Raw genomic sequence first — 106,848 nt, forward strand, 5'->3', positions numbered from 1 at the left:
GAGCAGGTCTGCGAGCATCCTAGGCAGATCACTCAACGACCTGCTCGTTCCTCAAACTGGCTCAACTAGACAGTGCCGTTGGTACAATTGTGTCAACTTTTTTGTCGGAAATATTTGCGAACGAGTTGTTGGCCTCCTCGATAAGTTCCAAAACTTCAGCACGAGTTACTGGGTCGTGTACCGTTCCAGTGACACTTTTAACGTCAGTCGAACGAATATTATCAGATCGACCAGCAACCGACTGCGAGATACCGATTAGCCCCGCTAACGAGGCACATCCATTTCTTACAAAGGTTCTACGTTGTTGAACCATGTTTGATACCTTAACACCATCATACAAAAATATTTATATATAACTATATTAAGTAATAGTATCTAAGTGTTAAAATAGATATCCTGATTATTAAAACATGGTTGAATAAATAAGTATTTGGATTATAAATCCGACATAATAAAGAAAACGGGTCCCGATGTTGATTTTGACAGCGGTATCCTCAACATCGCCGTCCGTTCGTTCCCACCAAATACTTCTAAATCCGCGTCTTCGATCTCTCTGAGCAGGTCTACGAGAATCCACCCAATTCACTCAACGACCTGCTCGTTACTCAAACCGCCTCAGCTAGACAGTGCCCACGTAGCTGTCACGTCCACTCGAGCACCGTCGCCGCCCACGTGTATCCGGTGCCGGCGGCGAGGAAGAGGACGGTGTCGCCGGGTTCGAGTCGCGGCGGGTCGGCGGCGAGTGCTTCCTCGACGGCGAGGGCCTGGTCGACGCTCTGGACGTGGCCGTACTCGTCGAGGTAGTAACTGTCGGTCGCTGGGTCGACGCCGAGTTCGGAGAGGAGGTACTCGTGGAACGACCGCTTCATGTGCGTCACCGCGACGAAGTCCAGGTCGTCGCGGTCGTACCCGCTCTCCGCGAGTGCGTCGTCGGCAACGTCGAGGTAGTTCCGGAGGCTCACGTCCCCGAGGCGTTCCTTCATGCCGTCCGGGTCGGGGACGTCGAGCGTGTGCATCGGTTCGTCGGCGTCGACGGTCTCCCGGCTCGGCGGGTGCTTGGACCCACCAGCGGGCATCACGACGTCCATCGAGAACGAGCCGTCGGTCACCGCTGCCGACCCGCGGACGACAGCTCGAGCGCGCTCGCTCGCCGGCGCGCCCGCGGTCGCGTCGCTGCCGTCCATCGCTGTTGTCGGGTCGCCACCGTCCGCACGCGAGGCATCCGCGGCCGTCGCGTCACCCCCCGTAGCCGTCGCGTCACCGGCTTCGAGGACGAACGCGCTCGCGCCGCTCCCGAAGTTGAACATGAACGACGACCGCTCGTTCTCGTAGTCCACGAGGTCCTCCTCGCGGCTCGCCGAGACGAGGAGCGCACGCTCCACGTCGCCGGCACGGATCTGTGCGGCGACCTGCCGCAAGGCGATGGGCGCGCCGGCGCAGAGCGTGTAGCTCTCGGTCGCGTACGCGTTCTCCGCGCCGATGCGCTCGGCGACGTTCGCCGCCGCCGACCACACGACGTGGTCCTTGAACTCGCTCCCGTGGTAGAGCACGAGGTCGACGCCCTCGGCGTCGACGTCGGCGTCGTCGAGTGCCTCCCGAGCCGCCTTCGCGCTCATGTCCGTCGCGTGGTCGTCGTCGCTCGGACACACGCGCTTCTCGCGCAACCCCATCTTCTCCGTGACGACGTGCTCGGGGATACCCGACTCGGCCGCTATCTCCTCGCCCGTGACGACGCCGTCCGGGACGTACGTCCCGACGCCGGTGAGGCAGACCTCAGTCATCCCCGCCCTCCGCGTCGGCGTCGCCGGCCGCGTTCGCGCTCGCGGACCCGTCGGCCCACCGCTTGATGCGGGCCGCGGTCCGCCCGGCGACGGTCCCACCCACGCGGGCGCGGATGGTGCCGAGCAGGCCGTTCGGGACGTACAGCACGAACAGCACGAACACGAGCCCGACGTACAGCTCCGCGTGGCCGTTCAGGAACGTGTCCACCGCCTCGCCGACCGTGACCCCGCCGACGGTCTCCGTCGTCATCGTCGCGTCGCCGAGACTGCGTTCGAGCCACGGCAGCAGCCCGCCGCCGCTCCCGGCCTTCGACAGGAACTCCTCGATACTGATGTGGAAGAGCCGCCCGAAAATCGGCCCGGCGAGCGTCCCGAACCCGCCGATGACGGAGGCGAGGAGGGCGTCGCCGGCGACGAGGAAGTACAGCGAGTTCTCCGGACTCACCGACCGCCGGAAGCCCGCGAACAGCGCGCCGGCGACCGCACCGAAGAACGCGCTCATCGCGAACGCCGCGAGCTTCACCTTGTACACGTCGTACCCGATGGCGCGAGCGCGCTCCTCGTTCTCGCGAATCGCGATCATCACGCGCCCGAACGGCGAGTGGATGATGCGCTGCATCGCCGCGTACCCCAGGACCGCTATCAGGCCGACCATGTAGTACGACACCTCAGTCCCACCGAGGTCGACCGTGAAGTCGATGAACCCGAGGAAGTCGACGCCGAGCTTCGCCATGTCCAGCCCGTACAGCACGGAGTCGCCCTGGAGCTGACCGATCTGGAGGTTCAGCGCGTCGACGAACGGCACGCCGACCTCGAACCCCTCCGGGTGCGAGAGGACGGCGACGCCGTCCCGCGGGTTCTCGCCGACGAAGTCCCAGGACCCGAACAGCACGTACAGTATCTGACTGAACCCGAGCGTGATCATCGCGAAGTACACGCCGGACAGCCGGAACGAGACGAGGCCGAGGAGCACGGCGAGCACCGCCGCGGCGATCGCCACGACGAGCAACGTCACCATGAACGGCGTCTGACTCCCGAGCAGCGGGATCTTCCCGTTCGCGACGAGGATGACGCCGTACGCGCCGACGCCGTAGAACGCCGCGTGCCCGAACGACAGGTACCCGGTGTACCCCGAGATGAAGTCGAAGCTCGCGGCGAACAGCCCGAAGTAGAATATCGCGACCATCGTCTCCACCCTCGGGAGGACGGCGACCGCCGAGAGCGACCAGTACTCGGGCGCACTCGACAGGACTGGGACGACGTTGTACGTCGCCGGGTTCGTGAAGAACGCGTGCACGAACGGGTAGATGGCGAGGACGGCGAGGACGACGGCGTGCGCGGTCGACGACCGCGCGTACCGCGCGAACGCCGAGTCGCCGCCGACGACGTTCGCGAGCGTCCCACCGAGCAGGCCGTGACCGGACCGCGTCGACGGACCGGTCGCGCCCGCCGCGTCCTCGCCCGGGGCGTCCGCCGGCGGCGTCTCGCCGCCGTCCGTGGACGCGGGCACGTCGCCGTCAGCGGCGTCGGCGCTCGACGCGCCGTCACCGTCGGCGTCGGACGGGTCGTCGTCGGACCCGGAGGCAGGGAGGCTAATGGCCGCCCACCTCCTGGACGCCGTAGAGCCCACGCGGTTTCACGATGAGGACGCCGACGAGGATGGCGAACACGACGACCTCGGGGAGCCACGACATCGTGACGAGGACGTTCTGGAACACCCACGTCATCGCCGCGTCCGCGAGGCCGACGACGAGCGCCGCGACGACCGTTCCCTTGAACGTGCCGAGGCCGCCGACGATGACGACGACGAACGCCGGCAGGAGCGCTTCCGCGCCGACGGTGACGCTCGCACCCCAGCCGGGGTCCCACATGAGGAGCGCGCCCGCGACGCCGGTCAGGCCGGCACCGATACCGAACACGACCGTGAAGACGCGGCGGACGTCGACGCCGAGCGCCTCGGCCATCTCCGCGTCCTCGCTCCCCGCGCGGATGAACAGCCCGTACCGCGTCCGCGTGAGGAACAGCCAGACGCCGGCGACGACGAGGACGCCGAGGAATATCTGGAAGAGCTCCATGCCCTCCACGGTGAGGCCGAGGTACTCGTGGTTCTCGCGGAACCAGTCCGGCCTGGTGCCGAGTGCCTCCTGCCACGCGCTCCGCGGCTGGAGCCCGTAGAAGTCCACGATCATCCGGACGACCTCGTCGATGACGAGCGTCAGCCCGAACGTCAACAGTATCTGGTAGAACGGCGGCCGGTCGTACAGCGGCCGGATGAGCTTCGTCTCGATGACGCCGCCGAGCGCCGCGACGGTCGCGAACGCGACGACGACCGCGACGAAGAACAACGCGACCCGCGTGAAGATGCCGTCGCCGGTCGAGACGACGAGCACCATCGCGAGCCCCGCGACGTACGCGCCGACGATCGTGAACGACCCGTGCGCGAAGTTCAACACGCCCATGAGGCCGAAGATGAGCGTGAGTCCGACCGCGATGAGCGCGAACACCGCCGCCTTCGCGAGGCCTTCGACGGCGACGCCCGCGACGAGTTCGACGAGCCCGAGGACGTCACCGACGACGCTCGCAACCGGGAGCGCGCCGAGCACGTCGCCCATCGCGGCGACGAACGCCTGCACGGCGAGCGCGAACTCGAGACTCACGCTAGATACCTCCGGATGCGTTCGTCGTCGGCGGTCACGCCCTCTGTGCTCCCACTCTCGACGACGCGGCCGTTGTCGACGAGGTAGAAGCGGTCCGCGAGGTCCATCGCGAGCGGGAAGTTCTGCTCGACGAGGAGCAAGGAGGCGTCGTCGCTGACGCGCTCCAGGGCGTCCGCGACCGTCTGCACGATCTGCGGGGCGAGCCCCTCGCTCGGCTCGTCGACGAGCAGCAGGTCGTTCTCGCCGACGAGGCCGCGCGCGATCGCGACCATCTGCTGCTGGCCGCCGGAGAGATCTCCCGCCTTCCGGTCCCGGTGCTCGCGGAGCTCCGGGAACGTCTCGAGCGCGCTCTCCAGCTTCTCGTCGACCCGGCTGGCGTCCTTCACCGCGACGCCGATGTTCTCCGCGACCGTCAGCTCCTCGAACATCCGCCGGTCCTCGGGGATCCAGCCGACGCCGCGATGGGCGAGCTCGTGCGTCGGCTCGCCCGTGACGTCCTCGCCCCGCAAGCGCACGGTGCCCTCGCGCGGCGGCGTCAACTGCAGTGCGGCGCGCAGCGTCGTCGTCTTCCCGACGCCGTTCCGCCCGATGAGCGCGACCGTCTCCCCGCGCTCGACCGTGAGGCTCACGCCCTCGAGGACGTGACTCTCGTCGTAGTACGCGTGCACGTCCGCCAGTTCGAGCAGCGGCGCGTCGGCGCTCGCCGCGACGCTCGACCCGGTCGCGTCGGCGTCGGCGCGGTCGCCGGCCGTGGCGTCGTCGGCGCTCATGCGACACCTCCGTCCGTCGCGGCGTCCTCGCCGTCGCCGTCGCCGGTCCCGTCCGCACCGCGGTCGCCGGCGGTCGGTTCGTCGTCGCTCCCGTACCCGCCGAGGTACGCCTCGCGGACGCGCTCGTCCGCCCTGACCGCCTCCGGCTCGCCGTCCGCGATGAGCGCGCCGCGATGCAGGACGGTGATGCGGTCCGCGAGGTCCATCACGACGTCCATGTTGTGCTCAACGAGCAGGACCGCGTGGTCCCGAGCGACGTCCCGGATGAGGTCGACGACCTCGTCGACGCTCTCGCTCGACACGCCCGCCGCGGGCTCGTCCAGGAGGAGCAGGTCCGGGTCGCCCGCGAGCGCGATGGCGAGCTCGAGATTCCGCTTCTCGCCGTGGCTTAGCGCTTGCGCGGACCGGTCCGCGAGCCCCGCGAGCCCGACGCGTTCGAGGATGCGCGTCGTCTCCTCGTGGTACTCCGCCAGGCTGTCCGCGTGCCGCCAGAACCGATGCGTGTCCGAACCGTGCGCCTGCGCCGCGACGCGGACGTTCTCCCGGACCGTACTCGTCGGGAAGATATTCGTCACCTGATACGAGCGGTGGATGCCGGCCTGCGCGGTCTCGTGGGTCCCGAACGACGTGAGGTCGACCCACTCGCCGCCGTCGCGGAACTCGACGCTCCCCTCCGACGGCGACAACGACCCCGTCAGGAGGTTGAAGAACGTCGTCTTCCCCGCGCCGTTCGGCCCGATGAGCGCGACCGTCTCGCCGGTCGACAACGAGAACTCGACGTCGTCGACCGCCGTCACGCCACCGAAGTGCTTCGTGAGGCCCTGCGTCCGCAGTAGTTCCGTGCCCATGGCCTACAGCGAACAGTCGATACTGCCACGCGGAATCGTCGTCAGGTCCTTGCCGACGCGAGCGACCGGGTCGCTCGGCTGGATGCTCGCCCCCCAGTACTCCGACCACTCGTCGGTGGTCGGCTCCGGGTACGCGACCGTCATCTCCGAACGCGCCTGATTGTTGTACTCCTGATAGACGTAGCCGTTCTCGCCCTTCGGCGTATCCGTCACCGTCATCCCCGTCATCGCGTCGACGAGGTCGACGCCCTCCGTCGACCCCGACGCCTGTACCGCCTGATGGAACGACGACGCCGCCGTGAACGTCCCCGACGTGAACAGGTCCGGGACCTTCCCGTACGCCGACGTGTACATGTCGACGAACGACGAGTTGATCTCGTTGTCGTACTGGTTCCAGTGATATCGCGTCGTGAACGGGCCGATCTCGGCGTCACGCATCCCCTGCGCGGAGAAGTCGTCACCGAGCAGGTTCTCCAGCAGCCCGCCCAGCACCGAGTTCGTGATCTCCGTCGCGAATCCACCGAACACGCGCACGTCGTAGTTCGCCGCCGCCGTCAGGAAGTTCGGGAGCGTCGCGACCGTGAACCCGCCGACGACGCCCTGCGCGCCGGCGTCGACCGCCTGCTGGAACAACCCGTCGAACTCGTCGTACCCCTGCGGCACGAAGCGCTCGCCGACGATCTCCACGTTGTTCGTCTCCAAGACGTCGCGGTAGTTCTGGACGACCGCACGCCCGAACGAGTAGTCCGCACCCATCAGGAACACCTTCTCGACGTCCGTCTCCTCCGCGACGTACTTCCCGCCCGAGCGCGCGTCCATCGCGGTGTTCTCGTTCGCGCGGAACACCTGCGGCGAGCACGTCTTCGAGCTGGACGTGATGCTCGCCGACGCCGCCGGCCCGGCCATGTAGGGGATGTCGACCTCGTTCGTGTTGATGACCGTGTCGATGACGCGACCCGCCGCCGCCGAGCTCGCGCACCCGAACAGGGCGTCGACCTCGTCGTCCTGCGCGAGGTTCGTCGCGATCGTCTGGGCCTTGTCCGCGGAGAACTCCGTGTCGCGGAACACGAGCTCCCACGTCACGTCCCCGTCCTCGATTGTCTGCGTGCCCTCCGAGACGCCCGTCAGCGGGTCGGTGTCGGTCTTGTACGCGAGCCCCGACAGGAATCCCCAGATGCCCTGCATCCCGTAGTACTTGAGGTCGCCGCTCATCGGCTGCATCACGCCGATCTTCACCGTCCCGCTCGCGGAGACGTCCGCCTGCGTCGTCGACTGCCCGCTCGTCGTCGACCCGCCCCCGCCGTCGCCGCCGTCACCGTCGGTCTCGGTCTCGGTTCCGTTCCCCGTGGTACACCCGGCGGCGCCACCGATGCCCGCCGCGGCGATCGCTCCCAGCATCTTCCTTCGTGACACGTGTACGCGACTCATGACACTATCAGTAGATGCTCGCATCCCGCAAGAACTGCCACGTTAACGTGTTAACATCCAGCGCAGAAACGCGTCGACATCCGGTTCAGAACGCCGAGATGTCCGCGAGCGCCGGGAGCGCTCTGAGTGCGGTCAGTCGTCGAGGTCCGAGAGCGCGTCGACGACGCGCTCGACCATCTTCCGCTCGCCGCGGCGGAGGTTCTTCGAGACCGCGGGCTTGGAGACGTCGAACTCCTCGGCAAGGTCGCCGAGGTTCGTCTGCCGAGGGCTCTCGAAGTACCCGCCGCTGGCCGCCGATTCGAGGGTCTGGCGTTCGACGTCGGAGAGCTCGCGGCAGCCGTCGACGAGCGTCATCGCCGCCGCCGCGTTCTGCACGACGTCGTTCATCTGCGGGAGGGTCACCTCGTCGCGCTCGACGACGTCGAACTCGTTGTCGCGCTCGAGTTCGCTGAGCGTCCCGTCGGCCTTCGACGCCTGGTCGAACCCGACGTGCCACGTCTCCGAGCCGTCCGCGATGTAGAACGGGCCCGTGATGTAGCCGTCGTTGTCGCGGATCGTCCCCATCGCGTCGGTCTCCCCCATCACGGTCTTGAGGTGCGCGACGCCCTCCTGCTTCGCGAGGAGGTCGACGTCGTGCATGTTGTCGTGGGACTGGAGCGCCGTCAGCCCGTTGTCGAGCGCGCCGCGGTCCGGGCCCTCGACGACCATCCGGCACTCGAGTTCCTCCGCGACCGGATGGAACTCCCAGTGTGCGGCCGCGAACTCGACGTCGTGGTCGGCGGTGGTGTCGATGAACGGGCAGTCGTACTGCTCCATGTCCATCGCGAGGTCGATCATGATTCGTGTGGTACCGTTACACAAGCATCGACTTGTTCGTTCATAAGCGTTTTCTTCGTGAGACACCGCTGGACCGGCAATATTCGCGGGGTGCTTTGGTATCCAAGGTCGTCGAGCTGCGGTCGGCGTGACGGTACGGACGACCCGGGGGATTTTCCACACCGCTCCCGAACGCCCGGCCATGCCACCCGAGCACGTCGCCGTGGGCGTCGACGCCACCCCGGACGGCTGGGTCGCGGTCAGGTACACAGATCGGACGTATCAGGGCGTACAGTCTTTCGCCGACGACGAGGAGGCGGACGACTCCGCGTTCCGGCGGCTCGTCGATACGTACGGCGACGAGGCCACCATCCTCGTCGACGTCCCCATAGGCCTCCCGGACGAGGACCCTGCCCGCGACCCCGAACGGAAGGCTCGCGAAAACCTCGAGAACCGGCAATCGAGCGTGTTCAACGTCCCAATTCGAGAGATTCTGGACGAAGACGACTACGAGTCCGCGAACGAGAAACAGAGGGAGAAGTCCGACAAGGGGCTGATGCGACAGACGTTCAACATCACCCATCGCGTCCGCGAGGTCGATGGCGTCCTGCGCAACGACCACCTCGTCCGCGTCACGCAGAACCGCATCCGCGAAGCGCATCCGGAGGTCTGCTTCTGGGCGCTCAACGACCGCCAGGACATGCAATTCTCGAAGTCGAGTCAGCCCGCGGCCGCACACTGGGAGCGCGTCCGAACCCTCGAAGCCGTGCACAGCGACGCGCCCGATACGTTCCTGGAGAACCTACGCGCGGCCGGCGACGAGATCGTGACGTGGGACGCCCCGGAACTCTCCAACGACGACCTCCTCGACGCGTTCGCGCTCGCCGTCACCGCGAGTACGCTCACGGGCGAGTTCGAGACGCTCCCCGAGGACCCCAGCGAGGACGAGACCGGACTCACGATGGAGATGGTGTACGCCTCCTCGAACTGAATCCCGGCACCGAGGGTCTCACTCGCCGTCGCCGAACCGCTCCTCGACCGCCTGCCGGTCGATCTTCGACGGCCCGCTCGTCGGCATCTCGTCGACGAACGCGAGACCCTTCGGTACCTTGAACCGCGCGAGCTGCCCGTCGCAGAACGCGTCGAGGTCGTCGAGCGTCAGCGAGTCGTCGCCCTCGACGACGGCCTTCCCGACCTCGCCCCAGGTGTCGTCGCTCACGGGGACGACGACGACGTCGTCGACCTTCGCGTGCTGGCTGAGGACGTCCTCGACCTCCGCCGGATAGACGTTCTCGCCGCCGGAGACGAACATCTCCTTCTTCCGGCCCTCGATGTGGACGTAGCCGTCCTCGTCGACGCGCGCGAGGTCGCCGGTGGAGACGTACGCATCCCGGTCCGCTCCGCGTGCGCCGAACGTCGCCCGGGACTCTTCGGGGTTCCGCCAGTAGCGGTCCGCGGCGTGCGGGCTCGCGAGTTCGAGCTCGCCGACCGTACCGTCCTCGACCGCACGGCCGTCGTCGTCGACGACGCGCGCGTCCACGTGCATCCCCGGAACGCCCACGCTGTCGGCCTTCTCGCGCGACCAGCCGTCGGGCATCGCGAAGTTGTTCGGCCCGCACTCCGTCAACCCGTACCCCTGCGAGAGGTCGACGTCACGCGACCACCACGCCTCCATCACCGACTGGCGGCACGGCCCACCGCCGGACTTCGCGAACCGCAGCGTCGACAGGTCCGCGGACTCCCAGCCGTCGGCCTCCGTCATCATCCGGAGGACGGCGGGAACCGCGACCAGCACCGTCGCGTCGTCCGCGTCCACGATATCCAGGACCTGCTCCGCGTCGAACTCGCGCGCGATGACGACCTCCGCACCCAGATGGAAGCACGGGAGCGTGAGGACGTTCCACCCGCCCGTATGGAACATCGGGAACACCATCGGCGTCACGTCCTCCGGCCGCAACCCCCACGCCGTGATGGTGTTGAACGAGTTCCACGCGAGCCCGCCGTGGGTCAGCACCGTCTCCTTCGGCGTCCCCGTCGACCCGCCCGTGTGCAGGAACAGGTGCGCGTCGTCCATCCCCACGCTCGCCGCGTCGTACGCCGACGCGTCGTCGGGAACGGCTGCGGCGAACGAGTCGAACTGCGAGTCCCCGAGCCCCAGCACCGGCCCGTCGTAGTCGCAGGCGTCGTGCGCGAGCGCCGCCGCGACGTCGTCGTCGAACGCGTCCTCGACCACCACGAGCGACGGCGCGACGTCGTCGAGCAGTTCCGCGAGCTCGCGCTCGGCCAGCCGGTGGCTGAGCGGCGCGAGCACCCCGCCCGTCTTCCCCGTCGCGAAGAACAAGTCCACGAGTTCCGGGCGGTTCCGCGAGACGACCGCGACCCGACCGCCAACCGCGGCCTCGCCCACCTCGTCCGCGCTCGGCGCGGGCGCCGCGGCATCGCCGTCCGCTGTGACGCCGTGTGCCGCGAGGAGTCGCGCCGTCGCGTTCGCGCGCTCGTCCAACTCGCGGTACGTGAACGCCTCGCCCGTCGTCGCGTCCCGCAACCCGACGGCGTCCGGCGACAGCTGTCGGCGGCGCGCACTCCAGTCACCCACCCAGTCGTACGGCCGTCCGCCGTGGGAATGCACCGTCATGCCTCGAACTCGTCGGTCGAATCGGTCGACTCGGTGCCCGCGGCCGAGTCGTTCGCCGCCTCGACGCCCTGGACGTGCTCGCGGAGCGCCGCCGTCACCGCGTCCGCCTGCTCGACGAAGAACAGGTGCGCGCCGCCCTCGTAGAGTTCGAGCGCGCTATCCGGGAGGTGCGCGTGTACCTGCCGGCCGTTCTCCACGGGGAGCACGCGGTCGTCCGTCCCGTGCAGGACGAGCGCCGGCACGTCCACGTCCCCGAGCCACGGCGTCGAGTCGAACGCCAGGACCGCCTCAGCCTGCATGTTCCGCGCCGCGTCGCTCGCGTCCGACTCGAGGCGCCAGTCGACGATGTCCCCGATGAGGTCCTGGTTCTCTGTCCAGAACCCGTCGGTCATCGCCGGCCGCATCTTGTGCCGGACCGCCTCGCGCTCGGTCGCATCCTCGGGCACCTGGAACATCCGCGCCTGCGTCTCCTCCGGAATCGGCACCGACTCCTCGCCGCCGTGACTCGTGCACAGGAGCGTCAGCGACCTCGCACGGTCGTACTCGTGTGCGTACGCCTGCGCCGTCATCCCACCCATGCTCGCGCCGACGACGTGCGCCGCCTCGACGCCCTCCGCGGACAGCACCGCCTCCAAGTCGCTCGCGAACGCCGCGATAGAGTACGCGCCACTGTCCGCCGGCTCGTCGCTCTCCCCGGTCCCCCGATTGTCGAACGCGATCGTCCGATACCCCTCGAGACGCTCGCGCTGGAACCGCCACATCCACCGCCCGTACCCGAGACCCTCACAGAACGCGACGACCGGCGCATCCGGCGGCCCCGCGACGTCGTACGCGATCTCCAGACCATCGTTCCGTACCCGTGGCATACCTCAACACTCACCCACGACCACCCTGAATCTCCTGATTCACATGTTAACCCAACACGCTAATGGCGCGTCAGCGAAAGCCACACCCATGCCCGTCGCGACCGTCGGCGACACCGCCGACGCCACGAAGACCATCACGAGAACCGACATCGAAGCGTACGCCGACCTCGTCGGCGACACCAACCCCATCCACGTCGACGCCGACTACGCCGAAGACACCATGTTCGACGGCCGCGTCGCCCACGGCATGCTCTCCGCCGGCGTCCTCTCCGCCGCCCTCGCCGGCCTCGACGGCGACGTCGTCTACCTCTCCCAGGACCTCCAGTTCGAAGCCCCCGTCCGCCCCGACGAGACCGTCACCGCCCACGTCGAGATTGTCGAAGACCTCGGCAACGACCAACTCCGCGTCGACACCACCGTCACCACCCACACCGACACCCCCGACGAAACCACCGTCCTCTCCGGCGACGCCATCATCATGAGCGTCCCCCACAACCCAACCCCCGCCGCCGACGCCGACACCGCCACCAGCGACGACTAACAACCTTTTTTCTGCGGAGGGTGCGCCTCCGGCGCACCCTCGCTTGAAAAAACGTTGATGAAAAAAGGCCGAGCGCTCGCGACGCTCGCGCTCGGTGAGTGCGCTCGACCACACCGCAACCGCACAGCCACCGCACAGCCACCGCACAACCATCGCACAGCCACCGCCACCGCACAGTCACCGCACAACCACTGCCACCGCACAGCAACCACCACCGCCACCGCGTTCGGAATCGGCCCGCTTCGAATGTCGGCGACCCGCATCTCCTCAAGCCGCCGGGGTTTACGTGAGACGTAAACACCGGTCGTTCGTCGTGTCGTCCGAACAGGCACTCGCCTCACGGCACTACGTCAGCGCCAGCATCAGATTGCTACGTCAGCGCGGACGCCCCCGTTTCCACTCGAACCCGGGGCCTCGTCGAAGCACCCACACGACGAATCATTCCGTGGCCATCCGCTCGGCGCGCGAGCCCGTGGCGTCGTCGAGCCGACGGGCGAGACGGCGCCACCGCGAGACGCGCGAGGGACGAGCGCGCCGGTGACCGTCGGGAACCGGCCGCGAGTCGGCTGGGGAGGACGAGGGACGGTGCAGTGCCGGGCAGTACGGGACTCACATGTTTCGTGTGAGGGTCGTTCGCGCCCGTCGCTGGCCGACCGTGGACTCCAGCGAACCCGACACTGACGACCAACAGCCTGAAGCCACGTTTCGCGTTCGAAACGACCCGACACTCACGGCACGACGCACTCCCGCAAGCCGGACAGAGCACGATACCGACCGAGGCGCGATTCCGGTCAGGGCGCGATGCCGACGGTGAGGAGCGTGCCGTGCTCGCGATACCGCTCCACCATGTCCTCGCGCGTCTCCCAGTTCTCGGTCGGGAACGCGTCGGCGTCCGGAATCTCCGTCTCACGGTCCGGAATCGTGTCCTGCTCGGCGACGTACAGGCCCGCCTCGCGGAACGCCTCACGGTACTCGTCCCGACTCCATCGCGTCATCTCGACGCTGATATTGTCCTGCCAGCCGTGACTGTGCACGTTCTCCTCGTAGTAGTTCACCGCACAGTAGAACGACCCACCCGGCTTCAGCACGCGCCGCACCTCCTCGATGGTCTCCACCGGGTCGCTCGCGTAGTAGAACGCCTCCATCGACCACACGTGGTCGACGCTATCGTCCGCGAACGGCAGACTCCCGAAGTCGCCGACGACGAACCCGACGTCCGCGTCCTCAGTGTACCCGCGCGCGTTCCGCGTCATCTCCGGCGACCCGTCCAAGCCGTACACGCGGCCCGCGTCGTCCGCCTGCTTCAACGCACGCCCCGCGTACCCGCTTCCACACCCGAGGTCGAGCACGACGTCCCCTGACTCCACGGGCATCCGCGCCAGCGCGTGCTTCGCCGTATGCCAATGCCGGTCCTCCATGCCCTTGTCGCGACCGTCCGCCGCCCACGCATCGAACTCCTCTCGAACACTCATACTGGACTCCACACGACCCCGCATCAAAACCCGTTCGCTCCGCGGCACCGAACACGATCCCTCCGACGAACACTCTCATCCGCACGCGAACGCACTCCGCTGCACGCGAGGGCGTCTCGCGGGTTTTTTCAACACCCCAGACGTCCGATTGGGCATGGTTGGCCGACGGAAACGCTACGCGTTCGCCGACACCGCCCAGCAGCTCGTCGGCGGCTTCCTGCTCGCCGGGCCGTTCGTCGTCACCGAAGAGGTCTGGGTGCTCGCCTCGAACATGACCGTCTGGCACGCACTCGTCACCGTCGGCATCGTCTTCGGCATCGGCTACGGCGCGCTCTACAAGGCCGACGACGACCGCGACCCCGACCGCGAAGCCGAAGTCGCGGGAATCCCACTGCGCTTCCTCTCCCTCATGCTCGTCGCGTTCGGGTCCGTGAGCCTCCTCGCCCTCGCGCTCTCCGCACCGTCGACGTTCCTCGTCGGCGCCGACGCCATCCTCGGCGACCCCGACCCGCCGATGCTCGACGTCGTCGAAGCCACGGCGAAGGCCGTCACCGTCGGCGCGATATTCAGCGTCGTCGGCGCCGCCACCGCCGACAGCGTCTTCTGACCTGCCGGCACCCGTCGCCGTCCGTTACGCGCACCGTACCCGAACCACCAGCCGACGCCAAACCACCAACCGATGCCAAACCACCAGCCGACGCCAAACCATCAGCCGACGCCAGCCGACGCTTGCTAGTGAACCGCAATCAGGCACCCGAACGCCTAAGTCTGTCCCGCCGGTCCCCAACACCTATGGACTACACGCTCGCCGTAGACGGCACCGAGGACACCATTCCGGGTGGGACAGGCGTCCTCCTCGTCCACCCCTCTACGGGCGAAACCGACCGCATCGACACCGACTTCCTCCGAGACGACACCGACGCATTCCTCGTCATCTCCACGCGCACCACCGCCCGCGAGGTCCGCCAGAAACTCGACTACTACGACGTCGACGAGGACAAAGCCGTCATCCTCGACACCCTCAGCGTCGAACGCGGCTACAGTCGGCGCTCCAGCGACAACGTCCACTACGTCTCCGCCCCGGACGACCTCGACGGCATCATCGAGCAGACCGAACGCTTCCTCGACGCCCACGACGGCAAACTCCGCGTCAGCGTCGACTCCATCACCGAACTCGCGTACTACGCCGGCGAGGAATCCACCGAAGAAGCAGTCGGTCGCTTGCTGGACCTGCTCGCCGAATACGACGCCGTCGGCCTCTTCCACCTCTCCGACGAGGTCCACGAGGACGCCATCGTCGACGCCTACCGCGACCGGTTCGACATCGTCGTCGACCTCGACGTCGACGGGAACGTCGAACTCACCGACTGACCGCGACGCACGCCCTCCTCGATGACCGACGACGACGCTCCGAGCGACGAGTCCGAAATTCAGGACTCTCAGAACGACGAGTCCGGTATCCACGACTCACAGAACGACGAGTCCGATATCCGGGAGTCTCGGAGAACCGAGTACGTCGGCGCGTACGACAAGCTCGTCCGCGACGACATCCCCGCGGTCGTCCGCGCGGACGGCAACCGCCCCGTGACCCGGCAGGTCGACGGTCGCGAGTACGAACGCTACCTCGCTCGGAAGCTCCGCGAGGAAGCCGACGAGGTCGTCGACGCCGTCGCGGCCGCGAGCGAGAGCGACCCCGTCGACGATGCGGAGACGCTCGACGAGCTCGCGGACGTCCACGCCGTCCTCGAAGCGCTCGTCGCGACGACCGACCACTCGCTGCGAGCGGTCGTCGACCGCGCCAGGGAGAAAGCCGCCGACCGCGGCGGGTTCGAGGACGGCGTCGTCCTGGAACGTATCGACGCACCCGACGCACCCGACGAATAGCCAGTCAGTCGGCGAGCGCGTCGAACGTCTTCTCCGCCCACCGGACCGCGAACGGCGCCCCGCGCTCGCGGTACGCCCCCGTCGCGAGCGCCGCGAACGGCGACGGCACGTCGACGCCGTGCTTGATGGCGCTACACGCCAGTTCCGCCGCGTCCGCGAACTCCGTCTCGCCACGCGCCACCTCCCGCGACAGCCCGTCCAGGCGCGATTCCAGTCGTTCGCCCGCGTCCACCCACGCGTCGCCCAGCGTCGCGCGCTCGTCCTCGGCGTCCACCCACGACGCGAACGCGTCGCGCGTATGCAGCCCGAGCCAGCCCTCGTAGAGCGCGTTCGCGAGCTGGTACGTCGCGTTCGGCCCGAGCGTCGTCGCCGCCGCCAGGTCGCGGTACGTCGACCCGAAGAACGGCAGGAACTGCTCGGGCGCGAGCGACGCCCCCTCGACGTCAGCGCGCGCGCCCGGAGCGTCGACGCTCAGTTCCACGAGCGCCTCCGCAACGAGGAAGTCCACGAACGACTCCGGCGACCCCTCCACGCGAGGCTTCACGAGCACGACCGGCGGCGACGTCTGGCGCGACCACACCACGCTCCCGTCCCCCGGCATTCCGACCGTGAAGTCCCCGCCCGCGAACCGCCGGAGGAGCGCCGGCGCGTCGTCCGGCAACCACGTCTCCGGGCACGAGATCGGGTCGAGCGCGTCGACGAGTAGTCCGAGGTCCTCCGCTTGCGCCGGCGGCAGCGTCTCGAAGTCACTCCCCGCGGTCACCACGACCGCGTCCGGCGACCGCACCTCGCGAACCCGCTCGACGGCGGGTGAGAGCTCGCGCGCTGAGAACATCCGGATTACGTCGACAGCGTCACGGCCATCAGCGAGAGCGCGAGCACGGCCGACACACCGACGGTCACGAGCACGATCTTCGTAGCGTCACTCATGCACGGACCGTCCGACCGCTCGGGCTTACCGTTTTCGAAGCGCGCCTCCGCTCTCTCCCGTCCGCGACACCCGTCGGTCCGACATCACGCGACGATAGCATAAGCATCTCCAGGTGAAACGAAGGGGTGCTCCGTCGGTCGTCGGTGAGACAGAGACCGACGTAGAACGACGGATAGAATCCGAGAGCAACAGACGAAGCCTCAGAGCAGCAGACAAAGTCTCATAGCGGCAGACGAATCCACAGAACGACCGACGAGGGCACGGGTTCCCTATCAGTCCGGGTTCCCGTCACCGCGCCAGGACTCCGGTACCTCGATGACGTACCGGCCGTCCTCCTGAAGCGAGATGATGTACTCCTCGCGGTCGTACAACTCCATCAGGTTCAACTCGTACTTCCCCGGGTCGAGCACCTTGATGCTCTCGAACTGGCTGTTCAGTTCCTCGCGGAGCTCGTCCAGGTTCGGGGACTCGTCGTCCGGCTCGCTCGCCACGTCACCCGCACTCGGCCGGTCTTTCACGTCCGCCGCCTCACTCGACGGCGGCCGGTCCACACGGTCCGACGACGCGTCACCCGCCGCATCGTCGCGCGCCCCGCCGGAAGCCGCCGACTCGCGGTTCGGTAACTCGTCGGGCGACACCACGTCCGACCGCGCCGACCGCTGCGCGTCGTCCTCGGTATCTCCCATCTGCGCAGCGATCGACTCGTCGTCATCCACCGACTCGGACGCACCAGAACCAGCAACGTCCGACTGCATCGACTCGCCAGCGGCCGCCTCAGCACCCGATTCCGGAGTTGCGGCCGACTCCGACGCACGCGAAGACGACTGCCGCGCTTCCGGAGGCGACTTCGACGTCTCCGGAGGCGACTTCGACGTCTCAGCGGCCCGCTCGGACGCCGTCGAACCAGTCGTCTCGGTCGACTCCTCGCGAGACTCGCGGCGACGCGCCTTCTCCGCCGGTGTATCGTACTCCTCCGTCGCCGACTTCGGCCACGTACCACTCTCCGACGGCGTCACGCGATCTCGATCCTCGCCAGCGCCCCCAGAGACCGACGACCCACCGACAGGCGACTCCGCCGAACCCGACTCCACCGACGTACTCGACGCTCCAGGCGTCGACTGCTCCGAAGCCGACGCCTGCCCGCTGACCGAATCGTCACCCGACACGTCACTCGTACTCGTCGACGCGTCACTCGCGCTCATCGACCGATCACCGGCACTCGGCGTCTCACCGGGACTCTCGGACTGACCAGCACTCGCTGACTCGCCAGCGCTCGACCCCGCCACATCGTCTCCACCACGACCCATCAGGTCGCGAACCGTCGCCTTCGCACGACTCATCGCACCACCATCGCCACCCCCAGACGACCCATCAGCGACACCGCCGCCGGCACCACCGCTACCGGAATCACCGCTACCAGCACCAGCGTCGACGTCCACCGCGTCCGACGGCTTGAACTGGAACTTGTTCCCGCCACAGTCCGGACAGCCGGACAGCATCTCCTTGGACCCATCCGGGAACGTCCGACCGCACTCCGTGCACTGATGCGGCATTATTTCCGTGAAACCAGCGCACTGATCACCGTCTCGTCCTTATGCAACGTCTCGATCTGGTTCGCAGGCCCGATGACCGTCAGCTTCGACGTCTCCTCACGCCCCATGATCCGACCGAGAATCCCCGAATCGCTCGTCGACGACCGCGGATACGTCTCGATCTCGATCCCGTTGAACTCGTCCGGACTGATCTCCGTCATCGTCACCTCGATTAGCTTCGACTCCTCGTCCGGCGACAACCCATCCTCGAGGATGACGATCTTCCCGTCGCGAACGCCGTCCAGAATCATCCGGATCTTCTCCATGCTCGCCAGACCATCCATCCGCTCGGCACTGATGAGGTCGATCTGAACGCCGTCGTTATCTGATGCTTTCGCTTCAGGCATCCACGATCACCCGAAGTACTCCGCTATCTTGTCGTACACTTCGTCCATGTTGTTACCCTCCAATGCCGACAGCGGAACCGTCTCGTGCTGCGGGAACGCGTTCCGGATGCGTTGCGTGCTCGCGTCGTCCAGGTCGATCTTGTTCGCGAAGATGAGGACGGGCAGGTCACGGCTCTCGATGATACCGATGAGCATCGTGTTCACCTGCGTGAACGGGTCCTCCGTCGAATCGAGCACGTAGATGACGCCGTCGACGTCCTCGCGCAGCCAATGCATCGCCTCCGCGACACCCTCCGTCGCTTCGCGGCTGCGTCGGACGGCGTCGTCCTTCTCCATCTCGTAATCGAGGAACTCCTCGTAGTTCACCTTCGTCGTCACGCCCGGCGTGTCGACGATGTCGATACTCACCGACTTCCCGTTGCGCTCGATCTCCACGTTCTCCTTCCGACGCGCTCGACGCGTCTCGTGGGGGATATGGCTCTCCGGACCGATCGCGTCGCCGGTCCAGTCTCGCGCGATTCGGTTCGCCAGTGTCGTCTTGCCTGCGTTCGGCGGACCGTAGATGCCGATACGCTTCTGTTCGTCCTCCGAGAAGAGGCTGTCCGTAACCCGTTGGAGGCTGTCTTTGAGTCCTGATAGCAGTCCCATCCTAGTCTATCCTCCCGTCCGCGTTCGGTTCTGTGTGTGGCACACGGCTCTCGCCTTGCGGTTCGACGGGCGCCGAGCCCGCGTCGACGGGGTGCGTCGGGGTGACCCTCGTGGGAGCCGAATCGGGGTCGTCTCGACGCCGTCGAAACGCGCGGCATCTTCCCGCTCGTAGGGGAACGACGGCGCGTGCTTGCGCGACGATTTGCGTGCGTCTGGACGTACTACCGCACTGGATTCACTTAAGCCTGTGTCAGACGTGTTAGTTTTTGGATAATAATCGCGAGAGGTTCGACGGGAAGAAGAGGTGGGCGGAGGGATGGGCAACGCGCTCTCGGTACGCCGTCGAGAGGGGGACGAAACCGACTACTACCAGAGACACCTACGCTTCGAGTGCGTCGTTATGACCCCTTTACTTCACGTAGTTAAATCCTACAGAATCGGGTACCTCCGAGCCATGTCAACGGCATGGGACGAGCGGGGGAGGAATAGATTCCACCGAAAGCACAACGGGACCGAGAGGACGGCCTGACTGTGTGGTCGTAGGAGTCGCAGGGAGGAGAGTACACGAGAAACGATGGGAGTCACTTCGGACGGCCGGTGGTGGAGGTTTGACGCTGCGATCCGGCTCCGACGCTTCGATTCGGGCTGGATTCAACCAGACCTGCTCGGGGTCACGATGGACGAGGGGTGATGACATGGAACGGTCCGAGCCCCCCACCCCTTCGTTTCGGGTGGAACACGTGGTTGGGGAGGGGTGGGTTGGACGGCTCGGGAGGCTCGTGGCGGATAACGGACGCGGAAGACGCCGACGTGTTGGAGGGAATTCTAGTTAAACCTAGAGAAACGGAACAGCTGTCTAGACCACTAGACTAGAAACAAACAATTACAGGGTTATTATTGGTTTACGGGTATGGTTTCAGTAGTAGTCACTTAGTCCTTCCCCTACTAGATGCCCCCCTCCCCCCACCCACCCACCCTCCGGCACGTTCCACCCGAAACGAAGGGGTGGGGGGGTCTCCTCCCGTCACGAAGAACCACCCTTCCTTCACGTGCAACGCTCTGGCAAAGGGAGCGATATCCGAACAAGTAAGCTGGCGACCGGAGCTTTCACACCTGGACCGGAGCGCCCCCGACCGCGATTCGAGTCGAAACGCCGTTCGAGACTCCAGACAGTCTCAGGGACCGTCGCCATCCTCTCGCTTTCCGACTCTCCTACTTCAAAACCATCCTCCTCTCCGACCTCCTATCTCTCGATATCCAACTTCAGTCACCCCCTCGTCGTTCCCGTCGGCTCCTCGTTTCAGTCGACTCATGATCCTGGAGCTCCACGGAACCCCACACTTAGACATCCGAGTCGCGAGACGACGACCGTGCTCGTCGTTGACCAGTCCAGCCGACCCACCGGACCCCGTTCGTTCGACTCGAACCGACGCACCCGGAGCGAGGTGCGAGCGTACAGGAGACCGTTCTCCACTCGAACCGGTCACCTCCGGTGGACGCATCCACTGTACGAGAGCACTCGTCACCCTGACGCATGCGGACTGCTCGCCCGACCCAACCCCCTCCTTTCGACTCCACCAGACCCGAAGTCGAGTTGAGAGCCGAGTGGAGCCGATAGTCGAGTGGACTTGATCGTCGAGTCGATTCGTTCGGGTTCGACGTGAAACGGTCGCTGTCCTCGCCCCGTCGTCGTCGTCACGCCACGGCCACGGCCCGGCACCGCTTCGCGTGTACGCGACGCGAGCGAGTGAACTAGAACTAGTCGTGCAAGTGCTCGTTCGTTCGAACCGACAGACGGGGACACGACTTCGTCGACGGTCGATGCTGAGTGGCGAGCACTCGGGGCGCGACTGTGGCGTTCGAAGGGAGGTGTCTGGTGTACGGTCTATCGGGAGGACGTGACGCCCAAGCAGCAACTATTAAGTACCTACCCTTCATCTGGTTCGTGTGCATCAACTGGACGTTCCGCGTACGCCCCGTTCTCCTAATCGGTCCGTTCGGGGTTCTCTACGGGCACGCTCTCCCCGCTGTCGGCGCGAACTCCAGTAGAAACGAAGGGGTTCACAAATGTCCGACGACGACACAGATTCGACGGCCGAGCCGCGACGAGAGGACCGCGACTTCGACGTCGACCTCGACGAGGTCGTTCTCGACGAAGACGACGACGAGGAGTCGACGGGTCTGTTCGACGACCTGCTCAGCGGCGAGCCGATCTTCGAGAACAAGGAGGTGCTTCGCCCGTCGTACACACCACACGAACTCCCACATCGCAAGGAACAGATCAACAAGATGGCGACCATCCTGGTCGCTGCACTCCGCGGAGAGACGCCGTCGAACATCCTCATCTACGGGAAGACCGGAACGGGGAAGACGGCGAGTGCGAAGTTCGTCAGTCAGGAACTCGAGTCGACGAGCCAGCGCTACGACGTCCCCTGCGAGGTCGAGTACATCAACTGCGAGGTGACCGACACCCAGTACCGGGTGCTCGCGCAGCTCGCGAACAAGTTCATCGAGGAGAACGAACGGTACATCGATGGCCGAATCGACGACCTCGAGGCGCTCCTCGAGGACGTCGAGGAACAGCGTCCGTCGGAGGTGCTCCCGGAGACGGAGTTCGATTCGACGGACGCGGTCGAGGAGCGCATCGCGCAACTCGAAGCGGACCGCGAGGAGTTCGAGGAGGTCCCGATGACGGGGTGGCCGACCGACCGCGTGTACAGCGTGTTCTTCGACGCGGTGGACTACCACGAGCGCGTGGTCGTCATCATGCTCGACGAGATCGACAAGCTCGTCGAGAAGTCCGGCGACGACACGCTCTACAATCTGTCGCGGATGAACTCCGAGCTCCAGAACTCGCGGGTGTCGATCATGGGTATCTCGAACGACCTGAAGTTCACGGACTTCCTGGATCCGCGCGTGAAGTCGAGCCTCGGTGAGGAAGAGATCGTGTTCCCGCCGTACGACGCGAACCAGCTCCGGGACATCCTCCAGCATCGTGCGGACGTCGCGTTCAAATCGGAGGCGCTCACGGACGACGTCATCCCGTTGTGTGCGGCGTTTGCGGCGCAAGAGCACGGTGATGCGCGGCGCGCGCTCGACCTCCTGCGGACGGCGGGCGAGCTCGCGGAGCGCGATCAGGCCGAGAGCGTCGACGAGGCGCACGTCCGGAAGGCCCAGGACAAGATCGAGTTGGATCGCGTGGTGGAGGTCGTGCGGACGCTGCCGACGCAATCCAAGCTCGTGTTGTTCTCGATAATCAGCCTCGAGAAGAACGGCGTGCACAACATCAACACGGGCGAGGTGTACAACATCTACAAGCGATTGTGCGAGGAGATCGACGCGGACGTGTTGACGCAGCGCCGCGTCACGGACCTCATCAGCGAGCTCGATATGCTCGGGATCGTGAACGCGGTCGTGGTGTCGAAGGGACGGTACGGGCGGACGAAGGAGATCTCGCTGTCGGTCCCTATCGACGAGACGGAGGCGGTCCTGTTGTCGGACTCGCGACTCGGTGACATCGACGACGTCCAGCCGTTCGTGCAGGCGCGGTTCGATAACTGAACGGTTTGGCGGCGCGTGACTGCGCGGCGCGTGGTTGGGTATTCTCGGGAACCCGTCGAGTCTCTAGTCGAAACGAAGGGGGTATGCTTCGCGCCGCTGGGTAGCGAATTACCGCCGTTTCGAATGGAAGTAGTATTGTCGTTCGAGAAGTTCGTCGGTGCCGCGGAGTCGGTCCGTGTCGAGGAATTCGTCGGTGTCGAAGAATTCGTCGGTGTCAAAGGCTGAACCGTTGTCGCGGAGTGGGTCAGGTTCTCGTTGCGACGACGGCCGCACCTGCTGCGGCGCCGAGCGCGCCGAGGCGAGCGAACAGCGCGCTCCCGCTTGCCGGGAGGAACGGCGCAACCGGGCTGGTCGTGGCGGTGAGTTTCGCGAACTCTAGGCGTATCCAGCCGAGGAGCGGGACGCGGACTTGGGCTTTGCCGCGGACCCATTTGGGTTTGACGATGTCGCTCTGCGAGCCGACCTGGTCGTACTTGCCGTTCGCGTCCCCCTTGGTGATGAAGCCGTCGTAGGGCGCGGGGCACATGTCTCGAGGCACCTCGGCGCAGGAGTCGACGCCCGCCATGTAGTCGGGGTTGGCTTCTTGCACCCAGTTCTCGCCTTTCTCGACGTAGAAGCGAGCGCGATGGATGATCGGGGTTCGTCCGCGCTCGCCGTACGGCCGGTAGACGACGACGTCGCCGTAGTTCCCGAACTTCGAGTAGCCGTTGGCGGCTTGCGCGCTCGTGTGCGTGGAGACGCCGGTGTCCTGGACGGCGCTCTGGGGGGCGTATCGTTGTTCGTCGACGATGAACACGAGGTCTCCCTTGCTCATGTGGGGCTCCATGCTACCGGATTCGACGGCGACGAGCGGCGGCCAGATTCCGGAGATCGCGAAGAGGACGAGGCCGATCGCGGCGACGGCGGCGACGCTCGAGACGATGTCGCGGACGAACACGACGCTCCCGTTCCGCGAGTTCAGGAACCACGTCAGGAGCCCGTCGTCCGCTATCGTCGGCGGGTCGTCGTCGACGCCGGGCGCTGGCGGCTTCTCCGGGGTCGAGCGTTTACCGAGCGTCGAGTCGGTCTGTTCGGGGTTCGAGTCGCGGCCGTCGGCTGGGTCGGTGCGGTCGGGATTCGTGTCGGAGCTCTCGACCGGCTGCTCACGTCGCTCGCGCGATGACGTGCGCTCGCCGTCGTTCGCGGTTGGTTCCGCGGTCGCGTCGTCGTTCGCGGGTGGCTCCTCGGTCGCGTCGTCGTTCGCGGTTGGTTCTGCGGTCGCGTCGTCGTTCGGTGCGGGGTCGTCGGGTGCGGGGTCGTCTGCACCGGGCGCTGCGGTCGCGTCGTCGTCGCTGGCGGGGTCACTGCTGGGTTCACCGCTGACAGGTTCGTCGCGGGGGCTTCGCGCGTCGTCGTCGGCGGTGGTCCAGTCGTCGGGCCAGCCGTCGGGACGATCCTCGTGGTCGTCGGTCGTCCCGTCGGCGTCGTCGCCCCTGTCGTCGGGGTCGTGCCCGTTCATCTTGGTCGAGGTTGCGGCGGCCGCGAAATGAACCTTCTGTCTCGTGCTGTCGCCAGGACCTCCGACGTACGCATTCGTCGCCGTGACTGCAGTGCCCCCGACGTACGCGCTCGTCGCCGGGACGTCGCCGGCCCACTGAGGTGCTCGTCGTGCTCGTGGGAATCCTGTCGGTGGTTCCGCTATCCTTTTGGCCGCCGGTCTGTTTTCGAGTGGTGTGCCACAGGAGGCGCCGGCGCGGGTGGTCCGCCAGTTGGCGAGCCACGGCTACAACGCGGAGCGCGAGGCGGTGACCCTCCTTTCGAGTGCGGACGATCCGGTGGCAGCGATAGCGCGCGTTGTCGAGGAGCTCCCGTCGGACGCGTTCAAGGTGACGCGCGCGGACGTCGAGGCGGTCCTGGACGGAGACCGTGGTACCGCTCGCCCTGGGGGTGGGAGCGACCCGAACCCATCGCCAGAAGACCCCTCTGTTTCCACTGGAACGAACGCTTCGAACGGAGTCGAGACGACTTCGAACGACGGAAATTCTGGACGGTCTCCAGTTGAAACGAAGGGGTCTGGTTCGTTCGAGCGGACGGTCGACGAGGCGCTGCGGTCGGTCGAGATCGCCGGGGACGTCACCGGACACTCGACGGGAACCGGCGCGTACGACGACTTCGTGAAGGTGTTCCGCGACCGCTACGACCGCCTCGGGAGCAAGCTCCGCGGGCGCGTCAACCACCGCCCCACGGACAGCATCGAGGACATGGTCGGCGGGAGCGACGTCGGACTCGTCGGGATGGTGAACGACGTCCGGTCGACGAAGAACGGGCACTGGATCGTCGAACTCGAGGACACGAACGGCGTCTTCCCGTGTCTCGTCACGAAGGACCGCGACCTCGCGGACCGCGTCGACGAACTCCTCTTCGACGAGGTCATCGCCATCGAGGGAACGCTCAGCGACGACGCGGGAATCGTGTTCGTCGACTCGCTGTACTTCCCGGACGTCCCCCGGACGTACAAGCCCAGTACCGCCGACCGCCACGTGCAGGCGGCGCTCGTCAGCGACGTCCACGTCGGCAGCCAGGAGTTCATGGCCGACGCGTGGACGCAGTTCACCGACTGGCTGCATACCGAGGCGGCCGAGCACGTCGAGTACCTCCTCATCGCGGGCGACATGGTCGAGGGCGTCGGCGTCTACCCGAACCAGGACGAGGAGCTCTCCATCATCGACCTCTACGAGCAGTACGAGCGGTTCAACGAGTACCTCAAGCAGGTCCCCGGGGACATGGAAATCATCATGATCCCGGGGAACCACGACGCGGTCCGGCTCGCGGAACCCCAGCCCGGGTTCGACGACGACCTCCGCGATATCATGAGCGCGCACGACCCCCGCATCGTCGGGAACCCCTCCACCGTCACCGTCGAGGGCGTCTCCGTCCTCATGTACCACGGACAGAGTCTCGACGAGGTCATCGCGGAGTTCCCCGAGGAGGAGGCGAGCTACGACGAACCGCACAAGGCGATGTACCACCTCCTGAAGAAGCGTCACGTCGCGCCACAGTACGGCGGCCACACGCGACTGGCGCCCGAGGAGCAGGACTACCTCGTCATCGACGACGTCCCGGACGTCTTCCACACGGGCCACGTCCACAAGCTCGGGTACGGGAAGTACCACAACGTCCTCGCGATCAACTCCGGGTGCTGGCAGGCCCAGACGGACTTCCAGAAGTCCGTGAACATCGACCCCGACTCGGGGTACGCGCCGATCGTCGACCTCGACACCCTGGACGTCACCATCCGGAAGTTCGCGTAGTCGCGAAGCGGATGAATCGACGATTCAGGCGGGTGAGAGCCGGTAGCGGACGGTTCGCTGTCCGTCGAACCGCGGGCCGGCGCCGTCGTTCCGGAACCCGACGCGTTCGGCTGCCGCGGCGACGTCGCCGTCCGCGTCCGTGACGAGGAGTTCCACGCGCATGCTCTCGTGCTCGGCGAACCGGATGGGTTCGGCGAGCAACTGCTCGCACGCGTCGGGCGTCCCGTCTATCTGTGTGACGTGCACGACCTCGCCACGCACGTCGAAGCTCACGAACCCGACGACGTCGTCGGGGTCAGCGTCGTTCGCGTCGGCGTTCTCGTCCCTGGCGTTCGCCTCCCGTTCGACGACGCGGACCGTCCGGTCGTGGACGATGTTCCGCATCACGTCGGCGGGTGCGTCGGCGATCGCTGCCATCGCCTCGGCGTCCGCTTCCACCGCGTCACGTACACGCATCATCGAATGCTAACGAACCGCACGAACATAACTCCCCGCAACGACGCGCCGGTGCCACCGACCGTCGAGCGCCACGGGGTGTGCGGTGCCACCGGCCATCGAGCGCCACGGGGTGTGCGGTGCCACCGGCCGTCGAGCGCCACGGGGTGTGCGGTGGCCGAGACCATTCGCCGGGTGGGCGTCCGAGAGCGCTCTGCGTGAGACGCACGTGGGAGTCCGGCAGTTCTTTCCCCGGAGGACAGGAGTTATCTCGCGGCGCGGGTTAGGTGGTGCCATGACTCTTCGAAGCGCGGACGCTGACGGCCGCGAGGTGGCGGTATGCGCGTAGTCGCGAAGTTCGGTGGGACGAGCCTCGGGAGCGGGGACCGCATCAATCGGGCGGCGGACTCCATCGCGGCGGCGGTGCGGGAAGGCCACGAGATCGCGGTGGTCGCGAGCGCGATGGGGAACACGACCGACGAGCTCCTAGAGGAGATCCAGTTCGAGGTCGACGAGCTCGACCGTGCGGAGATCGTGTCGATGGGCGAGCGGACGTCGGTGCGGATGCTGAAGGCCGCGCTCGCGTCCCGCGGTATCGACGCGAAGTTCTACGAGCCGGGCGTGGACGACTGGCCGGTCGTCACGAACGAGGCCGGGGAGGTGGACGTGGCGGCGACGACGGAGCGCGCGGCGGCCGTCGCGAGCGACCTCACGGAGACGGTGCCCGTCATCACGGGGTTCCTGGCGGAAGGCCCGGACGGGACCGTCACGACGCTCGGTCGCGGCGGGAGCGACACGACCGCGGTGATGCTCGGGAAGTACATGAACGCGGACGAGGTCGTCATCATCACGGACGTCGAGGGCGTCATGACCGGTGACCCGCACGTCGTCGAGGGTGCGCGGAACGTCGGCCAGATAAGCGTGGACGAACTCCGGAACCTCTCGTTCCGCGGCGCCGAGGTCGTCGCCCCGAGCGCGCTCAGCTACAAGGACGACGACCTGAACGTCCGCGTCGTCCACTACCAGCACGGCGACCTGCTCTCGGGCGGTACTCGTGTCACGGGGAAGTTCCAGAACCTCGTGGACATGCGCGAGAGCCCGCTCGCGTGCCTCACGGTCGCGGGGCGCGCCATCCGGAACCAGACGGGCGTGTTCCACACGCTCAGCAAGTCGCTCTCGGAGTCCGGTATCAACGTCGACGCCGTCTCGTCGGGGATGGACTCGGTGACGTTCTACGTCGACGAGACCGAAGCCGAGCGCGCGGAGAACATCCTCCATCGCGAGGTCATCGACGAGGAGCACCTCTCATCCGTCACCGTCGACGACGACGTCGCCGTCGTCCGCGTCACCGGCGGCGAACTCCCGAACCGGCCCGGCGTCATCCGCGACATCGTCGACCCCATCGCGGACGCGAACATCAACATCCACGACGTCATGACGAGCGCGACGAGCGTCGCCATCTTCGTCGCCTGGGACGACCGCGAGGAGACGCTCGAACTCGTCCAGAACCGGTACTGACTCGGCTGTTACGTGGGCCGGTACTGAACTCGACCGTTACTCGCCGCGAGCGAGTCGCGTCCCGATACGTTTCGGTAACCCGGCTTCCTCGACCGCGTCCTGCACGGCGTCGACGTCGTACTCGACGCGGCGTTCCTCGACGGTCATCCGGTCGAGGTCGAGGAGCGCGTACGCCGCGTCCGGGTCGTCGTCACGGGGCTGCCCGACGCTCCCGGGGTTCATGACGATACCGTCGCCGTACTTCTCGTGCGCCTGGACGTGCGTGTGCCCCATCACGAGCACGTCCTCGTCGTCGAGCAGGCGCGGCGAGAACTCGTTCGGGCGCGTGTAGTGGTCGGGGTCGTTCGGGTGGCCGTGGACGACCTTCACGCGACCACCCGCCGCGAGGCGCTCGTCGGGGAGGTCCGCGAGGTACTCGACGTGCTCGTCGTCGAGGACGTCGCGGGCGTACTCGACACCGGCCTGGGCCATGTCGTTGAACCGGAACCCGGAGTCCTGGACGACGGCGCGGTCGTGGTTCCCCATGACCGTCGTCGCGCCCTCGCGTCGAATCAGGTCGATGCACTCGCCCGGCCACGGCCCGTAGCCGACGACGTCACCGGCGCAGAGGACGCCAGCGACCCTCGGCATGTCCGCCAGGACGGCGTCGAGCGCCACGCGATTCCCGTGGACGTCGGAGATGACGGCGACGCGCATACGCTCCGTGTATGCCACTCGACCCTTTCAGTCTCCCGGTGCATATCCATGCTCGACTCTCGTCGAGTGCGGCGCTCGGCGTCCTCGCGGCTGCGACCACCGCGCTCGTCCGCGATACCCACCGGAGGTAGCTTCTTGGTGCCGGCGAGCGCGCGCTTACTGTATGTCATCAGCGGACGACTTCGCACCCGCGCCCGTCACGCACGAGAACGTCATGACGGTCGACGACCCCGCGTTCGAGTCGGGGAACGTCGCCATCGTCACCGGCGCAGCGTCCGGCATCGGTCGCGCGACAGCGGTCGCGCTCGCCGCGAACGGCCTCAGCGTGCTCGCCACGGACCTCGACGAGGGGGGACTCGCGGACGCCGTCGACCGCGCCGACGAACTCGACGTCGACGGCCGCGTCGAGACGCACGAGGCCGATTTGACGGACGACGACGACATCGCGGGCATCGTCGACGCGGCCGCCGACGTCGGGGACGTGAAGTACGTCGCGAACATCGCGGGCCTCCAGCACATCGACCCCATCGAGGAGTTCCCCGTCGAGAAGTTCGACCTCATGCATCGCGTCATGCTCCGCGCACCGTTCGTGCTCGCGAAGCACGCCATCCCGCACATCCGCGAGAGCGGCGATAGCGAGGACGGCGGCGGCACTGGCGCCATCGGGAACATGGCGAGCATCCACGGGCACACCGCGACCGACGACAAGGCCGCGTACATCTCCGCGAAGTTCGGGCTCCGGGGTCTCACGCAGTCCATCGCCGCCGAAGGCGACGGCACGCTCCGCGCGTTCAGCGTCTCCACGGGCTACGTGAAGACCCCCCTGGTCACCGAACAGATTCCTGACACAGCCGCTGAACGCGGCATCAGCGAGCAGGAGGTTGTGGAGGACGTGATGCTCGGCGACGCGAAGGTCAAGGAGATGATGGAGCCGGTGGAGGTCGCGAACCTCTTCGTCCTCGGGTTCAGCGAGCACGGCCGCCACCTCGACGGCGGCGACCTCACGTTCGACGGCGGCCACCTCTACACGTACTGATGGCCGACGACCCCGACACCGCGACCGGATCGAGCGCGAGCGACGCGGACGGGTTGACGACGAACGAGGACGACGAACCGGGTGCGAGCGACGACGCGCCGACGCGCGTCGCCATCGCGTGCCAGGGCGGCGGCAGCCACACCGCGTTCACCGCCGGCGCGCTCGAGGTCCTGCTCGACGACCCCGACTGCGAGCTCGTCGGCCTGTCCGGGACCAGCGGCGGCGCGGTCTGCGCGACCGCCGCGTGGTACGGCCTGCTCGCCGACGACGAGACGCCCGCTGACGTCCTCGACGCCGTCTGGAGTGACGTCGCGGCGACCACACCGATGGACCGCGCGCTCAACGGCGCCGCCGTCTGGGGGTCGACCGTCGAGGCGAGCGGGTACCCGACACCCGACATCAGCCCCTACCAGAACCCGAGCGCGGCACTCGGCCAGCGTCGTCTCCGACGCGCACTCGCGGACAACATCGACTTCGACGCCTTCGACGACCTCGCCGCGCCCGACGCCCCACGACTCGCCGTCGGCACCGTGAACGTCGACGAAGGCGCATTCGAGACGTTCGTCGACGACGCCGTCACCGCCGACGCCATCCTCGCCTCCAGCGCCGTCCCCGACCTCTTCCCCGGCGTCGAGATCGACGGCCATCTCCACTGGGACGGCCTTTTCTCGAACAACCCACCCGTCCGCGACCTCATGGACGTCGCTCGCCACCGGAAACCCGAGGAGCTCTGGGTCGTCCAACTCAACCCACAGGACACCGACGACCGCCCGACGACGCTCCGCGAGATACGCGACCGCCGGAACGAACTCTCCGGGAACATCTCGCTCACCCAGCAGTTGCACTTCCTCCGGCGCGTCAACGACTGGATCGACGCCGGCCACCTCCCCGAGAGCGACTTCCAGCGCGTGACGCTTCGCCGCATCGAACTCGACCGCGACCTGTCGTACGCGACGAAACTCGACCGCGAACCCGAGTTCATCCAGCGCCTCGTCGACCTCGGCCGGACCGCGGCCGGCGAGTTCTGCGACCGCCGACGGGCCGGTGACGTCGACGAGCACTTCCACGTCGACGCGACTCGCGCACACGACGCCCACAGCGACGACTGATAGCGACGCCTGAACCCCTCGTCGAGACGGCCGGAACGAACGCCGGGCGCTCAGCCGTTGTGGATCGCGGTGTCGAACCCGTCTCCGTCCCGAGCGACGCCCGCGGCACAGACCGCGTGCTCGAACTCGTGGTCGTAGACCTCGGCCGCTGCACCCGCCGCGTCGGTCGCGTCGAGCGCGAACGACTCCGGCGCGTCCGTCTCGTACGTCGCGACGATCGTCGGCTCGTCGACCGCACGGACGAGCAGCGCGTCCCGACGCACGATACCGACGTACGCGTCGCCGTCGTCGTCGAGCACGCCCGCGACGCGGGGCGTGTCGTAGTCGTCCTTCTCGAAGTCGAGCGCGAGCAGGACGCTCGCAAGGGCGTCACGCGCCGGATACCCCAGGTCGAGCTTCTCGACTATCGGGTCGACGTGCGACCCGTTCCCCAGCACCGCCTGCGCCCCATCGGCCGTCGTCCGCACGCAGTTGTACTCCACGTACGGATTGTCCGTCTCCGGCGCGTCCGCCGTCGGCCCCACCGTCAGGGCGTCCTCGCGCTCGCGGATCTCCCGGTTCGGGAACGACCGGGAGCTCACTCGGTACGCTGCCACGTCCGGACCGACGACGACGAACCGACCCACGTACATACACGACCGTGTGTAACTCGTGACCTAATAGGCATCGATGTATGCACGAACGACGAGGGGTCGCGTGGGTGGCGAGTGTGCCCGCGATGGCACAAGACGTATGCCGCGAGCGCCGTCAGCCCCGCGTATGCGCCGCCGCGCCCTCCTCGCAGCCGCGGCCACCGCCACGCTGGGCGGCGCCGCCGGCTGCACCGCACTCGGCGACGACTGCCCGTCGCCCTCGACCGACCCCGCACCGCGCGACGGCCCGTGGCCGACGAACGGGTTCGACCGCGCGAACACCAACCGCGCACCCGCCGGCCCGGGCCCCAGCAGCGAGCGCTGGCGGTACCGACGCGGCACCGAGGGCGCCCAGTACCTCGTCGGGTTCTTCTCCCAGCCGCTCGTCGTCGACGGCACCGTCTACGTCGCGATGCGCAAGGGCGAGGCCGCCCGCGGCCGCGAGTACGCCGGAAACGTGCTCGCGGTCGACGCCGACTCCGGCGACCGCCGCTTCCGGACCGAGCTCCCGCGGCTCGCCGCGGGCGGGCTCGCCGGCCGCGACGACCGACTCTACGTGGGCGACGCGGCGGGCGTACTCCACGCGCTCGACCGCGCGACCGGCGACGTCGTCTGGTCGACGACCCTCGGCGACCGCGCCGTCGGCACGCCGACGACGTACGGCGACCGCGTGTACGTCGTCGACGACGCCGGGACGCTGCACGCTCTCACCGCGACCGGTGATCGATGCTTCTCGCGGTCCGCGAGCGGCGTCGCCGAGGGCCTGCTCGGCGGCCCCGACCGTCGGGCAGGGGCCGCACCCGCGGTCGACGCCGACCACGTCTACGCCGCGCACGGCGCGGACCGCGGCGACCGGCGGGTCGGCGTCGTCCGCGCCGTCGCGCACGACGGGAGCGTCGCGTGGACCCACGAGTTCCCGACGCCGGACGACGCGCCGAACGCGCCCACGCTCGCCGACGGCCGCGTCGTCGTCACCGGCGGCGACCGCCTGCGCGTCCTCGACGCCGACTCCGGCGACCGCCGCGGCGAGTTCGTCTTCGGGTACGGACACGCCGGCGCCCCGGCGACCGACGGCTCTCGCGCGTACGTCGGCGCGAAGAACCTCTACGCCATCCGGCTCGACGACCCCAGTCGCGCGTGGCGGGTCCCGAACCTCGCCGTCGACGGCGCCGGCGGCTGGGCGGACGCCATCCCGTTCGTCGCCCGTCCCGTCGTCGCAGACGGCACCGTCTACCACCGCGCCGCCGCCTACGACGCCCGGACTGGCGACCGCCGCTGGGGGTCGACGGTCGACGACGAGGTCACGACCGGGAACTACGCCACGCACGCCTACGGCCACCAGCCCGTGGCCGTCCCGACGGTCACGCCCGACGCGCTCTATCTCGCCCACCAGCACCGCGGCGTGGTGAAGTACGCATGACCCGCGACGACCATCCGACTCGGCCGACGCGCCGCGACCTCCTCCGCAGGGCCGCTGGCGCGAGCGCGCTCGCCGCGACCGTCGCCACCGCGGGGTGCGCTGGACTCGTGAGCGACGACGGCGGACCGAACGCGACGGCGGACTGTAGCGACGCCACGCCCGCCGTCGACCCGGCCTCTGGCTGGCGCGTCGCGAACGCCGACCCCGCCGGCACCGGCGTCGCTCCCGCCGACGCCGCCCCCGACGCACCGACGCTCGACTGGCGGTTCCCCATCGACGGCTACGTGGGCACCACCCGTCCCGTCGTCGACGCCGACCGCGTCTACACGCACGACCTCGACGCGCACGTCTACGCCGTCGACCGCGACACCGGCGACGCCGTCTGGACGCGCGACGACGTCGCGGACCCGCTCGGGTCGCCCGCCGTCGCCGACGACGTCCTCGTCGTCACCACGAGGACCGCGACCCTCGGTCTCGACCCTGCGACCGGCGACACCCGCTGGCGGACCGCTCACGCCGACCCGGAGCTCTTCGCCGGTCGTCCCGTCGTCCACGACGACGTCGCGTACGTCCCAGCCGGCCTCTCCCTGCTCGCGCTCGACGTCGACGACGGCGGCGAACGCTGGCAGCACACCACCGGCCTCGAGACGACCACCACGCCCGCCGTCACCGACGACGCCGTCTACTACGGCGACGCCGACACGAACCTCTACGCGCTCGACCCCGAGACCGGTGGCGTCGACTGGCGGTACAAGACCGAGAGCCACTTCGCCGCGAACGTCGTCGCCACCCCCGACCGCGTCTACGGCGCCACCGAGAACGACCGCGTCCGCGGGCTCGACCACCGCGGCGTCCAGCGGTTCGCCACCCAGTTCGACGCCTCCATCGCTCACCTCGCCGCCGACGGCGCCCGCGTCTACGTCGCCACCGACGACCACCTCACCGCCCTCCAGCGCGATACCGGTAGCGCCTGCTGGCGTACCGACGCGTACGCCGTCAGTTACGACAGCGGCCTCGCCGTCGTCGACAACGCCGTCTACGCGCCCATCGAGACCACCGCCGGCGTCGCACTCGGCATCTACGACGCCGCAACCGGCAACCGCCGGCGCACCGTCGACCCCGGCACCGACGACGCACCCGTCGCCGTCGAGATGGGCCCCATCGTCGCCGACGGCAGCGTCTACGTCACCGGCAACGCCGACGGCCTCGCCCTCACCAGCCTCTCGTAATCCTATTCAGGTCCATACAAAACACCGACTTTATTCAATATAGAAACGAAGAAAATATGTGGCCAACGAAGCCGACTGTATCGACGCCCTCCAGCGCGCCGCCCGGGAACTCGACGACTCCCCCACCAAAGCTGCGTACGACGACCTCGGACTCACCCCCGCGAGCGCCACCATCCAGCGCGTCATGGGGTCGTGGAACGCCGCGAAGGAGGCCGCCGACCTTGCGACGTACACATCGACCGGATCTCGGACACACCCGAAACCCGACGGCGTGGAATTACCCGAGGACCTCGACTGGGAATCGCTCTCCGCCGACCAGCGATGGCACTACAAGAACCGCGAGTGGAACACGGAGCGTTCGCTCCAACGGCGGGAACGACTTCGCTCGTGGCTCGCGGCGTACAAGCGCGAGGAAGGCGGTTGCCGTCGGTGTGATGCAACCGACCCACGAACCATCGACTTCCATCATCCCGATCCGGACGAGAAAGAACTCGCGGTCAACGAGATGGTCACGATGGGGTACTCGAAGGCGGACATCCGCGCGGAGGCAGACGCCTGCTTCCTTCTCTGTGCGAACTGCCACGCGAAGGAGCACTCCTGTGACGAAGCAGGTGTTAAGACAGCTACGACGAAGGCCGAGCGGCTCCGCGGATGGACGACCAGGTACAAGCGCGAACGGGGGTGCGGACGATGCCAGGAGGGAGACCCATCGTGCCTCCAGTTCCATCATCCCGGCGAGAAGCGCGCTGGTGTCGGTCGACTCATCTCCGATAGTGCGTCCGAGTCACGCGTCTGGACGGAGGTCGAGCGATGCGAGGTTCTCTGTGCAAACTGCCACCGACTCGAACACCACCGGAAGCGGGCGGGCGAAAGCGACAGGATTTAGTAAACCACCCCCTTCGTTTTGAATGCAGTCCTGTGGTGTAGTGGCCAATCATGAAGCCTTCTGGGGGCTTCGACGGAGGTTCGAATCCTCCCAGGACTACTTCTCCGCGTTCGTCACTCGGCGCCACGCAGTCCTGCGTTTCTCCAGTGGAAACGAAGGGGTCTGTGCGGTCAGTCCTGGGCGTGTTCCATGAGGCAGGCGACGGAGCAGTAGTAGTGCCTGATCTGTTGGGTCTGGCCCTTGTACTCCATCGGTTTGACGACCTCGATGTGTGTGTCCTCTTGCTCGTCGATGTCGGCCATGCAGACGTTGCATTGCGGCATTGTGTGTCACGTCACCCCCCGTTAGACGGTGACAAGTGTCTCGATTTTTCGCGTGGAGGGTTATCGGTTTATCGGCCCGTCGCCGTCTCACTTGCCGGTTTCGCGCGGTTCGGGGCTTTCGTCGTCAGGGTGGTAGACGCCGCGTTTCTCGAGGCGGCCGCGTTCGCGGAGGACGCTGGGCGTGCGACAGATACCGGGTTCGCCGGTGGCCTGCGGGACGGTGCAGTTGTTGCAGGATTCGCAGACGACGCGCGTCTCGGGGCTCGTGTGCTCGTGTTCGTCGAGGAGGCGTGCGCCGAGCCGTGGCTCGGCGTAGAACGGCCGGGCCATCCCGACGGCGTCCGCGGCGGCTGATGCGTCGGTCGTCGTCTCCTCGCCGGCACTCAGGAGTTCGTCCATCTCGCGGCGTTCGCGGACGCCGCCCTCGCAGAGGACGGGGACGTCGACGCGCTCGCGGACGCGCCGACAGAACTCGGCGTTCCAGGGGGCGTCGAAGGTCATGCGGCGCGCCTGGAGGCGGTTGAGTGCGCGGACGGCGAGCGCGCGCCAGCGGCTCCCGAACGCCTCGGCGTACGCGTCCCGGAGCGATTCGTCGGTCCACGCGCGCTTGGGGTGGGCGCCGCGGACGATGCTCATGTCCCAGAAGACGTTCGTCTGCACGGGGACGACGCCGTCGTACCCGTAGTCGGCGAGGCGAACCGCGAGGTCGACGCCGTCCTGGAGGTCGAGGTACCGGCGGACGACGCGCGGGGCCGGCGTTTCGGCGGGGACCTTCGTGACGACGGGGACGTCGCCGGCGCGGTCGCGTATCTCGTCGAGCACCAGTTCGAAGAACGCGCCGCGGTCGGCGAAGCGGTCGTCCCTGTGGTTGTAGAACGGCGTCGCGAACTGGTGGAGCAGGCCCATGTTCGCGCCGGCGAGGTGGACGCCGTCGTAGCCGGCGTCGACGCAGCGGGCCGCGGCGCGCCCGAAGTCCGCGGCGAGGGCCTCGACCTCCGCGGTCGTCATGACGTGCGGGTCGTAGTCGAGGAACCCGACGCGGTCGAGTGCGCGCAACTGCCACGGCGGCTCCGAGACCGCGAGCTGTGTCAGGTCGGGGTGGTCGCGGCGGTAGCCGGCGTGCCAGGTCTCCATCGACCGGAGCCCGCCGTGCTCGAGTTGCACGAATATCCGCCCGCCGTGGTCGTGGACGGCGTCGGTGAGTCGCGAGAGCCGGGCGACGAAGTCGTCGTCGTGCACGCGGGTCATCCCGGGTGCGGCACACCCCCCCGACTCGCGGACGATGGTCGCACCCTGGAAGACGAGGCCGACGCCGCTCGCCGCGGCGGGTTCCAAGTCGGCGATCAGCGCGTCGACGGCGTCGGGGCCGTTCCCGGCGCACTCGAGCAGTGGCGCGCGATACAGCCGATTCGGGACGGTGACAGACCCGATATCGAGCGAGTCCTCGAGGTGCGCGCCCATACCTCTCCGTTCGAGCGCGACGGGTTGAGCGTTACGCCGAGCCGAACGACCCGGGTGCGCGACACCTGCTCGTCAGTGCACGACACCTCCACGTCAATGGTCGATGGACAGCAGGACGACGCGTTCGCGCACCAGGTCGGCGAGCGTGGCGTCCGTCGCGGCCAGTTCGGCGTCGGTGACGTCGAAGAACTCGCGGACGCGCTCGCGGTCGGTCGCCGCGAACCCGTCGTCCGCGGCCACGTCGCTGCCGGCGTCGCGTGAATCGACGCCGTCGCTGGGGTGGCCTGCGTCGACGGCGTCGAGCAGGTCGACTATCTCGCTCGCGCACTCGCGCTCGGCGTCGGTCTCGGCGAGCGCGTCGTCCGGGAAGTCGCTCGCGACGACGACGACCACGGGACGCTCGCCCTCGTCGACGCCCATCGCGAGCGCGCGGTCGATCTGGCGGCGGCCCGCGGCGTACAGGAGCGTCTCGACCGCGGGGTCGCGAGCGATGGCGTCCTCGCGCTCGTGAGCGCGGGCAGCGTACCGGAGCGCGGTCGCGAGGTGGTCGCGGCCGGTGACGTACCGCGCGTCGAACGCCTGCACCACGCAGTCGTGGGTCGCGCCGGTGTCGCCGAGCGCCGCGACGAACGCGTCCAGGCCGTCGACCGTCGCCGTCCCCGCCAGTACCCGCATCAGAAATCACCCAGGCTCGCCTGCTGTTCGTCGTCGCTCTCGTCCTCGCCAGTCGACCCACCGCCCCCACCACCGCCGTCGGTCGCGTCGCCGTCGGTCGCGTCCCGCACCTCCTCGGGCGCGTCCGCGACGCTGACGTCGGCCATCGACGCGTCCTGCCGGCCCGCGTTCTCCAGGACCGTCTCCGCGGTCTTCTCCCGGCCGTCGAGCGCCGCGAGCACCGTCGCCTTCGGCGCCTCTCGGAGGTCCGCCCGCGTCTCGATACCCGCGTCGAACAGCCGACGAGCGCGTTTCCGGCCGACCTCGCGGACGCCCACGAGGTCGAGTAGCTCCTCGCGGACGCCGTCCTGCACGCGCTTGCGGGCCTCGCGGACGCCGACGACGACGTCCCCGCCGAGGTCGAGTTCGGTCGCGAGCGACTCCGCCGCGCCCAGCAGCCAGTCCGCGGTCTCGGTCTTCCCGCGGACGTCCCCGGGGCCGACGCCGTACCGCGTCGTGATGGCGTCCTCGTCGAGCTCGCTCGCCCAGTCCTCCATGAGACGCGCGGTCTTCAACGCGCTCAGCCAGTCCTCGAAGCGCGCGTCCTCGAACTCGCTCGGCGCCGGCCCCAGGAACTCCCGCTCGCGCTCGTAGAACGCCTCCGTGTACTCCTCGCGGTCCCCCGACTTCAGGTAGAGCTGGTACATGTCCGGCGTCCGACTCACGAGATGATACAGCGCGAGCGCGGAGGGTTTGCCGTCGGCGGCTTTGAGGCCGTCGACGATCTCCGCGGCGCTCATCGGGTCGAGGTAGAGCCGCGAGACCGTATGCCCGAGCCCGGTCGCCGCCAGCTCGTCGCCCTCGCGCGTCACGAAGTCGTTCTGTTCGAGGTACCGGATGACGTCGTCCAAGAGCGACTCCAGCCGCGCCGGGTCCTCCTCCTGGACGGCGTACAGCGTCTCCCGGAGGAACTCGACGAGCGCGGTCCGCGAGCGCGCGAACCCGCTCGCGACCGTCGACAGCACGTGCATCCGCAGCGCGGGTTCCGCGACGAGCTTCGACTGTAACTCCTCGGGGTCGGCGCGCACGTAGTCCTCGAAGAGCACGTCGAGGTCCTCGTGGGACTTCGCGAGCAGGACCGCCTCCCCGTACGGGTCGAGGCCGGGGCGGCCCGCGCGCCCCATCATCTGGTGGACCTCCAGCACGGGCAGGGGTTCCATCCCGCTGCCCGTGTAGCGCTGCCAGTCGCGGACGACGACGCGGCGCGCCGGCGTGTTCACGCCCGCGGCGAGCGTCGGCGTCGCGCTCACGGCCTTCAGCGTGCGGTCGCGGAACGCGTCCTCGACGAGCGAGCGGTGCTCGCTCGCCAGCCCGGCGTGGTGGAACGCCGCGCCGTTCGCGACCGCGTCCGCCAGGTCGTCGCTCGTCTCCGTGTCGCTCACGTCGCGGATCTCCGCGGCGAGCTCCTCGCAGCGCGCCGCCTCGCCGTCGGTGAGGAACGGACTGACCGTGTCCCCCAGCCGCCGCGCGGCGGCCTCGGCGTTCCGGCGCGAGTTCACGAACACGAGCGACGACCCGCCGTCCTCGAGCGCGTCGCGAACGAGCGCGGCCTCGGGCTTCTCGCCGCTCCGCGGCCGGACCTCGACCTGCTCGTCGTCCTCGAAATGCAGCGCGGAGCCGTAGTGCACGCCCTTCTTCAATTCGATGGGCCGCCAGTCCGAGTCGACGAGCTCGGCGTCCAGCCACTCCGCGACCACGTCGGCGTTCCCGACCGTCGCCGACAGCGCGACCACCTGGAGGTCGCTCGTCAACTGCCGGAGCTTCGCCAGCGTCACCTCCAGCGTCGGTCCGCGCTCGCGGTCGTCGACGAGATGCACCTCGTCCGCGACCACACAGGAGACGTTCCCGAGCCAGCTCGCGGAATTCCGGACGAGCGAGTCCACCTTCTCGCTCGTCGCCACCACGACGTCCTTCTCCGCGAGCCACTCGCTCGTCCCCTCGTAGTTCCCCGTCGACACCCCGACGTCCACGCCGAACTCCTCGAACGCGCGGAACTCCTCGGCCTTCTCGCTCGCCAGCGCCCGCAGCGGCACGATGTACAGCGCCGTCCCGCCCTCGGCGACCCGCGACAGCATCGCGAGCTGCGCGACGAGCGTCTTCCCGCTCGCCGTCGGCACGCTCGCCACCACGTTCTCGCCGCGCGTGACCCCCGCCTCGACCGCCTCCGCCTGGGGCGGGTACAGCTCCTCGATGCCGTCCTCGTGCAGTTGCTCGCGGAAGGCATCGGGAACGTTCTCCACGTCGGCGACCTTCATCACGCATCGCTTGGCGCCTCCCCCGGTTTAAATTGTCGTCCCGAGCCGGCAGATACGCTCGTCGAACGCCTCATCGAGACCGGGTTCGTGAGCCGGTCCGAGGTCCGGCCGACGGCCGTGCGTCAGCGAGCTATACCCGGACTTATCCCCGTTCGTCGCCTACGTGACCGCATGCAGTGGAAGACGGACTGGGGACTCCGGACGCGCATGGGGCTCACCATGTTCCTCCTGTTCGCAGTCTACCTCGCGTTCGCCGCCGGCCTCACCGTCGCGCTCGGCACCCGCTGGTGGGTCATCGCCATCGGACTGGGCGCGTTCATGGTCGCACAGTACTACTTCAGCGACCGCATCGCGCTCTACGGGATGGGTGCCAGGGAGGTGAGCCGCGAGGAGCACCCGGAACTCCACGCGGCCGTCCAGCGCCTCAGCCAGCAGGCCGACCTCCCGATGCCGACCGTCGCCGTCGCCGACACGCCCACGCCGAACGCGTTCGCCACCGGCCGGAACCGGAAGAACGCGACGGTGTGCGTCACGACCGGTCTCATGAAGACCCTCGACCAGGACGAGCTCGACGGCGTCATCGCGCACGAGCTCGCGCACATCAAGAACCGCGACGTCCTCGTCATCACCGTCGCCTCGTTCCTCTCCAGCCTCGCGTTCCTCATCGTCCGCTGGGGCGCGTTCTTCGGCGGCGGCCACCGCGGCGGAAACCGCAACGGCGGCGGTGGCGTCGTCGTCGCCATCCTCGTCTCGCTGGTCGTCTGGATCCTGAGCTTCCTCCTCATCCGCCTGCTCTCGCGCTACCGCGAGTACGCCGCCGACCGCGGCGGCGCCGCCATCACGGGCAAACCGAGCGCGCTCGCCTCGGCGCTCACGAAGATCAGCGGTCGCATGGACGACGTCCCGACCGAGGACGCCCGCGAGCAAGCGGAGATGAACGCGTTCTTCATCATCCCCATCAAGAAGGGGTTCGTCGGGGGGCTCTTCCGCACGCACCCCAGTACGGAGAACCGCATCGAGCGCCTCCGCGCGCTCGAACGCGACCTCGAATCGCGCTAGCCGCGCTCTCGACCTGTCTTCACGCGAGCGCGTCACGGAGCCGTCCGAGCGCGAACGCGACGCCGTCGACCGCGGCGACGACGCCGACGGCGACGACACCACCGAGGAGCACGAGCTCGAGCGACCCGACCCAGAACGGGAGGTAGAGGAACGCGTACCCCGCGAGTCGCTCCACGAGCCCGCCGCGCGCGCCGTCACCGTCCGCGCCCGCCGGCTCGCTCGCCACCGGCTGCGCCGTTCCGGTCGCCTCGGGCGTGGCGGTCCCGGTCGCCGACGGAGCCGCCGTTCCAGCGGTCGCCGGCCCCGCCGCGGGCTCGCCGCCACCGAGCGTCGGCGTGCCCTCGGGCTCCTCGGGGAGCTGCACGCGGTCGGCCTCGTATGGGATGCCGCGCTTCCCGTTCCACGCGACCTGATACCGCCAGACGACCTCGCCGTCGGGCGTCACCTCCTCGACCTCGTACCGGAGCGAGTTCGTCACGAGCGTGTTCCCGTTCGGCAACCGGTCCGCGTCCCGCGGCCACAGCAGGCCGTCGTCGTACGACCACACGACCGACTGCGTCGACGCGTTCACCTCGACGATGCGGTCGGCCTCCGAATCAGCGACGAGCACGTGCTCGCTCGACACCCACATCGGGTTGTGCTGGTCGTCGAGGATGGGCTCACGGCCCTCGACGTCCTCCCCGCTCTCGCGGACCTCGCCGACGACGCGCTCTATCGCCTTCGTCGACCGGTTCACCTCGAGGACGACGTCGAAGTTCCGGATGGACAGCGAGAAGTCGCCGTCGGCGAGCCGGTCGATGTCGTTCATGTGCGTCCAGTCGCTCTCGGGTCGCGGCCGATCCGGGCCACCGAACGTCTCCCAGAAGTCGGTCCCGGGCCCGATGTGCTCGCGCGCCCGCCACTCCCACACGACGGACTTGCTCTCGTTCACGACGAACGCGCGGTCGTTCCCCATGTCGACTATCGCCGTCTCACCGTTCGGCAGTCGGTCGGCGTCGTGGACCTCGTGGTGCGTGATGAACGCGTCGTACCAGCGGTACGCCCACGTCTCCTCGTTCGTCTCGTAGTCGACCTCGACGACGTTGTTCCGCACGCACTGCTCGGACTCGTGCTCGAGCGTCCGCTCCGGGCACTCGCTCGCCGGTAACTGCGTCGCGTACGACACGAGCACGTTCCCGTCGTCCAGCATCTCCGCGTCGAACACCCGCGAGTCTTCGGGCGCGAACGACCACACGACGTCGCCGTCCTCGACGACGACCGCCCGCCCGTTGTTCTCCCCGAACCCGCCGTAGCTCTGGACGGTCACGAGCACGCCCGTCCGGTTCGGCGTCGACGCGGTACCACTCGACCCGTTCGTCGTCCCGGCCGCACCGGTCTCTGGCGGTGTCGCCGTCCACCGTCCGTCCTCGGTCGTCGACGTCGCCACCCCGTCGGCGGTCACCGCCTGGAACCCGAGCGCGAGCGCCAGCACGAGCACGATCGCCACGTACGCCGCGACCCGCGTCCGTCGCTGACGGAGCGCCGCGACCGTCGAACCCACGTTCACACGACGAGCGTCGTGATACGCGAATAAGTGCTTTGCAGTTCGCGGTCGCCGCGTGCCCGACGGCGTCGCGGGACCGACGAAGCCGTGCGACCGCTCAGTCCGCAGCGACGCCCTCGGCGACGCGAGCGCGAACGTACGCCGTGAAGTTCTCGAACAACGCCTTCGCCTCGCACGCCGCCGCGTAGTTCCCCTCGGTGATACCGTCGTACACCGCCTGCTTGCGTTCGTCGCTCAACTCGTCCTTCCCCTCGGTGACCGACCGCGCCGTCTCCGGGTCGTACTCGGGATGGAACTGGACGCCGAACGCGTCACCGACACGGAACCCGTGATTCCCGTAGTCGTTCGTCGCGAGCTCGACCGCGCCCGGCGGCAGCTCCACGACCGCGTCCGAGTGCGTCGTGAACGCGGTGAACGACGACGGCACCCCCGACAGGAGCGGGTCCGCGTCGTCGCCGTCCTCGAACGCGCGCTCTATCTCCCGGTACCCGATCTCGTACTCGCCCATGTCCGCGACGGTCCCGCCGAGCGCGTCCGCGAGCAACTGATGCCCCCAGCACACGCCCAGCGCCGGCAGGCCGCGCTCCTCGACCGCCTCGCGAACCCACTCGCGAGTCTCCGCAATCCACGGCTCGTCCTCGTACACCGACGACCGCGACCCCGTCACCACGACCGCATCGTACTCGAACCCACAGGGGAGCTCGCACTCGGTCGCGTCGAACTCGACGAGGTCCGCGTCGAGCTCGCGCCGGAAGTTCCGGCGCGTTCCAGGGTCGCCGTGCGAAGCGTCCACGAACGCGATACGGGGTCGTCGCATCACCCGAGAACAGCGGTTGCGCGGGAAAAACGCTTGCGTCGCGTCGAGACGTTGCCGGTGTCTCGGACGACGAACCCGAAACGGAACCGACGGTCTGGAGGCCGCCGGATGCCAGTCAGTCGGCGGAGTCGAGGAACCCGAGGATGGCGTCGTTGACGGCGCGCGAGCGTTCGGCGTGCGCGAAGTGCCCGGCGTCGGGGAACGTCTCGCGGTCGGCGCGCGGCAGGCCCTCGGCGAGGTCGCGGCTCGCGTCGGCGTCGAGGAGTTCGTCGCTGCCGCCGTCGACGACGAGCGCCGCGTTGTCGATCTCGTAGAGCGGTTCGGCGTCCCAGCCGTCGAGCGCGGCGTGCTGGCGGTCCCATGACTCGCGGTCCGCGTCCTCGCTCCGCCACGCCGCGACGTCGTCGAGCGCCTCGGGGTGTTCGGCGCGGAACCCGTCGCTGAACGCCGACCGCAGGGTCGCCCGGCACGCACGGTCGTCGTCGGGGGCCGCGAATAGCGGCTCGGGGTCGTACGCCTCGCCCGACGCCGCGCCCGACACGAGCACGAGTTTGCGTGCACGACCCTTCCGGCGCGCGTACTCGAGCGCCACCATCGCACCGAGCCCGCACCCGACGACGTGCGTCGCACTCGCACCAGTGTCTTTGAGGACGGCGTCCAGGTCGTTCGCGAACGTCCGCATCGACAGGTCCCCATCGGGCCGCGAGGACTTCCCCGTCCCCCGCGGGTTCCACACCACCGCCTCGTACGGGCCCGCGAGCGCCGCGTGCTGCCACCCCCACAGCCACGCGCCCGTCCCGACGTCGGGCACGAACGCGACCGTCTCGCCGCTCCCCGCGGTCTCGTAGTACAGCTCGACGCCGTCGCGCTCGACCGTCGGCATACCCGGACGTGCACGACCCGAACGCTTGAATCCTCTCGTCGAGGCTGGCTCCCGTCCGCCGTCCGGGAGCCGGCCGATTCGCGTCCTTTTTCCACGCACCCCGCGACCGGTAGGCCAATGCGAGCGATCAAGGACAGCGTCCACGACTACATCGAGGTCGAGGGCGTCGCCGCGGACCTGCTGGACACGGAGGCGTTCCAGCGGTTGCGGCACGTCAAGCAGCTCTCGACCGTCCGTCTCGTCTACCCGAGCGCGAACCACACGCGCTTCGAGCACTCCCTCGGCGTCTACCATCTCGCTCGACGCGCGTGCCGTCACCTCGACATCGACGGCTCTCGGGCGGAGGCGGTCGAGGCGGCCGCGCTCCTGCACGACGTCGGTCACGGTCCGTACGGCCACCAGACCGAGGGTGTCATCGAGCGTCGCCTCGGCCGGCATCACGACGACGTGCACGGCATCATCGACACCGGCGAGGTCGGCCGCGTCCTCGAATCCCACGGCCTCGACACGGACGCGGTCGCCGACCGCATCGACGGCCAGGGCCGCCTCGGCCAGCTGGTCTCGGGCGAACTCGACGTCGACCGCATGGACTACCTCGTCCGGGACGCCCACCACTCCGGCGTCCCCTACGGCACCATCGACCAGGGACGCCTGCTGCGCGCACTGCGGTACGTCGACGGCGACCTCGTGCTCGCCGAGGGGAACGTCCAGTCGGCCGAGAGCCTGCTCGTCGCTCGCGCGCTCATGAACGCGACCGTCTACCGCCACCACGTCTCCCGCATCGCCGGTACGATGCTCGAACGCGCCTGCGAGCGCCTGCTCGACGAGACGAGCCTCCACGCCGAGGACTTCGCGCGGATGACCGACGACGAACTCCTCGCCGCGCTCCGGGACTGTCCGGCGACCGCCGACGCCGCCGCACGCCTCGGCACCCGCGACCTCTACAAGCGCGCGTGCTGGCTGGAACTCGACGAGACACCGGACCACGTCGTCGACGCGACGCACGCCGAACTCCGCGACCTCGAACGCGACGTCGCCGCCGCCGCCGACTGCGACCCCGCGTTCGTCCACCTCGACGTCCCCGGCCGCCCCTCGATGCCGGAGTCCTCCACCAGGGTCGTCGTCGACGGCGACGTTCGCCGACTCCACGAGGAGTCCCCGCTCGTCCAGGGCCTCCAGGCGTCCCAGAACGTCCAGTGGCGCGCCGGCGTCTACGCCCCCCCGGAACACACGTCCACCGTCGCGGACGCCGCAGCGTCGACGCTCGGTCTCGACACCTGAGGGACGCCGCAGCGTCGACGCCCGGTCTCGACACCTCCGGCCTCGCGGCACTCCCGTGGGGCTCGACCTCTCGACGACACGGGGACAGAAGTTCAATCAGCCAACAGGTTTTTGACGAGGGATGCCCAGCGTTACCATAGGGTGAGAACCCTGCGCGTAATCGGATCAGTCGTTGCCCCCTGACCGACACTCGGCACGCACCGAGTGACCGACTGGGATACGCCACTATCATTCCGCATCGCGCCCCCCGATTCGGGGGTGCGACCTTCCAACGACCACGCAGCCACCGGTCCGTCGTCGCCGACTGTCGACGTCGAGCGATGCGACCGTCGCGAACGACCGCGAGGTTTAGACTAAGTCAAAAACACCGTTCTACCTCCCTAATGGCCGCTCTTAAGTGTGGATGAGAGAAATCCGCGTCCGATGACGGACACGCGCGAGGCCTTCCTCAAGGTCTCCTGGGCCAACGTCCTGTTGAACGCCCTCAAGATACTCGTCGAGGGCTCTATCGGCCTGCTCACCGGCAGCCTCGCGCTCACCGCCGACGCGGCGCACTCCATCGCCGACCTCCTCGCCAGCGGCGTCGTCCTGTTCCTCGGACGGGCCGCCCACGGAGATGCCGACGATTCTCACCCGCACGGCCACGCCCGGTTCGAGCCGCTCTCCGCGCTCTTCGTCGGCGGCGTCCTGGTCCTCCTCGGACTCAAACTCCTGTACGACTCCGCCAACTCGCTGCTCACCGGCACCACCGCCGAGTACAGCCTGTGGCTCGTCGTCGGTCTCCTGTTCGCTCTCGCCGACATGTACGTCTGCTACTGGTACACGCAGCACGTGAACCAGGAACTCCAATTGCCGAGCCTCAGCGCGCTCGCCACCGACAGCCTCAACGACCTGTACACGACCGGCGCGGCCCTCGCCGGCGTCATCGCCATGGCGGCCGGCCACCCGATCTTCGACCCGATAGCCGGCGGCGTCGTGAGCCTGCTCGTCGTCCACCAAGGCGTCGAGATATCGCGCGAGAACGTCCAGTATCTCGCCGACAGCGCACCCCCCGAGTCGGAGCAACAGGAGATCAAGGCCCGGATCCGCGACCACGCCGCGGTCAACGGTCTGCACGACTTCGTCGCCTATTACTCCGGGCACGTCATCGAGGTCGAGTTCCACGCGGAAGTGGACCGAGAACTGACCATCGTCGAAGCCCACGACATCGAATCGGAGCTCCGAGAACGCGTCCGCCACGTCGAACCGGTCTCCGACGTCCACGTCCACCTCGACCCGGCCGGCGTCGGCGAGTGGAAAGACGCCGACGACACCTCCGCCACTTCCGCAGGTAGCTAGCGGCGACGTCCGCCCGGAGAGCCGACCCGAACCGCCGTCGAAAACGAGCTTCGAGAACCGCGTCAGGCGTTCTTCACGGCACGCAGGACGTCGGCCGCGTCGTCGAGCGCGTCGTCGAGCGCGTCGACGTCCGGGCCGCCGCCCTGTGCGAAGTCCGGCGGGCCGCCGCCGCCGCCGCCGACCCTGCCAGCTAGCTCGCCGACGACCTCGCCGGCGTTCACGCCCGCGTCGTCGGGAACCGCGACGACGAACTGCGCGCTCCCGCCGCCGCCGGAGCCGAACACCGCGATCTTCCCCTCGTCGACGAGCGCGTTCGCCGTCGCCCGCAACTCGTCCGTGTCCGCGTCCAGCCGCTGGACGACCGCCGGCGTCCCATCGACGTCGACCTCCTCCGCGTCACCAGCACCGCTCGCGCGGACCGCCGCGAGCTCCTCCTTCAACTCCTCTATCTCCTTCCCTCGCGCCTTCCACTCCTCGAAGAACCGCTCCGCGGTCTCCGGGACCTCCCCCGGATTCACGTCGAGCACGTCGGCCGCGTCGTACAGCGCGTCCTCGGCCTCCTGCGTGTACGATATCGCGGCCTCCCCGGCCGCGAACGTCAACCGCTCCACGCCGTCCTGAACGCGCTCCGCGTTCCGGACCTTGATCGTCCCGATGTCGCCGGTACGCGCGACGTGCGTCCCACCACACGCCTGCACGTCGTCCGCGACGTGGATGAGACGGATGTTCTCGCCCGGCGGGATACCGCCCTGGTAGAGGCCGAACCCGTGCTCGGCCTCCGCGTCGTGCCGGTCCGGCCACTCCTGCGTGACCGGCGTGTTCTCCATCACGATCTCGTTCGCGACGTGCTCGATGCGTTTGACGTCCTCGCGGTCGATGCGCTCGTAGTGATGGACGTCGATCCGCGAGGAATCGACGCCCTTCTGCGCGCCAGCCTGCCGGATGTGCTCGCCGAGCACCCGCCGGGCCGCGTGGATGACGACGTGCGTCGCCGTGTGATTCCGCATCAACTGCCGGCGGCGATGCGTGTCCAACTGGCCGCGGACGATGTCGCCCTTCTCCGGCCGCTCGTCCGTCCGATGCAGGATGACGCCACCGCGGATCTGGACGTCCTCGACCTCCACGGTGTACGTCCCGTCGTCGTCCGACAACGACCCCGTGTCCGCGGGCTGCCCACCGCCCTCGGGGTAGAACATCGTCTGGTCGAGCACCACGTCGAACCCGTCCTCGCGCTCGAACACGTCCAGCACCACCGCCTCGAACTCCGTGCGCTGCTGGTCGTCGTAGTACAACCGCTCCGTCTTCGGGAGGTCGTCGATACGGTCGTCGCCGTCGCTCCCCTCGTCCTCGAACGCCTCCTCGGAGTCGTGGCGCTGCGCGACCAGCGAGTAGAAGTCGTCCGGGACGTTCACGGCCGCGCCCGACTCGCTCGCGATCTCCTCGACCATGTCCGGCTGGATGCCGTGACTGTCGTAGAGCTCGATGAGCTCGCTCGTCGGGATCGGCTCGCTCTTTCGCGCGTACTCCTCGGCGAGCTGCTCGACCTTCCGACCGCCGCGTTCGAGCGTCTCCCGGTACTTCTCGACCTCCGTCCGAACGATGTCCCGGATGGTGTCGCGGTTCTCGTATTCGAGGCGCTTCGCCTGCATGTCCACGAGCTCGTCCAGCGGCGCGTCCACGCCCACCCCGTCGACGAGGCGCTTCGTCCGCCGGAGCACCATCCGCGCCAGGTACCCCGTGGAGACGTTGCTCGGCACGATCCCGTCACCGAACATGTACGCCAGGGTCCGGCAGTGGTCCGCGATGGCGTAGATGTCCTCCAGCGGCTCCATGAGCGCCTCCAGTTCGCTCACGGGGACGTCGAGCTTCTCGGCGATGGTGTCCCGCGCCGTCTCCATGTCCTCGGCCTCGTCGATGTCCATGTGGCCCGCGAGCTTCGCCGCACGATGCACGAGCTCGGCCTCGTCCTCGGAGAGCTCGACGCCCGCGTTCTCCTTCAGGAACGCGATCATGTCCGGGTACACCGCCTCGTACACCGTCGGCGTCCCCTGACTCATCCACGTCCACCGCTCCAGCCCGTACCCGGTGTCAACGATGTACGTATCCATCGGCGAGTACGTGTTCCCGTCCTTCATCTCGTACTCTCCCTCCGGGTCCTGCTCCATCGACATGAAGACGAGCGTCGCCAGCTCCGCGCCCTTGTAGATGACCTCGATCGCCGGGCCGGCGTTCCCGCCACCGACCCACGGGTCCTCGATATACACGATCTCGTCGAGGTTCGCACCCATGGACTCGAAGAACTCGTCGCAGTACTCGACGCACTCGTCCTTCCAGTACACCTCGCCCTCGTACGCGTACCGCTCGGGGTCCTCGATGTCCTCGCGAGCGTTGAACGCGTGATGCGCCATCATCTCGAACGCCATCGTGTGCCGGCCGGTCTTCCCGACGTTGTCGATGTCCTGCATCCGGATACAGGGCTGACTGATCGTGAGCGGGTTCGCCGGCGGTGGCGTCTCGCCGCTCGTCACGAGCGGCTGGAAGTCGTAGATCGACGCCTGCGTCAGGAGGACGTCGTCCCGCCAGCGGTTCGCCGCGACCGGGTACGGGTCGATGCGCTCGTGGTCGTTCGTCTCGAAGAACGACAGGAACGCCTCCCGCATCTCCTCCAGACTGTACGGCTCGTCGAACCCGGGGTCGTCGATGAACGCGTAGTCCTCGCACGGCGGCTCCCCGCACGTCTCGCGGTCGTGATCGCGCGTCCAGAAGTACGCACCACAGTCCGTGCACTCCTTGCGCACGAACCCGTTCTCCTCGAAATAATCGAGGCGATACTCTTCCTCGAGCTCACTCATTCTTGGCTCACTGTCGCCTCGCGGCGCGTAAAACAGTTCCGGGAACCCCGCACGCGGGCGGTTTCGCCCGGTCGAGGGCGCCGGTACCCGATCACTGCGTCGCCGATTCGAGGAGCCCGCGGAACACCTGCGAGCCCGCGGCGGACTCGGCGAGCAGGTCGTCCAGCAGGTCGTCCGCGCGGCCGCCGCGGCGTCGAGCACGCTCGCGGAGGTCGTCGTACTCGGCGGACGCCGCCAGCTCGTCGGGCGTCTTGTGCGTCTCGAGGACCGCGAGCTTGGACACCGCCGCGTAGTACGCACGCAACTCCTCGTCGTACGCGGAGCGCGCGAGCAACCGCTCGAGCGTCCGCTCGAACGTCTCCCGGTCGACGGGCTTGACGAGGTAGTCGTCGAACCCCATCTCGACGATGTCGAAGTCCGGGTCGACCGCCGTCACGATGACGACCTGACAGTCGTACCCGGCTTCACGTACCCGTTCGAGCACCTCGTCGCCCGAGCACCCGGGGAGGCGTCGGTCGAGCACCACGACGTCCGTCGACTCGTCGACCGCCGGAACGGCGTCCTCGCCGTTTGTCACGGTCGCCACCGACCAGTCCGCGGGCGTCCAGGACGCGTACAGCCAGGCGAGCTCGGCGTTGTCCTCGACGACGAGGACCGACGTGTCATCCGTCATGGTGATTACTGCCCAGCACAACCCTTGCTAGACCACGGAATAAAACTCCCGGCCGAGAATCACGGCTCGGCGTAAAATCATCACGAGAACGACTCGAACGAACGAACAGTCGGTTCTACCACCAAGCGAACGACGGTCACTCGAACGTCTCCGAGCCGCTCGAACGCGCTCGACACCTACCGCGCGAGCGACGCGAGCAACGCCTCCAGCTGGATCCGCTCGCTCGCACCCTCCGTGATACGGAAGTCCGCCTCCCCGAGGCGATCCATGAGACGAACCGTCGCCTTGTCGTCCAGATCGAACTCCCACGCCGACCGATGCAACTGGTCGATGATGTCCCCGCCCGCCAGCCCGCGCTCGGTCAGCAACTCGTCCAACCGCGACCGCGACGCCACGAAGTCCCCCTCGATCGCCAGCGACACCATCTCCTCGACCTCCTCCGGACGCGCCGTCGACGTGATCGCGTACACCGTCGCTTCGTCCACCACCTCGTCCGTCACCGACGCCGCCTGCAGCGCGTTGATGGCCCGCCGCATGTCGCCGTCCGCCGCGTACACGAGCGCGTTCACGCCGTCGTCGGTCACCTCCAGCCCCTCGTCGTCCGCGATCTTCCGCACCTGCGCCGCCACCGCGTCGTCGCCCAGCGGCGAGAACCGGAACACCGCACACCGCGATTGGATTGGGTCGATGATCTGACTCGAGTAGTTACACGACAGGATGAACCGCGTGTTGTTCGAGAACTGCTCCATCGTCCGTCGCAACGCCGACTGCGCGTCCGACGTGAGCGCGTCCGCCTCGTCCAGGAAGATGATGCGGTACTCGTACCCCCCGAACGACGACCGCGCGAAGTTCTTGATGCGGTCGCGGACGACGTCGATACCGCGCTGGTCCGACGCGTTCAGCTCCAGAAAGTTCTCCCGCCAATCGTCGCCGTAGACCTCTTTGGCAATACTGACGCTAGTGGCCGTCTTCCCGACGCCCGCCGGCCCCGCGAACATGAGGTGGGGGAGGTCGTTCTTCCGGACGTAGCTCTCGATGCGGTCGATGATGTCCTCGTGCCCGACGACGTCGGCGAGGGACTCCGGCCGGTACTTCTCGATCCAGACCTCTGTCTTCCCGGCGGGTCGGTCCCCTGCGTCCGCGGACTCGCTCATACTGTCGGGCACGGCCCTGTCGCTGATAAAGCCCCCGAGACGCTGGACGGACCACGGCGCGGGAGGCGTCACGGCGCGTCCTCGCCGTCGACGCGAGCGCGCGCTGTCGCCGAACGCGGTGCGTGGTTCTCTCCCCTTGAGAAGGAAGGGTCCCGATTATGCGCCACTCCGTCGTAGCGATACGTATGGGCCCCACGTACTCCAGGCGAGCCACCGCGCTCGTCGTACTCCTCGTGCTCGCGCTCACGACCGCTCCCGGTCTCGCCGCCGCGGAGACGCGCGCCGGGTCGACCGTCACCGTCGGCCCCGGCGAGACCGTCGACGGTCTCGACGTCGCCGCCGCGACCGTCGTCGTTCACGGGACCGTGAACGGCGACCTCTCCGGCGCCGCCGCGGACGTCCGCATCAGCGAGAGCGGCGTCGTCACGGGCGACGTGAACGTCGCCGCCGCCAGCCTCAGCATCGACGGCGAGGTCCGCGGTGACGTGTCGGCGGGCGTCGCGACGTTCGTGCTCGGCGACGCCGCAACCGTCGGTGGGAGCGTGGACGTCGGGGCGGCCGACGCGACGCTCGCCGGGCAGGTCGACGGCGACGTCACCGTCGGCGCGGACACCATCCTCGTCGCCGACAGCGCGAGAGTCGGCGGCGAACTCAGGTACGACGGCGACCTCACGCAGCGCAGTGGCGCCGCCATCGCGGGCGACGTCGTCCGCGACGACTCCATCGGCCAGAACGAGTTCCAGTTCTCGCCCGTTCCCGATAGCGCCGGCGCTATCTACGGGTTCCTCGCGAACCTCGTCCTCGGTGCGGTCCTCCTCGTCGCGTTCCCCGGCACCACCCGGAAGGTCGCCCGGACCGTCACCGACACGCCCGTTCGCGCCGGCGCGTTCGGGTTCGCGACGCTCGTCGCCGTTCCCGTCGTGCTCGTCGCGCTCGCGATCACCATCGTCGGCATCCCACTGACGATACTGGGTGCGATGCTGTTCGCGCTCGTCGCGTGGACCGCGGTCGTCTACGGCTGGTTCGCGGCCGCGTCGTGGACGCTCGGCCGACTCGACGTCGAGAACGACTGGCTGGCGCTCGCGGTCGGTCTCCTCGTCGCCGCACTCGTCGGGTTCGTCCCGATCCTCGGCGGGATACTGACGTTCGCGGTGTTCCTCGTCGGCCTCGGCGCCATCGCGCTGGTGCTCGACGGCTACCGCCGCGACCATCGGAACGCCCGCCGCGGCGCGACGACCGACGCCTCCACGGCCTGACCACTCCCCGCCCTCGGTCTCCGCGTCGGCGACTCCCGATACCCTGAAGCGCGCTCGCCCGATACTCTGGGGTATGCAGGTGACCGTGGACGTGAAAGGCGAGAGCGAACTCGTGGTCGACGCGTCGACGGACGCGACGTACGCGGACCTCCTGTCCGCGGTCGAGTTGAGTCCGCACGAGGTCACGGTCCTCGTCGACGGGCGTCCCGTCCCCGAGGACCAACCCGTGGACGTCGACCACGTGACCGTGCTTCGACTCGTGAAGGGAGGCTAGCGCGATGTCGACTGCCCCCGACTTCGAGCTCGCGAACGTCGGCCCCGGCGCGGACCCGCTCTCGCTGGCTGCGCTCGCGACCGACCACGACTTCGTCCTCGTCTTGCTCCAGCGCGACCACTACTGTACGAACTGCCGCGAGCAGGTCCAGTCGGTGGCCGCGCGCTACGACGCGTTCGTCGAACGGAACGCGGAGGTCGTGTCGGTCGTCCCGGAACCACGCGAGAACGTCCAGGAGTGGCAGGACGCGTACGACCTCCCGTACCCGTTGCTCGCGGACCCCGAGGTCGGGGTCGGTGACGCGTACGACCAGCCGGTACGATACGGGTTCCTCGGCGAGTGGAGCGACTTCCTCGGTCGGATGCCGGAGGCGATTCTCGTCGATTGTCGCGACGCCGAAGCGGGCCCCGAGGTGGTGTGGTCGTACGCGGGCCGGTCGACGTTCGACCGGCCGAGCGTCGACGACCTCCTGGCGGCGGTCGACGAGCACCGCGAGGGATGACCGTGCCGGCGGGTCGCGACCCGGACGTGGTGGTGCGCGAGGCGGCCGGTGACGAGGAACTGGCGGTGCGGCGAGTGCTGGACGCGGCGATACTCGAGACTGACGCCGTGAGCGACGCGGTCGCTCGCGGGAACGTCCTCGTCGCGGCCACCGGTCGTGCCGGTGCTCGCGGTGCTGACGGTGCGGTCGACGACCGCGTGGTGGGTGCGCTCGTGCTCGTCCCGTTCGACGGCGTCGCGCTCCCCGAGGCCATCGCTGCGGGCGTCGGCATGCACGTCGATGCGGTCGCGGTCAGGCGTCGGCGACGCGGACGGGGCGTGGGTCGGGCGCTCGTCGCTGGGGCGCTCGAACGCGAGCGGCGGCTCACGGTGGCGTTCGCGCCGCGCGTTCGGGCGTTCTACGACGCGCTCGACTTCGACGTCGTGGCTGGTGCGAGCGATGACGGGCGACTCTGGGGGGAGAAATCGCTCTAGGAGGTCACGTCGCGTCGCGAGTGAGGTGGCGAGCAGGGTGGACGACGGCGGCGTGCGAGGGCGTCCACCGCTCCCGTCTCGGCTCCTCGCACGCCCGGCGAGCGGGCACGCGGACGTTGGCCGCGGCATCGCCCTTGAACCGTCGGTGTGACGGATGGTCGTTCGAGGGCTGCTCAGAGTGCGGTGGCGACGTCCCAGGTTGCGAAGTAGATCGTCGGCGCGTAGATGAGCGCGAGGTTCCGCGTGCGAGGGTAGACGTCGCGAGGCCAGCGGAGGCCGTCGAGGACGCCCGACCGCCAGGTGAGGTGTGCGACGGCGACGACGACGACCGTGGCGGGGACGAGTATCGAGAGCGTCGGGTCGGCGTCGACGGTGCGTCGGACGACGTGTCCGTCGAGTACCATCGCGTAGAACCACGCGAACGTCGTGGCGCTGGCGAGCAGTCGTTCGAGGACGTGCACGGGACCGGCGGCGACCGAGAACACGTACAGGAGCATCGCGAGGGCGGCGTAGGGGACGGCGAGGTTGACGCTGTGGTCGGCTGGGAGACCGGGACCGTAGTAGCCGACGGCGCACCCGATGGCGCCCGCGAGGAAGAGCCCGAGGAGCACGAGCGAGATGCTCTCCGGGGTTCCGCGTCCGGTCCTCGCACCGAAGTCCTCCGACAGCAGTCGCTGCATCTCGCCGAGGCCATCTCCGGCTGTCATGTCGACATCGATAACGGTCGAGAACAAAACAGTTCCGCCGACCGTGGGTTCGCGTCGAGCGCTCAGACGAGCGGTTCGACGAGGTCGCGGCCGGCGTCGAGCAGTTCGTCGACGCGCGCTTCGCTGCCCGCTTCGGCGTACACGCGGAGTTTCGGTTCGGTGCCGCTCGGTCGCATGAGCGTCCACGAGCCGTCCTCGAGGAGGAGCTTGAAGCCGTCGACGGTGACGACGTCGGCGACGGGTTCGCCCGCGACGGCCTCGGGGATGTGGTCCTCGAGGTCGCCGAGCACGCCCGCCTTGCGGTCGTCCGGACAGTCGACGCTGACCTTCCCCTGGTGTATCTCGCCGTGTTCCGCGAGGAGGTCGTCGACGCGCATCTGGAGGGGTCGTTCGCTCGCCGCGGCGGCAGCGAGTAACGCCATGAAGACGCCGTCCTTCTGGCGGAGGTGGCCGCGGACGGCGAACCCGCCGGACTCCTCGCCGGCCATCAGCGGGTCGTGGTCGCGCATCGCGTCGGCGACGTACTTGAACCCGACGGGGGTCTCGTGGACGGTCTCGCCGTGGGCGTCGGCGACGCGGTCGACGAGGAACGTCGTCGACACGGTCCGTACCGCGCTCCCGCTGCTGGACTCCAGCAGGTAGTCGTAGACGGCGGCGAAGAAGAGGTTCTCGTCGAGGAAGCCATCGGGGGTGACGACGGCGATGCGGTCGGCGTCGCCGTCGTTCGCGATCCCGAGGTCGGCGTCGCGCTCGCGGACGGCGTCGACGAGCCCTTGGAGGTTCGACTCGCTGGGTTCGGGGTGTGCGCCGCCGAACTCGGGGTCGCGGTCGCAGCGCAGTCGGTCGACGGTCGCGCCGGCGTCAGCGAGGAGGCGGTCGGTGACGTCGCGGCCGGAGCCGTGGATGGCGTCGTAGACGACGTGGAGGTCGTCGAGGAACTCGCCGTCGGGGTCGGCGTCGCAGACGTCGGCGACCCGGCGCCTGCACTGCTCGAAGTGCGGGCCGACCATGTCGACGCGTTCGACGTCGCCCCACTCGTCCTCGGGGAGCGGGTCGGGTTCGGCGAGGTGGGAGACGATGGAGTCCGTGACGTCCCCGAGCGCCGGCGAGCCGTCGTCGGTGACGAACTTCACGCCGTTGTACTCGGGCGGGTTGTGGCTCGCGGTGATCATGCAGCCGCCGGCGAGGTCGCGCTCGTTTATCGCCCACGCGAGCTGGGGCGTGGGGCGGTCGCGCTCGGGCATGAGGACGTCGAACCCGTTCGCGCAGAGGACGCGAGCGAGCTCTTCGGCGAAGCCCTCGCTGGTCTCGCGGGCGTCGTAGCCGACGCCGACGGTCTCGCCCTCGCGGCCGGTCTCGCGGAGGTGACTGGCGACGGCCTGTGCGACGATGCGGACGCGGCGGTCGGTGAACTCGTCGAGCGTCGCACGCCAGCCGTCGGTCCCGAAGGAGATGGCGTCCATGTGCGACCGAAGGCCGGCCGATGCGAAAAAACCCCGCCACGGCATCCGAACGCGCTGGTGGGTCGAGCGTGCGGCGACGCGTCGTTCCCGGTTTCACTTTCACTTTCACCGCACTACGCTCGTCCTTTTCCGATGGCCGTTCGTAATCACCGATAGCGCCACCCGGCGCGAGTCCGCGCTCTCGGTCGTCGACCCGGCCACGCGGGCGCGGCGCACGCCGCTCTGCGTCGACACCCGATACCGGCGGAGGTGTCTCTCGATACGAACGAAGGTACGGATGACGCTGGCGACCGGTGCCGTGTCCCTGCTCGCGCAGGGGAACGAGGCGGGGTACGTCCTGCTCGCGGTCGCCGTGTTCGCGTCGCGCGACGGTGACGCATCGCCATCCGACGACCGCGACGGCCGGTAGGGCGGCCGTCGCGGCGCACCGTGGGTTCCCCACCGGAACCTACGCGTGTGTGCTCCTCCCAGGTCAATAGCCGTGTCGCCACAGCCACAGGACCGCGGTGGCGGTGACCGCGTCGCGTCAGCTATCGTTTCACCGCGCGCTTTATCGCGGAGAGGCCGGCGCGAGTGAGGCCGCCGAGGGTCGTCGGCCGGACGCCGAGCTGTTCGGCGACCGCGCTCCGGTCGGTGAGCGTCCACCACTCGACGACGTGCCCGTCGCTCACGCGGAACCGGTGGACGCGCGGCACCTCGACGGCGTGGCCCGTCGACGGGATGCCGTCGAGCTCGCCGACGTGCGTCCCGCGACACGTCGCGAAGACGACGACGGTGTCGCCGTCGCAGACGACCTGCTCGACGTCCTCGCGGTAGTCCGGGAGGCCGGCGTGCCAGCGCGTCCAGCAGTCCACGGCCGCCGCTCGACCGCGCTCGTCCACGCCACGACCCGGCTGGACGACGCGGACGTCGTCGGCGAGCAGGTCGAGTGCGGCGGTCGGGTCGCTCCCGTTGTCTATCGCGTCGACGACGCGCGTCGCGACGTGCCGGTTCTCGGCGTCCGCGTACGGACCGGCTGACTCCATACCCCAAGCATGTGCTTCGGTACCATACAACTTTCTCGACGCGTCGCCGCGGCAACACGACGCCACCGATGACGCGGGGCTTAACCACCCGCACCCCCAAGACCGGGCAATGACAGCCGTCTCCGTCGTCGCCGTCTGCGGAAGCCTCCGCGAGGCGTCCTACACGCGAACCGCACTCACGTACGCGCTCGACGCCGCCGAGACCGCCGGCGCCACCACCACCCTCCTCGACCTCCGCACCGCCGACGTCCCCATGTACGACCCCGACGCCGACGACCAGGGCGTCTCCGAGCACCTGGCGACCGTAGCGGACGCCGACGCCGTCATCCTCGGCTCCCCCGTCTACCACGGCACCTTCACCGGCGCCCTCAAGAACTTCCACGACCACTGCGGCTGGGACGAGTACGAGGACACCGTCGTCGGCCTCGTCGCCACCGCCGGCGGCGGCAGCTACGCCAGCACCCTCGACCACATGCGAGCCACCGCCCGCGGCGTCCACGGCCACGTCGTCCCCGAACAGGTCGGCATCCGGAACGCCTCCAGCAAGTTCAGCCCCGACCCCACCGAACTCGACGACCGCGCCATCACCGACCCCGACATCGAGGACCGCCTCCGCGACCTCGGCCAAGCCGTCGTCCGCGACGCCCGCCGCTTCGCCACCGACCCCTGCCAGAACCCCACCAGCGACGAAAACGCCACCGCAGCCGACGACGACTAACAACCTCTTTTCTGCGTCGGGTGACCCTCGGAGACACCACTCCTTGAAAAGACGTTGCTGAAAAAAGACCGCGGGCGCCGCCGGCGCTCGCGGTAGTCGCGCTGGACTCGACCGCAACCGCACAGCACCGTGACCGCAATCGAACAGCACCGCGACCGTACCCGCGATGGCCTCGAGTCGCACTCGCCTCGGTCACCGATCCAGCCTATCGCAGGCATGCGAGTCGCGCACCTGGGTGGTTGCGGCCGTCGTCACGCCCCATCGCTGCTCCGCGATAGCTCTCGTTCGATGACCCGCGACGTCGTCACGTTCGGGCGGTACCGGACGGTCTCGTTCCATGCGTCGAGGTCGTCGAGCATCGGCAGGTGGACGTGGTAGAGTCCGATTCGGATGTCCTCCACGTCGTGCGGCGTCGTCGCGTCGAGCGCGGTCACGAGTCCGTCGAGCGTCGCCGTCTCGTCGGCCCGCGCCACCAGCTGCCGGAGTACGGCTCGACGGAGCGGATGCTCGAAGCACCGATACACCACGTCGAGCGTCCGCGAGTCCGTTCCTGGAGCCATCTCTGCTCGAAACGTGACCGTCCAGGCCCAAGGAGCCAGGTGGAGATTCCCGTGGACTGCAAACCGGACGCGGAGACGACGGGTCGCGACCGCTCCTGCGTGGCTCACCAGGGTCGCTGACGGGAGTGCCCTACTCGCCGTCGAGCGCCTCCGCGATGGCTTCCAGATCGGCCTTCCGGAACGCGCTCCCTTCGGTCTCGGGGTCGGCGTCGTCCGCGAGCCCGACCCGTGCGCGAATCTCCGCGCGCATCAGTTCCTTCGTCGGGAGCTGGCCGTCGCCGACGTCGTTCCCTAGTTCGGTGCAGATGGCGGCGAGCGCCTCCTTCGTGAACCCCGTGGAGACGAGGCGTTCGTGGCGGCCGGTCGCGGCGCGGATCTCGTTCCGGAGGTCGTCGACGGTCGGTGACATACCGGCGTCGAGACGCGCCCGCGGCGTGTAGGTTGCGGTCGACGCGGCGAGTCGCGCCACGCCGCCACCCGACCCGCCGTACCCCAAAGCACTTCGCTCGCCCGGTCGCATTCGCGGCGTATGCCCGCCCGTCGCCGCGCCCTCGCCCTCCTCGCCGGCGCGCTCACCGCGACCAGCGGTTGCGTAACCGATGACGGCGACAGCGACCCACCGCTCGAACATGGCGAACGACTCCGTGCCAGAGGCGACCCCGAACGCGTCACGAAGCAGGTCACGGACGATGACGTCGCGTACGTCGCGTCCACCGAGACCGATCAGGGCGAGTCGACGACGACCGGGGGCTTCGTCCTCGACGGTGGAAGATGGCCGTTCCGAGAGTGGGCGGCACACGAGGCGGCGCTTGCGGGTCGCGGATTCCTCAAATATCGGTTCGAGTCGGGACTCCTCGACCGGGCCGGAATCGGCGTCGAGACGCCCGACGACTGGACCGATCCACGCCTCGTCGTCCGGCACGTCACGCGACCGCGCAACGCCTGGGAGACCGGAACGATAGACCCCGAACTCGACACGACCAGGCTCGTCGAGGACCTCCCGAAGACGCTCGCCGTCACCGTCGAGTTCGCCGACCGCTCGCAGACGACGCGCTTCCCGGTGTACGTGCAGCGAGAGAACTACGTCGACCCGACCACGACCGGGTGAGGACGCCGACGATTCGACTCGACGACGAAACCCAAGCCGCCGCATGGCTATCACCCCAAAGCACTTCGCTCGCGTGGTCGAACCCGCGGTGCATGTCCACCCGCCGTCGCGCGCTCGCCCTCCTCAGCGGTGCGCTCGCCGCGACCAGCGGCTGCGTCTCCGGTCTGCTGGACGACGACCCGCCGCTCGAACACGGCGAACGGATGCGCGCCACCGGCGAGCCCGCCAGTCGAACGCTAACCGGCTGGCCGCCCGACACTCGCTACGTGCCGTCGAACGACACCGTCTACTTCGACCACGGCGACCCCGACGACCCGCACTACTGGGACGCCGAGCGGTGGGCCACCGAGCAGGGCGAGCGCGCGGCCCAGGCCGTGGTCGTCGACCGATTCGACCCGTCCGTCGTCGACTACGACGCCGTCCGCGTGTACCATTCGGGCGAACGAACGGACACGCACGTCGACGTGCGTCACGTGACCTACTCGGAGCACTTCGGTAACGAGACGGTGACCCCTGCGCGCTCGATCACCGAACTCGTCGAGACGGCGCCCGAGACGGTCCACGTGACGGTGCCGCTCGATGAGCAGCGGTGGACGATTTCGTATCCGGTGTTCGTCGAGCGGTATGACTACATCGAGCACACGGCCAGCGAGTGAGTAGCCGCCGCGAGCCGAGGTAGCGCACCTCGAACGGCGACCTGAGGGTCGCCGTATGCCAGCAAGTGGGTCAGTCCTCGAAGTCGAACTCGTCTCGCGCGCTGTCGACGGGTTCGTCGCGCGCGACGACCTCCGGCGGGGCGTCGGGGTCGTACCGCCAGTAGACGTACGCGGTCGCGGCGAGCGCGCCGACGCCGAAGACGACGCCCGAGACGGGCCACGCGAGCGCGGTGTTCGCGGTGACGACCCCGTGGAGGATGACGACGCCGAGCGTCGCGAACAGCGCGCCGATGCCGGCGACGATCAACCGGCCGTACCGGTGGAAGTTCACCGCGCGGTCGCCGTCGCCCGCCGCGACCACGACGTAGTCGTCGTCCGCGGGGAACCACACGACGTCGACGCGCTCCTCGGCGTCCGTCGCCGGCGCGTCGTCGGCATCGGATGCGTCGGCGGCCGTGATGCGGTCGGTCGCGGACTCGTCGCCCGGGTCGGCCGCGCCCATGGTTACTCCACCTCCACCGTCCGCGTCGCCGTCACGGGCACGAGCGGATAGTCGGGGAACGCGACGGAGACCTCGTACGTGAGCTCGTCGTCGTTCGCGCCGAACACCGCGACCGGGAGCGTCGCCTCGTCGCCGAGGTACGTCTCCGTCTCCGTCATCTCCACGCCGTTGACGGTGACGCGGAGGTGCGCGTTCCCGCCGCCGCCGTCGTTCACCACGCGGACCTCGCGGTGGTCGTTCTCGCCGCGCGCGATGCCGTCGGGGAACGCCCCCCACTCGACGCGGGGCGCCGGCAGGTCGCTCGCGGACTCGACGACGCGCTCCGCGACGCCCGCCGACAGCCCAGCGGTCTCGAGCTCCTCGACGCCCGCAGCCGCGAGGTCACCGGGGGTCGCGTACCCCTCCGTCGCGAGCTTGCTCGCGCGCCCCGACCCGACGCCGTCGACCGCCGTCAACCCGACCGCGTCCGCGCTCACGCCGTTCTCCACTCTGGCCGCGACGCGCTCCGCGACGTTCGCCGCGTGCCCGTCCGCGAACCGCTCCAAGAACGCCCGCGACGCCCCCAGCAAGCGCAGCGCGTTCTGCTTGATGACCCACGCGTCAGAGCGCAACTCCGCGGGCGTCGACCCCGTCATCGTCGAGGAGACGATGGCGAGCACCTTCCGCTGCCCGGGGTCCATCTCGCCCGTGTCGCGCCCGACGAGCACCGCGTCCACCGCCTCCTTCTCGCTCTGGCGCGCGCTCACCGAATCGAACTCGGTCGCCGTCGCCACCGCCCCCAGGACCGCGTCGGCGTCCACGCGAGCGTCACGCGTCGCGAGCTCGCGGAACCGCGCCGCCGTGTCGAGCCGCAGGTAGAACTTCGACGCGAGCATCCCCAGCGAGGTCGCCGACAGCGACAGGTCCTCGCTCGCGTCCACGAACCCGCCGTCGACGAGCCCCTCCAGCTTCTCGCGGACGTACTCGCGGAGCCCCTCGAAGTCGTACCGGTCGGGCGCCGACGACGCCCGCACGTAGTAGAACGTCGTCTCCAGCCACGTCATGACGTCGTCGAGGTCGCGGATCGTTCCCATCGCGATCTCCGCGTTCAGGTGCGCGTCCAGGTTGTCCGCCAGCCGCGATTCGATGTCCTTCCCTTCCCGGAGCAGGCGCCGGTACTTGTCGGCGTCCGCGCGGTCGCAGACCACCCACCCGTACCCGACGTCGTCGTACCCCGGCCGGCCCGCCCGGCCGAGCATCTGGAGGACGTCCAGCGGACTCATGTCCACCTCGCCCTCCAGGGGGTCGTGGAGCTTCGTGTCCCGGATGACGACGCACCTGGCGGGGAGGTTCACGCCCCACGCGAGCGTCGACGTCGAGAACAGCAACTGGATCTTCCCCTCCTTGAACCACTGCTCGACGCGGTCCTTGTCGCCCTTCGACAGGCCCGCGTGATGGAACGCGACCCCGTCGAGCACGCTGTTCTTCAGGGTCTCGTTCTGCAGCTCCTCGGCTTCGGTGTGGAAGTCGTAGTCGCCGCGGGCGCCCATCGGGACGTCGCGCTCCGCGACCTCGTCCCGCGCCTTCTTCGCGGCCTGCACGGTGTCCTGGCGGGAGGACACGAACACGAGCGCCTGGCCGTCCTCGCGCACGTGCGGTTCCGCGAGGTCGAGCGCCCGATACAGCCGCCGGTACTTGTCCGCGAACGAGTTGTCGCCGTGCGTGTACGTCTTCACGCCCGCGTTCAAGTCCACGGGCCGATACGACTCGTCGAACTCGAACGTGCACTCCGGCGGGGCGTCCAACCACGCCGCGACGTCCTCGACGTTCGGCATCGTCGCCGACAGCGCCACGACGCGCGGGTCGCAGAGCCGCCGCAGTCGACTCACCGTCACCTCCAGCACCGGCCCGCGCTTGTCCGAGTCCAGCAGGTGGACCTCGTCGATGACGACGACGTCCACGTCCGTCACGAAGTCGTACCGCGCCGAATCGTGCTTCCGGGTCGCCGAGTCGAGCTTCTCGGGCGTCATCACGAGCACGTCCGCGTGCCGCGCCCGACGCGGGTTCAGGTCGCGTTCGCCCGTGACGACGTACACCGAGTACCCGAGGTCCTCGAAGCGCTCCCACTCGCTCTCCTTCTCGTTCGTGAGCGCGCGCATCGGCGCGACGAACAACGCCGTGCCGTCGTCGGCGAGCGCGTCACAGATCGCGAGTTCGGCGAGCGCGGTCTTCCCGCTCGCGGTCGGCGCGCTCGCCACCACGTTCTCGTCGCGCTCGAGCAACGCGGGCAAGGCCTCGCGCTGCATCGGATTGAACTCCTCGAACGCGAACGCCTCCGCGAACTCCGGGACGACCTCGGCGACCTCCATCCTGATAGGTACGGAGAGAGCACGCGGCAAAGGCGTTTCCGTCCCGGGCCGCACCGCCGCGTCGACGCGGCCATCGACGCCGCGCTGACCGGTAACCCGTCACTCGTCGTCGACCGACCCGAAGGCAGCGTCCTCGTCCTCCGCGTCGACGGTGACGTCGTCGACCGCCACGGCATCGTCGAGAACGTCGTCCGGGTCGTCGAAGCCGTCACTCGCCGCATCGAACCCGCCGCGCTCGCCGTCGGCAGCATCAACGCCAGCGCCTCCGTCGACCCCAGCGTCATCGCCAGCGTCCCCGTCGTCGGCAGCGTCCTCGCCCTCATCCTCGTCGTCGTCGATGTCGAGGATGAGCTCCACGTCACCGTCCTTCTCCACCTCCGGATAGTACCCCGCGACCGCCGCGTCGCACTCCGGGCAGGTCGCGAACTCGTCGACCTCTCCGAGATCGTGCAGGCGATACCGCGGCGTCACCTCGACCACGGCCGCGTCGAACCGGACGGTCGCCGTACACTCCTCGATGGGACACACCCTATCTCGCATCCACTAAGGAGCGAACGGCGACGAGTATAGTCGTGTCGGCCGCCCAACCGCCCGACGGCCGCGCCGACCCGGACCGCTCGGCTACGCGCTGCTCGCGTCCGCGGTCTCCGCGGCACGGTCGAGCATCCCGTGACTCGTCTTGTACCGATAGTACGTGGCGAGCCCGAGCGCGACGGCGACGTTCGAGAGCGTCACCGCCCAGAACGCCGCGATAGCGCCACCACCGAGGAGACCGATGCCGACGACCGCGATCGGGAGGCGGACGCCCCAGTTCTGCGCGAGACTCGCGACGAGACTCGTCTTCGTGCGCCGCGCCGCGTTGAACCCGCCTTGGAGGAGGTAGCTCGCGCCGATAGCCCAGTAGCCGACCGCGAGGATCTGGAGGTACGCGACCGTGTACCGGAGCGCATCACCGGACACGCCGGGGATGAACAGCGTCGCGAGCGCCTCCGGGACGAGCCACTGGACGACGCCGATACCGCCGAGACCGATCGCGGCGATGGCGACCCCGACCCACGTCGTCTCCTTCGCTCGCGACGGGTTCCCGGCGCCGAGGTTCTGGCCGACGACGCTCTGAGCGGCCTGCTGGAGGCCGCTCGCGGGAATCCACGCGATCGCGGAGACGCGGACGCCGATGGTGTACGCCGCCATCGCCGCGCCACCGCCCGCGTAGAAGACGAGCGCGACCATCGCGACCTTCACGCCGTCCTTCGACACGCGCTGGAGCGAGTTCGGGTACCCGACGTCGACGAGCTCCCGCCACGCCCCGGCGTCGAACGAGAGGTCCGAGCGCGAGAGCGTGAACGTGTCCCGGAGTCCGACCGCGAACCCGATGACGAGCGCCATGCCGGCGGCGTACCCGATGGCGGTCGCGAGCGCCGCACCCTGGACGCCGTACGCGGGCATCCCGATGGCGTCCCACCCGAAGATGAGGATCGGGTCGAGTGCGAGGTTCACGGCGACGGCGACGACGTTCACGTAGAGCGCCGCGCGCGAGTCGCCCCAGCCGACGAACGCGCCTTCGAGCGTGTCCGACACGGCGATGAACGGGACGGCGAGCGCGTACGTGACGAGGTAGATGCTTGCGAGGTCCGCGATGCCGTCGGTCGGGTTCAGGAGTTCGACCGCGGTCTCGACGAGCCACGGGCCGGCGAGGACGACGGCGGCGAGCACGGGGACGGCGACGGCGATCGCGAGCGCGACGCCGTTGGCGGCGACGCGGCGCGCACCGGATTCGTCGTCGGCGCCGACGCGCTGGCTGACGACGACCTGCGTGCCGACGAACGGCATGATGATGACCGCGAGCATCACGCTCGTCAGCGGGAAGACGAAGCCGACCGCGGCCACGGCCTCCTCGCCGACGCGACCGAGGAAGAGGGCGTCGACTATCAGCTGCGCGAACTGAACGACGTTCTGGAGGACCAGGGGGGTGGCGAGGAGGAGGAGAGCTCGGAGGATTGATCCGTCGGTGATCTCCTCCGGGGAGACGTCTAGCATTGCCTTTGGCAATATGGTGCACACCATCCACTAAACTCTATCGGAAATCGCGATTGGTTTTAGCAGGGCTTTCGTCGCCTTGACATCGCATGGTCGAACCGGAGCCGAACCGACGGCAGCCGTTCCCGTACGGCGAGAACCACGACCCAGACCTACACGCGCGCACAACGAACCACATACGCGAACGACCATGTCGTCCGACCGCTCCGGCTCCGACCGCCTCGTCCCAGACCGCTTGATTCCGGACCGCCTCGTCCCCGACCGCTTCGGCCGCGACGACGCGCTCGCGGACGCCGCCCGAGACGACCACGTCGACGACGGACCGAGTTCGTCACGGCGCACCGTCGTGACCGCGGCCGCCGTCGCCGCGGGCGCCACCGCGCTCGCCGTGCTCGCTCGCGGGTACGGCACCTACCGCGCCGAGCGCGACGCCGCGTACGCCCGCGTCGACCCGGACGAGCACCGCGTCGCGCACACGCCAGTCGGTGACGTCGAGCACCGCGAACGCGGCTCCGGCACGCCCGTGCTCGTCTCGCACGGCATCGTCGGCGGGTGCGACCAGGCGATGCGAGTCGGGAGCGCCCTCGTCGACGACGCCCGCATCGTCGCCCCGTCGCGCTTCGGGTACCTCGGGTCCACGATACCGACGTACCCGTCGCCGTCGACGCAGGCCCGCGCGTTCGCCGGCCTGCTCGACGACCGGGGCGTCGACGACACCGTCGTCGTCGGAACGTCCGCCGGCGCACCCGCCGCCATCCGGTTCGCGCTCGCGTTCCCCGAGCGAACGCGCGGGCTCGTCCTCCTCGCCGCCGCCACGCCGAGCGACCGCGAGCGCGACGGTCCCACGGGGCCGCCGACGCCGCTCCTGCGCGACCCCGTCTTCTGGTTGCTGCGCTCTCGCGCACCCCGGCTCCTCCGCCGACTGTTCGGGGTCTCTCGCGGCGACTGGCAGCGCGCCGCGCCCGCGGACCGCGACCGCGTCGACGCCCTCCTCGACACGCTGTTCCCGGTCGCTCCCCGCCGGGCGGGCGTCGCCGTCGACGCCGATTTCACCAACCTCCACGTCGTCGACCACGCGGACGACTACGACCCCGCCGACGTCGCCGTGCCGACGCTCGTCGTCCACGCCGAGGACGACCCGCTCGCCGACTTCAGCGACGCCGCGCGCTTCGCCGACCGCACTCCCAACGGCGTCCTCCGCGCGTACGAGACCGGCGGCCACCTCGTCTTCGGCCACGGCGACGACGTCCGCGAGCACGTCACCGCCTTCGTCCGCGACCCCGACGGGTACGTCGCCGGGACCGCGCCGCGGAGCGCGACCTCGTGACGCGTGGAACCCCACGCTTTAACCCAACCCATCCCGCAGTTACTGCCATGAGTCGTTCGCGCAAGCCCGACTGGCTCAAGATGCGGCCGCCGTCGGGTCGCGAGTTCGCGGACATCAAGCAGACCCTCCGCGACCACGACCTGAACACGGTCTGCGAGGAGGCGAACTGCCCGAACCTCGGAGAGTGCTGGAGCGGCCGGAACGGGTCGGGAGAGGGCGGCACGGCGACGTTCATGCTCATGGGGCACCGGTGCTCGCGCACCTGCAACTTCTGCGACGTCGAGACCGGCGGGATGGAGCCCCTGGACCCCGACGAGCCCGCGAACGTCGCGGACGCCATCGCCGAGATCGGCCTGGACTACGTCGTCCTCACCTCTGTGGACCGGGACGACCTCCCCGACCAGGGCGCCGCGCACTTCGCGGAGACCGTCCGCGAGATAAAACGCCGCCACCCCGGCATCCTCGTCGAGGTCCTGACGCCGGACTTCCAGGGCGACCCCGAGCTCGTCCGGAAGATCATCGACGCCGGCCCGGACGTGTTCGCGCACAACGTCGAGACCGTCGAACGCCTCCAGCACCCCGTGCGCGACCGCCGCGCCGGCTACGAGCAATCGCTCTCGGTGCTCGAGCAGGTGAGCCAGGAGTCTGACGTGTACACGAAGACGAGCCTGATGCTCGGCGTCGGCGAGTACCACCACGAGATCTACCAGACGCTCGGCGACCTCCGCGAGATCGACCTGGACGTCGTGACGCTCGGCCAGTACCTCCAGCCGTCGCGCACGCACCTGGACGTCGAGCGGTACGTCACGCCCGACGAGTTCGACACGTGGCGTGCGGTCGCCGAGGACGAGATGGACTTCCTCTACTGCGCGTCGGGCCCGATGGTTCGGTCGTCGTACAAGGCTGGGGAACTGTTCGTCGACGCCGTGCTGCGTGACGGCAAGAGCGTCGAGGAAGCCCGGGAGCAGGCGCGGCGCGTCGCGTCGGACTGAACGCGGGCTTCTCCCCGGCCGTTCGGGCTCAACATCCCGCTGTCGTCACTCGAAGGCGTACGTGACCCTGTCCGTGGATACCAAGAGTCGACCGGAGGCGACGGCCGGCGAGGCGACCGTCTCACTGCCGAGGTCGACCACGAATCGTTCCGCGGCGTCACCGACCGCGAGCGCGTGAACGGTACCGTTGCGCGTGCCGACGTAGACCGTGTCGGCGGTTACTGCGGGCGAGCCGAGCGCCCAGCCGTCGATGCTCGCGCGCCACCAGCGCGTGCCGTCGGCGCGGTCGACGGCGTACATCGCCTGGTCCTCCGTCGTACCGACGTACACGCGGTCTTCGGTGACGGCCGGAGAGACGTGACCGTCGCCGCCGAGCGCGAACGACCACTGCACGCTGCCGTCGGTGGCGTCGAGCGCGAGCAGCGCGTTCTCGCGGTCGCCGTCCCCGACGATGTAGACGGTGTCGTCGACGAGCGTCGGCGCGGAGAACCGACTGACACCGTCCACCCGCCAGCGTTCCCTGCCGTCGCCGGCGTCGAGAGCGACGAGCGTGCGGCCGCCGAGCGCCGCGAGGACGCGGTCGCCGTCGCACGCTACCGGCCGCTCGACGCCGACGTCCGTTTCGGTCAGCCACCGCCGCGATCCGTCGTCCGCGTCGAACGCGTGCACGCCGACGGTGAACCCGTCCTCGTACTCGTCGACGGCCCCCACGTAGACGCTGCCGTCCGCGAGCGTCGGGGCCGTGACGGTGCCCTCGACGGCCACCTCCCACGCGGTGTCGCCGCCGTCCGTCTCGACGGCGACGAGGGCGTCGTCGTTGCCGACGAACGCCACGCCGTCGCCAACCGCCGGCGTCGTCCGACCGGTGTACGTCTCGAACAGCGACTCGCCCGACGCCGCATCGACCGCCGTCAGGTCGAACCCCGTGTACGCGACGCCGTCCATCACCGCGGCCCCGTCCCCGCCCGCGTTGACCTGCCAGGCGAGGTCCGGTGACTCGGTCGGCCCGACCGCGTCCTGGACGTACCCGCGGTTCCCGGCGTCGGCCTGGAACTGCGGCCAATCCGTCTCGGGCGGCGCTGAGACCGTCGTCGACCCCGACGTCTCCGTCGACTCCGTCTCGGTGTCGGCGTCTGCGGTCGCCCTCACAGTCGACGTCGCGGCCGTCGTCGACGTCGCCGTGTCGTCCTGGGACTCCAGCCGCAGACACCCAGCGAGACCGCCCACAGCAAGTGCGGCCAGGACGCGACGACGTGACCGCCGGCGACGTCCGTCACCGTGCTCGCCGCTCATTCGTTCACCTCGCGCGTCGCCACGGCGACGCACCCGCGCTCGCCGGTCGCATACACGCGGCCGCCGGCGACGGCGGGCGCGGAGAGGCTGCCGGCGTTCGTCGTCAACTGCCAGCGCGCCTCGCCCGTCTCGCGGTCGAGCGCGTGGACGCCACCAGCGTGGTCAACGCCGTACAGGACGTCGCCGACCACGGCCACTGGACTCTCGGTGCGAAGCCGGCTTATCGACCCCGAGCGCCACACCGTCTCGCCCGTCTCCCGGTCGAGCGCACGAACCCCACGGTTTGGGGACTCGCCGGTCCCGGCACTCCGGGTCGCGACGAACGCGTGAGCCGGGCCGACCGAACAGCCCGCCTCCACTGCGTCGACGACGGTGCGCCAGCGCTCGCTCCCGTCCGTGGCGTCGACCGCGACGATCGCGCCGCTCTCGACGCCCAGGTACGCGGTCCCGTCGACGACCGCGGGCGCGCTCTCGGTGCGGCCGCCCGCCTCGAACGCGTACTCCCACGCCGTCTCGCCCGAGGACGCGTCGATGCCGCGGAGCCGTCGGACGTCGGCGGCGACTTCGTGATACGACGTGAGGACGACCTCCTCACCGACCGCCGGCGTCGTCGCCACGCCGGGGACGGCGTTCGTCCACTGCAGTGCGCCGTCTTCGGCGTCGAACGCGTACACCGTCGCTTCGCCGCTCCCAGTCCCGACGTAGACGACGCCGTCGTGAACCGTGACGGCGTACACGCCGCTGACCCTGGTGTCTGGAGGCGACTGCCAGACGACGCGGCCGTCTTCGGCGTCGAACGCGTACAGGGTGCTGCCGACGCCGGCGTAAACGGTGCCGTCGGCGACCGCGGGCTGGCACGACGGCCACCCGTCGACGGTCGTCCGCCAGACGTCCTCGCCGGTCGTCGCGTCGAGCGTGCGGACGACGCCGGCGTCCGTTTCGCGTTCCCCGATGAGGTAGACGCGGTCGCCGTCGACCACCGGCGCGTACGGCGTCTCGATGTCGAACTCACGCGTCCACTCGGTGTAGACCGGGCGGTCGACCGGCTTCGCGTCGACGAACCCGGCGTTCGTCGCGTCGTACCCGAGTTGGCCCCACGCCCCTGGCGCCTCGCTCGTCTCGACTCCGTCGTCGGACGCCGTGTCGGTGGTCGTCGTTCGCGTCGCTGGCTCCTCGATTCCTCCGGTCGTCTCGCCCGTCGCGCGCTCGGTCCTCTCCGTCGTCGACCCGCTCAGTCTGAGACAGCCGCTCGTCGCCAGTACGGCGGCCAGCACCCCCCGTCGTTTCATTTGCCGAACCAGAACGACCCCGGCGGCAAAAATCTCCCGCACGACGACGTCGATTCGGTCGCGACCGCGCCGAGGGTATAGAGAACACGCAACACGGTTGTCGGGCGACACGACCCGGTCGTCGGATGGGCTCCTGGCACGTAGCCGTCCACTACTCCCGCCCGTTCGTCCAGAATGTCGGTGGAAAAACCGTGAGGAACGTTCGAAGCGTTCGATACATGGCGAGAAAGCCGAAAGGTTACACTTCTCACGAGGATTCCCGGACGTTCAGTGTGAAGCTGTCGCAAGAATCCGGTTGATAGTAACGTTTTTACGAAAATCATATAACGCGAGCAGGAGACGTACGTCGTATGCGAAGGTGGGTTCTCCCGTGAGCACGCTAGAACGCAGCCCCCGAGACCGCGTACAGGTACTCGACGACGACGGTCGAGTGCTCGACGACGCGGAGGTGCCGGACCTCTCCGACGACGAGTTGCTCGAGATCTACGAGCAGATGAAGCTCGCGCGGCACTTCGACCAGCGTGCCGTGTCCCTGCAGCGCCAGGGCCGCATGGGGACGTACCCGCCCCTGTCCGGTCAGGAGGCCGCGCAGGTCGCGAGCGCACATGCACTCGATACCGACGACTGGATGTTCCCGAGCTACCGCGAGCACGGCGCCGCGCTCGTCCGCGGATTCGGGCTGAAGCGCACGCTCCTGTACTGGATGGGCCACGAACAGGGGAACGCCATCCCCGAGGACGTGAACCTGTTCACGGTCGCGGTCCCGATCGCGACCCAGATACCGCACGCCACCGGTGCGGCGTGGGCCTCGCGCCTCAAAGGCGAGGACAAGGCGTTCCTCTGTTACTTCGGCGACGGCGCCACGAGCGAGGGCGACTTCCACGAGGGCCTGAACTTCGCGGGCGTGTTCGACGCGCCCGCGGTGTTCTTCTGTAACAACAACCAGTGGGCGATCTCGGTGCCTCGCGAGAAGCAGACCGCGAGCGAGACGATCGCGCAGAAGGCCAACGCGTACGGCTTCGAGGGCGTGCAGGTCGACGGCATGGACCCGCTCGCCGTGTACAAGGTCACGAAGGAGGCCGTCGAGAAGGCCAAGGACCCCGACGAGGACGACCTGCGGCCGACGCTCATCGAGGCGGTCCAGTACCGCTTCGGCGCGCACACGACCGCCGACGACCCCTCGGTCTACCGGGACGACGACGAGGTCGAGCGCTGGAAGCAGAAGGACCCCATCCCGCGGATGGAGACGTTCCTCCGCGAGCAGGGGATCCTCGACGACGAGCTCGCCGACGAGATCACCCAGCGCATCGAGGACGACGTCGCCGAAGCGATCTCGGCGGCGGAAGAGGTGGAGCGCCCGGACCCCGTAGAGATGTTCAACCACGTGTACGCCGACATGCCCCAGCGCCTCCAGTCGCAACTCGACTGGTTCAACGAGGTCCGCGAGGAGTTCGGCGACGACGCCCTACTGGAGGACTAACATGAGTCAGCAAGCACCAGACATCGAAGGAGAGACGGAGAACCTGACGCTCGTACAGGCCGTCCGCGACGGCCTGCAGAGCGAGATGCGCGACGACGAGGACGTCCTCGTGATGGGCGAGGACGTCGGCAAAAACGGCGGCGTGTTCCGCGCGACCGACGGGCTCTACGAGGAGTTCGGCGAGGACCGCGTCATCGACACGCCGCTCGCCGAGGCCGGTATCGTCGGCACCGCGATCGGGATGGCCGCGTACGGCCTGAAGCCGGTGCCGGAGATCCAGTTCCTCGGGTTCATCTACCCGGCGTTCGACCAGATCGTGAGTCACGCGGCGCGCCTTCGCACGCGGAGTCGCGGCCGGTTCACGGCGCAGATGGTCATCCGCGCACCGTACGGTGGCGGCATCCGTGCCCCCGAGCACCACTCCGAGTCGACGGAGGCGATGTTCGCGCACCAGCCCGGCCTCAAGGTCCAGATCCCGAGCACGCCCTACGACGCGAAGGGGATGCTCATCTCGGCGATCCGCGACCCGGACCCGGTCGTGTTCCTCGAGCCGAAGCTCATCTACCGTGCGTTCCGCGAGGAGGTTCCCGACGACTCCTACGAGGTCCCGCTCGGCGAGGCGGCGGTGCGTCGCGAGGGCAGCGACATCTCGGTGTTCACGTGGGGTGCCATGACGCGTCCGACGATGGAGGCCGCGGAGGAACTCGCCGAGGAGAACGGCATCGACGCGGAGGTCGTCGACCTGCGTTCGATGTCGCCGCTCGACAAGGACACCATCGTGGAGTCCTTCAAGAAGACGGGGCGTGCGGCGGTCGTCCACGAGGCCCCGAAGTCCGGCGGACTCGGCGGCGAGATCGCGACGATCATCCAGGAAGAGGCCTTGATGTACCAGGAGGCGCCCGTGGAGCGCATCACCGGGTTCGACACGCCGTTCCCGCTGTACGCGCTCGAGGACTACTACCTCCCGGAGCCGGCTCGCATCAAGAAGGGCATCCGTGACGCGGTGAGTTTCTAAGATGCCACAGGAATTCAAGCTCCCCGACGTCGGCGAAGGGGTCGCCGAGGGCGAGCTCGTCGAGTGGCTCGTCGAGCCCGGCGACACCGTCGAGGAGGACCAGGCGGTCGCGAAGGTGGAGACGGACAAGGCGCTCGTGGACGTCCCGTCGCCGTACAACGGAACGGTCAAGGAGCTGTTCGTCGAGGAAGGCGAGATGGTGCCCGTCGGCGACGTCATCATGGCGTACAACGTCGAGGGCGAAGACGATCTGGACGACACGAGTTCGAGCGCGGACGCCGAGGCGGACGCGGCGGCTGACGCGGACGCCGGCGAGGCCGAGAGCGCCGACGCCGGGGAGACCGAGGAGGTCGAGACGCCGAGCGGGCGCGTGTTCGCGCCACCGAGTGCGCGGAAGCTCGCTCGCGAGCTCGGCGTCGACATCTCGCAGGTCGACGGCACCGGCCCGAGCGGTCGCGTGACGGACGCGGACGTGCAGGCGCACGCCGACAGCGGTGGCGAGGCCGAGACGGGCGGCGAGCCCGCGACAGCCGAGGCGGACGCGGGTGCGGACGACGCCGCGGCCGCGGAGAGCACTGACGCCGGAGCGGCCGGCGGGAGTGCGGCGAGCGCACAGACGACCCGGCAGGCGCCGTCGCCCCAGGGCGTCGACGCGGCGGGTCGCGAGCAGACGCTCGCGGCGCCGGCGACGCGGAAGCTCGCCGACGAGAAGGGCGTCGACATCGACGACGTCCCGACCGACGAGACGCGGGACGGCGAGGCGTTCGTCACGCCCGAGGCCGTCACGGAGTACGCGGAAGCGATGCAGCAGGCCCAGGAGGCCGACGCCGGCGCGATGGCCGCGGGCGAGACGATGGGCGCGGAGGGCCAGCGCGAGACGCGCGAGCCCTACAAGGGCGTCCGGAAGACCATCGGGGACGCGATGGCGAACTCGAAGTACACCGCGCCCCACGTCACGCACCACGACGAGGTGGACGTCACCGAGCTCGTCGAGACCCGCGAGCGACTGAAGGGCGAGGCCGAGGACCGCGGCATCCGCCTGACGTACATGCCGTTCGTGATGAAGGCGTGCGTCGCGGCGCTCAAGGAGTACCCGCAGGTGAACGTCTCCCTCGACGAGGAGAACGAGGAGGTCGTCACGAAGCACTACTACAACGTCGGCGTCGCCACGGCCACGGACGCCGGCCTCATGGTGCCCGTCATCGACGCGGCCGACCGGAAGGGCCTCCTCCAGCTCTCCTCGGAGATGAACGAGAAGGTCCAGAAGGCGCGCGACCGCACCATCTCGGTCGACGAGATGCGCGGCGGGACGTTCACCATCACGAACATCGGTGGCATCGGCGGCGAGTACGCCACGCCGATCATCAATCACCCCGAGAGCGCCATCCTCGCGCTCGGCGAGATCAAGAAGAAGCCGCGCGTGATGACCGACGAGAACGGCGAGGACTCCATCGAGATCCGGCACGTCCTCACGCTCTCGCTCTCCTTCGACCACCGCATCATCGACGGCGCGGACGGAGCGCGGTTCACGAACGAGGTCAAGAAGTACCTCGAGAACCCCGAACTCCTCCTGCTGGAGTAGCCTGACTCCGGCGTCGGCTTGAGGTTCGGGATACCCGCCTTCTCTCGACGCACTCGCACTCGGATAGAGCGTCACGGCGTCTCCGAGGGCGCGCGTTCGAGATGACGACGTGAGGCGCGTGGCGACGCGACCACTCCGAGAGCGAATTCCTCTGCCGTCGCGCTCGGTGGCGATGGGACGGGGAACCGCGCTGGCAATACTTGGGGTTTCTTATGCCTGCTCGGGGTGTGTTCGAGTATGGTCGTCGGAGACGTCACAACTGGCACGGACCTTCTGGTAATCGGCGCGGGCCCCGGCGGATACGTCGCCGCCATCCGCGCGGGACAGCTCGGGCTCGACGTCACGCTCGTCGAGAAGGACGAATACGGTGGCGCGTGCCTGAACCGCGGGTGCATCCCCTCGAAGGCGCTCATCACCGCGACGAGTCTGAAGCACGACGCGGCGAACGCCGAGGAGATGGGTATCCACGCGAACCCGGCGGTCGACATGACCCAGATGATGTCCTGGAAGGAAGGGGTCGTCGACCAGCTCACGAGCGGCGTGGAGAAGCTCTGCAAGGCGAACGGCGTGAACCTCATCGAGGGGACCGCGGAGTTCTCCGGCGAGAACTCCGTCCGCATCGTTCACGGCGGCGAAGGCCAGGGCTCCGAGAGCCTGGACTTCGAGCACTGTATCATCGCGACCGGCTCTCGCCCCATCCAGGTTCCCGGGTTCGAGTTCGACGGCGAGCACGTTCTCGCGAGCGAGCACGCGCTCAGCCTGGACTCGGTGCCGGACGAGCTCGTCGTCGTCGGCGCGGGCTACATCGGGATGGAGCTCGCGTCCGTGTACGCGAAGCTCGGGACGGACGTCACCGTGGTCGAGATGCTCGACGACGTCCTCCCGCCGTACGAGGACGACGTCTCGCGGGTCGTCAAGAGTCACGCGAAGGACCTCGGCGTGGAGTTCCACTTCGGCTACTCCGCGAGCGACTGGGAGGAGACCGACGACGGCGTCGTCGTCACCGCCAGCCCCGCCGCTGCGGACGGCGGGCAGGCCGCCGAGGCCGAGGCGGAGGGCGAGGAACTGGCACTCGAGGCGGACAAGGTCCTCGTCGCCGTCGGCCGGCAGCCGGTCACGGACACGCTGAACCTCGAAGCCACCGGCCTGGAGCCCAACGAGCAGGGGTTCCTGGAGACGGACGACCGCTGTCGCACCGACGTCGAGCACATCATGGCGGTCGGCGACGTCGCCGGCGAACCGATGCTCGCGCACAAGGGCAGCAAGGAAGGGCAGGTCGCCGCCGAGGTCGTCGCGGGCGAACCGTCGGCCGTGGACTACCAGGCGATGCCCGCCGCGGTGTTCACCGAACCCGAGATCGGGACCGTCGGCCTCACCGAGGCCGAGGCCGAGGAGCAGGGCTTCGAGCCGACCGTCGGGAAGTTCCCGTTCCAGGCGAGCGGGCGCGCACTCACGACGGGCGAGACGGACGGGTTCGTCCGCATCGTCGCCGACGAACCCAGCGGGTTCGTCCTCGGCGCGCAGATCGTCGGCCCCGAGGCGAGCGAGCTCGTCGCCGAACTCGGGCTCGCCATCGAGATGGGCGCGACCCTGGAGGACGTCGCGTCCACGGTGCACACGCACCCGACGCTCGCGGAAGCCGTGATGGAGGCCGCCGAGAACGCGCTCGGGCACGCCATCCACACGCTGAACCGGTAGGTCGACGGCTCCGTTCCGTCGCGACTCGTTCGCGAACCGCCGTCCGGTCCTGTTTCGACCGAGTTACCGCGCCTGGGCGCCTGATTCGACATAATCGCTCCTCGAAGCGCCGAAATTAACTTCCGTGGTCGAGAACGCTCGCCCGTGAACGCGCTTGTTCTGCTCGCCGGTGTCGGCTCGCTGCTGCTCGGCGTCCCGTACGTCGCCGCACCGAGACGCGTCTATCACTTCGGCTTCGAGTCCCTGCGCGCCTTCGGCTCCGGGCCGTCCGAGCCGTCCGACGGGATGCTCTGGATGCACCGGTTCGTCGGCCTCTGTTCGCTCGTCACCGGTATTTTGTACATTATCCCGGTACTGTGACCGCTCCGCGACGCGAGCGCGACCCGTCTCGACCGTGCCGACGTGCTATCCGTCGGAGTTGCGTCGTACGGGCCGACAGTAACTGCGAGAACGCGATGGCTGCCGCTCCGTGGTGTGTAGAGTAGACGGGGTAGGCCGGTCAGCGGTAGCGCCACGTGCAGAGCACGCGGGCTGAAAGGTGCTGCCGTCCGTGCCGTCCACTCGTTCGTCAGGTGCGTCGACGGTTAACCCTGCCGGTCCTCGCAGGGCGGTCCGCCGCTCTTGGTCCCGCCTCTGTCGCGCTCAGTCCCGCCAGTCCGGGTTCTCGCGTGGGGGACTGAACACTTCGATGCCGACCGCGGGTTCGTCGCCGGTGTTCTCGGCGCCGTGCGGTTCGTCGCCGTGGAAGACGTACGAGTCGCCGGGTTCGATGGTGACGGTCTCGCCGTCGACGTGGAAGTCGAGGGCGCCCGACAGGAGGTAGCCGAGTTGCTCGTTGGCGTGACTGTGCTCGGGGACGACCGCGCCGGGGTCGATGCGGAAGTGCTGGACGTTCGCCTCCGTCCCGCCGGCGAGGATCTTCAGGTGTACGTCGTCGACCGCTTCGGTGCTCTCGACCGCTGTCTCTGGAACGACCTCCATGCGGTCGGGTTCGGCCGCCAGCGCGAAAAACGCTCGCGCGCCGGCGACCCGCGGCGGGCGTCCGACGGCAGCGGCCGTCGACACAACGGCTATTGCGCTCGTCGCCCCAACTCGACGCATGCACAGGGCCTTCCTCGTCATCGGTGTGGCGTTCCTCGCGGTGGGCGTCGCGTCGGCGACGGTCGCGAGCGGTATCGTGTGGTCGACGTTCGTCACGCTCGGTGTCGCGTTCCTCGCGCTCGCGTTCGCCTTCCGAGACGGCGACGGCGGCGAGCACGCGTCCGGCGAGGACGCGGACGCGACCCGTGGTGGGTCGTCGAGCGTCGACGAGGACGTCTGAGAGCGTGCGGCGGTCAATCCTGTCGGCCCCGACGGGCTTTTCTCGCCCGCCCCGGTACCGGGTCGTATGTCGACTGTGACGCTCGGACCGTCGGGGACGTACTCGCATCGTGCTGCGCGCGCGGTCAGCGACGGGACGGTGTCGTTCCGCGAGTCGGTGACGAGCATCGTCGAGGCGGTCGCGTCCGGGGACGCCGACCGCGGCGTGGTACCGATCGAGAACTCCATCGAGGGGTCGGTGACGGAGACGCTGGACGCGCTCGCGGACTACGACGTCGCCGTCACGCAGGAGGTCGTGACGCCGATCAAGCACGCGCTGCTCGCGCAGCGCGAGGCGTTCGACGTGGTGGCGAGTCACCCGCAGGCGCTCGCGCAGTGCCGCGGGTTCCTCGACGACGAGTACCCGGACGTCAACCGGGAGGCGGTGGCGTCGACCGCGACGGGCGTGGAGCGTGCGCGCGAGGACGCCTCCGTCGCCGCGATCGCTCATCCCGACAATGCGGACGACACTGACTCTCCAGGGCACTCCGGGGGAGAACCGGGAGACGGGGCGTTGCGGACGCTCGCCGAGGACGTCCAGGACCGGACGTCGAACGCGACGCGGTTCTTCGTCATCGCGGGCCCCGACGAGGGGTCCGAGGCCGGCGGGAAGTCGACGTTCGTCGTGTACCCGAACGCGAACTACCCCGGGCTGCTGCTGGAGCTCCTGGAGCCGTTCGCGGAGCGGAACGTGAACCTCACGCGCGTGGAGTCCCGGCCGAGCGGCGAGCGCCTCGGCGACTACTGCTTCCACCTCGACGTCGAGGGCGGGCTCTACGAGGACCGCACGCAGGAGGCGCTGGCGGCCGTTCGCGGCATCTGCGAGGACGGGTGGGTGCGCGAACTCGGCTCGTACGACGTGCGGACGGTCGTGTCGTGACGTCGCTCGCGGCCGCGGCGGTCGTGTCGTGACGGCCGGGACGGCGAACGGCTCGCGGGAGGAGATTTATGACGCACCGCGCCGAACTGTCCTCTGTCATGCGACGGAATCCTTTCGACGAACTGGAGGACATGTTCGACCGGATGAGTCGGCAACTCGAGACTGGTGACCTCGGCGAGTTCAACGCCGTCCCCGTGGACATGCGGGACCACGGCGACGAGTACACCGTCGCCGCGGACCTCCCCGGGTACGCCGTCGACGACATCGACCTGACGTTCGCCGACGGCGACCTCCGCATCGACGCGACGCGCGAGACCGAGCACGAGGCGACCGACGAGGACGCGGGGACGTACGTCCACCGCGAACGCAGCGAATCCGCCAGCCGAACCGTCCGCGTCCCCGACCCCGTCGTCGAGGACGAGATCACCGCGACGTACGACAACGGCACACTCACCGTCACCCTCCCGAAGGCGACCGACGAGGTCGACGGTCACAGCATCGACATCGACTAGCCGCTGTCGTCGTCGAGCGCCGCTCGCACTGCGTCGACCGCGTCCGCGACGCCCGCCTCCCAGCCCTCGGGCGGGTCGCTCCCGCGCTTCGGTGGATTCACCGGCAGGTCCACGGCGTGATACGTCACGCTCTCGTGGGCGTCCGCGGCGAGACGTCCGACGAACGTCGCGTTCTCCCGCTTCGTGCTCACACCCCCGTTCACGAGGTCGTAGTACGCCGAGAAGACCTGGCAGACGACGACGCGGTCGAACCGGTCGAGGACGCCCGCTTCGAGGTTCCGGAGGAGCTTCACGGTGTTGTTCGCGGGGTCCGCGCGCCGTACCTCCAGTTCCACCCCGACGAGCATCGTCACGGGGCCGTCGCCGGACGCGGAGTCGCCGTCGCCCCGCTCCGGGTCGGCGTCGCTCCCGGTGGAGACACCGGCGACGTCAACGGGCGTCCCGCCGACGTCGTACTCCTCGTGCCACTCGAACCCAGACGTCCGAGCCCCGAGTGCGTCACAGAGAGCGGTCTGGAGCGTCCGCGCGAACTCGCCCACGAGCCGGAGCTCGCCCGGAGTGGTCTTAGTTCCCGCGTCGATGCTCGGGCAGACAGCCGGACCTGTCAGCCCAGTCGCCTTTCACGTGTGCGTCCCGTCGGGTCGAGCGTGAACCGATACGAGACGGTTGGCGGTCGACGAGCGCCGGGACGGTCCCGCGATAGAGTTGAGAGTGCTTATACACCGCCCGCGTGAATCCGATTCCATGAGCGAGTACGACCCCCAGAAGCTGGAGTCGAAGTGGCGGTCGCGGTGGGACGACCAGGGTCGGTACGAGGCCGACCCGGCGGGCGACGAGGAGACGACGTTCGTCACGGTCCCCTACCCGTATCCGAGTGGTGGGATGCACATCGGGCACGCCCGAACGTACACCGTCCCGGACGTCTACGCCCGCTACCGGCGGCTGCAGGGCGACAACGTCCTGTTCCCGATCGCGTGGCACGTCACCGGCACGCCGATCATCGGCGCCGTCGAGCGACTGAAGAAGGGCGAGGAGGAGCAACTGGACGTCCTCCAGAACACGTACAACGTCGACGATTCGACGCTCCAGGACCTGGAGACGCCGATGGGGTTCGCGCGGCACTTCATCGAGGAGCACTACAAGAAGGGGATGCAGGACCTCGGCCTCAGTATCGACTGGCGTCGAGAGTTCACGACGAACGACGACCGGTACTCGAAGTTCATCTCCTGGCAGTACCGCACCCTCAAGGACCGCGGGCTGCTGGAGAAGGGCCTGCATCCGGTGAAGTACTGCACGAACGAGGACCAGCCGGTCACGACGCACGACATCCTGGAGGGCGAGGAGGCGGAGTTCCAGGAGTACACGCTCGTCGAGTTCGGCGCGAAGATGGACGGCGCGAGCGTGACGGTGCCGATGGCGACGCTGCGCCCGGAGACCGTGCGCGGCGTGACGAACGCGTACATCGACCCCGACGCCGAGTACGTGGCCGCGGAGGTCGACGGCGAGTTCTGGTTCGTGAGCGCGCAGGCGGCGGAGAAGCTCCGACTCCAGGGTCGCGACGTCGAGGTCCGCCACGAGTACAGCGGCGAGGCGCTCGTCGGCGAGACGGTCACGAACCCCGTCACGGGCGACGACGTCCTCGTGCTCCCCGCCGGGTTCGTCGACGCCGACAACGCGACCGGCGTCGTGATGAGCGTGCCCGCGCACTCGCCAGACGACTACCTCGCCCTCCAGGAGGCGAAGGCCGACGACGCCCGCATGGAGCGGTACGGCGTCGACCCCGCGGACGTCGACGCCATCGAACCGATCCCCATCCTCGACATCGAGGGGTACGGCGAGATTCCCGCGAGGTCGGCGGTCGAGGACGCCGGTATCGAGTCGAGCGAGGACCCCGAACTGGAGGCGGTCACGCAGGACCTCTATAACGCCGAGTTCCACTCCGGGGAACTCCACGACGACTACGGCGAGTTCGCCGGTGGTGTCGTCGAGGACGTCCGCGACGAGTTCAAGGCCGCGTACCTCGGCGAGGCGTTCGACACGATGCAGGAGTTCAGCGAGGAGGTCGTCTGTCGCTGCGGCGGCGACGTCGAGGTCGCCAAGCAGGACACGTGGTTCCTCCGGTACAACGACGCCGACTGGAAGCAGAAGGCCCACGACGCGGTCGCGCAGTTGGACGCCATCCCGGACAACACCAGAGAGCAGTACGACCACACGGTCGACTGGCTGAACGAGTGGCCGTGCATCCGGAACTACGGGCTGGGAACGCGCCTGCCGTGGGACGAGGACTTCGTCATCGAACCCCTCTCCGACTCGACGATCTACATGGCGTACTACACGATCGCGCACCGCATCGACGACGTGCCCGTCGAGAACCTCACGCAGGAGTTCTTCGACGCGCTGTTCTACGGCGCGGACGCCGTCGAGGGCGAGGCCCCCGAGCAGGCCCTCGAACTGCGCGAGGAGTGGGACTACTGGTATCCCGTCGACTACCGGTGTTCGGCGAACGACCTCGTGAACAACCACCTGACGTTCTTCCTGTTCCATCACGCGGAGCTGTTCGACCCCGATAACTGGCCGGAGGGCATCACCGTGATGGGGATGGGACTGCTGGAGGGCGAGAAGATGAGTTCCTCGAAGGGCCACGTCGTCCTTCCCGCGGAAGCCATCTCGAACTACGGCGCGGACACCGTCCGGTTCTTCCTGATGAACTCCGCGGAGCCCTGGCAGGACTACGACTGGCGCGACGACCAGGTCGAGACGACCCAGGACCAGCTCCAGCGGTTCTGGCGGCGCGCCCAGGAGATCGTTGACGCCGAGACGCCCGAGGACCGCCCCGAGCTCGCGCAGGCCGACCGGTGGCTGCTCGCGCGCCTCCAGGAGACCGTCGACACCGTCACGGAGGCGATGGAGAACTTCGAGACGCGAACGGCGAGCCAGGCGGCGTTCTACAACCTGGAGGAGGACCTACGGTGGTATCGACGGCGCCGCGACCTCGACGCCCCCGGCGCCCGGTGGACGCAGCGCCGCGTCCTCGAGACGCGCCTGAAGCTCCTCGCGCCGTTCACGCCGTTCATGGCGAACGAACTCCACGAGGAACTCACCGGCGAGCCCGCCGAGGACGCCGCGTGGCCCTCGGTGAAGTCGGAGTTCGTCGACGAGAGCGTGCTCGTCGAGGAGCGCCTCGTCGAGGACCTGACCGCCGACGTGAACGACATCGTCGACGTCACCGATACCGACCCCGACGTCATCCGCGTGTACGCGGCCGCCGAGTGGAAGTACGACGTCCTCGACACCGTCCGCGACGTCGGGAGCGACGTCGGCCAGGTGATGAGCGAAGTGATGAGCGACCCCGAGTTGCGAGAGAAGGGGAACGCCGTCAACGACCTCGCGCAGGACCTCGTCGCGTTCGTCCGCGAACGCGACGCCGAATCGCTGGACGCCCTCGCCGACGTCGACGAACGCGGCGTCTACGAGGCGGCCGCGGACTTCCTCGCCCGCGAGTTCGGCGCCGACGTCGAGGTCTACGCCGAGGACGGCGACGACGTCGTCGACCCCGCCGGCAAGGCCGACCGCGCACAGCCCTACCGGCCCGCCGTCCACATCGAGTAACCGGTCCGGTCGAACTCGGTCGCGGTCGCCCGTCGCGTCGGCGTCCACCGCGAGAACTGTTTCTCGATGCCACGACTCGGTCGTCGGCCCGCGACGTGACTACGTCTGGATGAGTTCGAACGGCGTGCCGTTGTCGTTCTCGAACGCGTGCTCGTAGACGACGTGCGCCGCGGCGACGTCCTGGATGGCGAGCCCCGTGGAGTCGAAGACGGTGACGCCGTCCTCGCCGGTGCGGCCCTCGCGGACGCCCGACACGATCTCGCCGATCTCGCCGTAGATATCGTCGGCGTCCATCACGCCCGTCCCGAACGGGACGTTCACCTCGCCGGAGTGCGTGCACTGCTCGAAGTCGTCGATGACGACCTTCGCGTCGAGGAGGACGTCGTCGGCGATCTCGTGCTTGCCTTCGGCGTCCGCGCCCATCGCGTTGACGTGCGTGTGGTCGCCGACGTCCTCGGCCTGGACGATCGGGTCCTCGACGGGCGTCACCGTCGACACGACGTCGCAGTGCGCCGCGTCCGAGATCTCGCCGCGCTCCACGTCGAAGTCGTCGCCGTACACGTCCTTGAACCGCTCGACGGCCTCGTCGCGGACGTCGCTCACGACCACGCGCTGGATGTCCCGGACCTGCGCGATGGCGTCCAGTTGCGTGTACGACTGCACGCCCGCGCCGACGATACCGAGACTCGTGGCGTCCTCGACCGCGAGGTGGTCGGTCGCGACCGCGGCGGCGGCGCCCGTGCGCTTCATCGTCAACTCGGTGCCGTCCATGATGGCGAGCGGGACCGCGGTCTCGGGGTCCGAGTAGATCATCGTCCCCATGACCGTCGGCAGATCGAACTTCTCGGGGTTCTCGGGGTGGACGTTCACCCACTTGATGCCCGCCGCGTCCCAGTCGTCGGCCGCCATGTACGCCGGCATCGACCGGAAGTCGCCGTTGTACTTCGGGAGGTCCACGTAGGACTTCGCCGGCATCTTCGTCCGCCCTTCCTCGTAGGCCGCGAACGCCGCCTCGACCGCGGCAACCACGTCACCCATCTGCGCGTTCTCGTCGACGTCCGCACTGTCAAGCAGCAGTGTGTCCATGCGCCGAAACTACCCCGGCACTCCACTTAGTTAAACCGGTAGGGTCCCGATTCAAGTTGTGGGACGGCACCGCTTCGCTCCGTCTCCCGAACCCCCGGAGCCGCCCGAACCGTCGGAACCGCTCGAACCGCCCGCACCGTCCACATCGCCCGCACGACGGTCAGCGCTCCCAGTGCGGGCGTCGGGTCCACGTCGACGGTCCGGACCGGCGTCGTCACTGCGCGAGAGGTCGCTATCGGGCGCAGCGTCGAAAGAGAAGAACCGCGAATCAGTGTGCGAGCGGTACGGGACTGGCCGGTGACGTGGCGGTGTAAGTGTGGCTGAAGGCCGAACTTACATTGCGCCGCCCATGCCACCCATGCCGCCCATGCCGCCCATGCCGCCGGCGCCACCAGCGGGCGGGCCGCCGGCGTCGCCGCCGTCGTCGGGGTCGACCTGACCGCCGGAGAGGTCGCCCGCCGCGATGACGTCGTCGATGCGGAGCAGCATCACGGCCGCCTCCGTGGCGGACTCGATGGCCTGCGTCTTGACGCGGAGCGGCTCGACGACGCCCTCGTCGCTCATGTTGATGACGTCGCCCGTGTACGCGTCGAGGCCGGCGTCGGCGTCACCGTCGTCGTGCTTCTTGCGGAGTTCGACGAGGCTGTCGATGGAGTCGAGGCCGGCGTTCTCCGCGAGCGTGCGGGGGATGACCTCGACGGCGTCGGCGAACGCCTCGATGGCGAGCGCCTCGCGGCCGCCGATGGAGTCCGCGAAGTCGCGGAGGGCGAGCGAGAGCTCGGTCTCGGGCGCACCGCCGCCGGGGAGGACGTGACCGTCCTCGAGCGTCGTGCGGACCACGCCGAGACTGTCGTCGATGGCGCGCTCGACCTCGTCGACGACGTGCTCCGTGCCGCCGCGGAGGAGCATCGTGACGGACTTCGCGTCCTCGACGTCCTCGATGAGGATCTTCGTGGAACCGGCGACGTCCTGCTCGACGACGTTCCCGGCGAACCCGAGGTCGTCGGCTTCGACGTCGCTGAGGTTCGAGACGATGCGGGCGCCCGTGGAGCGCGCGATGCGCTTCGCGTCGTCGCTGGACGTGCGGCGGACCGCGAGGATGCCCTCCTTCGCGAGGTAGTGCTGGGCCATGTCGTCGATGCCGTCCTCGGCGAAGACGACGTCGGCGCCAGCGTCGACGAGGTGGTCGACCATCTCCTTGAGCTGTGCCTCTTCCTGGTCGAGGAACTGCTGGAGCTGGTCGGGGTCGGTGACGTTGACCTCGGTGTCGATGTCCGCTTCCTTCACTTCGAGCGCGTCGTCGACGACGGCGACGTTCGCGTCCTCGACGAAGTACGGCATGTTGTCGTGGACGCGCGTCTTGTCGACGAGCACGCCCTCGATGAGCTCGGAGTTCTCCGTGGAGCCACCGACGACCTTCTCGACCTTGATGTTGTCAGTGTCGATGCCTTCCTCGTCCTTGACGGCGAGGACGGCGTCGACGACGAGCTCGCTGAGGACGTCCTTCGCGGACTCCGCGCCCTTGCCCGTCATCGCCGTGGCGGCGATCTCGGTGAGGGTCTCGCGGTCGTCCTCGGACACGTCGATGGCGCCCTCGGTGAGGATCTCCTTCGCCTTCTCGGCGGCCTGTCGGTACCCCTGTGCGAGCGTGGTCGCGTGGATGTCCTGCTCGAGGAGGTCCTCGGCCTTCTTGAGGAGTTCACCGGAGATGACGACGGCGCTCGTGGTGCCGTCGCCGACCTCGTCCTCCTGGGTCTCCGAGACCTCGACGACCATGTTGGCCGCGGGGTGCTCGATGTCCATCTGCTTGAGGATGGTGACGCCGTCGTTCGTGACGACGACCTCGCCGCTGGAGTCGACGAGCATCTTGTCCATCCCCTTCGGGCCGAGGGTCGTGCGGACGGACTCCGCGACGGCCTTCCCGGCCGTGATGTTCATGGACTGCGCGTCCTTTCCGGATGTGCGCTGCGAGTCTTCGCTGAGTACGAGGAGGGGCTGACCGCCGCCCATCTGTTGTGCCATAGGTACCTGCAAGATTGATTGTGATTCTATAAAAAACCACTGGTCTTCCTTCGAGCGAACGCCCAACGGGGCACCCGAAACACCGTGCGAAACGTTCGCAAACGAAGGGGTTTATATGGATTCGTTCGAGGGTCTCGCCCGTCACCGAGACGGCCGAGGGAACCGCGACGCCGCGGCACGCACGATGCCATCGCTGACCGACGCAAAACACGGAGAATCGACCGCGTACGGCCTCTATCGGCCGCTGCTCGTCCGACGAGTCAGGTCCCGCCCGGATAGCGGTGGTAGTCCAGTCCCTCGCGCTTGAGCTCGTTGTGCTTGCGTTCGAGGAACGAGTACACCGAGCCGTGGGGCGCGCCGTCCAGCAGGCGCTCGGCGGCCTCGCGGACGATCTTCGTCTGCTTGGGCGACCCGATGATACCGAGCGTCGACCCGTAGATGACGACCATCGCGCCCGTCAACTCCTCCATGAGCTCGCGCGTGCGGCCGTTCTCGCCGATGAGCCGTCCCTTCTTGCGTTTCATGTCCTTGCTGTTCCGGGCGACGGCGCCGATGTCGACGAGGTCGAACATCCGCATGTCGTCGTCCAGAAGCGTCAGTGCGTCCTCGGGCGCGAACCCGCGACCGATGGCTTCGACGATGTCCGGGCCCTTCAGGGCGTCCACGGGGTCGCCGACCTGCTCGATGGCGACCTTCCCGTTCTCGGAGTCGATGTCGAGACGAACGCCCGCGCGAGACTCGATGCGTCGCATCGTCTCCCCACCCTCGCCGATGAGCACGCCGATGCGGTCCTGCGGAATCTTCACGTGCTGCATACGCCACAAATGCGCTCTCGCGACGCTTAAGACTTCGGCACCCCCGACCCCGCGTCACACGGTCCCGCGGCGCTCGGCGCGCGAACCCGCGGTGAGAGGCCGCGCTCGTTCTGTCGACGAACCCCTCGCGCCCGCGACGACCCGGCCCCCTCAGAGCTGCGGGACGCCCGCCGCCGAGAGCGCGCGCTCGCGCTCCGCGTCCGTCAACCGGTACGGCTCCAGCTCTTCGCGCACGTCACCGAGCGCGTCCCGCCGCCGCTGGTGCGCGTCCAGGAACTCGGTGATGGCGTCGACCGCCTCCAGCTTCAACTCGCCCGAGAGGAGGTCGCCCGCCCGGTAGCGCTCGGCGAGGGCCGCGAGCGCGTCGTCGTCGCGCTCGAAGAAGTACCGGAGGTACTGGAACGCGACGTCGACGCTCGGGTCGCCGCCGTGCTCGCGGTGCTCGCTGACGCTGTCCCGGCCGCCCGAGTACGCGCGTTGGAGGACCTTCTCCTCCACGGCGTCCGCGTCGTCGGTCAGGTAGATCGCCTCGCCCTCGCTCGAACTCATCTTCCCCGGCCCCGCCAGGTCCGGGAGGAATTTACCAAGTAACGCCCCCGGCTTCTCGACCGGATACCGCGCCTTCGCCGCGACGTCCCGACTCACCCGCACGTGCGGGTCCTGGTCGACCGCCACCGGAACGAGCGTCGGATGCGCGCCCTCCACGAGCTGCGGGAGCAGCAGGTGCGTCGTCTGCACCGCCGGATAGAACCCCATCCCGACGTTGTCCGGCCGCCCGTACGTCGCCTCCAGCTGGTTCATCGTGACGTCCTTCGCGAACGTCGCCGCGAGCGGATACACCACGTCCGCGTCCGCCGAATCGAGCACGAACCGCGTCCGCTCCGGGTCGAACCCCACAGCGAGGAGGTCCCGGAGGTTCTCCCGGGTCGCCTCGCCGACCTCGTCGAACGTGAGGTCCTTCGAGAGGTACTTCTCGTCGTCCGAGAGCGGCACGTACACCGTCGCACCCGTCGCGTCCTGCAGGGTCTTCGCGAGGTAGAACACGAGCGCGTGCCCGAGATGCATCGGCCCCGACGGCCCCACGCCGGTCACGATAGAGTGCGTGCCGCCCGCGCCGTCGTCGCTCGCCGCCGCGTCGAGGTACGCGTCGACGCCACGGCCCGCGTAGTAGATACCCCGCCGGAGCATCGGGTGGTCCGGGAACCGCCGGACGTCCTCGGCGGTCAGTCGGTCCGCACCGAACTCCTCCAGGAGCTTCTCGTAGTCGAGCGTCCCCGACACCTCGTACGGCGTCACCGTGAAGTCGTCTCGCTGTCCGTCCTCGGTGGCTGTCGCTGTCGATTCGTCTGTCGCTGTCGCGTCGTCGTGCGCTGGCATGTGTGTCGTAGCTGTGTCGCGTGCGGTCGGCTGGCGGTTCGACGCCGAGAGAACGAGTGAGCGCGACCGCCCGCGACGTCGAGTTACGCCCGACGTCGCACGCTCGCCGCACTGTCCGCTCCCGAGGACTGCGTGCGCCAGCGCCAGCAGGGAGCGGACTGCATCACCAGCAACTCCACGTTCGCCGGACAAGAGCGTTACGACGTCGTGGGAATCCACCCCGCGACGATGCTCGCTGCACTGCTGGCTCGACGCTGACATCCCAGGGGAAGGCACTTACCGAACTCCAGACAACACGTCCCCATGTCCAGCCCTCCACGATCAGCCGTCGCCGTCGTCGCCGCGGCGGTGGTCCTCGCCGCGGTCGCGCCCGCCACAGCCGCCGCCGGACCGTCGCTCGCGCCCGGACCCACATTCGACAGAGGTTCGCTCGCCGCCGCGACGCCACCAGGCGAGAACGCCTCTGTCTCAGCGTGGCGCGTCCCCATGCACGTCGACACCGCGAACGCGAGTGCGAGCGAACTCGCGAGCTACGAGAACGCGACCGCGGGCACCGTCAACGTCACGCCGCACGACCGTCTCGTCGTCGACGTGACCGTTCCGGGCCTCGGCGCGCGCGTCGCCGACGCCTCGGGGAACGCGTCCGCGAACCTGACGTCACGCGTGCTCGACGCGCTGAACGAGAGCGGGCACTTCGCCGTCCGGCAGACCCAGGCCAGCACCACGCCCGAGCGCCAGTCCAAGAGTCTCTGGCTGAACGCGACGAACGTCCGCGCCGTCGCGGCCGCCGAGGACGACCGCTACCTCCTCGTCGTCGATCCCGCGAGCGTCCTCGCCGTCCACGCCGGCCCGTTCGAGGACCCACGCGTGGTCGCCGAAGAAGAACGCGACGAGGACTACCGGTTCGACGGCGTCTTCGCGGACGGGGTCTACGCGTACGAGGTCTACACCGCGCGGTACCACGTGAACGAGAGCGTTCGCGGCCTTGCCGCGACAAGTCGCCGCGTGAAGTTCCGCCCGGCGGCCGCGTTCGTCGCCACGACCGGCCCGCTCGAACCGACTGCGAACGCGACGGTCACCGGCACCACGACGCTCGCACCCGGAACCGACCTCGCCGTCACCGCCAGGACCGACGCGGGCGGCGTCGCCACCGCGGTCACTGCAGTCGACGACCGCGGGCGTTTCCGCACCGCGCTCGACCTCGCGAGCGTCGACGCGCCCGCCTCGGTGAACGTCACGGTCGCGCTCGCCGCGAACCGCTCGCGCGCACTCACCGACGCCCCCGCGACGCTAACGGTCCGCGAACCCCGAGCAAGCATCGAATTCGCCGACCAGACCACGTCCACGAGGTACGTCTCCGCACGCGCGAACCTCACGCACGGCGGCGTCCTCGTCCTCCGGACCGACGCCGGCGTCGTCGACGAGACGACCGTCCTCGACGCGGGCGTCGACCAGACCGTCACGCTCTCGCTCCCCGTGGACGCCGCGAACGGCACCTATCGCGTCGTCCCGTACCGCGTCCGCGCCGACGGCGCTCGCGGCGACCGCTACCCGAACGGGACCGCGAGCGCGCGCCTCACCGTCGTCCCCGAAGCCACGACCACGACGAGGACAACCGCGACCACGACGTCGACGATAACCGCGACCACGGCCACCGCGTCGTCGACGACGAAGACGACGACCGGGACCGACGACGCGGCGACGACGCCCGTCGCCGACGACCCGATTCCCGGGTTCGGCGCAGTGGTCGCGCTCGCGGCGCTGGCCGCGACGCTCCTCGCCGCCAGCCACCGCCATCGGAACGACTGACCGCTAGCGCGCGTTCCGGTTGTCGTCGCCGTCCTCGCGCGGATTCGCGTTGTCGAGGACGAACTGGTAGCACTCCTCGCCCGTGACGTCCAACCCTTGTCGAGAGAAGAAGTTCGCGACGTTCCGGCAGTCCCGCTTCAGGAAGTCCTCGCTGTTCGGGTGGTGGACCGTCACCGCCTGGCCGAGGTCGATGACGACGAGCTCGCCGTCCTCGATGACCATGTTGTACTCGCTGAGGTCGCCGTGGACGAGCCCCGCCGTGTAGAGCCGCCGGATGTACTCGCGGACGACGTGGTACGCGGTCTCGGGGTTCTCGACGTTCACCTCCGCGAGCCGACGAGCGCGCCCGCCCTCGTCGGTCCCGATGTACTCCATCACGAGCACGTTCCGCTCCACCGCGAGCGGGTTCGGCACGCGGACGCCCGCCTTCTCCGCGCGCTTGAGGTTCGCGTACTCCTTGCGCACCCACGCGAGCACGACCTGGCTCTTCTTCCCGCCGATGCCCTCGAAGCGCGGGTCGCCCGCGAGGTAATCGCGCATGTCCCGGAAGTCGCTCGCGTTGATGCGGTACACCTTCACCGCGACCTCCGGCTCCGGTTCGTCGAGCGCGTCCGCGGCCTCCGACCCGCCGAGCGCGGTGTAGACGTTCGCCTCCTTCCCGGTCGAGACCGGGCCGCCGAACGCGGACAGCCAGCCGTCCTGGACGAGCTTGTACAGCGCCGCGTACGTCGCGTCGTCGAACACCGACGCCTCGACCTTGAACTGGTCGGCGTCCTTGATGCGCTTGCGGAACTCGCTGAACTCGCGGTCGCGCTTGCGCGCGATGCGGTCCGCTTCGGTGTCCGAGACGTCGATCTCCTCCCACTCGTCACCCGGTGTGTCGGCCTCGCTCGGGTCCACGAGACCGTACTCGCCTGTCATCTACCACTAGGTCTGGCAGGCGAGCCCTAAAGGACTGGCGTACGGTGAGTCGCTACTCACGCGTACCGCGCGGTCTCGCCACCGCAGCGCTCGCAGACGGCGAGGATGGCGTCGCGGTCGTCGGTGAGTTCGATGCGGTGAGCGGTCCGGTCGCCGCAGGCGTCGCACTCCCGGAGGAGGTCGAGGTCGCCGGGGTCCCGCGGAGCGCCGACGGCGAACACGACCGCGCGCTCGTCGTCGTCGTTCCGGCCGCACTGGTACTCGCCGGGCGCTGCCCGCACGACCTCACCGGCCCGTGCGACGACCGTCTCCGCGTCCTCGCCGTCGGACCCGGCGAGCGCGGCGTCGCGGTCCGGATACGCCTCGAACGTCACCGTCCCGGACTGCACGACGAACACCTCCTCCTGGTGCTCGTGGGCGTGCACGCCGAACGCGAGCCGCTCCCCGGGCGCGAGCTCGTAGTGGTTCGCGCCCAGGTTCGCGAGCCCGAGCGGCTTCGTGAGCGACGCCCGGACCGACCCGGGCCCCAGTCGCGACTCCAGTTCGTCGACGTCGACCTTGTCCATGCGTCGGCGAACGCGCGACGACGCCGTAAACCCACGCGCCGACGCGGTCGCTCGCGAACTCGTGCAGGAAGAACTGGCGTCCGGGGAACGGTCGCCGTCGTCGCGGTCGAGAGTCGCAGCCGCGGTCAGGCGCGGTCGACGTCCACGTGCTCCTTGAGCGCCTGAAGCTCGTCGGCGTCCGAGAGCTCCTCAAGACGTTCGCGGAAGTGAACCTCGCAGAGACCGACTTTGACGCCTTCCGTCGACGCGGCGAAGGCGGCTTCGTCGTCGCAGTAGTGACACTTCATGTTCAGTTGTTGGGGCTGCGAGGCATTGAAGGCTGCGTTCCAGGCGACGCCGTCAGCCCGATGGCCGCGCCGTCAGTCGCCGCCGTGCGCGGCGAGGCGCGCCGCTAGGGGCTCGTAGTCCGCTTCGTCGAGCCCGCAGACGCCGAGTTCGCGCTCGTGCGCGTCCGTGCCGGCGGTCACGAGGAGGTCGTGCTCGTTCGCGGCGGCGTCCACGGCCGCGAGGTCCGCGTCGACGCCGTCGCCGTAGGGATAGTCGCGTTCGACGGCGTCGAGCGTCTCGGTGAGCGCGAGCGCGCGCTCGGGGTCGTCGTACCGGAACGGGTGCGCGAGGCCGACGACCGCGCACGCATCCGCGAGGACGTCCCGGCCGTGCTCGAACCCGGGGACGTCGCGGGCGACGTAGCACGGGCCGTCGTTCCCGATGAGGTCGTCGAACACGCCTTGCACGGTGTAATCGGTGTCGGGGTGGTCCGCGACGGCGCGCGCGACGTTCGGTCGCCCGAGCCCGGGACGTCCCTCGATGCCGAGGTCGATACCGAGGTGGGCCCCGACGTCGTCGATGATGGCCTGTCCGCGCTCGGCGCGGTCGGTCTGGACGCGGTCGACGAGCGCCGCGAGCGCGTCCGTCTCGACGACGCCGTACCCGAGGAGGTCGACGCGCTCGAACCCGGCGTCGACGCGGAGTTCGATGCCGTGGACGAGCGTCACGCCGTCGCGTTCGACGACCGGCGCGTCGAGCCCGGGGTGCGTGCGGTCGTGGTCGGTGACGGCGACGACCGACACGTCGGCGTCGCGGGCGGCCGCCGGCACCTCGTCGAGTTCGAGCGTGCCGTCGGAGTTCGTGGTGTGCGCGTGGAGATCCGCGTAGGGCATGCTCGCGCTTGCGCGCCGACGCCCAAGGACCTGTCCACTCGGGGTCCTTAAGGAATATAACCACTACCGCATCCACCAAGGACCATTGTGGACAATGTTTATAATTATCTTTCACCCGCTATTGGGTATGCGCCTGAACGGCACCGGCGACGCCATCGAGGACCAGACGTACCCGCTCACCACAGACGACCTCACCGACGCCATCGGCGACGACGAGCTCGACCTCGCCGAAGGCACCGAGACCATCGCCGACATCCTCGCCCGCTTCGGCGACCAGACGTTCCACACGCCCGAAGAGGTCGAACACACCCTCAAGGCAGGCGTCTGCGAGCGCGCCATCGGTCGCAAGGGCTACTCCGACCGCGACCCCACCACGCCCGGCAGCGTCTACGGGCACGAGTGCGTCTCCTTCTGACGACGCACGCACCACGGTCTCCCACGACATTCGGGCATCACGCCGCCTTCTCCCCGCCTCTCGAAGCCACCGAGCGACCGCTCAGTCCCAGTCCTTCTCGCCGGCCTCTATCGTCGTCTCCAGCCAGTTCTCCTCCGGCGGCAGCGGGCACGCGTACGCGTCCGAGAACGCACAGAACGGATTGTACGCGAGGTTGAAGTCCACCGGGACCTCCTGGCCGTCCTCGAGCTCGCCCTCGGCCTCCAGTTCCATGTAGCGGCCCGCGCCGTACGTCTGCTGGCCCGTCGTCTTGTCGCGGAAGGGCACGAACAGCGACTTGCGGTCCTCGCCCTCCTGACGGTACCCAGCCAGCGAGTGCGTCTCGCCGTCGAGCTCGAACGTCAACTCCGCGACCTTCAGGTACCGCTGCTCGCCGCCCGTCGACGTCTCCATCCGGTACACGTCCTCGTCGTCCCCGTCGGTCAGATGCACCGTCGCCGTCACGCGATAGTCGGCGTCCGGCTCGAAGTAATCCAGTCCCTCGAACTCGTCGCGCTCCGCCTTCGGAATCGGCGAATGCGGATGACTCCCGAAGAACTCGTCCTTCTCCTCGCGATTCCGCTCCAGCTCTCGCTCCCACGCGTCGACGTCGAACTCCGCAGTCTCACTCATACGGCAGGATTCGCCCTCGGACCGGAAGGCCGTTGCGCTCGACCGCAACTCGCCCGCACGACCGCCCACTCGACCGCAGACGACCGCTACTCCAGCCGCGACAGCACCGCCTCGGGCTCGTACTCCAGGTTGAGCTCCCGGGACCGCCCGCGTCCGTCGACCTCGGCGTAGTTCGTCGCGACGATTCCGAGGTCCTCGAGCTTGTTCACGATCTCCGAGTACCGCGTGTACCCCAGGCCCGAGACCGCCCGGAACTCCTCGTACACCTCCCCGGCCTGCTTGCCCTCGTGCTCCGCGATGACCTCCAGCAGTTCCGTCTCGCTCTCGCTCAAGCTCTCCAGCGAGCGCGACAGATGCACGAACTTCGACGTCTCGTACGCCTCGTCCACGTCGCGCTTCTCGACGACCTTCGACGCCCGCATCTCCGCCTTCAAGCCCGCCCGCCGCAAGAGGTCGATGCCGACGCGGAGGTCACCCGACTCGGCGGTCCGCTCCGCGACGTAATCCAGGACCGTCGTCGACACCACGTCGTCGTGGAACCCGCGCTCCACGCGATTCCGGAGGATGCCCGCGATCTCCTCGCGGTCGTACACGGGGAAGTACACGTCCTCCGGCCGGAACACCGACTGCACCCTGGAGTCGAGCTCGTCGATGACCTCCAGGCTCGGGTCCGAGCTCACGACGATGACGCCGATCCTCGCACCCGAGTGCTCCTCGTGCGCTCGCAGCAGCGAATAGAGGGTGTCGCTCGCCTCGTTCTCGTAGAACAGGTAGTTCACGTCGTCGAGTGCGACGACGAGCACGTCGTCGTCCTCCACGAGCTTCTCCGTCACCTGCCCGAACAGCTTCTTGAACGAGATACCGCTCGCGGGCGGCTCGTAGTCGAAGACGCCCTCGAACAGGCGCGCGAACACCGAGTACCGCGTCGCGTTCATCTGGCAGTTCACGCGGACCGTGTGGACGTCGTTCGTCTCCGCGCGGAGCTCCCCGAAGAGCTTCTGGATGGCGGTCGTCTTCCCGGTCCCCGGCGGCCCGCGCACCATCGCGTTCAGCGGACGACTGCCGCGGGTCGCCGGCCGGAGCGTGTACTGGAGGGTCCGCATCTGGCTCTCGCGATGCTGGAACGTCTCCGGGACGTAATCGATCTCGAAGACGCGCTCGTCCCGGAACACGGACTCGTCCCACGAGAGCATCCCCTCCTCGGGGTCCTCAGGCATCACTTTCACCCTGCTTCCCAGGGCACTTAGCTGTTCGGCAGCCCAGCGTCCGACGCACGTCACGACGACGTCGACCGCCGCGTCAGGACACTTCCAGTCGATCCTCGAACCGCGCCCGGTCGAACTTCCGGCCGTGTTCGCGAGCGTCGTGGCGCGCGACCCGACGTTCGAGCGCGCTGTCGTCGTTCGCCTCGAGCGTGAACCCACACCCGTGGTGCGGGCACTGGTACGCGTACTTCACGCCGTGCCACCTCGTCGAGCCGGACGTGCGAGGGCTCCCATACCACGACCTTCGCTATGCGGCTGCATAACGATTCCCACAACATGGTCGGGGGCCGTCACCCGACCGACGCACCGCAGGACAGAGCACTGTCTAACGCCGCCCGCCACCGGGAGCCTGATTGGTCAGAACTTCGCGAGCAACCGGTCGTAGAACCCGTCGCCGGACTCGCCGGCGAGCTTCTCGACGATGAGCTCCGGCGTCGACCGCGCCAGGTGGTCCTTCACCGGCGACCGGTTCACCACGAGCTCGCCGTCCGCCAGCCCCTCGGCCTCGATGCCGTCGACGGTCACGTCGAACGCCGCCATCTCCCGGATTTCGCCCGCGAGATGGGAGACGAACACCGCCGTCGCACCGTTCCCGTGCAGCGCCTCCAGGATGCCCGCGATGATCTTCGCGGACGCCCCCGGCTCCGTGATGGACTCCAGCTCGTCCACGAGCACGAGCGACCCCGCGCCACCGGTCGCGAGGTCCGCGAACTCCCGGACCGTCGACTCGAACGCGCCCGCGTCCAGCGTCCCCTGGGTCTTCGCGTGATAGTGCAGGTCCTCGAACCAGCCGAGACGAACGGAGTCAGCGGGCACCGGCAGCCCCATGTGCGCGAGGACGACGACGGTCGCGACGAGGTCGAGCGTGCTCGTCTTCCCACCGGAGTTCACGCCCGACAGCAGCGCGACGCCGTCGACCGCGTAATCGACGGGGTCGACCGCATCGTGGGGGACGTCCAGGAGCGGCGACCGGCCTCCCTCGATCGCGAACCCGGCCGCGGGCGTCGTCTCGTCGTCCGCGGCGACGAACGTCGGCATCACGCACTCGAAGTCCGCCGCGAACCGCGCGATGGCATACTCGACGTCGAGTTCGAGCGCCGCGTGCACGAGCTCGCGAGCGCCGTCCCGGTGGTCGGCGAGGTCCGTCGCGAGCTCGCGCTTCAATCGCGCACTCCGCCGGTCCCGCGCGGTGGTGAGCGACTCGCGGAGCCGCGAGACGACGTCGTCGTCCCGCGCGACCGGATACGTCGGCTCGTCGCCGAACGCGCGCCGCGCCAGCTCCGCCTCGTCGCCGCGCAGGTCGAGCGTGTCGACGAGGTGGTCGCGTGCCGCGTCCACCGCCGCGGCGTACTCGTCGGCGAGCTCGCGCGACAGCAGCGAGTCGACGCCCGCACCGCGTTCGACGAGACTCAGGAGGTCCGCGCCCTCGATGGTGACGTCACGCTCCTGTATCGCCTCCTTCAGATGGTCGTTCGCGACGTTCTCCGCCATCCCGACCGCCGCGTCGAGGTCATCCACGGCGTCCTGGAGCCGGTCGAGCTCGGCGTCGTCCGCGACCGTCCCGTCCGCGCGGAGTCGGTCGAGCGCACCGAGGAGGTCCTCGACGTCCGTCGGGGCGTCCAGTCCCGCTTCGCGATGCACCTCCGCCGCCGCTCGCAGCCGGTCGCGGTTCGCCGCGAAGAACGCCAGCTGGCGCTCGGGCACGACCTCCGCGGGCCGCTCCAGCGCGTCCGGCTCGACGCGCACGTCGCCGTCGACGTCGATGCCCGCGAACGCCTCGTCGAGCGCCACCACGGTCGCGTACCCTCTCGCGAGCTCCGCGAGCCCGCGCGCGTCCTCGACGACCTCCACCGATACCTCCGGTATCGCCTCCCGCGCCTTCGCGTACACCTCCGCGTCCGTCGTCGCCAGGCAGCGGTCGCGGACGACGACGTCGTTCGGCGCGGCGAGCGGTTCCACGTCCGCGAGCGCCGCCCGAGCGTCCTCGTTCACGTCCCGCGAGAGCGCGTCCCTGACGAACGCCTGGACCTCCTCGACGCGGGAGCGCGCCGCGCTCGGGTAGAACGTCTCCACGCGCTTCCCGCCGTACTCGGTGACCGTGCGGTCCTCGAGGAGCGAGAGGACGTCCCGGTACACCTCGCGAGCGCGGTCGGTCGCCAGGAACCCGCCGGGGTCGTCGTGCTCGTGCCGTATCGCGCCACGGACGATACGCGCCGCACGGCCCTCGGAGACGCCGGGTGCGGTCGCGACCGTCGCCACGTCCCCGCGGCGGAGCGCGCCCTCGGGGTCGTCGAGGTCCGCGAGCGCCGCGGCGGTCTTCTCGCCCACGCCCGGAATCGCCGACAGTTCCATCCTGCGCCCCCCTACCCATTCGGCGAGCAAAAAACTCCCGCCGGGAACGCTTAGGTCCTCACGGCGCGTAAAGGACGTATGCGTAGCAGTCGCCGACGCGGCAGCGCGGGAACCAGGGGCTACGAGCCGTACCGCCGCCCCGCCGCCGTCCTCCTCGTCGCGCTCGTCGCCGTCCTCGCGTTCGGCCTCGTCGTCGCCGACCTCGTCCTCGTCGTCTCCGGGAGCGTCCTCGGCGCGTTCGCTGCGCTATAGCGACCGGCAGCGTCGGGACTGCGGTCGACTGCTGGCGAGCAGGTGGCGCACGTCGTCGTCGTCGTCGCGTCGATGCGCCACGCTCCCGCCGTGGTCGACGCGACCCCCGCAATCGGGCACGCCGCCGTTCGCCGCGCCCTCGCACTTGAACAACCGCAACGCCGGCGCGACCGACCGCTCGCAGTCGCGCCCGGCTCGACCCCGTAACGAGCCGCTTTCTCCCTCGTGCGAACGCTTTAGTCGAACGCTCTCGTCGATGATGGTATGGACTACACCTGGCAGTACTACGACCTCGTGCTGCTCGGCATCGTCGCGGCGATGGCCGCGGGCGTCCTCGTCGGGTTCGCGACGCCGATAGCCCCGACGACGAGCGTCACCGCGACCAGCCTCGTCGCCGTCGGCATCATGGGTCACGGCCTCTTCGTCCGCGGGCCCGTCGACGACGTTGATGACCTCACCGACGAGGTCGAACCCGAGGAGGTCCCGGTCGCCCCGCAAGCGCTCGCGGACTGACCGGCGTCGCCGCGCGCCGACCACGATGAGTCACGCTTCTCGCAGCCAACTGGACCGGTAGAGGACGCTGCTGAGAACGACGGCGACGCCGACCGGCAGGACCGAAGCGAGCAGGGACCCCGCACTCGGGAACAACTGCGTTCCGAGGCCGGTTCCGGGCCCCGTCCCGACGGTCGTACACACAATCATCCGCCCCTGGTCGTGCACGCGACGGACTACCAACGAGCGGACCGTCTTCGTTCCGGTCCCGGTCGCTGGACTGGTCCAGAACCGGTTCACTCCCGTCAGAACTCGGGGTCGGACTCGACGGGGACCCCCTCGTCGTCGGGGCCGACGAGTGCGTCGTGCTCCTCGCGGAGCTCGCGGATGCGGTCGCGGATGTCGGCGGCGAGCTCGAACTCGAGGTTGTTCGCGGCCTCCTGCATCTTGTCCTCCAGGCGCTCGATTCGAGCTTGGGCTTCCTCGGCGTCCGCGGGTGCGTCGCCGCCGACGCCGCTCGTGTCCGTCTCGCTCCCCGGGAGGTTGGTCTCGCCGACGGGTTTGTCGATCGTGGTGGGCGTGTACCCGTGTTCCTCGTTGTACCGGCGCTGGATGCGGCGGCGGCGCGCGGTCTCCTCGACCGCGGCCTTCATCGCGTCGCTCGGGTCGTCCGCGTACAGGACGACGTTCCCGTTCACGTTCCGCGCCGCGCGCCCCATCGTCTGCACGAGCATCGTCTCCGACCGCAGGAACCCCTCCTGGTCCGCATCGAGGATGGCGACGAGGCTGACCTCGGGGATGTCCAGCCCCTCCCGGAGGAGGTTGATGCCGACGAGCACCTGGATGTCGCCGAGGCGGAGCGAGCGGATGAGCTCGTGTCGCTCCAGGGTATCGGTCTCGTCGTGCATGTACGCGACGTCCACGCCGTTCTCCTCCAGGAACTCCGTGAGGTCCTCCGCCATCCGCTTCGTGAGCGTCGTCACGAGCACGCGCTCGTCGTCCGGCATCGCCTCGATGCGGTCCATGAGGTCGTCGACCTGCCCGGTCGCGGGCGCGGTCTCGATTCCCGGGTCGACGAGGTGCGTCGGGCGAACGATCTGCTCGACGATCTGCTCGGAGCGCTCGCGCTCGTAATCGCCCGGGGTCGCGGAGACGTACAGTCGCCGGTCGGTCTTCTCCTCGAACTCCTCGAACGTGAGCGGCCGGTTGTCGTACGCCGTCGGGAGCCGGAAGCCGTTCTCGACGAGCGAGTCCTTCCGGGACTTGTCGCCCGCGAACTGCCCCCGAACCTGCGGGAGGGTCTGGTGGGACTCGTCGATCACGCAGAGGAAGTCGTCCGGGAAGTAATCCAGGAGCGTGTGGGGGGCGTCGCCGACCTCGCGCTCGCTGAGGTACACCGAGTAGTTCTCGATGCCCGAACAGTACCCCGTCTCCTGCATCATCTCCAGGTCGAACGTCGTCCGCTCCTCGATGCGCTGGGCGGCGACCGCGTCCCCCTGCCGTTCGAAGTACCGGACGCGCTGGTCGAGGTCCTCGCGTATCTCGTCCATCGCGCGCTCCAGGCGGTCCTCGGGAATCGAGTAGTGCTCCGCCGGGTGCAGGAGCACGGCGGGTTCCTCGCTGACGACGGTGCCCTGCATCGGGTCCATCTTCACGATGCGGTCTATCTCGTCGCCCCAGAGTTCGACGCGGACCGCGTACCGGCCGTACATCGGGTATATCTCGACGGTGTCGCCGCGCACCCGGAACGTCCCCTGCGTGAAGTCGACGTCGTTGCGCTCGTAGTTCAGGTCCACGAGCCGCGCCAGCAGCTCGTCGCGGCCGACCTGCTCGCCCGCCTCGACGCGCAGACTCATGTCCTCGTAGTTCCGCGGGTCACCGAGGCCGTAGATGGCCGAGACGGACGCGACGACGATGACGTCGTCCCGCGTCAGGAGCGACCGCGTCGCGGAGTGCCGGAGGCGGTCGATCTCGTCGTTGATGCTCGCGTCCTTGTCGATGTACGTGTCGCTCTGCTCGACGTACGCTTCGGGCTGATAGTAGTCGTAGTAGCTGACGAAGTACTCGACGGCGTTGTCCGGGAAGAGCTCGCGGAACTCCTCGTAGAGCTGCGCGGCCAGGGTCTTGTTGTGCGCGATGACGAGCGTGGGCTTCTGGAGCTCCTCGATCGCCCACGAGACGGTGTTCGTCTTCCCGGACCCGGTCACGCCGAGCAGCGTCTGTTCGGTCATGCCCGAGTCGTAGCCGTCGACGAGCGCCTCGATGGCGTCGGGCTGGTCGCCCGCGGGCTCGAACGGCGCGTCCACGCGGAACGGCCGTTCGGCCTCGGGCCGGTCGGGCGACAGCGGCCCGGACGCGGTGCCGGGTTCCTCGCGGTCGTGGTCGGCGTCGTCGGCGGCGTCTGTCATTGGAACGCGGTTGGGCACGCAGGCACTTGACGCGCACGCCTGGCGCACTCCGGAAGGACGCGACGACGAACCACGCGTGGGTCCTCCGGTTCGACAGCGCGCGCGGCGCAGTGACCGTCGCGGTCGACGGCGCGAACGCCACGACGACCACAGGAACCGAAGCCACCGCGACCGCAGGAACGACCCCCACCGCGACCCCGTCACAGACACCGGCCGAACCTGCGAGAGGACGGAGACTTAAGCCCGGTCGCGTCGTCGGTTCGCGCATGGGACACGAGAACCTCCAGCGAGCGAGCGACCTGCTCGAAGCGGCCGCCGACGCAGCGACGCACGAGGACGCGACCGAACGCCTCCAGACGCAGGCCGAGGAGTTCGCGAGCCACGCCGAGAGCGACCGCGGCCCCGACCACGGACGGCTCGCACGCCACGAACGCATCCTCACCGAGATCGCCGAAGCCGAGGGCGGGACCGTCGCCGCGAAGGTCGACGACGCCATCGACGCCGTCCGCGCGTACCGCGAGACCGTCGACGGCGTCTGACCGCCGACCCCCGCACTCTCGTCGCTGCAGCCGTCTGACGCGAGTCGCACGAGGACTTTTAGCTACAGCGAGTGCATCTACGTGGATATGTCCTCGGAGCGATACCGTGCTGCGGCCGTCGCCGGCGGGGCCCTCGGCGTCCTCGGCGCGGTCCTCCCGTGGGTCGCAGCCGGCGGGTTCGAACTGGACGTCCACAGCGTGTACGCGCTCGTCGCGTGCGCCGCGGTCGTCGCGGTCGCCGTCGGCGACTGGTCGCGCCGCAGCCAGCTCGCGGTCGGCGTCCTCGCCGCGGTGACGACCGCGCTCGCGCTCGAAGCCATCACGGACTTCGCGAGCGACGGCCCGCCACCGGGGACGCCCGTCGCAACGAGCAGTCCCGGCGTCGGCGCGTACCTCGCGCTCGCCGGCGGCATCCTCGCACTCGCCGGCGTCGCACTCGCCCGCTCCACCACCTGACACCCCCTCGGTCGCCCGGTCGTCGTTCAGCAGACGGGCTTCGGGTTCACGCCCATCGCCTCCAACCGCTCGGTGTACTCCTCGTAGGCGCCCTGCACGACCGCCGTCGCCGCCTCCAGTGCCGCCTCGCGGTCGGCGTCACCGTCGACGACGACCGCGAGCGCGTCGAGCACCTCGCCGCGACGCGCCTCCACGTCGCTCCCGTACGACCGGAACGTACTCGCCGTCCGCGGGTCGGCCTCGCCCGTGAAGAACCCCGTCGACTGCTCCGCGAGCTTCTTCGCGACGAGCGCGTACCCGACGACAGCGCCCAGGCGCTCGACGTCGCTCGCCCCCGACCCGTCGCCGTACGCCGAGAGCGCCGCGACCGCGTCGTGCGACTCAAGCGCCGGCACGTCGTCGCTGACTCCCTTCGCGGTCCCGGCGTGCTCGGCCGCCAGCTCACCGAACGCCGTGAACGCCTCCGCCGCCGCGTCGCTCGACGCGCCCGCCGCGTACGCCTCCAGCGCCGTCGCCGCAGTGTGCGAGACGTCCGCCGCGACCGACGCCACCGCCGCCGCCTCCAGCTCCCCGTCCGTGTACGCGTACAGCGACTTCGACGACCCGAGCCGCGACAGCGCCGTCTCGTTCGCCTCCCGTACCTCGGCGAGGAACGCATCCGTATCCATGCCAGAGACTGCGACCGCACCCCGCTTGTAGGTACCGCCAACGCTGGCGCTTGCCGCAACCGACGACACCGGCTCCAGCCGCTCGTCCCACCCGACCACTTCGACGTCCAGTCGACGACCCAGATGCTCGCGCGACCGAGACGAAGGCCCTAACCGCTCCCGCGTCGTACGCGTTCCCAATCGAATGACGCGGAAAGACCGATTCTACAACCGAGCGAAACAGGAGGGCTACCGGACGCGGTCCGCGTACAAGCTACAGCAACTCGACCGCGAATGCGGGCTGTTCGGACCCGGGAACACCGTCGTCGACCTCGGCGCCGCCCCCGGCGGCTGGCTGCAGGTCGCCGCCGAGGAGGTCGGCGAGGGGGGGACCGTCGTCGGCGTCGACTTCCAGCGCATCGACGACCTCGAGGACCCCGCCGCGACCGTGGAACTGGTCCGCGGCGACATGACCGAGGACGACACGAAGGCCGAGGTCCGCGAGGTCGCCGGCGGCGACGTCGACGTCGTCCTCTCGGACATGGCGCCGAACATGACCGGCGAGTACGGCCTCGACCACGCCCGCAGCGTCCACCTGGCGCGACAGGCGCTCGAGGTCGCCACCGACGTCCTCGACACCGGCGGCGACTTCGCCGTGAAGGTCTTCCAGGGCCAGGACTTGGACGACTTCAAGGCGGACGTCGACGCGGAGTTCCAGTACGCCCGCACCGTCGTCCCCGAAGCCTCCCGGGACTCCTCCTCGGAGGTCTACGTCGTCGGGAAGCATCGCCTCACCGCGCCCGTCCGCGAGGGCGACGTCGTCACCGTCACCATCGAGGACGAGGGCAGCGAGGGCGACGGCGTCGCGAAGATAGATGAGTTCACCGTGTTCGTCTCCGGCGCCGACGTCGGCGACGAAGTCGACGTCCGCATCGACCAGGTCAAACCCCGGTTCGCGTTCGGCCAGCCCGTCGACGAGTGACGACCCGCGCCCGCGCTCGCTGACGCTACGTCTCGTCGTCCAGGCGACCGTGGCGCTGGTCAATCTCGTCGAGCGTATCGAGCGTCTTCCGGATGGACGCCCGGATCGCTTCGCTTCGATTCACGAACTTCCCGTCCCCGCCGACGTGGTCGTCGAGGTCGTCGAGCAACTCCTGCGGCACCTCGACGCTAATCTTTGGCATGGCCGACGGTTCGCAAGGGCACCCTAAATGATTGACGCCGACTCCCTCACCGAGTTCGCCGGTCGAACGCACGACCACGCACTCGCCATCGAGACGACCTAGCGTCGAAACGACCCGGCGTCAAGACGACTCGCCGTCGTGACGACTCACCGCCGAGACAAATCGCTGCCGTGGCGGTCTGTCGCGGCGGTTCAGGCGACGCCTTCGGCCTCGGAGCCGCCACCGCCGCCGCCGAACAGGCGTCCGGGCGCCGTCAGGACGCGGAGGACGCCGAGCCCGAACGCGTACGCGAGCGACAGCGGGAGCGCGAACAGGAGCATCGACAGCACGCTACTGCTCGTGACGAACGCGCCGACGACGAACAGCGCGAGGACGACGCCGCGGGCGGCGCGCTGCATGGCATCGTAGCTCACGATGTCCGTGTAGTGGAACAGCACCATCGACACGGGGATGTCGAGCAGGATGCCGATGCCGACGGTCATGAACGCGATGAGCCACATGAACGAGTTCACGCGGTACGAGATGACCATGTTCGAGCGGATGGCGTCCTCGACGAGGTAGGAGACCACCCCCGGTGCGAACACGAGATAGCCGAGCGCGCTCCCGACCGCGAACCCGAGGAACATCGCGCCGCCCCACACGAGGAAGGCGGAGGAGTCGCCGCCGCCGCCGAACCCGCGCTCCTTGATCGCGGGCCACGCGTAGTACCCGAGGAGCGGGAGCGTCACCGCCGCCGCGACTATCGTACTGGCCTTCACCGCGAAGATGAGCTGCTCGACGGGGTGGAGTGCGACGACGATACCGATCTGGCCGACGCCACCCATGTTCGCGAGCAGTTCCGCGGTCGGGAACACCTCCAGTATCGTCGTCGGACTCGACGGCCCCGCGGTCGCGCCCGCCTGCCCGCCGGGCATCGTCGTCACCGCGGACGCGAACGCGTTCGCGGTCTCCACGCTCTCCGTGAACGGGAGCGTGTTCGGGTCCCCGCGGACCTCCGGCGGAACGCGCGACAGGAACTGCTCCTTGATGTCGCCGAGACCACCGCGGTACAGCCAGAAGAACACGCCCGCGAGCGTCGCCATGAACACCACGACCAGGCGGAACACCTTCGACGTGAGCGACTGGAGGACGAACGTGATGTCGTAGTAGTACCCGCCGATGTCGTCCTCGGTCGTCTCCTCCTCCGTGAACGGGTCCATCATCCCCGCCGCCGTCGACTGGAGGACGTTCCCCTCGTCGTCCGCGTCGGCCGCGTCCGCGTTCATCGCGTCGACGTCCGTCACGGGCGCGTCGCCCGGTGCGCCGGCCGCGAGCTCGTGACCGTCGCCCGCGTCGCTCGCCGCCTCGCCAGCGGCCGCACCGGCGGCACCGCCCTCGGCCGCCCCCGCGGCGGCCTGTTGGGCCTGTATCTCGTCGAACCGGTCGAGGATGGCCTGGGCCTTGTCCGGGTTCTCCGCGTCCATCTCGGCGCTCGCCTTCGCGAGTGCCTCGTCCTCGGTCATCTCCGCGAACACCTCCGGCGGGGCGGCGCGCACGCCGTCCTCGTCGAGGACGCCTAGGTCGATGTCCGCGGGGTCCATGCTGCGGCCACCGGCTCGCGGAACGACGGGACTCCGTAGCACCTTCAGCGTGTACGCGAGCAGGACGAGCAGCGACGCGATGATAGCTATCTGCAGCGAGATGAGCGCCTGCGCCACCCAACCCGCGTCGGGCGCGAGGCCACCCGACGCCAGCGGGTTCGCCGGCTGGACGACGGCGGGCAGCGCCGGCACCACCGCCGAGTCGATGGTCGCGACCACGCCGACGCGGATGGCGAGCACCGACCCGGCCAGGAGCGCCGCGAAGAACGCGCCGAACTGCAGCATCCGCGTCCGCAGCAGCCCGTCGGCCGCGGCCGCGCCCTCGCCGCGCCGGCGCAGGTTCACGACGACCTTCGAGAGCGCGAGCGACGCCGCGTACAACGTACACAGCGGAATCGACCACATCACCTGCGTGAGCGGGTCCGGGGGGCTCGCGACCGCGCCGAACCCGAAGATGCCGACGACCGCGAACTTCCACTTGTCCCGCCACGTCTCGTACGGCACGAGTTCCGCGTACGACAGCGACGACATCACGAGCGGGAGCTGGGCGGCGAGCCCGAACGAGAGCGTGAGGAGGAAGAGGAACTGCGTCCACATCGTGATGTCCCACGTCGGCTTCAGCGTCGCGTTGATCGCGTTCTGCGCGAGGAACTCGAACATGAACGGGAAGAACACGATGTAGGCGTACGCAACGCCACCGACGAACAACAGGAGCATCAGGACGCTCAGACCGACGAGTTGCGCTCTGGAGACGGGGACCTCGGGCGTCCACCCGCGGCGCTTCAGCGGCTCCTTCGCGTAGTACAGGAGGACGGGCAGTGAGACGAGGATGGCGACGACCGCGCCGATCTTGAACTGGAGGAGAATGACGTCGAACGGCGTCCGCGCGATGATGTCGACCTGCGCGGCGACCTCCGGCGGCATGCGCTGCTTGGTGTTGACCTTCAGCGCCTTCCAGAGGAACGTTCGGAGCGACCAGATCGTCCCGAGTAGCCCGATGAGCGCGACGATGAAGACCTTCTGGAGCTCCTTCTGGGCTGCGCGGAGGAGTGCCCCGATCGTCTCGCGCCCGGCGTCGATGGTCCGGGCGGTGTCCTCGTTGATGACCGAACTCATTAGTTGCGCGTGGCTACCTACCTCGGAAACATCAATCTTCTTCTCCCCGCTCGCTCGCGAGCGCGACGGAGAAAAAGGCCTATAACGCCGCACCTGTCTACTTCCGACAGATGCCGGACGAGTCGGACGACCACGACGACGGCGCCGCGGACGGCCCCGTCGACGGTTCTGGCGACGAGACGAGCGACGCCACAGCCGACTCGACCACGAACGCCGAGGACTCGACCGAGAGTGCGGACGATTCGCCGGACGCGGACGTTTCGGAGGCGGACGATTCGACCGAAGATGCACCCGACGGCGAGGAATCGTCCGACAGCGAGGCCGTCGGTGCAGACGACGATTCCTCATCCGACGACGATTCGGGTGGATTGGAGAAGGTAGAGGACGACGACGATTCGGGTGGGCTGGAGAAGGTTGATTCGCGCGTCGAGCCGCGGACGCGGCGCGTGGACGTTCCGGAGGAAGGCGAGGAGATGGCGGTGCCGGACGACGGTGTGGTCGCGGACGAGGAGAAGGTGCCGAACCGCGGGGTCGAAGCCGGGTTCGAGCGCCCCGATGACGCGCCGGAGAAGCATCGGCCGGAGCACCCGGACAAGCTCGACGCGAACGGCGGGTCGGACGTCCCGGTCGGGCACGCTGCCGGGGCCCCGAAACCGGGCGAGGCGTCGCCGGCGGGCGCCGGCGCGAGCGCCGGTACCGGAACCGGGACGGGCACGGGTTCCGGAGGCGGGCGGACCATCGAGGACGACGAGGACTTGTTCGAGGGGCCGCCCGACGACGAGGAGATGCCGCTCGCGGACCACATCGAGGAGATGATGCTGCGGCTCGCCGCGGTCGTGTTCGCGGGCGCCGTCGCGACCATCCTGATGTACCTGTACTCGGACTTCCTCGTCATGGAGATGTGGACGGACATCCTCCCGGCGGGCCAGGACGCGGCGCGCCCGCACCTCTACGCGCCCCTGGAGTTCATCTTCACGAAGATCAAGGTCGCGAGCCTCGCGGGCGTCCTCATCGCGCTCCCCGTCCTCGTCTACCAGTCGTACCTCTTCATGCGCCCCGGGCTCTACCCGCAGGAGCGCCGGTACTACCTCGCGGCGGTCCCGACGAGTCTCGTGCTCGCCGTCGCCGGGATGGCGTTCGCGTACTTCGCCGTCCTCCCCGGTCTCTTCCAGTACTTCGACTACTACACGGAGGGGAACGCCATCATCGCGTACGGCCTCCAGTCGACGTTCAACCTCATCGTCGCGCTCATGGGATTGCAGGCGGTCGTCTTCCAGATTCCGCTGTTCGTGATGCTCGCCATCATGATGGGCGTGACCTCCCGTCGGTGGCTCGAATCCCGGCGCCTGCTGTTCTGGGGGGCGTTCGGCGGAATCGCGTTCCTGTTCGCGCCGGACCCGACGGGGATGGCGCCGTTCATCATCGCGGTGTCGATGATCGTCCTCTTTGAGGGGACGCTCGCACTCCTGCGGTGGACCGGGCGGTGAGCAGCCGCCCGTTGCGCTTCGTTCGATAACTCAGCCGTCGAAACGCGCAGTAGGTCCGCCTGCGAATGTAATGGAAGAGCCGTGGTACCTTGACCCTCGGAAGGGTTATCCGTCACTCGCTCCTCTGGGCCTTGTTTAGACGCGTGATTTCACAGGTGTGAGCCGCTGACGCTAAGTTCGATGTTTCTGACGGCGCATTTCA

The 106,848-nt window shown here is 68.8% G+C and carries 103 protein-coding genes and 1 tRNA gene; 44 read left to right on the plus strand and 60 right to left on the minus strand.

Annotated elements, in window-relative coordinates:
- Positions 1-61: 61 nt before the first annotated feature.
- From SM754_RS17495 to SM754_RS17530, 8 genes are all read right to left on the minus strand, one after another.
- A complete protein-coding gene (locus SM754_RS17495) occupies positions 62-313 on the minus strand; it encodes a hypothetical protein (RefSeq protein ID WP_323677447.1) in 252 nt (83 codons plus the stop codon).
- Positions 314-641: 328 nt separating this feature from the next.
- Positions 642-1,781 (minus strand): 3-oxoacyl-[acyl-carrier-protein] synthase III C-terminal domain-containing protein, encoded by a 1,140-nt coding sequence (locus SM754_RS17500; protein ID WP_323677448.1) that lies wholly within the window; start codon positions 1,779-1,781, stop codon positions 642-644.
- Positions 1,774-2,967: a branched-chain amino acid ABC transporter permease gene (locus SM754_RS17505; protein ID WP_323677540.1), complete on the minus strand. Its 1,194-nt coding sequence runs from the start codon at positions 2,965-2,967 to the stop codon at positions 1,774-1,776. Before SM754_RS17505 ends, SM754_RS17500 begins: the two co-directional genes overlap by 8 nt.
- A 406-nt stretch (positions 2,968-3,373) precedes the next feature.
- Positions 3,374-4,393, minus strand: a complete 1,020-nt coding sequence (locus SM754_RS17510) for a branched-chain amino acid ABC transporter permease (RefSeq protein ID WP_323677541.1) — start codon at positions 4,391-4,393, stop codon at positions 3,374-3,376.
- Positions 4,394-4,434: 41 nt separating this feature from the next.
- Positions 4,435-5,208, minus strand: coding sequence for an ABC transporter ATP-binding protein (locus tag SM754_RS17515; protein WP_323677449.1), 774 nt, complete (start codon positions 5,206-5,208; stop codon positions 4,435-4,437).
- Entirely contained in the window at positions 5,205-6,056 is an 852-nt protein-coding gene (locus tag SM754_RS17520; RefSeq protein WP_323677450.1) for an ABC transporter ATP-binding protein, read from the minus strand. Before SM754_RS17520 ends, SM754_RS17515 begins: the two co-directional genes overlap by 4 nt.
- Positions 6,057-6,059: 3 nt before the next feature.
- The gene (locus SM754_RS17525) at positions 6,060-7,454 is read right to left on the minus strand and encodes an ABC transporter substrate-binding protein (protein WP_323677451.1); all 1,395 of its coding nucleotides are present in this window, start codon (positions 7,452-7,454) and stop codon (positions 6,060-6,062) included.
- A gap of 162 nt (positions 7,455-7,616) precedes the next feature.
- On the minus strand, positions 7,617-8,321 hold the full coding sequence (locus SM754_RS17530) for a helix-turn-helix domain-containing protein (RefSeq protein ID WP_323677452.1): 705 nt from the start codon (positions 8,319-8,321) through the stop codon (positions 7,617-7,619).
- A gap of 181 nt (positions 8,322-8,502) precedes the next feature.
- On the opposite strand from SM754_RS17530, the gene SM754_RS17535 reads away from it, so the two are divergent.
- The gene (locus tag SM754_RS17535; protein ID WP_323677453.1) at positions 8,503-9,291 is read left to right on the plus strand and encodes a DUF429 domain-containing protein; all 789 of its coding nucleotides are present in this window, start codon (positions 8,503-8,505) and stop codon (positions 9,289-9,291) included.
- 18 nt (positions 9,292-9,309) lie between these two features.
- On the opposite strand, the gene SM754_RS17540 is transcribed toward SM754_RS17535, so the two are convergent.
- Together SM754_RS17540 and SM754_RS17545 are read right to left on the minus strand one after the other, a co-directional pair.
- Entirely contained in the window at positions 9,310-10,935 is a 1,626-nt protein-coding gene (locus SM754_RS17540; protein ID WP_323677454.1) for an AMP-binding protein, read from the minus strand.
- Positions 10,932-11,801, minus strand: a complete 870-nt coding sequence (locus SM754_RS17545; RefSeq protein WP_323677455.1) for an alpha/beta fold hydrolase — start codon at positions 11,799-11,801, stop codon at positions 10,932-10,934. Before SM754_RS17545 ends, SM754_RS17540 begins: the two co-directional genes overlap by 4 nt.
- 88 nt (positions 11,802-11,889) lie before the next feature.
- On the opposite strand from SM754_RS17545, the gene SM754_RS17550 reads away from it, so the two are divergent.
- Positions 11,890-12,342, plus strand: coding sequence for a MaoC family dehydratase (locus SM754_RS17550; protein ID WP_323677456.1), 453 nt, complete (start codon positions 11,890-11,892; stop codon positions 12,340-12,342).
- Between the two features lie 791 nt (positions 12,343-13,133).
- Here SM754_RS17550 and SM754_RS17555 read toward each other — a convergent pair.
- Complete coding sequence (locus tag SM754_RS17555) at positions 13,134-13,814, minus strand: class I SAM-dependent methyltransferase (protein WP_323677457.1); 681 nt, start codon at positions 13,812-13,814, stop codon at positions 13,134-13,136.
- A gap of 154 nt (positions 13,815-13,968) precedes the next feature.
- On the opposite strand from SM754_RS17555, the gene SM754_RS17560 reads away from it, so the two are divergent.
- From SM754_RS17560 to SM754_RS17570, 3 genes are all read left to right on the plus strand, one after another.
- Positions 13,969-14,421, plus strand: a complete 453-nt coding sequence (locus SM754_RS17560; RefSeq protein WP_323677458.1) for a DUF2391 family protein — start codon at positions 13,969-13,971, stop codon at positions 14,419-14,421.
- A gap of 185 nt (positions 14,422-14,606) precedes the next feature.
- Positions 14,607-15,185, plus strand: a complete 579-nt coding sequence (locus SM754_RS17565; protein WP_323677459.1) for a DUF7090 family protein — start codon at positions 14,607-14,609, stop codon at positions 15,183-15,185.
- A 21-nt stretch (positions 15,186-15,206) separates the two neighbouring features.
- Positions 15,207-15,698, plus strand: coding sequence for a nucleoside triphosphate pyrophosphohydrolase (locus SM754_RS17570; RefSeq protein WP_323677460.1), 492 nt, complete (start codon positions 15,207-15,209; stop codon positions 15,696-15,698).
- 4 nt (positions 15,699-15,702) lie between these two features.
- Here the strand turns inward: SM754_RS17570 and SM754_RS17575 are convergent, their stop codons facing one another.
- From SM754_RS17575 to SM754_RS17595, 5 genes are all read right to left on the minus strand, one after another.
- Complete coding sequence (locus tag SM754_RS17575; protein ID WP_323677461.1) at positions 15,703-16,533, minus strand: DUF7089 family protein; 831 nt, start codon at positions 16,531-16,533, stop codon at positions 15,703-15,705.
- A 5-nt stretch (positions 16,534-16,538) separates the two neighbouring features.
- Positions 16,539-16,628: a hypothetical protein gene (locus tag SM754_RS20625; RefSeq protein ID WP_418934292.1), complete on the minus strand. Its 90-nt coding sequence runs from the start codon at positions 16,626-16,628 to the stop codon at positions 16,539-16,541.
- A 273-nt stretch (positions 16,629-16,901) separates the two neighbouring features.
- The gene (locus SM754_RS17580) at positions 16,902-18,182 is read right to left on the minus strand and encodes a Zn-ribbon domain-containing protein (protein WP_501993820.1); all 1,281 of its coding nucleotides are present in this window, start codon (positions 18,180-18,182) and stop codon (positions 16,902-16,904) included.
- Positions 18,182-18,568 (minus strand): DUF2073 domain-containing protein, encoded by a 387-nt coding sequence (locus SM754_RS17590; protein ID WP_227134153.1) that lies wholly within the window; start codon positions 18,566-18,568, stop codon positions 18,182-18,184. Before SM754_RS17590 ends, SM754_RS17580 begins: the two co-directional genes overlap by 1 nt.
- Positions 18,569-18,574: 6 nt before the next feature.
- Positions 18,575-19,216, minus strand: coding sequence for an Era-like GTP-binding protein (locus SM754_RS17595; protein ID WP_227134152.1), 642 nt, complete (start codon positions 19,214-19,216; stop codon positions 18,575-18,577).
- A 2,067-nt stretch (positions 19,217-21,283) separates the two neighbouring features.
- Between SM754_RS17595 and SM754_RS17600 the strand changes: the two genes are divergently transcribed.
- A complete protein-coding gene (locus tag SM754_RS17600) occupies positions 21,284-22,777 on the plus strand; it encodes a Cdc6/Cdc18 family protein (protein WP_323677462.1) in 1,494 nt (497 codons plus the stop codon).
- 244 nt (positions 22,778-23,021) lie between these two features.
- Here the strand turns inward: SM754_RS17600 and SM754_RS17605 are convergent, their stop codons facing one another.
- Entirely contained in the window at positions 23,022-24,275 is a 1,254-nt protein-coding gene (locus SM754_RS17605) for a S24/S26 family peptidase (RefSeq protein ID WP_323677463.1), read from the minus strand.
- Between the two features lie 214 nt (positions 24,276-24,489).
- Here SM754_RS17605 and SM754_RS17610 point away from each other — a divergent pair, with 214 nt between their 5' ends.
- Complete coding sequence (locus SM754_RS17610; protein WP_323677464.1) at positions 24,490-26,067, plus strand: DNA-directed DNA polymerase II small subunit; 1,578 nt, start codon at positions 24,490-24,492, stop codon at positions 26,065-26,067.
- Positions 26,068-26,091: 24 nt separating this feature from the next.
- Here SM754_RS17610 and SM754_RS17615 read toward each other — a convergent pair whose 3' ends face one another.
- Positions 26,092-26,523, minus strand: a complete 432-nt coding sequence (locus SM754_RS17615; protein WP_323677543.1) for a hypothetical protein — start codon at positions 26,521-26,523, stop codon at positions 26,092-26,094.
- A gap of 318 nt (positions 26,524-26,841) precedes the next feature.
- On the opposite strand from SM754_RS17615, the gene SM754_RS17620 reads away from it, so the two are divergent.
- Positions 26,842-28,020 carry an aspartate kinase gene (locus tag SM754_RS17620; RefSeq protein WP_323677465.1) on the plus strand — a complete coding sequence of 393 codons (1,179 nt, stop codon included), beginning with the start codon at positions 26,842-26,844 and terminating at the stop codon, positions 28,018-28,020.
- Positions 28,021-28,056: 36 nt separating this feature from the next.
- Here the strand turns inward: SM754_RS17620 and SM754_RS17625 are convergent, their stop codons facing one another.
- Entirely contained in the window at positions 28,057-28,716 is a 660-nt protein-coding gene (locus SM754_RS17625; RefSeq protein WP_323677466.1) for a metallophosphoesterase family protein, read from the minus strand.
- 163 nt (positions 28,717-28,879) lie between these two features.
- On the opposite strand from SM754_RS17625, the gene SM754_RS17630 reads away from it, so the two are divergent.
- On the plus strand, positions 28,880-29,752 hold the full coding sequence (locus SM754_RS17630; protein ID WP_323677467.1) for an SDR family NAD(P)-dependent oxidoreductase: 873 nt from the start codon (positions 28,880-28,882) through the stop codon (positions 29,750-29,752).
- Positions 29,752-30,861, plus strand: coding sequence for a patatin-like phospholipase family protein (locus SM754_RS17635; RefSeq protein WP_323677468.1), 1,110 nt, complete (start codon positions 29,752-29,754; stop codon positions 30,859-30,861). The genes SM754_RS17630 and SM754_RS17635 overlap by 1 nt, the downstream gene beginning before the upstream one ends.
- A gap of 50 nt (positions 30,862-30,911) precedes the next feature.
- Here SM754_RS17635 and SM754_RS17640 read toward each other — a convergent pair whose 3' ends face one another.
- The gene (locus SM754_RS17640; RefSeq protein WP_323677469.1) at positions 30,912-31,493 is read right to left on the minus strand and encodes an IMP cyclohydrolase; all 582 of its coding nucleotides are present in this window, start codon (positions 31,491-31,493) and stop codon (positions 30,912-30,914) included.
- A gap of 127 nt (positions 31,494-31,620) precedes the next feature.
- Here SM754_RS17640 and SM754_RS17645 point away from each other — a divergent pair, with 127 nt between their 5' ends.
- The 4 genes from SM754_RS17645 to SM754_RS17660 all read left to right on the plus strand — a co-directional run bounded on the left by SM754_RS17645 (position 31,621) and on the right by SM754_RS17660 (position 35,127).
- Positions 31,621-32,913 (plus strand): PQQ-binding-like beta-propeller repeat protein, encoded by a 1,293-nt coding sequence (locus SM754_RS17645; protein ID WP_323677470.1) that lies wholly within the window; start codon positions 31,621-31,623, stop codon positions 32,911-32,913.
- A complete protein-coding gene (locus SM754_RS17650) occupies positions 32,910-34,142 on the plus strand; it encodes an outer membrane protein assembly factor BamB family protein (RefSeq protein WP_323677471.1) in 1,233 nt (410 codons plus the stop codon). Before SM754_RS17645 ends, SM754_RS17650 begins: the two co-directional genes overlap by 4 nt.
- A gap of 58 nt (positions 34,143-34,200) precedes the next feature.
- Entirely contained in the window at positions 34,201-35,028 is an 828-nt protein-coding gene (locus tag SM754_RS17655) for a homing endonuclease associated repeat-containing protein (RefSeq protein WP_323677472.1), read from the plus strand.
- 26 nt (positions 35,029-35,054) lie between these two features.
- Positions 35,055-35,127, plus strand: a tRNA-Gln gene (locus SM754_RS17660).
- Between the two features lie 71 nt (positions 35,128-35,198).
- Here the strand turns inward: SM754_RS17660 and SM754_RS17665 are convergent.
- The 4 genes from SM754_RS17665 to SM754_RS17680 form a co-directional block, all read right to left on the minus strand.
- Positions 35,199-35,351, minus strand: a complete 153-nt coding sequence (locus tag SM754_RS17665) for a hypothetical protein (RefSeq protein ID WP_323677473.1) — start codon at positions 35,349-35,351, stop codon at positions 35,199-35,201.
- A gap of 87 nt (positions 35,352-35,438) precedes the next feature.
- Positions 35,439-36,812 carry an oxidoreductase gene (locus SM754_RS17670; RefSeq protein ID WP_323677474.1) on the minus strand — a complete coding sequence of 458 codons (1,374 nt, stop codon included), beginning with the start codon at positions 36,810-36,812 and terminating at the stop codon, positions 35,439-35,441.
- Positions 36,813-36,905: 93 nt separating this feature from the next.
- Positions 36,906-37,487 (minus strand): KEOPS complex subunit Cgi121, encoded by a 582-nt coding sequence (gene cgi121 / locus SM754_RS17675; RefSeq protein WP_323677475.1) that lies wholly within the window; start codon positions 37,485-37,487, stop codon positions 36,906-36,908.
- Complete coding sequence (locus SM754_RS17680; protein ID WP_323677476.1) at positions 37,487-39,781, minus strand: ATP-dependent DNA helicase; 2,295 nt, start codon at positions 39,779-39,781, stop codon at positions 37,487-37,489. Before SM754_RS17680 ends, cgi121 begins: the two co-directional genes overlap by 1 nt.
- Positions 39,782-39,952: 171 nt before the next feature.
- On the opposite strand from SM754_RS17680, the gene htpX reads away from it, so the two are divergent.
- The gene (gene htpX, locus SM754_RS17685; RefSeq protein ID WP_323677477.1) at positions 39,953-40,840 is read left to right on the plus strand and encodes a zinc metalloprotease HtpX; all 888 of its coding nucleotides are present in this window, start codon (positions 39,953-39,955) and stop codon (positions 40,838-40,840) included.
- Positions 40,841-40,859: 19 nt separating this feature from the next.
- Here htpX and SM754_RS17690 read toward each other — a convergent pair whose 3' ends face one another.
- The 3 genes from SM754_RS17690 to SM754_RS17700 all read right to left on the minus strand — a co-directional run bounded on the left by SM754_RS17690 (position 40,860) and on the right by SM754_RS17700 (position 44,083).
- The gene (locus tag SM754_RS17690) at positions 40,860-42,386 is read right to left on the minus strand and encodes an aryl-sulfate sulfotransferase (RefSeq protein ID WP_323677478.1); all 1,527 of its coding nucleotides are present in this window, start codon (positions 42,384-42,386) and stop codon (positions 40,860-40,862) included.
- 94 nt (positions 42,387-42,480) lie between these two features.
- Positions 42,481-43,200, minus strand: coding sequence for a type 1 glutamine amidotransferase (locus SM754_RS17695; protein ID WP_323677479.1), 720 nt, complete (start codon positions 43,198-43,200; stop codon positions 42,481-42,483).
- A gap of 115 nt (positions 43,201-43,315) precedes the next feature.
- Positions 43,316-44,083: an alpha/beta fold hydrolase gene (locus tag SM754_RS17700; protein WP_323677480.1), complete on the minus strand. Its 768-nt coding sequence runs from the start codon at positions 44,081-44,083 to the stop codon at positions 43,316-43,318.
- 117 nt (positions 44,084-44,200) lie between these two features.
- On the opposite strand from SM754_RS17700, the gene SM754_RS17705 reads away from it, so the two are divergent.
- Together SM754_RS17705 and SM754_RS17710 are read left to right on the plus strand one after the other, a co-directional pair.
- Complete coding sequence (locus SM754_RS17705; protein ID WP_323677481.1) at positions 44,201-45,364, plus strand: HD domain-containing protein; 1,164 nt, start codon at positions 44,201-44,203, stop codon at positions 45,362-45,364.
- A 423-nt stretch (positions 45,365-45,787) separates the two neighbouring features.
- Positions 45,788-46,702: a cation diffusion facilitator family transporter gene (locus tag SM754_RS17710; RefSeq protein ID WP_323677482.1), complete on the plus strand. Its 915-nt coding sequence runs from the start codon at positions 45,788-45,790 to the stop codon at positions 46,700-46,702.
- 62 nt (positions 46,703-46,764) lie between these two features.
- Here SM754_RS17710 and alaS read toward each other — a convergent pair whose 3' ends face one another.
- The 3 genes from alaS to SM754_RS17725 form a co-directional block, all read right to left on the minus strand.
- The gene (gene alaS / locus SM754_RS17715; RefSeq protein ID WP_323677483.1) at positions 46,765-49,554 is read right to left on the minus strand and encodes an alanine--tRNA ligase; all 2,790 of its coding nucleotides are present in this window, start codon (positions 49,552-49,554) and stop codon (positions 46,765-46,767) included.
- Positions 49,555-49,645: 91 nt separating this feature from the next.
- Positions 49,646-50,227: a HalX domain-containing protein gene (locus SM754_RS17720; RefSeq protein WP_323677484.1), complete on the minus strand. Its 582-nt coding sequence runs from the start codon at positions 50,225-50,227 to the stop codon at positions 49,646-49,648.
- Between the two features lie 176 nt (positions 50,228-50,403).
- Entirely contained in the window at positions 50,404-51,381 is a 978-nt protein-coding gene (locus SM754_RS17725) for a replication factor C small subunit (protein WP_323677485.1), read from the minus strand.
- 185 nt (positions 51,382-51,566) lie between these two features.
- Between SM754_RS17725 and SM754_RS17730 the strand changes: the two genes are divergently transcribed.
- From SM754_RS17730 to SM754_RS17745, 4 genes are all read left to right on the plus strand, one after another.
- Positions 51,567-52,637, plus strand: a complete 1,071-nt coding sequence (locus tag SM754_RS17730; protein ID WP_323677486.1) for a bactofilin family protein — start codon at positions 51,567-51,569, stop codon at positions 52,635-52,637.
- 73 nt (positions 52,638-52,710) lie between these two features.
- Complete coding sequence (gene samp2 / locus SM754_RS17735; RefSeq protein WP_323677487.1) at positions 52,711-52,911, plus strand: ubiquitin-like small modifier protein SAMP2; 201 nt, start codon at positions 52,711-52,713, stop codon at positions 52,909-52,911.
- A gap of 4 nt (positions 52,912-52,915) precedes the next feature.
- Complete coding sequence (locus SM754_RS17740; RefSeq protein ID WP_323677488.1) at positions 52,916-53,413, plus strand: redoxin domain-containing protein; 498 nt, start codon at positions 52,916-52,918, stop codon at positions 53,411-53,413.
- Positions 53,414-53,415: 2 nt separating this feature from the next.
- A complete protein-coding gene (locus SM754_RS17745) occupies positions 53,416-53,886 on the plus strand; it encodes a GNAT family N-acetyltransferase (RefSeq protein WP_323677489.1) in 471 nt (156 codons plus the stop codon).
- A 173-nt stretch (positions 53,887-54,059) separates the two neighbouring features.
- Here the strand turns inward: SM754_RS17745 and SM754_RS17750 are convergent, their stop codons facing one another.
- A complete protein-coding gene (locus SM754_RS17750) occupies positions 54,060-54,593 on the minus strand; it encodes a hypothetical protein (protein WP_323677490.1) in 534 nt (177 codons plus the stop codon).
- A gap of 62 nt (positions 54,594-54,655) precedes the next feature.
- Positions 54,656-56,056 (minus strand): phosphoglucomutase/phosphomannomutase family protein, encoded by a 1,401-nt coding sequence (locus tag SM754_RS17755; protein WP_323677491.1) that lies wholly within the window; start codon positions 56,054-56,056, stop codon positions 54,656-54,658.
- 277 nt (positions 56,057-56,333) lie between these two features.
- Between SM754_RS17755 and SM754_RS17760 the strand changes: the two genes are divergently transcribed.
- On the plus strand, positions 56,334-56,465 hold the full coding sequence (locus tag SM754_RS17760) for a hypothetical protein (RefSeq protein WP_323677492.1): 132 nt from the start codon (positions 56,334-56,336) through the stop codon (positions 56,463-56,465).
- A gap of 121 nt (positions 56,466-56,586) precedes the next feature.
- On the opposite strand, the gene SM754_RS17765 is transcribed toward SM754_RS17760, so the two are convergent.
- Positions 56,587-57,081 (minus strand): ester cyclase, encoded by a 495-nt coding sequence (locus SM754_RS17765; protein WP_323677493.1) that lies wholly within the window; start codon positions 57,079-57,081, stop codon positions 56,587-56,589.
- Positions 57,082-57,190: 109 nt separating this feature from the next.
- Here SM754_RS17765 and SM754_RS17770 point away from each other — a divergent pair, with 109 nt between their 5' ends.
- On the plus strand, positions 57,191-57,799 hold the full coding sequence (locus SM754_RS17770; protein WP_323677494.1) for an NADPH-dependent FMN reductase: 609 nt from the start codon (positions 57,191-57,193) through the stop codon (positions 57,797-57,799).
- Positions 57,800-58,050: 251 nt separating this feature from the next.
- On the opposite strand, the gene SM754_RS17775 is transcribed toward SM754_RS17770, so the two are convergent.
- Both SM754_RS17775 and SM754_RS17780 read right to left on the minus strand, forming a co-directional pair.
- Complete coding sequence (locus SM754_RS17775) at positions 58,051-58,359, minus strand: hypothetical protein (RefSeq protein WP_323677495.1); 309 nt, start codon at positions 58,357-58,359, stop codon at positions 58,051-58,053.
- A 130-nt stretch (positions 58,360-58,489) separates the two neighbouring features.
- Positions 58,490-58,768, minus strand: coding sequence for a hypothetical protein (locus SM754_RS17780; RefSeq protein WP_323677496.1), 279 nt, complete (start codon positions 58,766-58,768; stop codon positions 58,490-58,492).
- 120 nt (positions 58,769-58,888) lie between these two features.
- Between SM754_RS17780 and SM754_RS17785 the strand changes: the two genes are divergently transcribed.
- On the plus strand, positions 58,889-59,467 hold the full coding sequence (locus tag SM754_RS17785; protein ID WP_323677497.1) for a hypothetical protein: 579 nt from the start codon (positions 58,889-58,891) through the stop codon (positions 59,465-59,467).
- A 92-nt stretch (positions 59,468-59,559) separates the two neighbouring features.
- Positions 59,560-60,123 (plus strand): hypothetical protein, encoded by a 564-nt coding sequence (locus tag SM754_RS17790; protein ID WP_323677498.1) that lies wholly within the window; start codon positions 59,560-59,562, stop codon positions 60,121-60,123.
- A 70-nt stretch (positions 60,124-60,193) separates the two neighbouring features.
- Here the strand turns inward: SM754_RS17790 and SM754_RS17795 are convergent, their stop codons facing one another.
- From SM754_RS17795 to SM754_RS17810, 4 genes are all read right to left on the minus strand, one after another.
- A complete protein-coding gene (locus SM754_RS17795) occupies positions 60,194-60,625 on the minus strand; it encodes a hypothetical protein (protein WP_323677499.1) in 432 nt (143 codons plus the stop codon).
- A gap of 2 nt (positions 60,626-60,627) precedes the next feature.
- Positions 60,628-62,973 (minus strand): DEAD/DEAH box helicase, encoded by a 2,346-nt coding sequence (locus SM754_RS17800; RefSeq protein WP_323677500.1) that lies wholly within the window; start codon positions 62,971-62,973, stop codon positions 60,628-60,630.
- Positions 62,974-63,072: 99 nt separating this feature from the next.
- Positions 63,073-63,513 (minus strand): hypothetical protein, encoded by a 441-nt coding sequence (locus SM754_RS17805; RefSeq protein WP_323677501.1) that lies wholly within the window; start codon positions 63,511-63,513, stop codon positions 63,073-63,075.
- Positions 63,514-63,594: 81 nt separating this feature from the next.
- Positions 63,595-65,010 (minus strand): MATE family efflux transporter, encoded by a 1,416-nt coding sequence (locus SM754_RS17810; RefSeq protein ID WP_323677502.1) that lies wholly within the window; start codon positions 65,008-65,010, stop codon positions 63,595-63,597.
- A gap of 190 nt (positions 65,011-65,200) precedes the next feature.
- On the opposite strand from SM754_RS17810, the gene SM754_RS17815 reads away from it, so the two are divergent.
- Together SM754_RS17815 and lipA are read left to right on the plus strand one after the other, a co-directional pair.
- A complete protein-coding gene (locus tag SM754_RS17815; protein ID WP_323677503.1) occupies positions 65,201-66,337 on the plus strand; it encodes an alpha/beta fold hydrolase in 1,137 nt (378 codons plus the stop codon).
- A gap of 47 nt (positions 66,338-66,384) precedes the next feature.
- On the plus strand, positions 66,385-67,329 hold the full coding sequence (gene lipA / locus SM754_RS17820; protein ID WP_323677504.1) for a lipoyl synthase: 945 nt from the start codon (positions 66,385-66,387) through the stop codon (positions 67,327-67,329).
- A 45-nt stretch (positions 67,330-67,374) separates the two neighbouring features.
- Here lipA and SM754_RS17825 read toward each other — a convergent pair whose 3' ends face one another.
- On the minus strand, positions 67,375-68,622 hold the full coding sequence (locus SM754_RS17825) for an outer membrane protein assembly factor BamB family protein (RefSeq protein ID WP_323677505.1): 1,248 nt from the start codon (positions 68,620-68,622) through the stop codon (positions 67,375-67,377).
- Positions 68,619-69,911: an outer membrane protein assembly factor BamB family protein gene (locus SM754_RS17830; protein WP_323677506.1), complete on the minus strand. Its 1,293-nt coding sequence runs from the start codon at positions 69,909-69,911 to the stop codon at positions 68,619-68,621. The genes SM754_RS17825 and SM754_RS17830 overlap by 4 nt, the downstream gene beginning before the upstream one ends.
- A gap of 370 nt (positions 69,912-70,281) precedes the next feature.
- Between SM754_RS17830 and pdhA the strand changes: the two genes are divergently transcribed.
- The 5 genes from pdhA to SM754_RS17855 all read left to right on the plus strand — a co-directional run bounded on the left by pdhA (position 70,282) and on the right by SM754_RS17855 (position 76,046).
- Complete coding sequence (pdhA, locus tag SM754_RS17835; protein ID WP_323677507.1) at positions 70,282-71,391, plus strand: pyruvate dehydrogenase (acetyl-transferring) E1 component subunit alpha; 1,110 nt, start codon at positions 70,282-70,284, stop codon at positions 71,389-71,391.
- Position 71,392: 1 nt separating this feature from the next.
- Positions 71,393-72,406, plus strand: a complete 1,014-nt coding sequence (locus SM754_RS17840; protein WP_323677508.1) for an alpha-ketoacid dehydrogenase subunit beta — start codon at positions 71,393-71,395, stop codon at positions 72,404-72,406.
- A gap of 1 nt (position 72,407) precedes the next feature.
- Entirely contained in the window at positions 72,408-73,988 is a 1,581-nt protein-coding gene (locus SM754_RS17845; protein ID WP_323677509.1) for a dihydrolipoamide acetyltransferase family protein, read from the plus strand.
- A gap of 237 nt (positions 73,989-74,225) precedes the next feature.
- Positions 74,226-75,686, plus strand: coding sequence for a dihydrolipoyl dehydrogenase (lpdA, locus tag SM754_RS17850; RefSeq protein WP_323677510.1), 1,461 nt, complete (start codon positions 74,226-74,228; stop codon positions 75,684-75,686).
- Positions 75,687-75,830: 144 nt separating this feature from the next.
- Entirely contained in the window at positions 75,831-76,046 is a 216-nt protein-coding gene (locus tag SM754_RS17855; RefSeq protein ID WP_323677511.1) for a DUF6199 family natural product biosynthesis protein, read from the plus strand.
- A gap of 282 nt (positions 76,047-76,328) precedes the next feature.
- On the opposite strand, the gene SM754_RS17860 is transcribed toward SM754_RS17855, so the two are convergent.
- On the minus strand, positions 76,329-76,667 hold the full coding sequence (locus SM754_RS17860; RefSeq protein ID WP_323677512.1) for a cupin domain-containing protein: 339 nt from the start codon (positions 76,665-76,667) through the stop codon (positions 76,329-76,331).
- Between the two features lie 118 nt (positions 76,668-76,785).
- On the opposite strand from SM754_RS17860, the gene SM754_RS17865 reads away from it, so the two are divergent.
- The 3 genes from SM754_RS17865 to SM754_RS17875 all read left to right on the plus strand — a co-directional run bounded on the left by SM754_RS17865 (position 76,786) and on the right by SM754_RS17875 (position 78,437).
- On the plus strand, positions 76,786-77,007 hold the full coding sequence (locus tag SM754_RS17865; protein WP_323677513.1) for a hypothetical protein: 222 nt from the start codon (positions 76,786-76,788) through the stop codon (positions 77,005-77,007).
- Between the two features lie 66 nt (positions 77,008-77,073).
- Entirely contained in the window at positions 77,074-77,925 is an 852-nt protein-coding gene (gene pheA, locus SM754_RS17870) for a prephenate dehydratase (protein ID WP_323677514.1), read from the plus strand.
- A gap of 98 nt (positions 77,926-78,023) precedes the next feature.
- Complete coding sequence (locus SM754_RS17875; protein WP_323677515.1) at positions 78,024-78,437, plus strand: Hsp20/alpha crystallin family protein; 414 nt, start codon at positions 78,024-78,026, stop codon at positions 78,435-78,437.
- On the opposite strand, the gene SM754_RS17880 is transcribed toward SM754_RS17875, so the two are convergent.
- Complete coding sequence (locus SM754_RS17880; RefSeq protein WP_323677516.1) at positions 78,434-78,976, minus strand: hypothetical protein; 543 nt, start codon at positions 78,974-78,976, stop codon at positions 78,434-78,436. The two genes, SM754_RS17875 and SM754_RS17880, sit on opposite strands and share 4 nt — an antisense overlap.
- Positions 78,977-79,181: 205 nt before the next feature.
- On the opposite strand from SM754_RS17880, the gene leuS reads away from it, so the two are divergent.
- On the plus strand, positions 79,182-82,046 hold the full coding sequence (gene leuS / locus SM754_RS17885) for a leucine--tRNA ligase (RefSeq protein ID WP_323677517.1): 2,865 nt from the start codon (positions 79,182-79,184) through the stop codon (positions 82,044-82,046).
- Between the two features lie 99 nt (positions 82,047-82,145).
- On the opposite strand, the gene SM754_RS17890 is transcribed toward leuS, so the two are convergent.
- The 4 genes from SM754_RS17890 to SM754_RS17905 form a co-directional block, all read right to left on the minus strand.
- Positions 82,146-83,132, minus strand: a complete 987-nt coding sequence (locus SM754_RS17890) for an ornithine cyclodeaminase family protein (protein ID WP_323677518.1) — start codon at positions 83,130-83,132, stop codon at positions 82,146-82,148.
- A gap of 333 nt (positions 83,133-83,465) precedes the next feature.
- Positions 83,466-85,154: a thermosome subunit alpha gene (thsA, locus tag SM754_RS17895; RefSeq protein WP_323677519.1), complete on the minus strand. Its 1,689-nt coding sequence runs from the start codon at positions 85,152-85,154 to the stop codon at positions 83,466-83,468.
- A 260-nt stretch (positions 85,155-85,414) separates the two neighbouring features.
- Positions 85,415-85,969, minus strand: a complete 555-nt coding sequence (locus SM754_RS17900) for a KH domain-containing protein (protein ID WP_227134093.1) — start codon at positions 85,967-85,969, stop codon at positions 85,415-85,417.
- 150 nt (positions 85,970-86,119) lie between these two features.
- Positions 86,120-87,346, minus strand: coding sequence for a tryptophan--tRNA ligase (locus tag SM754_RS17905; RefSeq protein WP_323677520.1), 1,227 nt, complete (start codon positions 87,344-87,346; stop codon positions 86,120-86,122).
- 303 nt (positions 87,347-87,649) lie between these two features.
- Between SM754_RS17905 and SM754_RS17910 the strand changes: the two genes are divergently transcribed.
- On the plus strand, positions 87,650-89,155 hold the full coding sequence (locus SM754_RS17910; protein WP_323677521.1) for a PGF-CTERM sorting domain-containing protein: 1,506 nt from the start codon (positions 87,650-87,652) through the stop codon (positions 89,153-89,155).
- Positions 89,156-89,158: 3 nt separating this feature from the next.
- Here the strand turns inward: SM754_RS17910 and rio1 are convergent, their stop codons facing one another.
- The 4 genes from rio1 to SM754_RS17930 all read right to left on the minus strand — a co-directional run bounded on the left by rio1 (position 89,159) and on the right by SM754_RS17930 (position 91,802).
- Positions 89,159-90,076: a serine/threonine-protein kinase Rio1 gene (gene rio1, locus SM754_RS17915; RefSeq protein ID WP_323677522.1), complete on the minus strand. Its 918-nt coding sequence runs from the start codon at positions 90,074-90,076 to the stop codon at positions 89,159-89,161.
- A 56-nt stretch (positions 90,077-90,132) separates the two neighbouring features.
- Positions 90,133-90,642: a cupin domain-containing protein gene (locus tag SM754_RS17920; RefSeq protein ID WP_323677523.1), complete on the minus strand. Its 510-nt coding sequence runs from the start codon at positions 90,640-90,642 to the stop codon at positions 90,133-90,135.
- Between the two features lie 125 nt (positions 90,643-90,767).
- Positions 90,768-90,929, minus strand: coding sequence for a DUF6757 family protein (locus tag SM754_RS17925; RefSeq protein ID WP_227134088.1), 162 nt, complete (start codon positions 90,927-90,929; stop codon positions 90,768-90,770).
- Between the two features lie 72 nt (positions 90,930-91,001).
- Positions 91,002-91,802, minus strand: a complete 801-nt coding sequence (locus tag SM754_RS17930; protein ID WP_323677524.1) for a PHP domain-containing protein — start codon at positions 91,800-91,802, stop codon at positions 91,002-91,004.
- 127 nt (positions 91,803-91,929) lie between these two features.
- Here SM754_RS17930 and SM754_RS17935 point away from each other — a divergent pair, with 127 nt between their 5' ends.
- Positions 91,930-92,217 carry a DUF5789 family protein gene (locus SM754_RS17935; protein WP_323677525.1) on the plus strand — a complete coding sequence of 96 codons (288 nt, stop codon included), beginning with the start codon at positions 91,930-91,932 and terminating at the stop codon, positions 92,215-92,217.
- 81 nt (positions 92,218-92,298) lie between these two features.
- On the opposite strand, the gene SM754_RS17940 is transcribed toward SM754_RS17935, so the two are convergent.
- The 4 genes from SM754_RS17940 to SM754_RS17955 all read right to left on the minus strand — a co-directional run bounded on the left by SM754_RS17940 (position 92,299) and on the right by SM754_RS17955 (position 96,485).
- Positions 92,299-92,868, minus strand: a complete 570-nt coding sequence (locus tag SM754_RS17940; protein WP_323677526.1) for a DUF1684 domain-containing protein — start codon at positions 92,866-92,868, stop codon at positions 92,299-92,301.
- Positions 92,869-92,954: 86 nt separating this feature from the next.
- A complete protein-coding gene (locus tag SM754_RS17945) occupies positions 92,955-94,085 on the minus strand; it encodes an ORC1-type DNA replication protein (protein ID WP_323677527.1) in 1,131 nt (376 codons plus the stop codon).
- Between the two features lie 82 nt (positions 94,086-94,167).
- The gene (locus SM754_RS17950; RefSeq protein ID WP_227134082.1) at positions 94,168-94,326 is read right to left on the minus strand and encodes a DUF1059 domain-containing protein; all 159 of its coding nucleotides are present in this window, start codon (positions 94,324-94,326) and stop codon (positions 94,168-94,170) included.
- A gap of 164 nt (positions 94,327-94,490) precedes the next feature.
- Positions 94,491-96,485: a MutS-related protein gene (locus tag SM754_RS17955; RefSeq protein WP_323677528.1), complete on the minus strand. Its 1,995-nt coding sequence runs from the start codon at positions 96,483-96,485 to the stop codon at positions 94,491-94,493.
- Positions 96,486-96,563: 78 nt separating this feature from the next.
- Here SM754_RS17955 and SM754_RS17960 point away from each other — a divergent pair, with 78 nt between their 5' ends.
- On the plus strand, positions 96,564-96,737 hold the full coding sequence (locus SM754_RS17960) for a hypothetical protein (RefSeq protein WP_323677529.1): 174 nt from the start codon (positions 96,564-96,566) through the stop codon (positions 96,735-96,737).
- A gap of 264 nt (positions 96,738-97,001) precedes the next feature.
- Complete coding sequence (locus SM754_RS17965) at positions 97,002-97,250, plus strand: DUF8015 family protein (protein WP_323677530.1); 249 nt, start codon at positions 97,002-97,004, stop codon at positions 97,248-97,250.
- Positions 97,251-97,280: 30 nt separating this feature from the next.
- Here the strand turns inward: SM754_RS17965 and SM754_RS17970 are convergent, their stop codons facing one another.
- Both SM754_RS17970 and uvrB read right to left on the minus strand, forming a co-directional pair.
- On the minus strand, positions 97,281-97,457 hold the full coding sequence (locus tag SM754_RS17970; RefSeq protein ID WP_323677531.1) for a hypothetical protein: 177 nt from the start codon (positions 97,455-97,457) through the stop codon (positions 97,281-97,283).
- A gap of 77 nt (positions 97,458-97,534) precedes the next feature.
- Complete coding sequence (gene uvrB, locus SM754_RS17975) at positions 97,535-99,637, minus strand: excinuclease ABC subunit UvrB (RefSeq protein ID WP_323677532.1); 2,103 nt, start codon at positions 99,635-99,637, stop codon at positions 97,535-97,537.
- A 266-nt stretch (positions 99,638-99,903) separates the two neighbouring features.
- Here uvrB and SM754_RS17980 point away from each other — a divergent pair, with 266 nt between their 5' ends.
- Positions 99,904-100,176 carry a DUF7553 family protein gene (locus SM754_RS17980; protein ID WP_323677533.1) on the plus strand — a complete coding sequence of 91 codons (273 nt, stop codon included), beginning with the start codon at positions 99,904-99,906 and terminating at the stop codon, positions 100,174-100,176.
- A gap of 87 nt (positions 100,177-100,263) precedes the next feature.
- A complete protein-coding gene (locus SM754_RS17985) occupies positions 100,264-100,632 on the plus strand; it encodes a hypothetical protein (RefSeq protein WP_323677534.1) in 369 nt (122 codons plus the stop codon).
- Positions 100,633-100,658: 26 nt separating this feature from the next.
- On the opposite strand, the gene SM754_RS17990 is transcribed toward SM754_RS17985, so the two are convergent.
- Positions 100,659-101,300 carry a rubrerythrin family protein gene (locus SM754_RS17990; protein ID WP_323677535.1) on the minus strand — a complete coding sequence of 214 codons (642 nt, stop codon included), beginning with the start codon at positions 101,298-101,300 and terminating at the stop codon, positions 100,659-100,661.
- A 184-nt stretch (positions 101,301-101,484) separates the two neighbouring features.
- On the opposite strand from SM754_RS17990, the gene SM754_RS17995 reads away from it, so the two are divergent.
- Complete coding sequence (locus tag SM754_RS17995; protein ID WP_323677536.1) at positions 101,485-102,261, plus strand: 23S rRNA (uridine(2552)-2'-O)-methyltransferase; 777 nt, start codon at positions 101,485-101,487, stop codon at positions 102,259-102,261.
- A 25-nt stretch (positions 102,262-102,286) separates the two neighbouring features.
- Here the strand turns inward: SM754_RS17995 and SM754_RS18000 are convergent, their stop codons facing one another.
- Together SM754_RS18000 and SM754_RS18005 are read right to left on the minus strand one after the other, a co-directional pair.
- Entirely contained in the window at positions 102,287-102,463 is a 177-nt protein-coding gene (locus SM754_RS18000) for a ribbon-helix-helix domain-containing protein (RefSeq protein WP_323677537.1), read from the minus strand.
- Positions 102,464-102,654: 191 nt separating this feature from the next.
- On the minus strand, positions 102,655-105,159 hold the full coding sequence (locus tag SM754_RS18005; protein WP_323677538.1) for a twin-arginine translocase subunit TatC: 2,505 nt from the start codon (positions 105,157-105,159) through the stop codon (positions 102,655-102,657).
- A 110-nt stretch (positions 105,160-105,269) separates the two neighbouring features.
- On the opposite strand from SM754_RS18005, the gene SM754_RS18010 reads away from it, so the two are divergent.
- Positions 105,270-106,646: a twin-arginine translocase subunit TatC gene (locus SM754_RS18010; RefSeq protein ID WP_323677539.1), complete on the plus strand. Its 1,377-nt coding sequence runs from the start codon at positions 105,270-105,272 to the stop codon at positions 106,644-106,646.
- Positions 106,647-106,848 lie beyond the last annotated feature (202 nt).

The organism is Halorubellus amylolyticus, from assembly GCF_034808145.1.
In the GTDB taxonomy this organism is placed as follows: Archaea; Halobacteriota; Halobacteria; order Halobacteriales; family Natrialbaceae; genus Halorubellus.

Coding starts and splice junctions, on each gene's coding strand:
- SM754_RS17495 (WP_323677447.1), bottom strand. CDS start 313: ATGGTTCAACAACGTAGAACCTTTGTAAGAAATGGATGTGCCTCGTTA.
- SM754_RS17500 (WP_323677448.1), bottom strand. CDS start 1,781: ATGACTGAGGTCTGCCTCACCGGCGTCGGGACGTACGTCCCGGACGGC.
- SM754_RS17505 (WP_323677540.1), bottom strand. CDS start 2,967: ATGGTCGCGATATTCTACTTCGGGCTGTTCGCCGCGAGCTTCGACTTC.
- SM754_RS17510 (WP_323677541.1), bottom strand. CDS start 4,393: ATGGGCGACGTGCTCGGCGCGCTCCCGGTTGCGAGCGTCGTCGGTGAC.
- SM754_RS17515 (WP_323677449.1), bottom strand. CDS start 5,208: ATGAGCGCCGACGACGCCACGGCCGGCGACCGCGCCGACGCCGACGCG.
- SM754_RS17520 (WP_323677450.1), bottom strand. CDS start 6,056: ATGGGCACGGAACTACTGCGGACGCAGGGCCTCACGAAGCACTTCGGT.
- SM754_RS17525 (WP_323677451.1), bottom strand. CDS start 7,454: ATGCTGGGAGCGATCGCCGCGGCGGGCATCGGTGGCGCCGCCGGGTGT.
- SM754_RS17530 (WP_323677452.1), bottom strand. CDS start 8,321: ATGATCGACCTCGCGATGGACATGGAGCAGTACGACTGCCCGTTCATC.
- SM754_RS17535 (WP_323677453.1), top strand. CDS start 8,503: ATGCCACCCGAGCACGTCGCCGTGGGCGTCGACGCCACCCCGGACGGC.
- SM754_RS17540 (WP_323677454.1), bottom strand. CDS start 10,935: ATGACGGTGCATTCCCACGGCGGACGGCCGTACGACTGGGTGGGTGAC.
- SM754_RS17545 (WP_323677455.1), bottom strand. CDS start 11,801: ATGCCACGGGTACGGAACGATGGTCTGGAGATCGCGTACGACGTCGCG.
- SM754_RS17550 (WP_323677456.1), top strand. CDS start 11,890: ATGCCCGTCGCGACCGTCGGCGACACCGCCGACGCCACGAAGACCATC.
- SM754_RS17555 (WP_323677457.1), bottom strand. CDS start 13,814: ATGAGTGTTCGAGAGGAGTTCGATGCGTGGGCGGCGGACGGTCGCGAC.
- SM754_RS17560 (WP_323677458.1), top strand. CDS start 13,969: ATGGTTGGCCGACGGAAACGCTACGCGTTCGCCGACACCGCCCAGCAG.
- SM754_RS17565 (WP_323677459.1), top strand. CDS start 14,607: ATGGACTACACGCTCGCCGTAGACGGCACCGAGGACACCATTCCGGGT.
- SM754_RS17570 (WP_323677460.1), top strand. CDS start 15,207: ATGACCGACGACGACGCTCCGAGCGACGAGTCCGAAATTCAGGACTCT.
- SM754_RS17575 (WP_323677461.1), bottom strand. CDS start 16,533: ATGTTCTCAGCGCGCGAGCTCTCACCCGCCGTCGAGCGGGTTCGCGAG.
- SM754_RS20625 (WP_418934292.1), bottom strand. CDS start 16,628: ATGAGTGACGCTACGAAGATCGTGCTCGTGACCGTCGGTGTGTCGGCC.
- SM754_RS17580 (WP_501993820.1), bottom strand. CDS start 18,182: ATGCCGCATCAGTGCACGGAGTGCGGTCGGACGTTCCCGGATGGGTCC.
- SM754_RS17590 (WP_227134153.1), bottom strand. CDS start 18,568: ATGCCTGAAGCGAAAGCATCAGATAACGACGGCGTTCAGATCGACCTC.
- SM754_RS17595 (WP_227134152.1), bottom strand. CDS start 19,216: ATGGGACTGCTATCAGGACTCAAAGACAGCCTCCAACGGGTTACGGAC.
- SM754_RS17600 (WP_323677462.1), top strand. CDS start 21,284: ATGTCCGACGACGACACAGATTCGACGGCCGAGCCGCGACGAGAGGAC.
- SM754_RS17605 (WP_323677463.1), bottom strand. CDS start 24,275: ATGAACGGGCACGACCCCGACGACAGGGGCGACGACGCCGACGGGACG.
- SM754_RS17615 (WP_323677543.1), bottom strand. CDS start 26,523: ATGCGTGTACGTGACGCGGTGGAAGCGGACGCCGAGGCGATGGCAGCG.
- SM754_RS17620 (WP_323677465.1), top strand. CDS start 26,842: ATGCGCGTAGTCGCGAAGTTCGGTGGGACGAGCCTCGGGAGCGGGGAC.
- SM754_RS17625 (WP_323677466.1), bottom strand. CDS start 28,716: ATGCGCGTCGCCGTCATCTCCGACGTCCACGGGAATCGCGTGGCGCTC.
- SM754_RS17630 (WP_323677467.1), top strand. CDS start 28,880: ATGTCATCAGCGGACGACTTCGCACCCGCGCCCGTCACGCACGAGAAC.
- SM754_RS17635 (WP_323677468.1), top strand. CDS start 29,752: ATGGCCGACGACCCCGACACCGCGACCGGATCGAGCGCGAGCGACGCG.
- SM754_RS17640 (WP_323677469.1), bottom strand. CDS start 31,493: ATGTACGTGGGTCGGTTCGTCGTCGTCGGTCCGGACGTGGCAGCGTAC.
- SM754_RS17645 (WP_323677470.1), top strand. CDS start 31,621: ATGCGCCGCCGCGCCCTCCTCGCAGCCGCGGCCACCGCCACGCTGGGC.
- SM754_RS17650 (WP_323677471.1), top strand. CDS start 32,910: ATGACCCGCGACGACCATCCGACTCGGCCGACGCGCCGCGACCTCCTC.
- SM754_RS17665 (WP_323677473.1), bottom strand. CDS start 35,351: ATGCCGCAATGCAACGTCTGCATGGCCGACATCGACGAGCAAGAGGAC.
- SM754_RS17670 (WP_323677474.1), bottom strand. CDS start 36,812: ATGGGCGCGCACCTCGAGGACTCGCTCGATATCGGGTCTGTCACCGTC.
- cgi121 (WP_323677475.1), bottom strand. CDS start 37,487: ATGCGGGTACTGGCGGGGACGGCGACGGTCGACGGCCTGGACGCGTTC.
- SM754_RS17680 (WP_323677476.1), bottom strand. CDS start 39,781: ATGAAGGTCGCCGACGTGGAGAACGTTCCCGATGCCTTCCGCGAGCAA.
- htpX (WP_323677477.1), top strand. CDS start 39,953: ATGCAGTGGAAGACGGACTGGGGACTCCGGACGCGCATGGGGCTCACC.
- SM754_RS17695 (WP_323677479.1), bottom strand. CDS start 43,200: ATGCGACGACCCCGTATCGCGTTCGTGGACGCTTCGCACGGCGACCCT.
- SM754_RS17700 (WP_323677480.1), bottom strand. CDS start 44,083: ATGCCGACGGTCGAGCGCGACGGCGTCGAGCTGTACTACGAGACCGCG.
- SM754_RS17705 (WP_323677481.1), top strand. CDS start 44,201: ATGCGAGCGATCAAGGACAGCGTCCACGACTACATCGAGGTCGAGGGC.
- SM754_RS17710 (WP_323677482.1), top strand. CDS start 45,788: ATGACGGACACGCGCGAGGCCTTCCTCAAGGTCTCCTGGGCCAACGTC.
- alaS (WP_323677483.1), bottom strand. CDS start 49,554: ATGAGTGAGCTCGAGGAAGAGTATCGCCTCGATTATTTCGAGGAGAAC.
- SM754_RS17720 (WP_323677484.1), bottom strand. CDS start 50,227: ATGACGGATGACACGTCGGTCCTCGTCGTCGAGGACAACGCCGAGCTC.
- SM754_RS17725 (WP_323677485.1), bottom strand. CDS start 51,381: ATGAGCGAGTCCGCGGACGCAGGGGACCGACCCGCCGGGAAGACAGAG.
- SM754_RS17730 (WP_323677486.1), top strand. CDS start 51,567: ATGGGCCCCACGTACTCCAGGCGAGCCACCGCGCTCGTCGTACTCCTC.
- samp2 (WP_323677487.1), top strand. CDS start 52,711: ATGCAGGTGACCGTGGACGTGAAAGGCGAGAGCGAACTCGTGGTCGAC.
- SM754_RS17740 (WP_323677488.1), top strand. CDS start 52,916: ATGTCGACTGCCCCCGACTTCGAGCTCGCGAACGTCGGCCCCGGCGCG.
- SM754_RS17750 (WP_323677490.1), bottom strand. CDS start 54,593: ATGACAGCCGGAGATGGCCTCGGCGAGATGCAGCGACTGCTGTCGGAG.
- SM754_RS17755 (WP_323677491.1), bottom strand. CDS start 56,056: ATGGACGCCATCTCCTTCGGGACCGACGGCTGGCGTGCGACGCTCGAC.
- SM754_RS17760 (WP_323677492.1), top strand. CDS start 56,334: ATGACGCTGGCGACCGGTGCCGTGTCCCTGCTCGCGCAGGGGAACGAG.
- SM754_RS17765 (WP_323677493.1), bottom strand. CDS start 57,081: ATGGAGTCAGCCGGTCCGTACGCGGACGCCGAGAACCGGCACGTCGCG.
- SM754_RS17770 (WP_323677494.1), top strand. CDS start 57,191: ATGACAGCCGTCTCCGTCGTCGCCGTCTGCGGAAGCCTCCGCGAGGCG.
- SM754_RS17775 (WP_323677495.1), bottom strand. CDS start 58,359: ATGGCTCCAGGAACGGACTCGCGGACGCTCGACGTGGTGTATCGGTGC.
- SM754_RS17780 (WP_323677496.1), bottom strand. CDS start 58,768: ATGTCACCGACCGTCGACGACCTCCGGAACGAGATCCGCGCCGCGACC.
- SM754_RS17785 (WP_323677497.1), top strand. CDS start 58,889: ATGCCCGCCCGTCGCCGCGCCCTCGCCCTCCTCGCCGGCGCGCTCACC.
- SM754_RS17790 (WP_323677498.1), top strand. CDS start 59,560: ATGTCCACCCGCCGTCGCGCGCTCGCCCTCCTCAGCGGTGCGCTCGCC.
- SM754_RS17795 (WP_323677499.1), bottom strand. CDS start 60,625: ATGGGCGCGGCCGACCCGGGCGACGAGTCCGCGACCGACCGCATCACG.
- SM754_RS17800 (WP_323677500.1), bottom strand. CDS start 62,973: ATGGAGGTCGCCGAGGTCGTCCCGGAGTTCGCGGAGGCGTTCGCGTTC.
- SM754_RS17805 (WP_323677501.1), bottom strand. CDS start 63,513: ATGCGAGATAGGGTGTGTCCCATCGAGGAGTGTACGGCGACCGTCCGG.
- SM754_RS17810 (WP_323677502.1), bottom strand. CDS start 65,010: ATGCTAGACGTCTCCCCGGAGGAGATCACCGACGGATCAATCCTCCGA.
- SM754_RS17815 (WP_323677503.1), top strand. CDS start 65,201: ATGTCGTCCGACCGCTCCGGCTCCGACCGCCTCGTCCCAGACCGCTTG.
- lipA (WP_323677504.1), top strand. CDS start 66,385: ATGAGTCGTTCGCGCAAGCCCGACTGGCTCAAGATGCGGCCGCCGTCG.
- SM754_RS17825 (WP_323677505.1), bottom strand. CDS start 68,622: ATGAGCGGCGAGCACGGTGACGGACGTCGCCGGCGGTCACGTCGTCGC.
- SM754_RS17830 (WP_323677506.1), bottom strand. CDS start 69,911: ATGAAACGACGGGGGGTGCTGGCCGCCGTACTGGCGACGAGCGGCTGT.
- SM754_RS17840 (WP_323677508.1), top strand. CDS start 71,393: ATGAGTCAGCAAGCACCAGACATCGAAGGAGAGACGGAGAACCTGACG.
- SM754_RS17845 (WP_323677509.1), top strand. CDS start 72,408: ATGCCACAGGAATTCAAGCTCCCCGACGTCGGCGAAGGGGTCGCCGAG.
- lpdA (WP_323677510.1), top strand. CDS start 74,226: ATGGTCGTCGGAGACGTCACAACTGGCACGGACCTTCTGGTAATCGGC.
- SM754_RS17860 (WP_323677512.1), bottom strand. CDS start 76,667: ATGGAGGTCGTTCCAGAGACAGCGGTCGAGAGCACCGAAGCGGTCGAC.
- SM754_RS17865 (WP_323677513.1), top strand. CDS start 76,786: ATGCACAGGGCCTTCCTCGTCATCGGTGTGGCGTTCCTCGCGGTGGGC.
- pheA (WP_323677514.1), top strand. CDS start 77,074: ATGTCGACTGTGACGCTCGGACCGTCGGGGACGTACTCGCATCGTGCT.
- SM754_RS17875 (WP_323677515.1), top strand. CDS start 78,024: ATGCGACGGAATCCTTTCGACGAACTGGAGGACATGTTCGACCGGATG.
- leuS (WP_323677517.1), top strand. CDS start 79,182: ATGAGCGAGTACGACCCCCAGAAGCTGGAGTCGAAGTGGCGGTCGCGG.
- SM754_RS17890 (WP_323677518.1), bottom strand. CDS start 83,132: ATGGACACACTGCTGCTTGACAGTGCGGACGTCGACGAGAACGCGCAG.
- thsA (WP_323677519.1), bottom strand. CDS start 85,154: ATGGCACAACAGATGGGCGGCGGTCAGCCCCTCCTCGTACTCAGCGAA.
- SM754_RS17900 (WP_227134093.1), bottom strand. CDS start 85,969: ATGCAGCACGTGAAGATTCCGCAGGACCGCATCGGCGTGCTCATCGGC.
- SM754_RS17905 (WP_323677520.1), bottom strand. CDS start 87,346: ATGCCAGCGCACGACGACGCGACAGCGACAGACGAATCGACAGCGACA.
- SM754_RS17910 (WP_323677521.1), top strand. CDS start 87,650: ATGTCCAGCCCTCCACGATCAGCCGTCGCCGTCGTCGCCGCGGCGGTG.
- rio1 (WP_323677522.1), bottom strand. CDS start 90,076: ATGACAGGCGAGTACGGTCTCGTGGACCCGAGCGAGGCCGACACACCG.
- SM754_RS17920 (WP_323677523.1), bottom strand. CDS start 90,642: ATGGACAAGGTCGACGTCGACGAACTGGAGTCGCGACTGGGGCCCGGG.
- SM754_RS17925 (WP_227134088.1), bottom strand. CDS start 90,929: ATGAAGTGTCACTACTGCGACGACGAAGCCGCCTTCGCCGCGTCGACG.
- SM754_RS17930 (WP_323677524.1), bottom strand. CDS start 91,802: ATGCCCTACGCGGATCTCCACGCGCACACCACGAACTCCGACGGCACG.
- SM754_RS17935 (WP_323677525.1), top strand. CDS start 91,930: ATGCGCCTGAACGGCACCGGCGACGCCATCGAGGACCAGACGTACCCG.
- SM754_RS17940 (WP_323677526.1), bottom strand. CDS start 92,868: ATGAGTGAGACTGCGGAGTTCGACGTCGACGCGTGGGAGCGAGAGCTG.
- SM754_RS17945 (WP_323677527.1), bottom strand. CDS start 94,085: ATGCCTGAGGACCCCGAGGAGGGGATGCTCTCGTGGGACGAGTCCGTG.
- SM754_RS17955 (WP_323677528.1), bottom strand. CDS start 96,485: ATGGAACTGTCGGCGATTCCGGGCGTGGGCGAGAAGACCGCCGCGGCG.
- SM754_RS17960 (WP_323677529.1), top strand. CDS start 96,564: ATGCGTAGCAGTCGCCGACGCGGCAGCGCGGGAACCAGGGGCTACGAG.
- SM754_RS17965 (WP_323677530.1), top strand. CDS start 97,002: ATGGACTACACCTGGCAGTACTACGACCTCGTGCTGCTCGGCATCGTC.
- uvrB (WP_323677532.1), bottom strand. CDS start 99,637: ATGACAGACGCCGCCGACGACGCCGACCACGACCGCGAGGAACCCGGC.
- SM754_RS17980 (WP_323677533.1), top strand. CDS start 99,904: ATGGGACACGAGAACCTCCAGCGAGCGAGCGACCTGCTCGAAGCGGCC.
- SM754_RS17985 (WP_323677534.1), top strand. CDS start 100,264: ATGTCCTCGGAGCGATACCGTGCTGCGGCCGTCGCCGGCGGGGCCCTC.
- SM754_RS17990 (WP_323677535.1), bottom strand. CDS start 101,300: ATGGATACGGATGCGTTCCTCGCCGAGGTACGGGAGGCGAACGAGACG.
- SM754_RS17995 (WP_323677536.1), top strand. CDS start 101,485: ATGACGCGGAAAGACCGATTCTACAACCGAGCGAAACAGGAGGGCTAC.
- SM754_RS18000 (WP_323677537.1), bottom strand. CDS start 102,463: ATGCCAAAGATTAGCGTCGAGGTGCCGCAGGAGTTGCTCGACGACCTC.
- SM754_RS18005 (WP_323677538.1), bottom strand. CDS start 105,159: ATGAGTTCGGTCATCAACGAGGACACCGCCCGGACCATCGACGCCGGG.
- SM754_RS18010 (WP_323677539.1), top strand. CDS start 105,270: ATGCCGGACGAGTCGGACGACCACGACGACGGCGCCGCGGACGGCCCC.